Source organism: Sphingobium sp. AP50, from assembly GCF_900109095.1.
Lineage (GTDB): Bacteria > Pseudomonadota > Alphaproteobacteria > Sphingomonadales > Sphingomonadaceae > Sphingobium.
In genome coordinates this window covers 1-112,189 of sequence record NZ_FNYZ01000009.1, presented here as the reverse complement: position 1 = coordinate 112,189, position 112,189 = coordinate 1, and the positions used below count along the sequence as shown (strand labels likewise).

Annotated in this window: 110 protein-coding genes, 1 tRNA gene and 1 other RNA gene (1 of these 112 cut by a window edge); 55 read left to right on the top strand and 57 right to left on the bottom strand. The window is 63.2% G+C overall.

The genetic code is table 11. From position 1 onward, the window contains the following. The 4 genes from BMY84_RS15720 to ssrA form a co-directional block, all read right to left on the bottom strand. Positions 1–2,455, bottom strand: partial view of a TonB-dependent receptor domain-containing protein gene (locus tag BMY84_RS15720; RefSeq protein WP_093085102.1) — the 5' portion only. It extends 236 nt beyond the left edge of the window; the window shows 2,455 of its 2,691 coding nt (coding positions 1–2,455); its start codon is at positions 2,453–2,455; its stop codon lies off the left edge, out of view. A gap of 89 nt (positions 2,456–2,544) precedes the next feature. Next, positions 2,545–4,140, bottom strand: a complete 1,596-nt coding sequence (locus BMY84_RS15715; RefSeq protein WP_093085101.1) for a hypothetical protein — start codon at positions 4,138–4,140, stop codon at positions 2,545–2,547. Positions 4,141–4,406: 266 nt separating this feature from the next. Beyond that, positions 4,407–4,790, bottom strand: a complete 384-nt coding sequence (locus tag BMY84_RS15710) for a hypothetical protein (RefSeq protein WP_093085099.1) — start codon at positions 4,788–4,790, stop codon at positions 4,407–4,409. 331 nt (positions 4,791–5,121) lie between these two features. Further along, positions 5,122–5,482: a transfer-messenger RNA gene (gene ssrA, locus BMY84_RS15705) on the bottom strand. Positions 5,483–5,506: 24 nt separating this feature from the next. On the opposite strand from ssrA, the gene BMY84_RS15700 reads away from it, so the two are divergent. Beyond that, entirely contained in the window at positions 5,507–6,274 is a 768-nt protein-coding gene (locus BMY84_RS15700) for an NRDE family protein (RefSeq protein WP_093085098.1), read from the top strand. 121 nt (positions 6,275–6,395) lie between these two features. On the opposite strand, the gene BMY84_RS15695 is transcribed toward BMY84_RS15700, so the two are convergent. Beyond that, positions 6,396–7,052 carry a prolyl hydroxylase family protein gene (locus BMY84_RS15695; protein ID WP_093085096.1) on the bottom strand — a complete coding sequence of 219 codons (657 nt, stop codon included), beginning with the start codon at positions 7,050–7,052 and terminating at the stop codon, positions 6,396–6,398. A gap of 170 nt (positions 7,053–7,222) precedes the next feature. Between BMY84_RS15695 and BMY84_RS15690 the strand changes: the two genes are divergently transcribed. The 13 genes from BMY84_RS15690 (at position 7,223) to BMY84_RS15630 (ending at position 19,355) form a co-directional block, all read left to right on the top strand. After that, a complete protein-coding gene (locus BMY84_RS15690; protein WP_093085095.1) occupies positions 7,223–8,077 on the top strand; it encodes a type II secretion system protein N in 855 nt (284 codons plus the stop codon). Beyond that, positions 8,074–10,275, top strand: a complete 2,202-nt coding sequence (gene gspD, locus BMY84_RS15685; RefSeq protein WP_093085093.1) for a type II secretion system secretin GspD — start codon at positions 8,074–8,076, stop codon at positions 10,273–10,275. Before BMY84_RS15690 ends, gspD begins: the two co-directional genes overlap by 4 nt. Beyond that, complete coding sequence (gene gspE / locus BMY84_RS15680) at positions 10,272–11,813, top strand: type II secretion system ATPase GspE (RefSeq protein WP_093085092.1); 1,542 nt, start codon at positions 10,272–10,274, stop codon at positions 11,811–11,813. Before gspD ends, gspE begins: the two co-directional genes overlap by 4 nt. Then, on the top strand, positions 11,806–13,023 hold the full coding sequence (gspF, locus tag BMY84_RS15675; RefSeq protein ID WP_093085090.1) for a type II secretion system inner membrane protein GspF: 1,218 nt from the start codon (positions 11,806–11,808) through the stop codon (positions 13,021–13,023). Before gspE ends, gspF begins: the two co-directional genes overlap by 8 nt. 10 nt (positions 13,024–13,033) lie before the next feature. Then, positions 13,034–13,588: a type II secretion system major pseudopilin GspG gene (gspG, locus tag BMY84_RS15670; RefSeq protein ID WP_093085089.1), complete on the top strand. Its 555-nt coding sequence runs from the start codon at positions 13,034–13,036 to the stop codon at positions 13,586–13,588. 85 nt (positions 13,589–13,673) lie between these two features. After that, positions 13,674–14,114 carry a GspH/FimT family pseudopilin gene (locus tag BMY84_RS15665; RefSeq protein WP_093085087.1) on the top strand — a complete coding sequence of 147 codons (441 nt, stop codon included), beginning with the start codon at positions 13,674–13,676 and terminating at the stop codon, positions 14,112–14,114. Positions 14,115–14,157: 43 nt separating this feature from the next. Continuing rightward, entirely contained in the window at positions 14,158–14,601 is a 444-nt protein-coding gene (gene gspI, locus BMY84_RS15660) for a type II secretion system minor pseudopilin GspI (RefSeq protein WP_256215280.1), read from the top strand. Further along, positions 14,601–15,296: a type II secretion system minor pseudopilin GspJ gene (gene gspJ / locus BMY84_RS15655; protein ID WP_093085214.1), complete on the top strand. Its 696-nt coding sequence runs from the start codon at positions 14,601–14,603 to the stop codon at positions 15,294–15,296. Before gspI ends, gspJ begins: the two co-directional genes overlap by 1 nt. After that, positions 15,289–16,278 carry a type II secretion system minor pseudopilin GspK gene (gspK, locus tag BMY84_RS15650; protein WP_093085216.1) on the top strand — a complete coding sequence of 330 codons (990 nt, stop codon included), beginning with the start codon at positions 15,289–15,291 and terminating at the stop codon, positions 16,276–16,278. Before gspJ ends, gspK begins: the two co-directional genes overlap by 8 nt. After that, positions 16,275–17,411, top strand: a complete 1,137-nt coding sequence (gene gspL, locus BMY84_RS15645; RefSeq protein WP_093085086.1) for a type II secretion system protein GspL — start codon at positions 16,275–16,277, stop codon at positions 17,409–17,411. Before gspK ends, gspL begins: the two co-directional genes overlap by 4 nt. Next, a complete protein-coding gene (gspM, locus tag BMY84_RS15640) occupies positions 17,408–17,896 on the top strand; it encodes a type II secretion system protein GspM (protein WP_093085084.1) in 489 nt (162 codons plus the stop codon). The genes gspL and gspM overlap by 4 nt, the downstream gene beginning before the upstream one ends. After that, complete coding sequence (gene gspN / locus BMY84_RS15635) at positions 17,893–18,615, top strand: type II secretion system protein N (RefSeq protein WP_093085083.1); 723 nt, start codon at positions 17,893–17,895, stop codon at positions 18,613–18,615. Before gspM ends, gspN begins: the two co-directional genes overlap by 4 nt. Next, positions 18,612–19,355, top strand: coding sequence for a prepilin peptidase (locus BMY84_RS15630; protein ID WP_093085081.1), 744 nt, complete (start codon positions 18,612–18,614; stop codon positions 19,353–19,355). Before gspN ends, BMY84_RS15630 begins: the two co-directional genes overlap by 4 nt. Before the next feature lie 340 nt (positions 19,356–19,695). On the opposite strand, the gene BMY84_RS15625 is transcribed toward BMY84_RS15630, so the two are convergent. From BMY84_RS15625 to BMY84_RS15615, 3 genes are all read right to left on the bottom strand, one after another. Beyond that, positions 19,696–20,943, bottom strand: coding sequence for a type II toxin-antitoxin system HipA family toxin (locus BMY84_RS15625; protein WP_093085080.1), 1,248 nt, complete (start codon positions 20,941–20,943; stop codon positions 19,696–19,698). After that, positions 20,940–21,305 (bottom strand): XRE family transcriptional regulator, encoded by a 366-nt coding sequence (locus BMY84_RS15620; RefSeq protein ID WP_256215271.1) that lies wholly within the window; start codon positions 21,303–21,305, stop codon positions 20,940–20,942. Before BMY84_RS15620 ends, BMY84_RS15625 begins: the two co-directional genes overlap by 4 nt. 305 nt (positions 21,306–21,610) lie before the next feature. After that, positions 21,611–21,886 carry a hypothetical protein gene (locus BMY84_RS15615; RefSeq protein ID WP_143075058.1) on the bottom strand — a complete coding sequence of 92 codons (276 nt, stop codon included), beginning with the start codon at positions 21,884–21,886 and terminating at the stop codon, positions 21,611–21,613. Between the two features lie 229 nt (positions 21,887–22,115). On the opposite strand from BMY84_RS15615, the gene tnpB reads away from it, so the two are divergent. Both tnpB and BMY84_RS15600 read left to right on the top strand, forming a co-directional pair. Beyond that, complete coding sequence (tnpB, locus tag BMY84_RS15605; RefSeq protein ID WP_218146969.1) at positions 22,116–22,472, top strand: IS66 family insertion sequence element accessory protein TnpB; 357 nt, start codon at positions 22,116–22,118, stop codon at positions 22,470–22,472. Positions 22,473–22,503: 31 nt separating this feature from the next. Next, positions 22,504–24,078, top strand: coding sequence for an IS66 family transposase (locus BMY84_RS15600; RefSeq protein ID WP_093085077.1), 1,575 nt, complete (start codon positions 22,504–22,506; stop codon positions 24,076–24,078). On the opposite strand, the gene BMY84_RS30450 is transcribed toward BMY84_RS15600, so the two are convergent. After that, positions 24,065–24,370 carry a transposase gene (locus BMY84_RS30450; RefSeq protein ID WP_093085076.1) on the bottom strand — a complete coding sequence of 102 codons (306 nt, stop codon included), beginning with the start codon at positions 24,368–24,370 and terminating at the stop codon, positions 24,065–24,067. The two genes, BMY84_RS15600 and BMY84_RS30450, sit on opposite strands and share 14 nt — an antisense overlap. An 8-nt stretch (positions 24,371–24,378) precedes the next feature. Here BMY84_RS30450 and BMY84_RS30445 point away from each other — a divergent pair, with 8 nt between their 5' ends. Beyond that, positions 24,379–24,486, top strand: a complete 108-nt coding sequence (locus BMY84_RS30445; RefSeq protein ID WP_256215270.1) for a hypothetical protein — start codon at positions 24,379–24,381, stop codon at positions 24,484–24,486. Positions 24,487–24,619: 133 nt separating this feature from the next. Here BMY84_RS30445 and BMY84_RS15585 read toward each other — a convergent pair whose 3' ends face one another. From BMY84_RS15585 to BMY84_RS15550, 8 genes are all read right to left on the bottom strand, one after another. Then, positions 24,620–25,666, bottom strand: coding sequence for a hypothetical protein (locus BMY84_RS15585; protein ID WP_093085073.1), 1,047 nt, complete (start codon positions 25,664–25,666; stop codon positions 24,620–24,622). A gap of 93 nt (positions 25,667–25,759) precedes the next feature. Beyond that, complete coding sequence (locus BMY84_RS15580; protein WP_093085071.1) at positions 25,760–26,185, bottom strand: GFA family protein; 426 nt, start codon at positions 26,183–26,185, stop codon at positions 25,760–25,762. A gap of 110 nt (positions 26,186–26,295) precedes the next feature. Next, a complete protein-coding gene (locus BMY84_RS15575) occupies positions 26,296–27,141 on the bottom strand; it encodes an AAA family ATPase (protein WP_093085211.1) in 846 nt (281 codons plus the stop codon). Positions 27,142–27,217: 76 nt separating this feature from the next. Then, complete coding sequence (locus BMY84_RS15570; RefSeq protein WP_093085070.1) at positions 27,218–27,898, bottom strand: DUF6975 family protein; 681 nt, start codon at positions 27,896–27,898, stop codon at positions 27,218–27,220. A gap of 153 nt (positions 27,899–28,051) precedes the next feature. Then, positions 28,052–30,097 (bottom strand): RNA polymerase sigma factor RpoD, encoded by a 2,046-nt coding sequence (rpoD, locus tag BMY84_RS15565; protein ID WP_093085068.1) that lies wholly within the window; start codon positions 30,095–30,097, stop codon positions 28,052–28,054. 46 nt (positions 30,098–30,143) lie between these two features. After that, on the bottom strand, positions 30,144–32,021 hold the full coding sequence (gene dnaG / locus BMY84_RS15560; protein ID WP_093085067.1) for a DNA primase: 1,878 nt from the start codon (positions 32,019–32,021) through the stop codon (positions 30,144–30,146). Next, positions 32,018–32,422 (bottom strand): GIY-YIG nuclease family protein, encoded by a 405-nt coding sequence (locus BMY84_RS15555; protein WP_093085065.1) that lies wholly within the window; start codon positions 32,420–32,422, stop codon positions 32,018–32,020. Before BMY84_RS15555 ends, dnaG begins: the two co-directional genes overlap by 4 nt. Positions 32,423–32,561: 139 nt before the next feature. Beyond that, on the bottom strand, positions 32,562–33,014 hold the full coding sequence (locus BMY84_RS15550; protein WP_093085064.1) for a GatB/YqeY domain-containing protein: 453 nt from the start codon (positions 33,012–33,014) through the stop codon (positions 32,562–32,564). Between the two features lie 153 nt (positions 33,015–33,167). Between BMY84_RS15550 and carA the strand changes: the two genes are divergently transcribed. The 6 genes from carA to BMY84_RS15520 all read left to right on the top strand — a co-directional run bounded on the left by carA (position 33,168) and on the right by BMY84_RS15520 (position 39,614). Continuing rightward, positions 33,168–34,346 carry a glutamine-hydrolyzing carbamoyl-phosphate synthase small subunit gene (carA, locus tag BMY84_RS15545; protein ID WP_093085062.1) on the top strand — a complete coding sequence of 393 codons (1,179 nt, stop codon included), beginning with the start codon at positions 33,168–33,170 and terminating at the stop codon, positions 34,344–34,346. Continuing rightward, on the top strand, positions 34,343–34,711 hold the full coding sequence (locus tag BMY84_RS15540) for a ribonuclease E inhibitor RraB (RefSeq protein ID WP_093085061.1): 369 nt from the start codon (positions 34,343–34,345) through the stop codon (positions 34,709–34,711). The genes carA and BMY84_RS15540 overlap by 4 nt, the downstream gene beginning before the upstream one ends. A 55-nt stretch (positions 34,712–34,766) precedes the next feature. Beyond that, entirely contained in the window at positions 34,767–35,057 is a 291-nt protein-coding gene (locus tag BMY84_RS15535; protein WP_093085059.1) for a hypothetical protein, read from the top strand. After that, positions 35,057–38,392 (top strand): carbamoyl-phosphate synthase large subunit, encoded by a 3,336-nt coding sequence (carB, locus tag BMY84_RS15530; RefSeq protein ID WP_093085058.1) that lies wholly within the window; start codon positions 35,057–35,059, stop codon positions 38,390–38,392. The genes BMY84_RS15535 and carB overlap by 1 nt, the downstream gene beginning before the upstream one ends. 81 nt (positions 38,393–38,473) lie before the next feature. Beyond that, positions 38,474–38,950 carry a transcription elongation factor GreA gene (greA, locus tag BMY84_RS15525; protein ID WP_093014991.1) on the top strand — a complete coding sequence of 159 codons (477 nt, stop codon included), beginning with the start codon at positions 38,474–38,476 and terminating at the stop codon, positions 38,948–38,950. A gap of 4 nt (positions 38,951–38,954) precedes the next feature. Further along, complete coding sequence (locus BMY84_RS15520; RefSeq protein ID WP_093085056.1) at positions 38,955–39,614, top strand: rhomboid family intramembrane serine protease; 660 nt, start codon at positions 38,955–38,957, stop codon at positions 39,612–39,614. 51 nt (positions 39,615–39,665) lie between these two features. Here BMY84_RS15520 and BMY84_RS15515 read toward each other — a convergent pair whose 3' ends face one another. The 5 genes from BMY84_RS15515 to BMY84_RS15495 form a co-directional block, all read right to left on the bottom strand. Beyond that, the gene (locus BMY84_RS15515; protein ID WP_093014995.1) at positions 39,666–39,887 is read right to left on the bottom strand and encodes a DUF4170 domain-containing protein; all 222 of its coding nucleotides are present in this window, start codon (positions 39,885–39,887) and stop codon (positions 39,666–39,668) included. Between the two features lie 104 nt (positions 39,888–39,991). Further along, positions 39,992–40,600, bottom strand: a complete 609-nt coding sequence (locus BMY84_RS15510) for a DUF883 family protein (RefSeq protein WP_093085054.1) — start codon at positions 40,598–40,600, stop codon at positions 39,992–39,994. After that, positions 40,593–40,916, bottom strand: a complete 324-nt coding sequence (locus BMY84_RS15505; RefSeq protein WP_093085052.1) for a hypothetical protein — start codon at positions 40,914–40,916, stop codon at positions 40,593–40,595. Before BMY84_RS15505 ends, BMY84_RS15510 begins: the two co-directional genes overlap by 8 nt. After that, entirely contained in the window at positions 40,913–41,338 is a 426-nt protein-coding gene (locus tag BMY84_RS15500; protein WP_093085050.1) for a phage holin family protein, read from the bottom strand. The genes BMY84_RS15505 and BMY84_RS15500 overlap by 4 nt, the downstream gene beginning before the upstream one ends. A gap of 54 nt (positions 41,339–41,392) precedes the next feature. Further along, on the bottom strand, positions 41,393–42,019 hold the full coding sequence (locus BMY84_RS15495; RefSeq protein WP_093085048.1) for a hypothetical protein: 627 nt from the start codon (positions 42,017–42,019) through the stop codon (positions 41,393–41,395). 229 nt (positions 42,020–42,248) lie between these two features. On the opposite strand from BMY84_RS15495, the gene eno reads away from it, so the two are divergent. The 4 genes from eno to BMY84_RS15475 all read left to right on the top strand — a co-directional run bounded on the left by eno (position 42,249) and on the right by BMY84_RS15475 (position 46,593). Further along, entirely contained in the window at positions 42,249–43,523 is a 1,275-nt protein-coding gene (gene eno, locus BMY84_RS15490) for a phosphopyruvate hydratase (RefSeq protein WP_093085047.1), read from the top strand. A 77-nt stretch (positions 43,524–43,600) separates the two neighbouring features. Then, positions 43,601–43,912, top strand: a complete 312-nt coding sequence (locus BMY84_RS15485; protein WP_093015008.1) for an FtsB family cell division protein — start codon at positions 43,601–43,603, stop codon at positions 43,910–43,912. Positions 43,913–44,143: 231 nt separating this feature from the next. Beyond that, on the top strand, positions 44,144–45,223 hold the full coding sequence (gene pdhA, locus BMY84_RS15480) for a pyruvate dehydrogenase (acetyl-transferring) E1 component subunit alpha (RefSeq protein ID WP_093085045.1): 1,080 nt from the start codon (positions 44,144–44,146) through the stop codon (positions 45,221–45,223). Then, the gene (locus BMY84_RS15475) at positions 45,223–46,593 is read left to right on the top strand and encodes a pyruvate dehydrogenase complex E1 component subunit beta (RefSeq protein ID WP_093085043.1); all 1,371 of its coding nucleotides are present in this window, start codon (positions 45,223–45,225) and stop codon (positions 46,591–46,593) included. The genes pdhA and BMY84_RS15475 overlap by 1 nt, the downstream gene beginning before the upstream one ends. Before the next feature lie 56 nt (positions 46,594–46,649). On the opposite strand, the gene BMY84_RS15470 is transcribed toward BMY84_RS15475, so the two are convergent. The 3 genes from BMY84_RS15470 to BMY84_RS15460 are packed head-to-tail and all read right to left on the bottom strand — an operon-like array spanning position 46,650 to position 49,848. Next, positions 46,650–47,309: a TadE/TadG family type IV pilus assembly protein gene (locus BMY84_RS15470; RefSeq protein ID WP_093085042.1), complete on the bottom strand. Its 660-nt coding sequence runs from the start codon at positions 47,307–47,309 to the stop codon at positions 46,650–46,652. Beyond that, positions 47,306–47,857: a TadE/TadG family type IV pilus assembly protein gene (locus BMY84_RS15465; protein ID WP_256215269.1), complete on the bottom strand. Its 552-nt coding sequence runs from the start codon at positions 47,855–47,857 to the stop codon at positions 47,306–47,308. The genes BMY84_RS15470 and BMY84_RS15465 overlap by 4 nt, the downstream gene beginning before the upstream one ends. 38 nt (positions 47,858–47,895) lie before the next feature. Further along, positions 47,896–49,848: a pilus assembly protein gene (locus BMY84_RS15460; protein ID WP_093085039.1), complete on the bottom strand. Its 1,953-nt coding sequence runs from the start codon at positions 49,846–49,848 to the stop codon at positions 47,896–47,898. A gap of 146 nt (positions 49,849–49,994) precedes the next feature. Between BMY84_RS15460 and BMY84_RS15455 the strand changes: the two genes are divergently transcribed. Continuing rightward, entirely contained in the window at positions 49,995–50,666 is a 672-nt protein-coding gene (locus tag BMY84_RS15455; RefSeq protein ID WP_177204038.1) for a hypothetical protein, read from the top strand. Positions 50,667–50,709: 43 nt separating this feature from the next. Further along, positions 50,710–51,174 carry an EF-hand domain-containing protein gene (locus tag BMY84_RS15450; protein ID WP_093085037.1) on the top strand — a complete coding sequence of 155 codons (465 nt, stop codon included), beginning with the start codon at positions 50,710–50,712 and terminating at the stop codon, positions 51,172–51,174. 70 nt (positions 51,175–51,244) lie between these two features. On the opposite strand, the gene trmFO is transcribed toward BMY84_RS15450, so the two are convergent. From trmFO to BMY84_RS15430, 4 genes are all read right to left on the bottom strand, one after another. Further along, positions 51,245–52,588, bottom strand: a complete 1,344-nt coding sequence (gene trmFO, locus BMY84_RS15445; protein WP_093085036.1) for a methylenetetrahydrofolate--tRNA-(uracil(54)-C(5))-methyltransferase (FADH(2)-oxidizing) TrmFO — start codon at positions 52,586–52,588, stop codon at positions 51,245–51,247. 152 nt (positions 52,589–52,740) lie between these two features. Continuing rightward, a complete protein-coding gene (locus BMY84_RS15440) occupies positions 52,741–54,306 on the bottom strand; it encodes a hypothetical protein (protein ID WP_143075057.1) in 1,566 nt (521 codons plus the stop codon). A gap of 222 nt (positions 54,307–54,528) precedes the next feature. After that, positions 54,529–55,479 (bottom strand): GGDEF domain-containing protein, encoded by a 951-nt coding sequence (locus BMY84_RS15435; protein WP_093085034.1) that lies wholly within the window; start codon positions 55,477–55,479, stop codon positions 54,529–54,531. A gap of 217 nt (positions 55,480–55,696) precedes the next feature. Beyond that, the gene (locus BMY84_RS15430; protein ID WP_093085033.1) at positions 55,697–56,998 is read right to left on the bottom strand and encodes a dicarboxylate/amino acid:cation symporter; all 1,302 of its coding nucleotides are present in this window, start codon (positions 56,996–56,998) and stop codon (positions 55,697–55,699) included. A gap of 290 nt (positions 56,999–57,288) precedes the next feature. Here BMY84_RS15430 and BMY84_RS15425 point away from each other — a divergent pair, with 290 nt between their 5' ends. Next, positions 57,289–58,656: a M20/M25/M40 family metallo-hydrolase gene (locus BMY84_RS15425; RefSeq protein ID WP_093085031.1), complete on the top strand. Its 1,368-nt coding sequence runs from the start codon at positions 57,289–57,291 to the stop codon at positions 58,654–58,656. A 129-nt stretch (positions 58,657–58,785) separates the two neighbouring features. On the opposite strand, the gene leuA is transcribed toward BMY84_RS15425, so the two are convergent. From leuA to BMY84_RS15410, 3 genes are all read right to left on the bottom strand, one after another. Beyond that, a complete protein-coding gene (gene leuA, locus BMY84_RS15420; protein WP_093085029.1) occupies positions 58,786–60,459 on the bottom strand; it encodes a 2-isopropylmalate synthase in 1,674 nt (557 codons plus the stop codon). A gap of 232 nt (positions 60,460–60,691) precedes the next feature. Beyond that, on the bottom strand, positions 60,692–61,339 hold the full coding sequence (locus BMY84_RS15415) for a YceI family protein (protein WP_256215268.1): 648 nt from the start codon (positions 61,337–61,339) through the stop codon (positions 60,692–60,694). Between the two features lie 5 nt (positions 61,340–61,344). Beyond that, a complete protein-coding gene (locus BMY84_RS15410) occupies positions 61,345–61,962 on the bottom strand; it encodes a YceI family protein (protein ID WP_093085026.1) in 618 nt (205 codons plus the stop codon). Between the two features lie 211 nt (positions 61,963–62,173). Here BMY84_RS15410 and BMY84_RS15405 point away from each other — a divergent pair, with 211 nt between their 5' ends. After that, complete coding sequence (locus BMY84_RS15405) at positions 62,174–62,887, top strand: CDP-alcohol phosphatidyltransferase family protein (RefSeq protein WP_093085025.1); 714 nt, start codon at positions 62,174–62,176, stop codon at positions 62,885–62,887. A 222-nt stretch (positions 62,888–63,109) separates the two neighbouring features. On the opposite strand, the gene ilvC is transcribed toward BMY84_RS15405, so the two are convergent. The 5 genes from ilvC to miaA form a co-directional block, all read right to left on the bottom strand. Further along, entirely contained in the window at positions 63,110–64,129 is a 1,020-nt protein-coding gene (gene ilvC, locus BMY84_RS15400) for a ketol-acid reductoisomerase (protein WP_093085023.1), read from the bottom strand. Positions 64,130–64,315: 186 nt separating this feature from the next. Then, complete coding sequence (ilvN, locus tag BMY84_RS15395) at positions 64,316–64,831, bottom strand: acetolactate synthase small subunit (RefSeq protein WP_093085022.1); 516 nt, start codon at positions 64,829–64,831, stop codon at positions 64,316–64,318. Then, positions 64,831–65,184 (bottom strand): hypothetical protein, encoded by a 354-nt coding sequence (locus BMY84_RS15390; protein WP_093085020.1) that lies wholly within the window; start codon positions 65,182–65,184, stop codon positions 64,831–64,833. Before BMY84_RS15390 ends, ilvN begins: the two co-directional genes overlap by 1 nt. Then, positions 65,181–66,932 carry an acetolactate synthase 3 large subunit gene (locus BMY84_RS15385; RefSeq protein WP_093085019.1) on the bottom strand — a complete coding sequence of 584 codons (1,752 nt, stop codon included), beginning with the start codon at positions 66,930–66,932 and terminating at the stop codon, positions 65,181–65,183. Before BMY84_RS15385 ends, BMY84_RS15390 begins: the two co-directional genes overlap by 4 nt. 112 nt (positions 66,933–67,044) lie before the next feature. Then, complete coding sequence (miaA, locus tag BMY84_RS15380) at positions 67,045–67,989, bottom strand: tRNA (adenosine(37)-N6)-dimethylallyltransferase MiaA (RefSeq protein ID WP_093085017.1); 945 nt, start codon at positions 67,987–67,989, stop codon at positions 67,045–67,047. Here miaA and serB point away from each other — a divergent pair. The 3 genes from serB (at position 67,988) to BMY84_RS15365 (ending at position 70,819) form a co-directional block, all read left to right on the top strand. Beyond that, positions 67,988–68,866 (top strand): phosphoserine phosphatase SerB, encoded by an 879-nt coding sequence (gene serB / locus BMY84_RS15375; protein ID WP_093085016.1) that lies wholly within the window; start codon positions 67,988–67,990, stop codon positions 68,864–68,866. The two genes, miaA and serB, sit on opposite strands and share 2 nt — an antisense overlap. A 154-nt stretch (positions 68,867–69,020) precedes the next feature. Continuing rightward, the gene (locus BMY84_RS15370; protein WP_093085014.1) at positions 69,021–69,275 is read left to right on the top strand and encodes a hypothetical protein; all 255 of its coding nucleotides are present in this window, start codon (positions 69,021–69,023) and stop codon (positions 69,273–69,275) included. Positions 69,276–69,382: 107 nt separating this feature from the next. Beyond that, a complete protein-coding gene (locus tag BMY84_RS15365; protein WP_093085013.1) occupies positions 69,383–70,819 on the top strand; it encodes a L,D-transpeptidase family protein in 1,437 nt (478 codons plus the stop codon). A gap of 65 nt (positions 70,820–70,884) precedes the next feature. Here BMY84_RS15365 and BMY84_RS15360 read toward each other — a convergent pair whose 3' ends face one another. Beyond that, on the bottom strand, positions 70,885–71,634 hold the full coding sequence (locus BMY84_RS15360; RefSeq protein WP_093085011.1) for a MauE/DoxX family redox-associated membrane protein: 750 nt from the start codon (positions 71,632–71,634) through the stop codon (positions 70,885–70,887). Positions 71,635–71,701: 67 nt separating this feature from the next. Here BMY84_RS15360 and BMY84_RS15355 point away from each other — a divergent pair, with 67 nt between their 5' ends. Then, entirely contained in the window at positions 71,702–72,085 is a 384-nt protein-coding gene (locus BMY84_RS15355; RefSeq protein WP_093085010.1) for a MerR family transcriptional regulator, read from the top strand. 228 nt (positions 72,086–72,313) lie between these two features. Beyond that, a complete protein-coding gene (locus BMY84_RS15350; RefSeq protein ID WP_143075056.1) occupies positions 72,314–72,817 on the top strand; it encodes a hypothetical protein in 504 nt (167 codons plus the stop codon). A gap of 105 nt (positions 72,818–72,922) precedes the next feature. Here BMY84_RS15350 and BMY84_RS15345 read toward each other — a convergent pair whose 3' ends face one another. The 3 genes from BMY84_RS15345 to BMY84_RS15335 form a co-directional block, all read right to left on the bottom strand. Further along, positions 72,923–73,327, bottom strand: coding sequence for a Rap1a/Tai family immunity protein (locus tag BMY84_RS15345; RefSeq protein ID WP_093085007.1), 405 nt, complete (start codon positions 73,325–73,327; stop codon positions 72,923–72,925). A gap of 101 nt (positions 73,328–73,428) precedes the next feature. After that, positions 73,429–73,902 (bottom strand): Holliday junction resolvase RuvX, encoded by a 474-nt coding sequence (ruvX, locus tag BMY84_RS15340; RefSeq protein WP_093085207.1) that lies wholly within the window; start codon positions 73,900–73,902, stop codon positions 73,429–73,431. Positions 73,903–73,946: 44 nt separating this feature from the next. Next, complete coding sequence (locus BMY84_RS15335; protein WP_093085005.1) at positions 73,947–75,065, bottom strand: DUF3089 domain-containing protein; 1,119 nt, start codon at positions 75,063–75,065, stop codon at positions 73,947–73,949. Between the two features lie 119 nt (positions 75,066–75,184). Between BMY84_RS15335 and gatC the strand changes: the two genes are divergently transcribed. The 6 genes from gatC (at position 75,185) to BMY84_RS15305 (ending at position 80,068) form a co-directional block, all read left to right on the top strand. Continuing rightward, a complete protein-coding gene (gatC, locus tag BMY84_RS15330) occupies positions 75,185–75,472 on the top strand; it encodes an Asp-tRNA(Asn)/Glu-tRNA(Gln) amidotransferase subunit GatC (protein ID WP_093085004.1) in 288 nt (95 codons plus the stop codon). Beyond that, positions 75,472–76,956: an Asp-tRNA(Asn)/Glu-tRNA(Gln) amidotransferase subunit GatA gene (gene gatA, locus BMY84_RS15325; protein ID WP_093085002.1), complete on the top strand. Its 1,485-nt coding sequence runs from the start codon at positions 75,472–75,474 to the stop codon at positions 76,954–76,956. Before gatC ends, gatA begins: the two co-directional genes overlap by 1 nt. 216 nt (positions 76,957–77,172) lie before the next feature. Then, entirely contained in the window at positions 77,173–77,484 is a 312-nt protein-coding gene (locus tag BMY84_RS15320; protein ID WP_256213330.1) for an AbrB/MazE/SpoVT family DNA-binding domain-containing protein, read from the top strand. After that, the gene (locus tag BMY84_RS15315; protein ID WP_093085001.1) at positions 77,481–77,900 is read left to right on the top strand and encodes a type II toxin-antitoxin system VapC family toxin; all 420 of its coding nucleotides are present in this window, start codon (positions 77,481–77,483) and stop codon (positions 77,898–77,900) included. The genes BMY84_RS15320 and BMY84_RS15315 overlap by 4 nt, the downstream gene beginning before the upstream one ends. Beyond that, complete coding sequence (gene gatB, locus BMY84_RS15310) at positions 77,897–79,402, top strand: Asp-tRNA(Asn)/Glu-tRNA(Gln) amidotransferase subunit GatB (protein WP_093084999.1); 1,506 nt, start codon at positions 77,897–77,899, stop codon at positions 79,400–79,402. Before BMY84_RS15315 ends, gatB begins: the two co-directional genes overlap by 4 nt. A 102-nt stretch (positions 79,403–79,504) precedes the next feature. After that, positions 79,505–80,068 (top strand): hypothetical protein, encoded by a 564-nt coding sequence (locus BMY84_RS15305; protein WP_143075055.1) that lies wholly within the window; start codon positions 79,505–79,507, stop codon positions 80,066–80,068. Positions 80,069–80,210: 142 nt separating this feature from the next. On the opposite strand, the gene BMY84_RS15300 is transcribed toward BMY84_RS15305, so the two are convergent. The 4 genes from BMY84_RS15300 to BMY84_RS15285 all read right to left on the bottom strand — a co-directional run bounded on the left by BMY84_RS15300 (position 80,211) and on the right by BMY84_RS15285 (position 87,432). Beyond that, the gene (locus BMY84_RS15300) at positions 80,211–83,411 is read right to left on the bottom strand and encodes an autotransporter outer membrane beta-barrel domain-containing protein (protein WP_093084996.1); all 3,201 of its coding nucleotides are present in this window, start codon (positions 83,409–83,411) and stop codon (positions 80,211–80,213) included. A 99-nt stretch (positions 83,412–83,510) separates the two neighbouring features. Next, the gene (locus tag BMY84_RS15295; protein ID WP_093084995.1) at positions 83,511–85,943 is read right to left on the bottom strand and encodes a TonB-dependent receptor domain-containing protein; all 2,433 of its coding nucleotides are present in this window, start codon (positions 85,941–85,943) and stop codon (positions 83,511–83,513) included. Continuing rightward, positions 85,927–86,865 (bottom strand): FecR family protein, encoded by a 939-nt coding sequence (locus BMY84_RS15290; protein ID WP_093084993.1) that lies wholly within the window; start codon positions 86,863–86,865, stop codon positions 85,927–85,929. The genes BMY84_RS15295 and BMY84_RS15290 overlap by 17 nt, the downstream gene beginning before the upstream one ends. A gap of 54 nt (positions 86,866–86,919) precedes the next feature. Then, a complete protein-coding gene (locus BMY84_RS15285; RefSeq protein ID WP_093084992.1) occupies positions 86,920–87,432 on the bottom strand; it encodes a sigma-70 family RNA polymerase sigma factor in 513 nt (170 codons plus the stop codon). A gap of 141 nt (positions 87,433–87,573) precedes the next feature. On the opposite strand from BMY84_RS15285, the gene BMY84_RS15280 reads away from it, so the two are divergent. The 6 genes from BMY84_RS15280 to glgX all read left to right on the top strand — a co-directional run bounded on the left by BMY84_RS15280 (position 87,574) and on the right by glgX (position 98,209). Further along, entirely contained in the window at positions 87,574–88,782 is a 1,209-nt protein-coding gene (locus tag BMY84_RS15280; protein ID WP_093084990.1) for a serine hydrolase domain-containing protein, read from the top strand. A 123-nt stretch (positions 88,783–88,905) separates the two neighbouring features. After that, entirely contained in the window at positions 88,906–91,374 is a 2,469-nt protein-coding gene (locus BMY84_RS15275) for a glycogen/starch/alpha-glucan phosphorylase (RefSeq protein WP_093084989.1), read from the top strand. Between the two features lie 29 nt (positions 91,375–91,403). After that, positions 91,404–93,566 (top strand): 1,4-alpha-glucan branching protein GlgB, encoded by a 2,163-nt coding sequence (glgB, locus tag BMY84_RS15270; RefSeq protein ID WP_093084987.1) that lies wholly within the window; start codon positions 91,404–91,406, stop codon positions 93,564–93,566. Positions 93,567–93,621: 55 nt separating this feature from the next. Next, entirely contained in the window at positions 93,622–94,881 is a 1,260-nt protein-coding gene (gene glgC, locus BMY84_RS15265) for a glucose-1-phosphate adenylyltransferase (protein WP_093084986.1), read from the top strand. 8 nt (positions 94,882–94,889) lie between these two features. After that, a complete protein-coding gene (gene glgA / locus BMY84_RS15260; protein WP_093084984.1) occupies positions 94,890–96,338 on the top strand; it encodes a glycogen synthase GlgA in 1,449 nt (482 codons plus the stop codon). Then, positions 96,335–98,209, top strand: coding sequence for a glycogen debranching protein GlgX (gene glgX, locus BMY84_RS15255; RefSeq protein WP_093084983.1), 1,875 nt, complete (start codon positions 96,335–96,337; stop codon positions 98,207–98,209). Before glgA ends, glgX begins: the two co-directional genes overlap by 4 nt. Here the strand turns inward: glgX and BMY84_RS15250 are convergent. From BMY84_RS15250 to BMY84_RS15215, 8 genes are all read right to left on the bottom strand, one after another. Further along, positions 98,190–98,759: an NUDIX domain-containing protein gene (locus BMY84_RS15250; protein WP_093084981.1), complete on the bottom strand. Its 570-nt coding sequence runs from the start codon at positions 98,757–98,759 to the stop codon at positions 98,190–98,192. The two genes, glgX and BMY84_RS15250, sit on opposite strands and share 20 nt — an antisense overlap. A gap of 61 nt (positions 98,760–98,820) precedes the next feature. After that, positions 98,821–98,896 (bottom strand) — tRNA-Lys (locus BMY84_RS15245). Between the two features lie 43 nt (positions 98,897–98,939). Further along, positions 98,940–99,443: a 2-amino-4-hydroxy-6-hydroxymethyldihydropteridine diphosphokinase gene (gene folK, locus BMY84_RS15240; protein ID WP_256215267.1), complete on the bottom strand. Its 504-nt coding sequence runs from the start codon at positions 99,441–99,443 to the stop codon at positions 98,940–98,942. Positions 99,444–99,551: 108 nt separating this feature from the next. Next, complete coding sequence (locus BMY84_RS15235) at positions 99,552–99,827, bottom strand: hypothetical protein (RefSeq protein ID WP_093084978.1); 276 nt, start codon at positions 99,825–99,827, stop codon at positions 99,552–99,554. Continuing rightward, a complete protein-coding gene (locus tag BMY84_RS15230) occupies positions 99,824–100,210 on the bottom strand; it encodes a DUF1801 domain-containing protein (RefSeq protein WP_093084976.1) in 387 nt (128 codons plus the stop codon). The genes BMY84_RS15235 and BMY84_RS15230 overlap by 4 nt, the downstream gene beginning before the upstream one ends. A gap of 2 nt (positions 100,211–100,212) precedes the next feature. Then, the gene (gene aguB, locus BMY84_RS15225; protein ID WP_093084975.1) at positions 100,213–101,061 is read right to left on the bottom strand and encodes an N-carbamoylputrescine amidase; all 849 of its coding nucleotides are present in this window, start codon (positions 101,059–101,061) and stop codon (positions 100,213–100,215) included. A gap of 97 nt (positions 101,062–101,158) precedes the next feature. Beyond that, on the bottom strand, positions 101,159–101,644 hold the full coding sequence (locus BMY84_RS15220) for a DUF2501 domain-containing protein (RefSeq protein ID WP_256215266.1): 486 nt from the start codon (positions 101,642–101,644) through the stop codon (positions 101,159–101,161). Continuing rightward, positions 101,611–102,600: an agmatine deiminase family protein gene (locus tag BMY84_RS15215; RefSeq protein WP_093084973.1), complete on the bottom strand. Its 990-nt coding sequence runs from the start codon at positions 102,598–102,600 to the stop codon at positions 101,611–101,613. The genes BMY84_RS15220 and BMY84_RS15215 overlap by 34 nt, the downstream gene beginning before the upstream one ends. Positions 102,601–102,785: 185 nt before the next feature. Between BMY84_RS15215 and BMY84_RS15210 the strand changes: the two genes are divergently transcribed. Then, positions 102,786–103,247, top strand: coding sequence for a DUF6265 family protein (locus BMY84_RS15210; protein ID WP_093084972.1), 462 nt, complete (start codon positions 102,786–102,788; stop codon positions 103,245–103,247). A gap of 4 nt (positions 103,248–103,251) precedes the next feature. Here BMY84_RS15210 and BMY84_RS15205 read toward each other — a convergent pair whose 3' ends face one another. Continuing rightward, positions 103,252–103,623, bottom strand: a complete 372-nt coding sequence (locus BMY84_RS15205) for a hypothetical protein (protein WP_093084970.1) — start codon at positions 103,621–103,623, stop codon at positions 103,252–103,254. A gap of 92 nt (positions 103,624–103,715) precedes the next feature. After that, on the bottom strand, positions 103,716–105,383 hold the full coding sequence (locus tag BMY84_RS15200) for a M28 family metallopeptidase (protein WP_093084969.1): 1,668 nt from the start codon (positions 105,381–105,383) through the stop codon (positions 103,716–103,718). Here BMY84_RS15200 and BMY84_RS29750 point away from each other — a divergent pair. Beyond that, positions 105,361–105,522 carry a hypothetical protein gene (locus BMY84_RS29750; RefSeq protein ID WP_177204036.1) on the top strand — a complete coding sequence of 54 codons (162 nt, stop codon included), beginning with the start codon at positions 105,361–105,363 and terminating at the stop codon, positions 105,520–105,522. The two genes, BMY84_RS15200 and BMY84_RS29750, sit on opposite strands and share 23 nt — an antisense overlap. Positions 105,523–105,554: 32 nt before the next feature. Then, positions 105,555–107,495, top strand: a complete 1,941-nt coding sequence (locus tag BMY84_RS15195; protein ID WP_256215264.1) for a S9 family peptidase — start codon at positions 105,555–105,557, stop codon at positions 107,493–107,495. Positions 107,496–107,558: 63 nt separating this feature from the next. On the opposite strand, the gene rpsD is transcribed toward BMY84_RS15195, so the two are convergent. Further along, complete coding sequence (gene rpsD, locus BMY84_RS15190; protein WP_093084966.1) at positions 107,559–108,173, bottom strand: 30S ribosomal protein S4; 615 nt, start codon at positions 108,171–108,173, stop codon at positions 107,559–107,561. Positions 108,174–108,417: 244 nt separating this feature from the next. Between rpsD and BMY84_RS15185 the strand changes: the two genes are divergently transcribed. Then, complete coding sequence (locus BMY84_RS15185; protein ID WP_093084964.1) at positions 108,418–108,714, top strand: chorismate mutase; 297 nt, start codon at positions 108,418–108,420, stop codon at positions 108,712–108,714. A gap of 190 nt (positions 108,715–108,904) precedes the next feature. On the opposite strand, the gene BMY84_RS29745 is transcribed toward BMY84_RS15185, so the two are convergent. Beyond that, positions 108,905–109,138: an IS110 family transposase gene (locus BMY84_RS29745; protein WP_256215278.1), complete on the bottom strand. Its 234-nt coding sequence runs from the start codon at positions 109,136–109,138 to the stop codon at positions 108,905–108,907. Positions 109,139–109,358: 220 nt separating this feature from the next. Between BMY84_RS29745 and BMY84_RS15175 the strand changes: the two genes are divergently transcribed. The 3 genes from BMY84_RS15175 to BMY84_RS15165 all read left to right on the top strand — a co-directional run bounded on the left by BMY84_RS15175 (position 109,359) and on the right by BMY84_RS15165 (position 112,170). Further along, entirely contained in the window at positions 109,359–109,985 is a 627-nt protein-coding gene (locus tag BMY84_RS15175) for a glutathione S-transferase family protein (protein ID WP_093084962.1), read from the top strand. Then, on the top strand, positions 109,972–111,231 hold the full coding sequence (locus BMY84_RS15170) for a M24 family metallopeptidase (protein ID WP_093084961.1): 1,260 nt from the start codon (positions 109,972–109,974) through the stop codon (positions 111,229–111,231). The genes BMY84_RS15175 and BMY84_RS15170 overlap by 14 nt, the downstream gene beginning before the upstream one ends. 126 nt (positions 111,232–111,357) lie before the next feature. Then, positions 111,358–112,170, top strand: coding sequence for an IS5 family transposase (locus BMY84_RS15165; RefSeq protein ID WP_093085202.1), 813 nt, complete (start codon positions 111,358–111,360; stop codon positions 112,168–112,170). Positions 112,171–112,189 lie beyond the last annotated feature (19 nt).

The window sequence follows — 112,189 nt, the reverse complement described above, 5'->3', positions numbered from 1 at the left end:
TGGTGACGCGGGGGCTGGCATAGGTGAGCAGCAGGGTCTGCTGCGACAGCTTGTCCGTATCTTCCAGGCCGAGTTGCAGGTTGACCAGATGGTCCGACTGGCCAGTGAGCGGCGCGCCATCCACGAAATAGTCCGACGCCGCCGGCAGATCGCCGGTGGTGTAGGTATAGGGGATGGTAGTGTCGCCGTCGCTGACCTTCAGCTTTGACTGGGTATAGGTGTAGTTTGCGATCAGCGCGATGCGGCGCGTCTGGAAGAAGGCTGAATCCCAATTGTCGAGCGGGATATATTTCTGCGCTTCGAACTCGGCGCCATAAAGCGTGGCTTCCGGTGCGTTGGCGAAGCTGGTCGTCACCGCATAGGTATCGCTGATCGTGGTATAGGTTTCGATCGGGTTCTTGATCTTCTTGTAGAAGGCCGAGGCCGTCAGACGCTCTTCGCGGCCCATATACCATTCGGCCCGAACGTCCGCATTCCACAGCTCGCTATCCTGAAGATAGGGGTTGCCGCGATAGAAGCGGTTGGAGTCGGTGTCGATGAAAGGCTGGGCGATCAGTTCGCGGAACTGCGGGCGAGCGAGGGTCTTGGACCCCGAAGCCCGGAATTGCAGGCCACCGCCGACATCATAGGTCAGCGTGACGGCCGGCAGCCAATAGTTATTCTTGATCTGGTTGAAGGGGGTTGCGCCGGTCGAATAGACGTCAACACCCGTCACCGACTGGCGGCCGCTTTCATAGCGGACACCGGCGTCGATGCTGAGGCCATCGAACAGTTCCGCCTTCACCTGACCATAGCCGGCATGGACGCGCATCGCGGCGTCATAGACCGGATAATTGCCCGAGAAGTCGAGCAGGGTCAGATCGTACAGCTGGATCGTCCCGTCCGACAGCAGATAGTCGGGGCGCAACTGCTGCACGGCGATCGGCAGGTTGGTGGCGTCGAAATGCAGCTCGTAGCGCGACGAGGTGCGCTTCGTGTCGGTATAGGCATAGCCGCCGGTGATCGTGAACTTGGGCGAAATCTTGTAGCTGAGGTCCGCGCCGCCCGACCACAGATCTTCGTTCAGGTCGCTGAATGTGACCGAGGCGTCGCCGCGCTGACGATTGAGCGCGTTGACGAAGCGATCGCCGACCGGATCGGTTTCCAGATCGCGGTTGGAGCGGACATAGACGAATTCCCGCTCATAGGGGGCTTCGCGCTGCGAATTGGCATAGCCGCCGCGCAGATCGAGGCTGAGTTCGTCGCTGAACTTGAATTCGCCGGTGAACTGGGTGTCGATCAACTGGCGTTCATACCAGGCGGTCTGCTGCGTCATGTAATCCGCGCCCTGGATCAGGCCGTCATTCTGGCCGACCGACAGCGCGGCGCGCTTCAGGGTGTCGCGGATATAGAGGTTGGTCCAGCGAACCTTCTGGTCGCCCCATTCCAGACCGAAGCCGAGCAGGCCGTTGACCGTCACCTGATTGTCGGTGACGACCTGATGATAGCTTTTGCCCGCGCCTTCCGACACGGTGAGCGAAGCCTGCTGGAGATTGTCGCGGGTGCGCCACTTGTTGCTGTAGCCAGCGGTGGCGATGATGCCGAGGCGCGCGTCGCCAATATCCAGCGCGGTACCGGCGTTGAGCGAGCCGGAGAAGTTGAACGGCAGGCTGTTGGTCCGTTGCAGGACCGAAGTCGCGCTGTTCAGGAACTGCATCGACATCGCCTGAAGATCGCTGCGATCCATATTGGCGAAGGGCGTGCCCGAACCAAAGGCCTGCTTCAGCAGCGGCGGTACGTCGCGCGAGCTGTCGTCAAAGCCGGTCCAGTCGGACTTGCTGCCATAATAGGTGTAGCCCATCTGGCCCGAGCTTTCGGTATTGCCGGCAACGCCGCCGCCGATTTCCAGATAGGATTCGGTCGGGATCGCCTTGGTCGTCAGGTTGATGACGCCGCCGCCGAATTCACCGGGGAAGTTGGCCGAGAAGCTCTTCTGCACCAGGGTCGATGCGATCACGCTGGTCGGGAAGATATCCAGCGGAACGACGCGCTTGAGCGGTTCCGGGCTGGGGAGGGGCGAGCCGTTCAGCAGGGCGAGCGAGTAGCGATCGCCAAGGCCGCGCACATAGACATAGCCGCCCGACACGACCGACAGGCCGGTGACGCGCTGGAGCGAGCCGGCGATGTCGCCTTCGCCTGTGCGCTTGATGTCGGCGGCGGACAGGACGTTCACCACCTGCGGCGCGGCCTGCGAGATATTGCTGGTGCGGCGACCGGTGACGATGATGTCGGAACCGGGGATCGATACGTCGACATTGCCTTCCTGCGCGGCGGCCTCATCGGCGGCGCTGGGTGTGGTCGACATGCCGGCATCACCGGCGGGTGTGGAAGCGGTGTCGGTCTGCGCCATCGCCATAGGTGCGACCAGCGCGGTGGAAATCAGGAGCAGGCGCGCCAGGCTGAGCGGCTTCGACATGCTATTAGTCCCCCTTGGGAAAAATCAGTGCAAAGAAGGCGGGGAAGCGAGTGCACGCTCCCCCGCCCCTGTTGAGGTCGTGGGTCCGATCAGGTCGTCGGGATGGCGGTGCAGTTGCCGCTGGTGCTGCCGAAGCTGGCGGTCACCGAATTGCAGGTCCAGCCGGCATACCAGGTGTCGCTGCTGTCCTTGACCGCACCGATATAGGCGGTGGTGGTGAAGGCGCTGTCGATCGTCTTGGGATCGATCGCGGTCACGGCCGTTTCGGTCGCGCCGTTGATGAACAGGCTGGTGAGCGACGGGGTGTAGGTATAGCTGCTGTTCGCGCCGGCGGTGAAGATCGACTGGACCAGAGCGGCGTCGACGCCCGTGCCGGTGCCCTTGAACGGCGTGCTGTTGCACTGCATCACGACCGACAGGTAGCGCGGCTTGCCGGCGTCCTGAAGCGTGGTGTCAGCGTCGCGGACCGCGGCAGCGCCGTTGATGCGCAGGCAGCTCTGGTTCGGGCTGACGATGATGCCGTTGACCAGCGCCAGGTCGGCGCCGCCGCGCAGCAGCATCGACGCGCCGTCGTCGCCGGTGTTCGAACGCTGGATGTGGGTGAAGTTGGCAACCTTCAGATACTGGCGCGGCAGGGCGTCTTCGCTGGCGTTGCTGTTGGTGGCCGAACCGTTCGAGTCGGTTTCAAGGAAGGTGTCGCCGATATTGTTACCTTCGCGCTGGGCGGAGATGACGAACTGGGCGGTGCCACGGAAGCCGACGTCGGTGTCGAGATTATCGTCTTCGTTGCCGGTCAGGACCAGATACTTCATGTTCGCGCTGCCGCCGAAGGCTTCGATGCCGTCGTCCGAGCTGTTGTGAACCTGGATGTGGTCGATGACGGTGCCGGTGCCGACGCCCGAGGGGGTCAGGCCCTGCAATTCCTTGCCGTCGGCCAGGACGAAGCCGGAATAGCGGATCTGGACATAGCTGAGGCGACCCGAGCTGTCGGTGTCGGTCGCGCCGCCATACAGGGCGTTGCTGGTACCTTCGGTGTCGCGTTCGCAAGCCGTAGTGCCGGCGGCGGCGGCAGGCGCCTGACAGTCGGTGATCTTCGCACGGCCGAGCAGCACGATGCCGCCCCACTGGCCCGACGACTGGTCGGTCGCGGCGCCGGTGACGTTTTCACGGCTGGTGAAGATGATCGGCGCGCTGGCGCTGCCGACGGCGTTGATCTTGTTACCGCGGTTGACGGCCAGATAGGCGTTGCCGGTGCTGGCGAAGACGACCACGCCCGGATCGACATTGAGCGTGACCGTGTTGGTGCTGGCAGCGCCCTGATCGGTGCCGACATCGACGCGGCCGGGCAGCGAGTAGATCACGCCGGTCGTCTTGGCGATCGCCGTCGTGCTGTTGAAGCGCGAGGGGAAGCCGCAGTTGCGCCAGGTGTTGGTGCCGTCCGTGATGGTGCCCAGATCGCTGAACTGGTCCGAACCGGCGATGGTCGGGCAGCTCGCGGCCGGCGTCACCGCAGTCGGGGTCGGCGTGGGGGTCGGCGTCGGCGTGGGGGTCGGCGTGGGCGTCGGGGTCGGGATGACGATCGTGCCTTCACCGGGCGAGGCGATGTCGTCGGCACCGCAGGCGCTCAGGCCCAGGCAGGCGCAGCTCGCCATCAGGATCGTGTGGATACGGTTAATCTTGGCCATGTCGTCTCCGCTCCGGCTGGGCCGGGATTGTTGGAATGCGGAGCGCAGGGGAATTTCGAATCGGACAACGCCCCCTGTCGCCCTCGGTAGCGGCAGTTAGGCGCATCAAATGACGTGCTTGTTTTGGTTCTGTGACGAAATGGCGTCGTCAAAATGACAGATTGAAGACTTTAGTTTCAATCTGATGACATGGTAAAGGGTGCAGGGAGCAGGGCGCCGTCCTTATCGGACGACGCCCTGCTCCCTGCACCTATGCTGTTGCGATATCAGCGCATTGCGTAGCTCGGATTGAGGCGGTTCAGGGCGCGTTGAGCAATAGCGCGCGAGGATTCCTCGCTGCCGTCGGCGAGCGCCAATGTGGTTTCGGGGGCGAAGCGCGCGGAGCGATAGGCTTCACGGGCGGCGGTCATGCGGCCCATGCCGGCATAGGCATTGCCCAGATTGATCAGGCGGGCGGCGTCATTGGCGCCATCGGGCCACATTGCCTGCAACTTGCGCGCGGCGGCGTCATAATCGCGGGCGACCAGCGCCTTGGCGGCCAGATTGCCGTCCGGTACGCCAAGGACGACGACGTCCTCCGCTGCGGCCTGGGCGATTCCCGGCGTCATCGCGGCCAGAGCGAGACCCAGCATCATCGCGACTTTCTTCATCGACAATCTCCCGAAAAAAACTTCCTACTTTAGCCGGAAGTATTTCATCTTGATGACAATCGGGCAAGGGCGATCGAGTGCGCAGAAAACGATTTTCTAACGTGTAAAATCATACACTTATAATTTTTTCATGAGAATGTCATAAAAGAGTAATCGAATGAATTGTGATTTCACGTCGCGATTCGAATCGGGATGCGCATCCATTGCGCCCGTGGGTTCGCGAGCCGCGGAAATGGGTACGTCTTCTCACTCCGCTGGCGGGGCGAGGAAGGTCGATAGCTATTTCAGGTAGGTCCAGAGGCTTCTGTTGCCCGGCGCCCCTGGAAGCCGCTGAATTCCCTTCTGTTGCCCGGTGGGTTCAACCGCGCTATTTTAGTATAATGTCAGGCCGTGAGGCCCTCAATTACGCTGCAATGGCGAGTGCTTCGTTATCGTTGGCACTTGTGAGTTTTGCACAGTTTAACGGCTTACACGGGCCGGGTAAAAACATCGCCTTTGAACACACGTCGATCCTAGTTCGGCCCCATCAGAGGCCCCGCCATCCGCCCGAAGGGCGTGAAACGGGGTATGTGGTGGAACCGCCGGGTACTGCCCCCGGGTCCGCTGCGTCTATTACACGACATAATTTATCACCATAGCCGGGCGAACCCGGCACGCCCTATATGGAGCGGCGCGGGTCTTTTATCAAGTCGTTGCTGGCGGGAACGGAGAACAGAATGTGCATCATGGCGATGGCATGGGATACGCATCCACGCTGGCGGCTGATCCTGATCGGTAATCGTGATGAATATCATGCCCGGCCGGCCGCGCCGCTGGCGCGCTGGGAGGATCGGAACGGCGTGATCGCCGGGCGCGATTTGCAGTCGGGTGGGACATGGCTGGGCGTGTCGATGAAGGGGCGCGCGGCGATCGTCACCAATTTACGGGGTTATGGCGGCCCCGATTCCGATCGGGCGTCGCGCGGGGCGCTGGTGGCGGATTTGCTGGCAGGGAATGGCCTTTATGCCGATCCGGCGCAGGCGGCGATCGGCGATTTCAATCCATTCAACCTGATCCTGATCAATGCGACGGGCGCGCATTTCCTGACCAACCGGCCAACGCCGGTCCGCACGATGCTCGCACCGGGCCTCTATGGCTTGTCCAATGGTGCTTTGGATGCACCTTGGTCCAAGACGCTGGCGCTCAAGGCGGCGTTACTGGGCTGGATGGTGGCGGGAGCAAAGCGCCCCGAAATGCTGTTCGATGCCTTGCGGCAGGAAGTCCTTCCGGATGAGGGGATTGTGCCGGATGCACCATCCGATGCACCGGACGAAGCGGCGTCGTCGCCGATCTTCATTCGCCATCCACTTTATGGCACGCGGTGCAGCAGTATCGTGGCGATCGACCGTGACGGGCGTGGCGAGATGTTCGAACAGCGCTTCGATGCGAGTGGCGCGCAGGCGGGCGAAACCATTATCGCCTTCGATTGGCCGAATGGGCGTTAGAGCGGCATGACTTTATTCTGACCCACGCCGTCATTGCGAGCGCAGCGAAGCGATCCGATGTCGTACTGGTGGATTGCTTCGCTGCGCTCGCAATGACGATTCAGGATGTTTTTATCGCGGCTCAGCCCCAGGGGCGTTCGCGATACCATTTGGTGATGACGTGCTTGACGCCGCTGCGCACCTTCATGCCGTGGTGGAGGCTGGCCGGGTTGGGCTGGCCATCGGGCAGGCGATTATTCCAGGCGAGCAGCTTGCCGGTTTCGGGCTGCACCATCTTGCCGATCTTCGTGAAGCGGGTTGCGCCGCCCGCCGCCGGTTCGTCCAGATAGATCATCAGCGTCCAGGTGCGGTTGCCCGCGACGCCGCAATATTTGGGATAGTCCGCGCCCTTGGGATCGAAATAGTCGGTGTGCGCCTTGAATTCCTGCCCCACGGCATAGCGCTGGCCCTGAATAGGTTCGCCATGCGCGGTGGCGATGCCGGCGAAGGCGTCCAGTCGCGCATTGATCGCGGCGACGAAGGGGTCGCTATGATCGAGGTCGCAGGTTTCGCTGGTGCGGAAATAAGTGTCGCCATTGGCGTCGGCGATCGTGGAGGGGCGCCGCTGCGTATCGATTCGATCGACCAGCGCGGCGCATTCCTCCGCCGTGAGGAAGTTGCGCTGGATGAAGAGCGTCAAATCCCTGTTCGGCACGCGCTGGATGCGCGGATGGGCGCCGATCAAAAGCGGATCGCCATCGATGGCGACGGGAGCGGTGATGGCGGTGGTTGCGGTCATGACGGGCCCTGCCGGGATATGGTGCAGCTAAGACGTCGCCACAGCTATCGTTCAGCCTTGCAAATGCAAGGGGTGCGATGCATGTCATATTACCGTCACACAACTGTCATTCGCCAGTAAGATCACCTGCCTAGCAGGCTCTCAACTTGACGGGGGCTTGGGTCAAAATCATGCGGGTGCCGTTTGGCGACAAGATAAGCGGCCTGGGGCGTGGAAGGGGGCAGTCCTTTCCGGCGTTCGACTGGCTGGCGTGGATCGAGCGGGGGCTGCTTGTCCTGCTGGCGCTGTTGATGGTGCGGCTGATCTGGGTGATCGTCACGCCAGTCGGCAGTTTCGGGCCATGGGAAGGGCGGCAGGCGCAATTGCTGTCGCCGAGTGCGCGGCAGGCGCTGTTCGCCAGCTTCGATCCCTTCTTCCGCAGCGATGCGCCGCAGCCGGGCGGCGGGGTCGTTACCTCGCTGGCGCTGACCGTCTATGGCATTCGCCTGAATGAAGGTTCGGGGCTGGGCTCTGCGATCATCGCCGGGCCGGATGGCGTGCAGAACAGCTTTGCCGTGGGCGACGAAATCCTGCCGGGCGTGGTGTTGAAATCGGTGGCGTTCGATCATGTGACGATCGATCGCGGCGGGGCGGAGGAACAGGTGTTTCTGGACCAGTCCACGCCTGCACCCGAAGCCGCGCCGCAAGCGCCCGACAGTGGGCGAGGGTGGCAAAGTGCCGCGCCGCCACCGCAGACACTGCCCGCGGCCTCCGCAGGGCCGACCGTCGACAGCCTGAAGCGGGATATCGGCTTCGCCCCGCGCATGCAGAATGGGCGCGTCACCGGCCTGGCCGTGATGGCCAAGGGGCCGGCCTTTGCTGGCGCAGGCTTCCACCCCGGCGATATCGTCAGCAAGGTCAACGGCCAGCCGGTCGGCGACCTGCAATCGCTCCAGAACCAGATCGCGCCCGGTGCGCGCCTTTCCCTGACCGTAGAGCGCGGCGCCGCCGTCGCGACCGTCAACCTGATAGTGCAAGGCCAATGACCCGCAAATTCCTTCTTTCCGCTGCCATGGCCCTTGCTCTGGCGACGCCGATCGTTGCCTCCGCGCAGCAGACTTTGAACGTCCGTGACGCCGATATTCGCGCCTTCATTCAGGATGCGGCGCGGGTGACGGGACGCACCTTCATCATCGACAACAAGGTGCAGGGGAAAGTGTCGGTCGTGACCGACAGGCCGCTCAGCCGATCGGAATATTTCGAGATTTTCCTGTCGACCCTGCGCGCCAACGGGCTGGTGGCGGTGCCGGCCCCCGGCGGCGCCTATCGCATTCAGCCGGTGGACGGCGCGGCGGGGCAGCCGAGCGGCGTGGGCAGCGCGGCCAATCGCAACAGCTTCGTCACCGAAGTCTTCCGCCTGCGATCGATCGATGCGGCGAGCGCGCTGGAAACGCTGCGCCCGCTGGTGAGCAAGGAAGGCTCCGTTACGGCCAACCGGGCAGGCAACAGCGTGGTGGTGGCGGACTATGCGGATAATGTCGCGCGCATCCGGCAAGTGATCGCACGGGTCGATCGCGACACGGCGGCGACGCAGATGGTGATGCTGAAAAATGCCGGCGCGCGCGAGATCGCGACCTCGCTTCAGGCGCTGGTTGCGAGCGGCGGCGGCGAGAATGCCGCGCCGTCGGCCGCGACGGTGGTGCCGATCGACAGCAGCAATGCGGTGGCGATCCGGGGCGATGCCAATACCGTCGCGCGGCTGGCTGCGATGGCAAGGCAACTCGATCAGCAGGCGGCGAGCGGCACGGAAATCCGCGTCTATTGGCTGGAACATGCCGATGCCGAAAAGCTGCTCCCTGTATTGCAGCAACTGGTGGGGCAGTCGACCAGCCAGCCGGTGAGTTCCGATACGCCAGCGAGCAGCAAGGGCAGCGCTGCCCCGGCTTCGCAGGCGGCGGCGCCTGTGGCTGCCTCCTCCGGCTCCTCCTCGTCGGGCGGAGGCATCAACACGCGCGGCCCAGCGATCGTCACCCGCTATGAAGGCGCCAACGCCATCATCGTGGCGGCGAACAGCGACGTGCAGCGGATGCTGGGCGAAACCATCCGCCAGATCGACACCCGGCGCGAACAGGTGCTGGTGGAGGCGATCATTGTCGAAATCAGCGATGCCGCCGCCAAGAAATTGGGCGTGCAGTTCCTGTTGGGCAGCACATCGACCGGATTTGCGGCAACCAACTACAGTAACGCATCGCCCAATCTGCTGACACTGGCAGGGGCGTATGGTGCGGACAAGCTGGGCACCACCAAGACGACGGTGGTCGCCGCTGACGGCACCACGACGACGACCGAGACGCAGACCAACAGCGATCTGGCCAGCACGCTCCAGTCGGCGGCGCTGACCAGCCTGCAAAGCGCCACCGGCGCGATCGGCGCGTTGGGCGGCAGCATTGGCAAGAACGGCATTTTCGGCGCGATCATCAATGCGGTGAAATCCGACACGAAAAGCAACCTTCTGTCCACGCCGTCGATCATGACGCTGGACAATCAGAAGGCGTCGATCCTGGTCGGGCAGCAGGTGCCGGTGACGACAGGGGAGGCGCTGAGCCAGAATTTCGACAATCAGTTCCGCACGGTGCAGCGGCAGGATGTCGGCATCAAGCTGGAGGTGAAGCCCCAGATCAACACCGGCGGCGCGATCAAGCTGTTTCTGAAGCAGGAAGTGTCCAGCGTGGCCGGGCCGGTCAGCAACAGCAACAGCGACCTGATCATCAATAAGCGCGAGATCGAAACGACCGTCACCGTAGATGATGGCGAGATATTGGCGCTGGGCGGCCTGCTGGACGACAATGAGCGGCGCACGATCGAGCGCATCCCGCTGCTGTCGGACATTCCCGGCATCGGCGAATTGTTCAAGTCGCGCAGCAACAGCCGGTCGAAGACGAACCTGATGGTCTTCATCCGGCCGACCATATTGCGGTCGAAGGAAGATGCGCAGAAGCTGACGCAGCAGCGCTATGGCTATGTCCGCGGCATGCAGTTGCAGCGCGATCCGCAGTCCGAACCGACGATCGACGAACTGGTGCGCGACTATATGGGCGCGACGCCGCCGATCGCTGCGCCGCAGCCGGGCGATGCGGTGGTGCAGCCGGCGGCGGCCGATCCGCAAGTCATCGAACCTACGGTCCGCCAGTCGAGCGGTGTGGTTCGCCCGGTCGAAATTCCCGCAAGCGGAGAACAGAAATGACCGATCCGAAACAGGGGGAGGCTGTTTCATCGAACCATATTTCCCGGCCAATCGACATTCCCTATGGCTTCGCGCGCAAGCATGGCGTGGTGCTGCTGCCGCCTGAAGGCGAGCGGCTGACCATCGCGGTGCGTGAGGGCAGCGATCCGCGCGTGCTGCTGGAAGTGCGGCGGCATCTGGCGCGCAGCTTCGACGTGCGGTTCGTGGAACCGGCGCAGTTCGACCGGCACCTGTCCGATCATTATGCGATGGATGGCAGCGCGGCGGCGATGGCGGGATCGCTGGAGGTCGGCGCCGATGAGCTGGATATTCTCGCCGCTGACATTCCGACCGCAGACGACCTGCTCGACAGCGCGGACGATGCGCCGGCGATCCGCCTGATCAACGGCATCATTGCCGAGGCGGCGCGGCAGGGCGTGTCGGATATCCATATCGAACCCTATGAAACCGGGCTGATCGTGCGGATGCGCATCGACGGCGTGCTGCGCGAGACGCTGCGCATGCCGCCCCATGTCGCGCCGGTGGTGGTGAGCCGCATCAAGGTGATGGCGCGGCTCGACATTGCGGAGCGGCGCGTGCCGCAGGACGGGCGCATAGGCCTGACATTGGGCGGCAAGCTGCTCGACGTGCGTGTTTCGACCCTGCCGAGCCGGGCGGGCGAGCGGGTGGTGCTGCGTATTCTCGACAAGGAAAATGCCGGGATCACGCTCGACCTGCTGGGCATGACCGGCGCGCCGGACCGGATTTTCCGCGAAGGGTTGAGCGAGCCTAACGGCATCATCCTGGTCACCGGGCCTACCGGTTCGGGCAAGACGACGACGCTTTATGCCGGTTTGCGGACGCTGAACGATGGCAGCCGTAATATCCTCACCGTTGAAGATCCGGTCGAATATGCGATCGAGGGTGTGGGCCAGACGCAGGTCAATGCCAAGGTCGGGCTGACCTTTGCGGCGGGGCTGCGTGCGATCCTGCGGCAGGACCCTGACGTGGTGATGGTCGGCGAAATCCGCGATCGCGAGACGGCAGAGATTGCGGTGCAGGCATCGCTGACGGGGCATCTGGTGCTGTCGACCGTGCACACCAATGATGCGGTGGGCGCGATCACCCGGATGCGCGACATGCGGGTCGAGCCGTTCCTGCTGGCCTCCACGCTGCGCGCGGTGATTGCGCAGCGACTGGTACGGCGGCTATGCCAGCATTGTCGCGAGCCGGTGCAGGCGGACAAGTCGGCCAGCGCGCTGCTGGGCTTTGATCCGGGCACGATCATCTACAAGGCGAAGGGCTGCGAAGAATGCAATGGCACCGGCTATAAGGGTCGGATCGGCGTGTTCGAGGCGATCCGCGTGGACGACACAATCCGCCGCCTGATCAATGATGGTGGCGATGAATCGCTGATCGCGCGCCATGCTTTCCTGAACGCTCCCAATCTGGGATCGGCCGCGCGGGCGCTGGTGCGCGACGGCCAGACCACGGCGGAAGAGGCGATCCGCGTGTCGCGGCGCGATGCGGTCGAGGCGGAAACCATCGCCGATGGCTGATTTCGACTATGTGGCGATCGACCCGGCGGGCAAGGAACGCGGCGGGAAGCTCAAGGCCGACACGATCGAGGATGCGCGGGCGAAGCTGGACGCGCGCAAGCTGTTCGTCGTGCGGCTGGAACCGGGCGCGGTGGAGGCGGCGCGCAAGCGGGCGGGCCTGTCGCTGCGCGCGCCGCGATTGTCTTCAAAGGAACTGACGCTGTTCACCCGCCAGCTTTCCACGCTGATCCAGGTCAGCCCGCTGGAGGAATCGCTGCGCACCATCGGCAAGCAAAGCGAGCAGGATCATGTCCGCGCGATCGTGGGCAAGGTGCATGGCGGTGTGCTGGAAGGGCGGCGGCTGGCCGATGCGCTGGGCGCGGAGCCGAAAAGCTTCCCGCCGCTCTATCGCGCGATGATTTCCGCCGGTGAAAGTTCGGGTAGCCTGCCCACGATCATGGAGCGTCTGTCCGACCTGATGGAGCGGCAGGCGGTGATGCGATCTAAGGTGCTGACCGCGATTGCCTATCCCAGCGTGCTGGCGACTTTTGCCGTGTTCGTGGTTGCGGCGCTGATGATCTTCGTCGTGCCCAAGGTGGTGGAGCAGTTCGATACGGTGGGGCAGGAATTGCCCTTCCTGACGCGGATGGTGATGGCGATTTCCGCCTTTCTTGCCGGTTACTGGTGGTTGCTGCTGATCCTAATGGCGCTGGCGGGTTTAGGCTTCTGGCGAGCGATGAAGGTCGATGCCTTCCGCTATCGGTTTGACGCGATGCTGCTGGGCCTGCCGGTGCTGGGCAAGCTTATCCGCGATCTGCATGCGGCGCGGATGGCGCGTACCTTGTCCACCATGATCGCGAGCCGGTTGCCGTTGATGGAAGGCCTGTCGCTGACCGCCAACACCGTTCATAATCGCGTATTGCGCAAGGCGTCCGACCAGATTGTCGAGGCGATCCGGGGTGGTGGCAGCCTGTCCGCCGCGCTGCGCCGGGCGGGCGTGTTTCCGCCATTGCTGGTCTATCTGGCGGCGAGCGGGGAAAGTGCCGGGCGGCTCGATACCATGCTGGAGCGGGCCGCCGATTATCTGGAGCGCGAGTTTGACAGCTTCACCTCCGCCGCGCTGGCGATGCTGGAGCCGGTCATCATCATACTGATGGGCGGCATCGTCGCCGTCATCATCCTGTCCATCCTGCTGCCGATCTTGCAGCTGCAAAGCCTCACCGGGGCTTGAAGGAGTGCATATGAAGAATCTTTTCGTTCACCGCTGTTCAGTGCAGAGCTCCTGCGGAAGCAGGAGCCCAGAGTCTGGGGCGCAGCATCAAGAATCCTGGGCTCCTGTTTTCACAGGAGCACGTTCAGATGCTGATGTTAGACGTTCTGCCGAAAATGGTTTCACGCTGGTCGAACTGATGGTCGTGATCGTGATCATCGGCCTGCTGGCGACGATCGTGGCGATCAACGTCATTCCCGCGACCGACACCGCCCGGATCGAGAAGGCGAAGGCCGATATTTCCACGATCGAACAGGCGCTGGAGCAATATCGGCTCGATAACCTGACCTATCCGGCCGGGTCGGACGGGTTGCAGGCGCTGCTCAATCCGCCCGCGTCGCTGGCGCAGCCGCAGCGCTATCGCCGGGGCGGCTATATCAAGAAGCTGCCGCAGGACCCGTGGGGCCGCGCCTATGTCTACACCGTGCCGGGGCGCAAGGGCGCGTTCGACATCAGCTCGCTGGGCGCCGATGGCCAGCCGGGTGGCGAGAATGAGAATGCGGACATTTATTCCAGCGAAATGTGAGTGCTCCGGCGCAAGCCGGAGCCCAGGGCCGCACGCACAGCGTTCGGAACCCTGTGTTCCTGTCTTCGCAGGAGCACGGCATCCTGTGGGGCAGGGCGGATTTACCCTCCTTGAGCTGATGGTCGTGCTGACGATCATCGGCTTCATTTCGGCTGCCGTCGTTCTGGCCATCCCCGATCCACGTGGTCGGGTGGTGGAGGATGCCGATCGCTTTGCCGCGCGCGTGGCCGCCGCGCGCGACGAAGCGGTCGTCACCGCACGGCCGATGGGCCTGTGGGTGTCGGCTTCGGGCTATGGTTTCCAGCGTCGCGAGGGCGAGCAATGGGCGCCGATCGAGGACAAGCCCTTCGTTACCGCCAACTGGAAGAATGGCACCCGCGCGCTGGTGGGCAAGGATGGCCGCCAGCAGATCGCCTTTGACGGCACTGGCTTGCCGACCGATCCGCTGACCGTGACCCTGGCGCGCGAAGGCGAGCGGGTGTCCGTGACCGTCGACATGGCGGGGAAGGTCATGGTCGGTGGGTAAGGTCATGTTCCGTGTTCCTGCGGAAGCAGGAACCCAGGGTGGCGTGCGCCGGACCTGGAGGCCCTGGGCTCCTGCTTTCGCAGGAGCACGGTGTGGTGCCAACGAGCGCGGCTTCAGGCCTTTTGATCGTTCCGCCCAACAGGGCTTCACGCTTCTCGAAATGCTGGTCGCTCTGGCGGTGTTCAGTCTGGCCGCGTTGGCGCTGATGCGGTTGCAGGGGGTGACGTTGCGGACTGCGGCCGATCTCGACAGCAAGGCGCTGGGCCAGATCGTGGCGCGGAACCTGATGGTTGAGGTGCAGAGCGATCCTGTGGCCCCTTCGGTCGGACAGGAGGATGGCGACGTCGAAAATGGCGGGCGGCGCTGGCACTGGAGCCGCAGCGTCAAGGCGATGGAGGACAAGCGCCTGTTGCAGGTCGATCTGACCGTTGACGGTCAGCCGGGCGCGTCGCCAGTGGTGCTGAGTTTCATGCGGGTGGTGGAATGATGGTCCGCCTGACCAAAGTGAAACCTCCAACCCCCTCCCCTGAAGGGGAGGGGGTTGAAAGAGGCGAAGGTCGTCCCACCGAGCAAGGTTTTACACTCATAGAACTGCTCGTCGCGCTTATGATCTTCGCAATGCTGGCGGCTGCGGGCGTCCTGCTGCTGGGCAACAGCGTTTCCGCGCAGGCGCAGATCAAGGCGCGGCTGGATGATCTGGCGGCGGTGCAGCGGGCGGGCGGAGCATTGGCGGGCGATCTGGGGCAGGCGGTGCCGCGCATCACGCGGACCGAGGCCGGCACCAATGCGCCGGCCTTCTGGGCGCATGACGATGGCGAAGGCCAGCCGGTGATGCAGTTCGTGCGGGGCGGCTGGGACAATCTGGGCGATTTGCCGCGGCCATCGCTGCAAAAGGTCGAATATTGGGTGCGGCAGGGGCGGCTGGAACGGCGGACCTATGCCGAACTGGATGGGGCGGCAGGCGATGATCCGGCGGCGCTGCTGGACAATGTCGAGGCGGTGAAGCTGCGTTTCCGCGATGTACGGGGCAAATGGCAGGAGGAATGGACGCCGTCACAGCCCGACCTGATTCCGCTGGCCGTGGAAATGACCGTCACGCGCACGGGCGAGCCGCCGGTGACGATGCGCTTTCTGGTGGCGCCGGGCCCGCAGGAAAAGCTGGAGGGTGCGACCGGTGCCTGATCCCCGCAATGAGAAAGAACGGGGCGCGGCGCTGCTGACCGTCTTGCTGCTGGTGGCGGTGATGGCGGTGGTCGCCGCGACCGCGCTGGAGCGGGTGGCGCTGGCGACGCGGATGACCGGCAATGGCGGCGCGGTCGATCAGGCGCGCGCCTATGCCGACGCCGGGACGGAGATGGCGCGGCTGCGCATCGGTGATCTGACCGCCGGCAATCCGGTCAAGATCACGCTGGCGGGCAACTGGCTGGGCACGCCGCAGGCGGTGCCGGTGCCGGGTGGCATGGCCACCGCGCGGGTCACGGATGGTGGTAATTGCTTCAATCTCAACAGCGTGGTCAGCGGACAGAGCGAGGCGGCGCTGAAGGTCCGGCCGATCGGCGTGACGCAGTTTCAGGCTCTGCTGGAAGCGCTGGGCGTGCAGACGCGGCAGGCGCAGGGCGTTTCCGTCGCGCTGGCCGACTGGATCGACAGCGACAGCGTGCCGCAGCCCGGCGGGGCCGAGGATGACAGCTATGCCCAATATGCGCGGCCCTATCGCACGCCCAATCGGATGATGGTGGACCCCAGCGAATTGCGGGCGGTGGCTGGGGTGACGCCCGCCATCTATGATCTGGTGAAGCCGTGGATATGCACCTTGCCGGTCACGGATTTGTCGCCGATCAACATCAATACGCTGCTGCCGGGTCAGGCGCCCTTGTTCGCGATGCTGCTGCCGGGGCAATTGTCGGTGGCGCGGGCGCGGCAATTGCTGGCGCAGCGACCGGCGGACGGCTACGGCAGTACGGTGCAATTCTGGGCTTTGCCTTCGCTGGCGGGCCTGTCGCCCGCGACCGAGGTGGCAGAGCAGGTGAAGTTGAAGACGGGATTTTTCGGAGTGACTGTGTCGGTGGAAGTCGGGGGAACGCAACTGGTGGAGCGCGCGCTGATCGATGCGCGGGAAAGCCCGGCCAGGCTGGTGCGGCGTAGCTGGGGTGGTGAGGCATGAGCAGTCGCGATGCCCTGATCCTGATGCTGCCCGAAGCGGCCGAAGCGGCCGAAGCGGCCGAGGCGCCGGTGCGCTGGATGCGCGTGATCGATGGGGCGCTGGTGCAGTCGGGCGAGGGCGTCAACTGGCTGTCAGCCTGTGGTATCGCAGCGCTGCCGGACAAGGCGCGGGTGCTGCTGGTGCCGCCGGCAGCGCTGGTGACGCTGCACTGGATCGCCCATCCCGACCTGCCGGTGCGGCAGGGGCGGGCGGCGGCGCGGCTGACGGCGCTGACCGCCAGCCTGTTGTCGGCCGACCAGTTGTTCGCCGCGACCGATGCCAATGACGATCCGGCCCTGCCGCATATCGTGGCCGTGGCCAGTCGCGCCGACATGCAGCATTGGCTGCTCTGGGCGCAGCATCATGGGCTGGACCCGGATATCATCGTGCCCGCGCCTTTGCTGTTACCGGAGCCGGAGAGCGGTTTCGTGCGCGGTCGGATCGCCGACGAGATGGTGCTGCGCGGCGTGGACATGGCGCTGACGGCCGATATGGCGCTGCCCGCACTGATCGGCGACGCACCGATCGCCGATATCGCGGCGGGCGTGATCGAAGGGCGGGCCATCGCTGCGCTGAATGCGCCGCCGATCGATTTGCGGCAGGGCGATTTTGCCAAGCGGGTACGGCGCGCCGTCGACAAGCAGGCGTTGGGGCGCATCATCCTGTGGAGCGGGCTGATCCTGTTGCTTTGCCTTGCCGCTGTTCTGGTCGGCATCGTGAAGCAGCATATGGCGGCGAGCCGGCTGGACCGGGAGAGCGTGGCGCTGGCGCAGCAGGTGCTGCCCGGTGCCAGTGATGCCGCGCAGGCGCAGGTGGAACTGGAGGGGCGTCTTGCCGCGCGGGGTGCGGGTGGACGCGCCTTTACCGCGCCCGTCGCCGGGCTGCTGGCGGCGGTGCAGGATGCGCCGGGCGTGGCGCTGACCAGCCTGTCGCGTGATCCGGACGGGATGATCCGGGCGACGCTGGCCGCGGCCAAGGCGGAAGACATCAACATGGTCCTGCTGGCGATCCAGGCGGCGGGCTACACGATTACGGCGACTCCCTCCCAGGATCCGGGCGGGCGGACGCTGGCGGACATAACGGTGCGGTCATGATGGAACGGATAGCAGCATATTGGGGCGAGCGATCGGCCCGCGAGCAATGGATGCTGGGGGTGATGGTCGCGCTGCTGGCGGCGACCTTCCTCTGGTTCGGCGTGGCCGCGCCGCTTGACCGGGCGCAGCGCGGCGCGCGGGAGACGTTGCTGGAGGCGACCGATCGCAATGCCGCCGTGCGCGCGGCAGTGAAGCAATTGAAGACGCTGCCCCGCACGCCTGCCTCGACCGGTCCGGCCGTGCCGCTGGACCAATTTGTCGGGCAGGGCGCGGGCGAGGCCGGGCTGACGCTGGAGCGGGCGCAGGCGCAGGGCAATGACCGGATGGAAATCGCCATCGCATCGGTACGGCCGGTCGCGCTCTTCTCCTGGCTGGCCGGGCTGGAGGCGCAGGGCGTGCGGGTTGACACTATGAGCGCGCGGCCATCGCCGACGGCGGGCAGCGTGTCTGTGCAGGCCGTGCTGGTGCGGGGAGAGGGGCAATGATGGGCCTTATCCTGTCACGGCGGATGCGGATCGTGCTGATCGTCGCGCTGCTGCTGGGCCTGCTGATCTTCCTGCCGATGCGGGTCGCGCTGGGGCTGGCCGGGCTGGAGCGGATTGGCGTTGCGGCACGGGAAGTGCGGGGCACGGTGTGGAGCGGGCGGATCGATCAATTGATGCTGGGCAATATGCCGCTGGGCAGCGTGCGGGCGGGCCTGTCCCCCATATCACTGCTGATGGGGCGTGCGCGCTTCGACATCGCCCGGACCAAGGGGCTGCCCGACGATGTGAAAGGGGCTTTGACGGTCGGCTTTGGGCGCATTGGCGTGGATGACGTGACCGGCGCGGTGCCGCTGGGCCGGACCTTCGCGCCATTACCTGTGGGCAGCCTGATGCTGGAGGATGTCAGCGCCTATTTCAGCGGTGATCGCTGCGGCCATGCCGAAGGGCGGGTGCGGGCGCGGATGGCCGGGCAGTTTCCGGGATTGAACCTGAGCCAGGGTCTTTCGGGTACGGTAGCCTGTGACGGGGACGCGCTGCTGCTGCCGCTGGTCAGCCAGTCGGGGCTGGAGAAGGTCAGTCTGCGGATCTGGCGCTCTGGCCGCTATGTCGCGGAGATGCGGATCGAAACCGCTGATGCTTCGCTGGCCAGCCTGTTGGGACAGGCCGGGTTCGCGCCGGCCGGTAATGCGCAGATATTGAAGGTCGAAGGGACGCTGTGATCCAGCCGATTCCGGCGCTGATCGGCGCGCTGGCGGGCGCGATCCTCGGCAGCTTTCTGGCGACCCTGATCCTGCGCTGGCCGCAGGGCAGGGGCGTGATGCGCGGTCGATCCGCCTGCGATGGCTGTGGCCGCACTTTGACGGCGCGCGACCTGATCCCGATGCTGAGTGCGATGCTGAGCAAGGGGCGCTGCCGCACCTGTGGCGCGGCGATCGATCCGCTGCATGGCCGGGTGGAGGCGGGCTGCGCGATCATCGGCGCTTTGGCGATCGGTTTCCGGCCCGATCTGGGCGGGATCGGCTGGGCATTGCTGGGCTGGCTGCTGCTGACGCTGGCGGTGCTGGACTGGCGCCATTTCTGGTTGCCCGATGCCTTGACCCTGCCGCTCGCTTTTCTTGGCTTCACGATCGGCCTGTGGGCGACGGATGTTGCGCTGACGGATCGCGTCATTGGAGCAGCGGTCGGCTATGGCGCACTGCTGGGCCTCGCGCTGGGTTATAGAGCCTTGCGCGGGCGCGAGGGGCTGGGGTTGGGCGATGCGAAGCTGCTCGGCGCGCTGGGCGCCTGGTTCGGCTGGCATGCGCTGCCCTTCCTGCTGCTGATCGCATCAGTGATGGGGTTGGGAATCATGCTGGCCATCGGCCGCGCAAAGGACCGTACCGCACGCGTGCCGCTGGGAACATTCCTAGCCCTTGCGGCAATACCGGCCTGGCTGGTCGCTACGTCGTTAATGAAGTGAGTGGTCGGGGAGACAGGATTCGAGACCGAAATACCTGCCCCTTCGACCGACGGAAATTCGCGGTTTTTGCGGGATCGCGAAGCCCTTGTGTGTGGGTTGTGTGCGTTGATCAAGTGTCATCCTGAAACAGGCCAGCCATGGCCCGCGGGTGACACTCGCGTCGCGCTATAAGTTATGCGAATACGAGCGCTTGCGGGTGGCGCCGAACGGGCAGCGCCGACTGCACCGAACCGTGTCCCGGTTTGGGTTCCGGTGACCGTGTGCAGCGGCAGACCCCCTATTCGATCCCGGACCGCTATAAATCACGGTTTGCGGTCAGAATGATCGATGGCGGGGAGCGTTATCGATCACCGAAATGGGTTGCCACTTCGGCATGGCGCTCGGCGATCTCGGCGACCGACACCGTTGCCCCTGCCTCCGCTGCGATCCGGGGCCAATCGCTGAGCGAGGCTCGTACTTCGTCAATGATCGACGCAATCGCCCGGTCGGACAGGCCGTGCCGTCGTCCCAGCGTCATCACCTGTGCGCGCGTCGGCGCTCGCCCTTCGCCCTCTACCGCGAGGTAATGCTCGCCGCTCGGTCCGTTGGAGAAGGTCAGGTCATAAGCCGGAGCGAGGCGCCACTCGCCGACCGCATCCTGCAGGAAGCTGTGCTGGCGCGTATGGTCATCGCGATTGTGCGCAAGGATGTTGAACACCATGCGGCGGAAGGCTTCCTCTACGTCGGCGGCATGGCGGGTGATCGCCATCGTCGCGCGAAGGAACATGTCATAGTCGATCGACGGCATGTCGGCGCGGGCTTCCAGCGCACCGGCCAACGAAATCATGTGGAGGCGTCGGCCCGGCGCCGGCCGGTCGAACCTGCGCGTCGCGAAATAGCCTGGCCCGGTCTGCGCCGAGAGCAACCGGGATGCAGCCATATCGATGCCAGCGGCGCGTGCCATGCGAGCATAGGCCTCTTCAACCGGGCCGATGTCGATGGGGTCGACGGTAGCGCGAAACTTGACGATCCAGTCTTCGTGGCCAGTGTCGCCTTCACCACTCAGCGCCCCGTCCGGCGCGATGCCCAGATGGATCTTGGGCCTTGCACCGCCAGATGCGCCGCCGAGACGGGCAAGCGTGTCGATCTGCGCTGGATCGTTGCCGAGCAGCAGCACACGCGACTCCTCGGCCAGCGCGTCTAGATCGATCGTGCCGACATCCTCGGTCGGGGTCGTCGCCGGTTCATAGACCAGCGCGCCGCGCCCTGTTCGGCCGACAAGGGCGAGCCGCTCGACCGGGCTGAGCGTATCGATACGGACGCCCAACTTTTCTAGCCTCCGCTTCATCAGCATCTGGCCCCACGCGTCGGGCAGGCTGTCAGCCAGGAAGCCATGAAGACCGTCAAAATTGCGCCCGCGTGCTGCGTGGAGACCGGGTTCCGGGGGATAAAGCAGCGGGTCGATCCGCCGCCGCTGATCGACGACAGCCGTCGACCATTCGACCTGCGCCAGTCCATCCGCCATCGCGAGACGGCCCACGGTATCCGCGGCCTCGCCTTCGTCGAGCATCAGGCCAATTTCGAGGGGCGTGCCGGGCGCGAGTTTCATGACGCCCGCGATGCCGGTGCGCGCATGCGCGGCTTCGGCTTGGCGGCCGCCTTCTGCTGCTCAAGCAGCGCGTCCATCGATGTCGCCGACGGCGCGGGAAAAAGGCCGACAAGATCCTGCTCGCAGCGCAACGCAACCGCAGCGCGAACGAGATCCTCGATCGAGGCCTTGCCCTCGGCTTCGAGGCGACGCCACGTCCGATACGCGATGCCGGCGCGCGCTGCTGCATCAGCTTGGGTCATATCCATGTCGAGCCGGCGACGTTTGATCCGTTGCCCTATCAGTGTGGCTAGTTCGAGTGGGGTCTCCAGCATGGTCCTTATATGGACGAAATGCGCCGAAATCGCAATAATAATGTCCACATAGGGACGATTTCTTTTCCTCGTATTTGATTTCACTGAGGCAGATGCGCGTCGTGTTACGAAAAAGATGAATGGGCACCACCATGCAAATCGCTCCTCGATGACAGGTTTCCATCCGATGAGAGTTAACAATGTCAGGAATGACTATCATTTAAGCTGACAGGAGGGCTTCCCATGAGCGATGGTCCATACCGTTCGTTGCCGATGTCACCGAAGTGGAATCGGGCTGCCAAGTGTGCCTATCTGCCGTCGTTCTCGATCCCTGAAGTTTCTGAGGCGCTGCAGCGGGCCACCGAGCGCGATTGTCAGCCAGCCTTGTGCGCAGAGTGACGGCGCTGATCATCGGCCCGGACGAACCGGGCCTCTTTCATGATCTGCCAATGGCTGATCTCAACGCGCTTCATCGGGGCTGCGCTTCGACCATGGAACACGGGCTCGTGAATAATGCGATCGATGCATTGCAGGAGGGCATGCGCGGAGAGGCAGCGCTCCAGTGGGCGGCAGAGGCCAGCGTGAAGGATCGCCTGCTCGCCCGTGGCCGTCAGATCGAGGAGCATATGTACCGCGAAGCGTCCGATCACCGAGCGCGGTCCACGCGCTCGGTGATCGAGGAGGCGCATATGCCTTGGAAGCGGGTCAAGTCACCAGCCATGCGGAACCGATGTTTGTGTCGGTCATGGCCGATAGCCCCAAGCCATTGTCGGGCGATGTCGCAATAGAGGTTGAGGTAGGAGGCGCCGTCGTTCGGATTGGACGTACGGCTAAGGCCGATCTGGTGGCGGCGGTGATCCAGGCGTTGCAGGTAAAGCCGTGCTCGGGATCGGTCCGGGCACGCGGGTCATGGTGGCGACACGCCCGGTGGATTTTCGCAAAGGGCTCGATGCCCTGGCGGCGCTGGTGAGCGCCGATTATGGCGGCGATGCATTTTCCGGTGTGATCTATGTTTTTCGGGCCAAGCGTGCCGACCGGATCAAGCTGATCTGGTGGGACGGCACAGGACTGTGCCTGATGGCGAAGCGCCTGGAGCAAGGCGGCTTCAAGTGGCCCGGCATTCAGGACGGCGTGATGCGCCTTTCCGCCGCGCAACTCGGCGCGCTTCTGGAAGGATTGGACTGGCGCCGGGTCCATGGCGGCCGTCGGCCGCAGGCCCCGCAGATTGCCGGTTGACGGGGCTTTGCCCTACTGATTCACTCTTTCTATGCTGACGCAAGCGGATCTGCCTGACGATATCGACGCGCTCCGCGCGCTCGTTCTGGAGCAGTCCCGGATGTTGGTGGAGGAGCGGGCAGAATCTGAGGCCAGGCTGACAGAACTGGGCGTTGCCAAGGGCGAGGCAGACGCCGAGATCGAGCGTCTTCAGTCGATCATCGACGCCTTCATGTGGCACCGTTTCGGCAGCCGGTCCGAGCAGCTCGATGCCGATCAGCTGCAGTTGGGACTGGAAGATCTCGAGATCGCTCTTGGGCATGCCCGTGCTGCCAGAGAGGCTGTCACACCGCGGTCTCGCAGCGACCAGCCCCGCAAGACTAACCGCGGCTCGCTACCCGCGCACCTCGAGCGGATCGAGCAGATTGTCGATATCGAAGACAAGTCTTGTCCCTGCTGCAGCGGTCCGCTTCATCAGATCGGTGAAGACGTCGCCGAGCGGCTAGACGTCGTTCCTATCACCTTCCGCGTACTGGTGACGCGCCGCCCGCGCTATGGCTGTCGCTCCTGTGAAGGTGCGATCGTCCAGGTCCCCGCTCCGGCGCGGATAGTCGAAGGCGGGATTCCGACCGAAGCGCTGATCGCCCAGGTGCTGGTATCCAAGTATGCCGATCATGTTCCGCTATACCGGCAAGCTCAGATCTATGCCCGGCAGGATATCAAGCTCGATCGCTCCACCCTGGCGGACTGGGTCGGTCGGGCAGCATGGTATCTGCGGCCATTGCGGGACCGGACGCTGGAAGAGTTGCGCCGATCCGAACGACTGTTTGCCGACGAGACTACTGCGCCGGTGCTTGACCCGGGGCGCGGAAAGACGAAGACCGGCCAGCTATGGGCCTATGCCCGCAACGATCGGCCATGGGGTGGCGTAGGTCCGCCGATGGTCGCCTATGTCTATGCGGCAGATCACAAGGCCGAGCGGCCCGACATCCACCTTGGAGATTTTGCAGGCATCCTGCAGGTCGACGGCTATGGCGGCTATACAGCGCTCGCCAAGCGCCGCGGGCAGCAACTCAGCCTCGCCTTCTGCTGGTCCCATGTTCGGCGCAAATTCTATGATCTAGCCGCCAGTTCCCCGGTCGCGACCGAGATCCTGCGTCGGATCGCCATGCTCTATGCCATCGAGGATGAGGTGCGCGGCTGTGCCGCGGAGCAACGCCGCATCCAGCGCGCCGAATGCAGCCGCTTCATCGTCGAGGATCTCAGGCTCTATCTGGACGCCCGGCTCCGCCAGATCAGCGCCAAGAGCAAGTTGGCCGAAGCCATCCGCTATGCGACGACCCGCTGGGACGGCCTCGTTCGCTTCATCGACGATGGTCGGATCGAACTCGACACCAACACTGTCGAGCGATCAATCCGCCCCCTGGCTTTGAATCGAAAGAATGCCCTCTTTGCCGGCTCCGACGAGGGCGGCGATAACTGGGCGGTCATCGCCACGCTCATCGAAAACTGCAAGCTGGGCGGCATCAATCCGCATGACTGGCTGAACCAGACGCTGACCGCGCTCGCCAACGGCCATCAGGCCAATCGTGTTCATGAGCTCATGCCCTGGATCAACGTGGCCTGAAAACACCGCTTGCCCGCCAGTCCTTGAGCCTTCCGAACATATTCTCGATGCGATGCCGCTGGCGATAGAGGATGCGGTCGTGGGGTATGGCGATCCTGCGGTTGCGTTTTGAGGGGATGCAGGGGGAGATGCCGCGTGCGGTGAGCGCGTTGCGGAACCAGTCGGTGTCGTATCCCCGGTCGGCCAGCATGGCGTCGGTGGGCGGCAGGGTATCGACCAGCAGGGCAGCGCCCTTGTAGTCGCTGGCCTCTCGACCAAGTTCGGGAACAATTGACGCGACAGCCCCGACCATTCCCGAAAATGCGACTCGTCCGACGGCCGGACAGCATTGATGGGTACAGCATTGATGACTTCGAAGTTGAAGGATATGATCCGTACTCAGCCATTAAGGCCGACGTGGCCGTCTAAGCGAGCGATATCGGCCGGTCGCTGCTAGAGGCTACTATCTTCTTCGACGAAATCGCTTCAGAACTTCCTTCCAAAAAAGGAAGTCCACGAACGCAAACGGTGTCGTGAATGGGCGCGCCGTGGAAGGAAGCGGTCAGTGGGCGGCGGAGGTGAAACGACTGACTGTCACGTCGCCATTGGCGGCATAGGTGGCGGTGGCTTGCGCTTCGGCCGTTTGCGTGTCCTTGCCGTCCAGGATTGCGGCGACCTGATGCGGGGTCGGCACTTTATCATAGACGCCATAGAGGTCGGTCTGGCCGACCATGTGGATCGACAGCTTATAGCCTTCGCCCTGCGTTGCGGGATCGAAGGCCAGTACGGTGCCGCTGTCGTCGACCGGTACGATGATCGCGCCGTCGCTGCGGCCGGCCTGCTGGAGCATGTCATAGCTGCCGTCTGCGGTGGTTACGGCGCCCCGGATGCAGAGCGCATCCTTGCCGTCGCGCGGGATGCGGACTTCGGCGGGGATGGCTTCCTCCCCGACCTTTGGCGGGGTCAGGCGGGCGTCGGTGGCGTCGGCGACCGGGCAGGCGGCGAAGCTGGCGGGGGTGGTGGCGTGCAGGCTGGCGGGGTCGTCGAAGGTCAGCCCGGTCAGCATGCCATCCAGCCCGGAGAGGACTTCGGCGCGCCGTTCGGTGGGGCCGGTGATGCGGATCTTGACGATCCAGCGCCCGGCATGGACGAAGCCCGCCGCCGTCGTGAGTGCGCCGTCTGCGGCATGATCATATACGGCGCGAATGGCGCGACCCGCCTGTCCAGCGGCAGGGGCGCTGGCATAGGCGGTGCGGCGGGTCTGGTTGCCGAACCGCTCCATCACCGCCTTGTCGGTCATATAGGCGGCGAGAGAGGCGTCGGCATAGGTTGGCATATAGACATAGAGAGTCGCCTGAATGACCCCGTCTTCCGACAGATATTGAGCATAATTGTCGACCGCGCGGCCGCCATTGGAGGCTTCGCCGCTCTTGGCGAGGGACAGGCCGGCGACGGTCTGGGGCAGGCTGATCCCCGCAGCGGTCGCGCGGATCGCGCTATCGCTGGGCGTCCAGGCTTCGGCGTCATCGGTCGCGTGCGCCGGGACGGCCAGGCACAGGCTCATCGGCGCCAGAAGGGCAGAAATGATAATTTGGGCGCGCTTTGGCATTCAGCATCCCTCTCCAGATCCAGACCGTCTTGGCGCGGCCTTGAACTATGACAGGGAGGCTACAGACTAAACCGCAGCGCGCAAGGGAGAATTTCAGGCGACCGGCGGGATTTGCGCGGGATAATGGGGCAGGTCGGGATCATGATGCGCCCAGGCGGGGGCGGCATCGGTCCATATCTCCGCCTGCGGGCCGATCAGCGAAGGATCGTCCAGCGCGCCGGCGCGGATGAAGGTCAGATGCGGGCGCGATTCGGCCATGCTGAAGAGGGGCGTGCCGCAGCTGGGGCAGAAGCCGCGCTTCATGGCATTGCCACTGTCGGCGACGCTGTCATGCCAGCGGACCTCGCCGGTCGTGGTTACATGCTCGCTGGGGAAGCAGATATTCACCGTGGCCGATCCGCCGCCCAGATATTGGCACAGGCGGCACCAGCACATGCGGGCGGCGAGGGGATCGGCGTCGATGGTGATGCGGACGGCGCCGCAGAGGCATCCAGCGGTGTGGGCGGCGGTGTGGGGCATGGGGTGATCCTTGTGTTGGTGTGCGGGGCGGCGGCCCACCCCGCTGCGACTAACTCGCTGCGCTCGTAAGTCTCGCTTCCCCTCCCGCGAGCGGGAGGGGAATAGCTATGTTACCGTCCCTGTCTGCGGGCCATGAAGGCGAGGCGTTCGAAGAGCATGATGTCCTGTTCATTCTTGAGCAGCGCGCCGTGGAGCGGCGGGATCGCCTTGGTAGGGTCGCTGTTCTGGAGGATGTCGAGCGGCATATCCTCGTTCAGCAGCAGCTTCAGCCAGTCGAGCAGTTCGGAGGTGCTGGGCTTTTTCTTGAGGCCGGGGACGTCGCGGATCTCATAGAAAATTTCCATCGCCTTGCTCACCAGTATTTTCTGGATGCCGGGGAAGTGGACGTCGACAATCGCCTGCATCGTCTCGCGGTCAGGGAATTTGATATAGTGGAAGAAGCAACGGCGCAGGAAGGCGTCGGGAAGCTCCTTTTCATTGTTCGACGTGATGACCACCACCGGCCGTTCGGCCGCCGCGATCGTCTCCCCCGTTTCATAGACGTGGAAGGCCATGCGATCGAGTTCCTGCAACAGGTCGTTGGGGAATTCGATATCGGCCTTGTCGATCTCATCGATCAGCAGGACGGGGAGTTTGGGGGATGTGAAAGCCTCCCACAGCTTGCCCTTGCGGATGTAATTGCCGATGTCGTGGACGCGCGCGTCGCCCAGTTGCCCATCGCGCAGGCGGGCGACGGCGTCATATTCATAGAGGCCCTGATGCGCTCGTGTCGTGGACTTGACGTTCCATTCGATGAGCGGCGCATCGAGCGCTTTGGCGATTTCCTGGGCGAGGACGGTTTTGCCGGTGCCGGGTTCTCCCTTGACCAGCAGGGGGCGGCGCAGCAGCACGGCGGCGTTGACCGCGACCTTCAGATCGTCGGTGGCGACATAATCCCGTGTGCCTTCAAAGCGCATCATCCCGTCCCATTCGGTTGTCGATGGCAACCGGACTAGGCAATGCGGCGGGCAGGTGCAATCGGTAAAGGCGCGATCAGCCCTGCTTTGCGCGCACGTCGGCGCGGGCGGCGAGCAAATCCCACAGGCCGCGATGCTGGTTCAGAAGCTGGCGGGCGCCGAACTGGATGGCGCGGTCGATCGCATCGTCGCCGCCGATCGAGCGGGCGACTTCCAGCGTGAGGCTGCGTTCGGGGAGAGCGCAGGGATGGGGTTCCAGGCCAGCGCGGATCGCGGCCATGTCGAGTACGTGCCGCACGGCGCGCCAGTCGAGCACCAGTGCCATCGCCGCGCCCATGGCGCAGCCGCGCCGGTCGGACTGGGCGAGCATGTCGAGCGCGTGGCGTTGCTGGCTGACGACGGTTTCGCAATCGGCCTGACCCGCAGTGCTGGGGGCAGGACCGGCGGCGACTGTTACCTGAGCAAGATAGGCGCGTTCGCGGGCAAAGCCGTCGGCCGCTTCAATCAGCCATTGGCGGGCGGCATTGTCGGCAGAGCGGGTGGCGGCATGGTCGATCACACCGGGCTGGCGACCGTGCAGCAGGCAGAGATAATAAGCGGCGTCGGCCAGATCGGCGAGCGACAGCAGGGTTTCGCGCGATACGCCGGTGCTGGCGCGGTTGGCATAGGCATGGGATGCCGTTCCATCGGCGGCAACCAGCGCCTCAAGAATGCGCGCTATGTCCCCAAACTGATATCGCGGTGCGGCTTCGCTCATCCCAAACCCCTGTACTGCCCGGCACGCCGGCTGAAGCCAGACAATAGGCTGGTTCGAGTAAACGTCCGGTTTACGGAATCAGAAAGGGCGACCCTGAAAGCCGCCCTTTTCCGTCAAGGATGGTTAATTACTATTTACCGATCCAAATTAATTTTACTGATCGAGGAATGACCGCATCTTCCGCGAGCGGCTGGGGTGCTTGAGCTTGCGCAGCGCCTTCGCTTCGATCTGGCGGATACGTTCGCGGGTCACGCTGAATTGCTGGCCCACTTCCTCAAGAGTGTGGTCGGTGTTCATGCCGATGCCGAAACGCATGCGCAGCACGCGCTCTTCACGCGGGGTGAGCGAGGCGAGGACGCGGGTGACCGTTTCCTTCAGGTTCGCCTGAATGGCGGCATCCACCGGGATGATCGCATTCTTGTCTTCGATGAAGTCGCCCAGATGGCTGTCTTCCTCGTCGCCGATCGGCGTTTCGAGGGAGATCGGCTCCTTGGCGATCTTCATCACCTTGCGCACCTTCTCCAGCGGCATGGAGAGGCGCTCGGCCATCTCTTCCGGGGTCGGTTCGCGGCCCTGCTCGTGCAGGAACTGGCGGCTGGTGCGGACCAGCTTGTTGATCGTTTCGATCATGTGGACCGGGATACGGATGGTCCGCGCCTGATCCGCGATCGAACGGGTGATCGCCTGCCTGATCCACCAAGTAGCATAGGTGCTGAACTTGTAGCCGCGGCGATATTCGAACTTATCCACCGCCTTCATCAGGCCGATATTACCTTCCTGAATAAGATCAAGGAATTGCAGGCCACGGTTCGTATATTTTTTAGCGATGGAGATGACGAGGCGCAGGTTCGCTTCGACCATTTCCTTCTTGGCGATACGCGCTTCGCGCTCGCCCTTCTGCACCATGTTGACGATGCGGCGGAATTCGGACAGCGACATGCCGGTCGCCTGGGCGATTTCGCCAATCTCGTTACGGATGCGTTCGACGGCGCGCCCTTCGGCAGCGGCGAAGGCGGTCCATTTCTTGTCGAGGCCCTGCACCTTTTCCAGCCAGGCGTCGTCCAGCTCATGGTTCACATAGCGGTCGAGGAAATCCTTGCGGCTGACCTTGTGACGCTCGGCCAGACGCAGCATCTGGCCGCCCAGCGCGGTCAGGCGCCGGTTATAGGCATAGAGCTGATCGACCAGATATTCGATCTTCTGCTGGTGGAATTTGACGCTCTCGACCTCGGCAGTCAGATTTTCGCGCAGTTCATGATAGCTGTCTTCGGCCTTCTGGCTCAGGCTTTCGCCATTGGCCATGGCGATCATGCGCGCTTCCTGCGCCTTGGAAAAAGCCCGGAAAATTTCCGTGATGGTCGCGAACTTCTCAAGCGCCATCGGCTTGAGCGTCTCTTCCATCTGGGCGAGGGACAGGGTGTTGTCCTCTTCCTCTTCTTCCTCATTGCGGCGGGCGCGGGGCGCACCGTCCTCATCTTCGCCGTCGGCGGATTCCTCCTCCGGCTCTTCTTCTTCCTTGAAGCTGGGGCCAGCGGTCTTTTCGCTGATCTCGCCATCATCATCCTCGGCGCCTTCCTCCAGATTTTCCGGAGCAGGATCCTTGGAGAGCATGGCGTCGAGATCGAGAATCTCGCGCAGCTGCATTTCGCCGTTGTTGAGGGCGGTCGACCATTCGATGATCGCGTTGAAGGTGGTCGGGCTTTCGCACAGACCCAGGATCATCGTGTCGCGGCCAGCCTCGATCCGCTTGGCGATGGCGATTTCGCCCTCACGGCTGAGCAGTTCCACTGCGCCCATTTCGCGCAGATACATGCGAACGGGATCGTCGGTGCGATCGACCGTTTCCTTCTTCTTTTCGGTGACGAGCTTGGGGCCGCCATCATCGTCGCCCGAATCATCGTCGGAATCGTCGGCTTCTTCGCGCTCGCGCTGTTCGTCGCCGTCTTCGCCGGCTTCCTCATTCTCGACGATGTTGACGCCCATTTCGTTGAGCGCCGACATGATGTCCTCGATCTGATCGGTGGACATCTGATCCTGGGGAAGAGCCTCGTTCAGCTCGTCGACCGTGATGTAGCCGCGCTTTTTCGCGCGCGAAATCAGCTTCTTGACGGAGGCTTCGTTGAGGTCGAGCAGGGGGGCGTCGCCGCCATCCTCTCCGTCACCCATACCACCATTTTTGCTGTTCGCCTTGGTCGCCATTTATTCGCCTTAACTTCGCTGCCCCTGTTGAAAGGGCTAGCTTCAATCAAACAATGTCTTCGGACTGCGCCAGTTCCGCGACGCGGCGATCATGATCGGCTTTCAGCACGCGGATGCGTTGCTGCTCAGCGAAATTTTCCTCGCTGAAGTCGTTCTCGAACCGCCTCGTCGCTTCCACCAGAGCTGCTTCCAGTTCCGGTCCCTGCGCCATCACCCGAACGGCCTCCTCCAGATCGCGCGCAAGGCGGTCAGGGTCGGTGGTCATCCTGTCGGGAGTGAGTGTAAACGCGTCGGCCCGGAGCATTCCCTTGGCCATATTATACAACTCACCTTGCCCCAATATGGTAAGGAGGGCCTGCGTTTCAACTGTTTCTTTTCGGAAGGACGCAGAGATCATCGCGGCAAGCAACTGGGCGAGCAGCGGATCGCCGATTTGCAGGGCCGACAGCATCTCCCGATGCGGGCCGATCTGTTCGGGATGGCGCAGGAGCGCGGCCAGGATTGCGCGCAGCAAGCGCTGTTCCATGCCGCTGGCGCCGATGGCACGCGCTTCGGTGCCGGCGGGGGGGATGGGGGCCTTCCAGTTGCCGCGTTTGTCGCGTTGCCAGCGCTGGCCGCCGCTGAAGTTGCCGCTGCTGCGCTGTTGCGGGGCGGAGTCGCGCCGGGCGAAGAAGAGGGCGTCGTACCGCTCGCGAAACTCGTGGGCGTAATGGGCGCGTACGTCGGGATGGGCAATCGCGTCCGAAATGGTGCGAAGCCGCTGTTTGAGCGCGGCCTTCTGTTCAGGGGTGTCGAGCGGGGCAGCGCTGATCTCATGCTTCCAGAGGCGTTCGATCAGCGGTTCGGCGGCGTTCAGCACCGCCTCCATCGCCTGCGGTCCGCTCGCGCGGATCAGGTCATCCGGGTCTTGCCCCGTGGGAAGCGTCGCGAAGGCGAGGCTGTGGCCGGGGTGGAGCAGGGGCAGCGCGCGGGTGGCGGCACGGATCGCCGCCTTCTGCCCGGCCGAGTCGCCGTCGAAGCAGAGGATGGGCACGTCCACCATCTTCCAGAGGCGTTCGATCTGATGTTCGGTCAGCGCCGTGCCGAGCGGGGCGACCGCTTCGCCAAAGCCGGCCTGGGCGAGGGCGATCACATCCATATAGCCTTCGACCACGATGACGCGGCCGGTCGAGCGGCTGGCGGGGGAGGCTTTGTCGATATTGTAGAGGGTGCGGCCCTTGTCGAAGAGCGGCGTGTCGGGCGAGTTCAGATATTTGGGTTCGCCAGCGCCGATGATGCGGCCGCCGAACGCGATCACCCGGCCGCGAATGTCGCGGATGGGGAGCATCAGGCGGCCACGGAAGCGGTCGTAGGTGTCGCGTTCCCCGTCTGGATCAATAAGTAGGCCAGTTTCGACCAGCATCGGCTCGCCAAAGTCGCGCAAGGCGGTTTTCAGCTTCCCGCGCGAATCCGGGGAATAGCCGAAGCCGAAGGCACGGCGCGTGGCGTCGGTAATGCCGCGCTTCTGCATATAGGCGCGTGCTTCGCCGCCATCGATGCCGCCCAGTTGATCCTCGAAGAAGCTCTGGGCCGCGGTCATGGCGTCGTGCAATCCCTTGGCCTGTTCGGCGCGCTTTGCGGCACGGGGATCGGCGGCGGGAACGTCCATGCCAGCGGTGGCGGCCAGTTCCTTCACGGCCTCCATGAAGGGCAGGCCGCGCTGATCGGTCATCCAGCGGATCGCATCGCCATGCGCGCCGCAGCCGAAGCAGTGGTAGAAGCCCTTCTCATCATTGATCGTGAAGCTGGGCGTCTTCTCATTATGGAAGGGGCAGCAGGCCTTGTACTCGCGGCCAGCCTTGGTGACCTTGACGGTCTTGCCGATGAGGGTCGACAGCGACGTGCGCGCGCGCAGTTCGTCCAGCCATTGGGGAGTGAGGGTCATGCGGGTTGCTCGGGATCAGGCATGCCATATCCGTTCGTTTCGAGCGTAGTCGAGAAACGGCGAGCGCACTCTTCCCGTTTCTCGACTACGCTCGAAACGAACGGGCCTTTTGTCTGCCGTTCCTTTGGCGGTTTCGCGAGATATGACACCAACGACCAGTTGCCAGCTATCATGGCTTCCTTTTTGGCGCGGGACCAGCCGCCGATTATGCGTTCGGCTTCCAGCGCTTCGATGCAGGTGCCGAAAGTTTCGCTCCAGACAAGCGTGACCGGCAGGCGGTTGCGGGTGAATTGGCTGCCTTGGCCGCATTGGTGCTGACCGATGCGATGGTCCAGATTGTCGGTATGGCCGGTGTAATAACGGCCGTCTGAACATTTGAGCATATAGGTCCAGAACGCCATCAGGCGATTATGCCCTAACTTCCGTCCGTGTCGAGCATCGTGCCAGTCGTTTCTCGACTTTGCTCGAAACGAACGGAGGTTCGGTGGGGGCTTTCCGCGGGCGGGAGGGGGAGAGCAGGTGGCGCTGCCCCTTCTTCACTCACACAAGCGCTGCTTTCACCAGCCCGCTTGCCTTGCTCATGTCGATCACGCTGCCGTGGCGTTCCTTCAGCACGGCCATCACCTTGCCCATGTCCTTGACGCTGGTCGCGCCGACTTCGGCCTTGATGCCTTCGATCGCGGCCTTGGTTTCTTCCTCGCTCAACTGGGCGGGGAGGAAGCTTTCGATCACGTCCAGTTCGGCCTGTTCCTTGGCGGCAAGTTCGTCGCGGCCGCCGCTCTTGAACATGTCGATCGATTCGCGGCGCTGCTTCACCATCTTCTGGAGCACTTCCACCACGATGGCATCATCGTCCGGCACGGTGGAGGCGGTGCGCAGTTCGATGTCGCGGTCCTTCAGCTTTGCCAGGATCAGGCGCACGGCGGCCAGGCGTTCCTTGTCGCCGCCCTTCATGGACTCGATCTGGGCGCTCTTTACCTGCTCGCGAATCATCGGCGAATATATCCTGTCTCTTCGGGAAAGGAGCAGATATAGCGGCAAAAGAGATTTTTAACAGACGTTGACCTGTGGAGGATGCACGCCTACCTGACCGGCCGTTTAACCCGCAGCAGACGGGTTCCCGCAAAAGCATAAAGGACCGCGACCATGGCAGACGCCAAGACCCTCATTGTGCCTAAAGGAGCGACAGGGGTCGTGGTTTTTGCCGATGGCAGCGCCGTGTTCGGCCGCGGATTCGGTGCGGTCGGCGATGCGGTGGGTGAACTCTGCTTCAATACGTCGATCACCGGCTATCAGGAGATCATGACCGATCCCAGCTATGCCGGGCAGATCATCAACTTCACTTTTCCGCATATCGGCAATGTCGGCACCAATCTGGACGATGTGGAGGCGAGCAGCCCCTATGCGCTGGGTTGCATCGTGCGGCAGGACGTCACCGCGCCCAGCAATTTCCGCAATGTCGAACCGTTCGACCAGTGGATGCGTGAGAATGGCCGGATCGGTCTGGCCGGGGTCGATACCCGCGCGCTGACCCGCCTGATCCGCATCAAGGGCGCGCCCAATGTCGTGATCGCCCATGATCCCGAGGGCAAGTTCGATATCGCCGCGCTCGCCGCCAAGGCCGCCGCATGGCCGGGGCTGGAGGGTATGGACCTCGCCATCGAAGTCACGGGCAAAGAAAGCCGCCTGTGGAAGGATGGCGTTTGGAAGCTGGGCCATGGCTATGGCCTGAATGAGGCGGGTGAAGAGCGCCCCCATGTCGTCGCGATCGATTATGGCGCGAAGAACAACATCTTCCGCAATCTGGTGCAGGCCGGCGCGCGCGTGACCGTGCTGCCCGCGATGGCGACCTTTGAACAGGTGTCGGCGCTGAACCCCGATGGCGTGTTCCTTTCCAACGGTCCGGGCGATCCGGCTGCGACCGGCGACTATGCGGTGCCGGTGATCCAGAGCGTGCTGGCGGCCGATATTCCCGTGTTCGGCATTTGCCTTGGCCATCAGTTGCTGGGTCTGGCCGTGGGCGCGAAGACGATCAAGATGCATCAGGGCCATCGCGGCGCGAACCATCCGGTCAAGCGCCTGTCGGACGGTCTGGTCGAGATCACCAGCATGAACCATGGCTTCGCGGTCGATGTCGACACGCTGCCCGCCAATGCGCGATCGACCCATGTGTCGCTGTTCGATGGCAGCAATTGCGGCATCGAATTGACGGACAAGAGTGCCTTTTCGGTGCAATATCATCCCGAAGCTTCGCCGGGGCCGCAGGACAGCTTCTATCTGTTCCGCAAGTTCGTGGCCGGCCTGAAAGGTGCGGTCGCGGCGTGAGCCAGAACCTGCCCCCCGTCGACGAAGCACGCCTCGCCGCAGAGTGGGAAGCGGACAAGGACGTTCTCGCCAACCTGAAGCGCAATGGCGACGTTGCGCGCATCGCGCGGCCCGTGGACGTCAGCTTCCGGGGCAGCGAGAAGGATTTCGAGCGCGTCCTCATCCTCGCCAGCCAGTTCGGCTTTGTCGAACTGGACCGGGAAGAAGATGAGGATGGCGACCTGTTCCTGTTTCTGGAATGCGTGCAGCCGGTCGATGAAGCATCGATCCGTGCGCTGACCAAGAAATGCCTCCAGATCGAAATCCTCTGCGGCGTCGAATATGACGGCTGGGGATGCGAGGCGCAGGCGGGGGGCGTGCATTGATTTTTACAAGGTATTTCTTGGAGTTTGTGCTGTGAGTCGCCCCGATCGGGGAGCAATGGCCAAGGCCGTGATAGATGCCGGAATTTCGTTAGATCAGGTCGTGTTTTTCACCGACGAGGAAGGTGTCGCCAATGTTGATATATATCCTGGTGACGAAGCAGACGAGGTCTATCGAGACAGAGTAGAAAAATTGATGTTCTATGCAGCACAGTCCGGTGCAGCGATGGGATTTCACTTCAAGCCTCGGTTGGATGTCGTTCATCAATCCGGGGGGTCAATTGAACAATCGAGCAAATCCAAATGGATGGCTTCGTTGTTTCGCAAGTTATTTGGTGCGGGAAGATAATGCCTAAAAGAACCGACATCTCCTCCATCCTCATCATCGGCGCTGGTCCGATCATCATCGGCCAGGCGTGCGAGTTCGATTATTCGGGCACGCAGGCGGTGAAGGCGCTCAAGGAAGAGGGCTATCGCATCATCCTGGTGAATTCCAATCCGGCCACGATCATGACCGACCCGGAATTTGCCGACGCGACCTATGTCGAGCCGATCACGCCCGAAATCGTGGCGAAGATCATCGAAAAGGAACGGCCGGACGCGGTGCTGCCGACGATGGGTGGGCAGACGGCGCTGAACACGGCGCTGGCTTTGTTCAACGACGGCACGCTGGAGAAATATGGCGTCCAGATGATCGGCGCGGATGCCGAGGCGATCGACAAGGCGGAGGACCGGATCAAGTTCCGCGACGCCATGGACAAGATCGGGCTGGAATCGGCCCGCTCGCGTATCGCGCATACGATGGAAGAGGCGCTGGAGGCGCTGGAGTTTACCGGCCTTCCCTCGATCATTCGGCCCAGCTTCACCATGGGCGGCACCGGCGGCGGCATCGCCTATAATCGCGAAGAGTTCGTCAACATCGTGCGCGGTGGTCTGGACGCATCGCCGACGACCGAGGTGCTGATCGAGGAATCGCTGATCGGCTGGAAAGAATATGAGATGGAAGTCGTGCGGGACCGCAACGACAATTGCATCATCATCTGTTCGATCGAGAATGTCGATCCGATGGGCGTCCATACCGGCGACAGCATCACCGTCGCCCCGGCGCTGACGCTGACCGACAAGGAATATCAGATCATGCGGAACGCATCGATCGCGGTGCTGCGTGAAATCGGCGTGGAAACAGGCGGTTCCAACGTGCAGTTCTCGGTCAATCCGAAGGACGGCCGCCTGATCGTGATCGAGATGAACCCGCGCGTTTCGCGTTCCTCGGCGCTGGCGTCGAAGGCCACCGGCTTCCCCATCGCGAAGGTCGCGGCGAAGCTGGCCGTGGGCTATACGCTGGACGAGATCGAGAATGACATTACCGGCGCGACGCCGGCGTCGTTCGAACCGACCATCGACTATGTCGTGACGAAAATCCCGCGCTTCGCCTTTGAAAAGTTCAAGGGCGCCGAGCCGCTGCTGGGCACGGCGATGAAGTCCGTCGGCGAAGTCATGGCGATCGGCCGCAACATCCATGAATCGATGCAGAAGGCGCTGCGTGGTCTGGAAACGGGTCTGAGCGGTTTCAATCAGGTCGATCATCTGGTGGGCGCGCCCAAGGACGATATCATCGCTGCTTTGGCGCAGGCGACCCCGGACCGACTGCTGGTCGCGGCGCAGGCGCTGCGCGAAGGGCTGACCGTTCAGGAAATCCATAACATCGCCAAGTTCGACCCCTGGTTCCTGGAGCGGATCAAGGAAATCGTCGACGCGGAAGCCGAGGTGCTGGCCAATGGCCTGCCGCAGGATACGGACGGCATGCGCCGCCTGAAGTCCATGGGCTTTTCCGACAAGCGGCTGGCCTGGCTGGCGCTGAAGTCCGCGAACCTGCGCGGCAATGAGCGCGGCATCGCGCGCGGGTCGGGTCTGATCCACGATGCCGTCGTCGCCATGACCGGCGGCGTGACCGAGGACGAAGTGCGCGCGCTGCGTCACAAACTGGGCGTGCGCCCGGTGTTCAAGCGCATCGACACCTGCGCCGCAGAGTTCGAGGCGAAGACGCCCTATATGTACTCCACCTATGAAGCGCCGCTGTTTGGCGAGGCGGAGAATGAGGCGCAGCCCAGCGACCGCAAGAAGGTGGTCATTCTGGGTGGCGGCCCGAACCGGATCGGACAGGGCATCGAGTTCGACTATTGCTGCGTCCATGCCTGCTTCGCGCTGAGCGAAGCTGGCTATGAGACGATCATGGTCAACTGTAACCCGGAGACGGTGTCGACCGACTATGATACGTCCGACCGCCTCTATTTTGAGCCGCTGACGGCCGAGGACGTGCTCGAAATCCTGCATGTCGAAATGTCGCAGGGGACGCTGGCGGGCGTGCTGGTGCAGTTTGGCGGGCAGACGCCGCTGAAGCTGGCGCAGGCGCTGGAGGATGCGGGCGTGCCTATTCTTGGCACCTCGCCCGACGCCATCGATCTGGCTGAGGATCGCGAGCGTTTCGCGGCGCTGATCGACAAGCTGAAGCTGAAACAGCCGGCCAACGGCATTGCGCGCAGCCGCGAAGAGGCGATCGCGGTCGCCAATCGCATCGGTTATCCGGTGCTGATGCGTCCGTCCTATGTGCTGGGCGGTCGGGCGATGGAGATCGTCGACGGTCAGGCGCAGTTGGAGGAATATATCACCACCGCCGTTCAGGTGTCGGGCGAATCCCCGGTGCTGATCGACCAGTATCTGCGCGATGCCGTGGAAGTCGACGTCGACGCGCTGTGCGACGGCGACGATGTGGTCGTGGCCGGTGTGTTGCAGCATATCGAGGAGGCTGGTGTCCATTCTGGTGACTCTGCCTGCTCGCTGCCGCCTTACAGCCTGTCGGCGGATATCATCGCGGAAATCGAACGGCAGACCGAAGTGCTGGCCCATGCCCTGTCGGTGCGCGGCCTGATGAACATCCAGTTCGCGGTCAAGAATGGCACGGTCTATCTGATCGAGGTGAACCCGCGTGCCAGCCGCACCGTGCCCTTCGTCGCCAAGGCGATCGGCACGCCCATCGCCAAGATCGCCAGCCGCGTGATGGCGGGCGAGAAGATCAAGGATCTGCCCAAGATCGATCGCAATGCGATCGACCATGTGGCGGTGAAGGAAGCGGTCTTCCCGTTCAACCGCTTCCCCGGTGTCGATCCGGTCCTGTCGCCGGAAATGAAGAGCACCGGTGAAGTTATGGGAATCGATAGCAATTTCGCGATCGCCTTCGCCAAGGCACAGATCGGTGCGGGCACGATATTGCCGACCGAGGGCACCGTGTTCGTATCGGTCAAGGACAGCGACAAGCCGGTGATCCTGCCGGCGGTGCAGAAGCTGGCGACGATGGGCTTCACCATCATCGCGACTGGCGGCACGGCTGCCTATCTGGAAGCGCATGGCATCACCATCGAGACCGTCAACAAGGTGGCCGAAGGGCGCCCGCACATCGTGGACCGGATTACCGACGGCGACGTGCAGTTGATCTTCAACACCACCGAAGGCTGGCAGTCGCTGAAAGACAGCAAGGCGATCCGCACGTCGGCGCTGCGCGGCAAGATCGCCAGCTTCACCACCGCGGCGGCAAGTGTCGCTGCGGCCGATGCGATCGAGGCGCTTCGTGGCCATGCCCTTGAAGTGCGCTCGCTCCAGTCCTATTATCCCCTGTCGCACGCCTGATCCCCTGCATAAGGAAACATGCTGCGGGTGGCCCCATGGTCGGGGCCGCCAAAGGGAAGTTTTGACGAAGGATTTGCAATAATGGCGACCGTCGAGAAGATGCCGATGCTGCAAATGGGCTATGACAAGCTCAATGCGCAGCTCCGCGAACTGAAGGCCGAACGGCCTTTGATCGTGGACGCCATCGAAGAAGCGCGCGCGCATGGTGATTTGTCCGAAAACGCCGAATATCACGCTGCCAAGGAACGGCAGGGTCAGGTTGAGGCGACGATCAACGATCTGGAGGACAAGATGTCCCGCGCTCAGATCATCGATCCGACCACTTTGTCGGGCGACAAGATCGTGTTCGGCGCGACCGTGACCTTGCTGGACGAGGAAGACAAGCCGGTCAAATATCAGATCGTGGGTCAGGCCGAGGCGGATGCCAAGCTGGGCATGATCAGCTATAACAGCCCGCTGGGCCGGGCGCTGATCGGTCGTGAGATCGGCGACGAGGTGGAAGTGTCGGTCCCGTCGGGCGACAAATTCTACCTGGTCGACAAGATCGCGTTCATCTGACGCCGTGAAACTGCCATCCGGTCGCGCCACCAATGGCATAGCGGCGATCAGCATCGCCGCCTTTGCATTGCTGTATCTGGGTGGATGGGTGAATGATGCCGCCATTGTCGGCGGCTTCATTCCCGCGCGTCTGGGGCAACCCGCCTTGCTGGATGGCATGGCGGCTGTTCCGGCTTGGCTGACGCCGATCAGTTGCACGCTGATCCATGCGGGCTGGATGCATATCGGCTTCAACATGTTCATGCTGCTCTTTTGCGGTCGGCAGGTGGAGCATGTGCTGGGTTGGGGCGGGACGCTGTTTCTCTATGGCGTGGGCGCCTATGCCGCCTGTCTGGCGCAATGGGTGATCGATCCGGCGTCGACCAATCCGATGGTGGGGGCGAGCGGCGCGATTTCCGCGATCATCGCCACTTATTCGCTGCTCTATAGCCAGCAGCAGGTGCGCCGGATCGGACCGCTATCCGCCAATATGGTGCGGGTGCTGTGGCTGGCGGCCGGGTGGATCGGCATTCAGTTGATGATCGGGGTGGCGACTGCGGGAGGTTTTGGCGATCTGGGTCAGATCGCGATAGCCGCACATATTGGCGGCTTTCTGGCGGGGCTGGTGCTGACGCGCCCCTTGCTGCGCTGGCGGTTCCGCAAGAAGCCTCGGGCGGTGCATTAAAAAGCAAAACCCGTTCGCCGGGGCGAACGGGCTGAGTTGAGTAGCCAGAAATCAGGCGCTCGGCAGTTCCGGCTCCATCAGGCGGTGCAGGTGCACGATGACATAGCGCATTTCCGCGTCGTCAACGGTGCGCTGGGCTGCGCCGCGCCAGGCCTTTTCGGCCGAGGCATAGTCGGGGAAGATGCCGACCAGATCGACCTTGCTCAGGTCCTGAAATTCCAGTGTCTGCGGGTCAGTGACGCGACCGCCCATAACCAGATGCATCTTGCTCATGGTTTATCTTTTCTCCTTTGGCTGATAGCGGCGCTTTAGCATCGCGACCGCTGCCAGCCAAGGAGCGCAGGGGCATGGATCGATTGCGTTTCCCGCAATCGCGATTAGTTTTTCGGCAATCGTGCCTTGATCGCATCACTCAGGGCGTCGACCTTGGCCGCAACCAGCGCGGCCACGTCATCGGCCAGCTTCGATGCCTTGGCCGGCAATTCCGCGGATACGACGCTGTCCTTCGCGCTGGAGGCGACATCGCCGGCGGCATGGAGCGCGCTACTGGCGCCCTGCTTCACGGTTTCGGCACCATCGACTGCCACATCGCGTGCTGCCACGGCAGCATCTGCTGCGGCGGCGCGGGCCGCAATAGCGGCTTCCACCACCTTCGCGCCAGCGGTGGCGGCGAGGCCCGGCAGCGCCTTCATTGCGCGGCGACTCTTGGGGAACATCCAGGCGACGACCGCGCCCACGGCCACCGCGCCGGCGACGGCGACGATCGGATGTTCCTGCACGATTTCATTGGCGCGGGCGGCGACGCGCTGCGTCTTGTCACGGGCGTCGCTATAGGCGGTGTTCGCCTTGTCGCGGCCGTTCTGGATCAGGTCGCCGGCGCTTTCGCGCGCCTTTTCGGTGCCGTCCTTGATGATGTCGGTTGCGCTGATCGCCGCATCGTTGGCGGCTTCGCGAACGCGGGTCAGTTGGGCGCGGATGTCAGCCATCGTCAGTCTCCGAAATATCCGGTGTAGGGTAAGTAAAGCGAACGTACAGCCGACGGAAAAGTGCCGCCAGCGGACGCCGCGCGAGGAAAAGGGCAAAGGCGCCGGTCGCTGCGCCGAATGCGACGGGACGTTGCTGCACCTGCACGGCGACCCGCGCCACGCCATCAAGTGCGGCGTTGCTGATCTTGTCCTTCAGATCCTGTTTCAGGCGGGCAGGGGCAACGCGCGCCTTGGCGGCATCTGCGCTGGCCATCAGTTGCGCGCGGGCCGCATCCGCACGGACGCAGGATTCGCGATAGGCATTTTTACGGCTCATGCTTTGATCGCCTTTGCCATACGACTGATACAGCCCTTGGCCAGTAGCAGCAGGATCATAGCAACCGCCAATGCACCGCCAACCACGATTAGCGTCGCCCAGATCGGCGCCATATCCTGCGCCAGGGTAATCACCAGACCCACGAGCAACGCAACAATGCTGGAAAAGACCAGGATCAGCGCGATGATGCCCAATATGGCGGCATTGCGTACGCCCACGCCGACAATGCCGAGGCGGAGCTTCTGCCGCTCCGCCTCGGCTGAGGCATAGGCGCGACCGTCCTGATAAAGGCGGTTCAATACCTCGCCCACGCTTTCCTGCGGCGGCGTATCTGCACTCGCGCCCGATTGTTCAATGGGCGTGCCGTCAGGCTGCCCGTCGGCGCGCGGCGTTACCACCGTTTCCGCTGGCTCGTCTGTCAATTAACCCTCCGCCCCGCCTTGCGGGCCTGTGCGTCGGTGTTGGGAAAGGACCGGTCAGGCCTTGTCGTCGTCGGAACCCTTGGCAAGGCGCATCAGCACATAGCCGACCACCGCTGCCGCACCGATCGCCACAGCCGGGCTCTTGCGCACGAAATCGCGCGCTTCACCGAGCAACTGGTCGACATCCTTGCTGTCGAGCGTGTCCGCAGCGCCAGCCACCGATTCCGCTGCCTGACGCGCATAGTCGCCATATTGCGGGCCCAGCTTGGCATCGACCGTGCCGGCCGTATCGGAAATCAGCTTGGCCAGGCTCTGCATCGCCGATCCGGTCTTGTCCTTGGCGGCGCCAGCGGCGGACTTGGCGGTCTTGCCCGCCTGTTCCTTGATCGGATCGATATGCGCCTTCCAGTCGACGGCGTTCAGCTTGTCGACAGCGGCCTTGGCCGTCTTTTCCGCCTGCGCTTTGATCGGGGCGATCTGGGCCGTCCAGCCATGCGAGGCGGCGCCATTGCCCGGCTTCTTGGGTGCGGCGGCCTTGCGGGTAGCGGCCTTCTTGACCGGTGCCGTCTTGACCGGCGTGGCGGCCGCAACAGCCGACTTGGCGGGCTTCGCCTTGACGGGCTTGGCCACGGTCGCCTTCTTCACGCGCTTGACGGGCGGGGTTTCCGGTGTGTCAGCCATCGTCCTCAATCTCCCTTTCATGTCAGCAAAAAATGCCGCGCTGCGCGACGGGGTATATGACCCAAATGCTTGGCAACGGCCTACAGTTCCGTTGCCGTTACATTTAGACCATCGGCATTTTTTGCATCTGCGCAACCCCCTGCATTGCCAATATGCAGGGTGCTGTCTAAGCGGGGCGCGAATTCACAGGCCATAGGTCCGCGTTACGACCGCAAGTGCAGGAGCGATCATGACTGCCATTCTCGATATCCACGCCCGCCAGATCTTGGACAGCCGTGGCAATCCCACCGTCGAAGTCGATGTCATGCTGGAAGACGGCAGCTTCGGCCGTGCCGCCGTGCCCTCGGGCGCGTCCACCGGTGCCTATGAAGCGGTCGAAAAGCGCGACGGCGACAAGAGCAAATATCTGGGCAAGGGCGTGCTGGCCGCTGTGGCCGCCGTCAACGACCAGATTGCCGAGGAAATCATCGGCCTGGAAGCCGAAGATCAGGCCGAAGTCGACGCCGCGATGATCGCGCTGGACGGCACGGAGAACAAGTCGAACCTGGGCGCCAACGCGATCCTGGGCGTGTCGCTGGCTGTGGCGAAGGCTGCTGCCGATGCGCGTGGTCTGCCGCTTTATCGCTATGTCGGCGGTGTCTCTTCCCACGTTCTGCCGGTGCCGATGATGAACATCATCAACGGCGGCGAACATGCCGACAACCCGATCGACTTCCAGGAGTTCATGATCATGCCGGTCGGTGCGGAAAGCATCGCCGACGCTGTGCGGATCGGTTCGGAAATCTTCCACACGCTCAAGAAGGGCCTGCATGACAAGGGGCTGGCGACGGCGGTTGGCGATGAGGGCGGCTTTGCCCCCAACATCGCCTCAACCCGCGATGCGCTCGACTTCATCATGCTGTCGGTCGAGAAGGCCGGTTACAAGCCGGGCGACGACGTCGTGCTGGCGCTGGACTGCGCCGCGACCGAATTCTTCAAGAACGGCAAATATGAGATTTCGGGCGAAGGCCTGTCGCTCTCGCCGGTCGAGATGGCCGATTATCTGGCCGCGCTGTGCGCCGACTATCCGATCAAGTCGATCGAGGACGGCATGAGCGAAGATGATTTCGAAGGTTGGAAGGCGCTGACCGACAAGATCGGCAACAAGGTGCAACTGGTTGGCGACGATCTGTTCGTGACCAACCCGGCGCGTCTGGCCATGGGCATCGGTAAGGGCCTCGCCAATTCGCTGCTGGTCAAGGTCAACCAGATCGGCACGCTGACCGAGACGCTGGCGGCCGTCGATCTGGCGCACCGTTCGCGCTACACAGCGGTCATGTCGCACCGTTCGGGTGAGACGGAGGATGCGACCATCGCCGACCTTGCCGTCGCCACCAATTGCGGTCAGATCAAGACTGGTTCGCTGGCCCGTTCGGACCGGCTTGCAAAATATAATCAGCTCATCCGTATCGAGGAAGAACTGGGCGATGTTGCCGTTTATGCGGGTCGTTCGATCTTCCGTTAAACTGCAAGAGACTCGGCTGGTCGCAAGCGTGTGATTTTTCGCTTGCGGCCACCCGAATCCTGTGATTCATCTGGTCCATGGCGCATATCGCGAAACTCCGTCTTCTGCTTTTTTCGGCCCTTGGCCCTGCGATTGCGCTGCTCCTGCTGCTGTTCTTCGCCGGCTATGTCGTGCTGGGATCAAACGGGGTGCTGGCATGGGGCGATTACACGCGCCAGTTGCATGCGGCGCAGGCGGAACTCAAGCAGACCCAGCATGCGCAGGCGGAATTGCGCAATCGCGTGGACGCGCTGAACCCGCGTCGGGTCGATCCCGATCTGGCGGACGAATTGATCCGTCGCCAGCTCGGTGTGATTCACCATGACGAAGTGGTCGTGCCGCTCAACTGACGTTACGGAAGCGTAAAGCCTGCGAAAGGATTTTGCGCGAAAAAGCATGTCCTAGCAATTTTGCTGCGAGGGCGTTTTGCTGGTCTGTGACCAAGGCGTTCGAAGCCATCAATTTTCGGTAATAGCTATTGGTTCTGGCCGGATTCCGTGGGGTCGCAGTTGCAATATATGCAACTCTGCCGCTATATCGGACTTCCTTCCATCCTACCCCCACGCAAAAGGATAATAGCCTTGGCGAAACCAACCACGCCGCGCGCAGCGAGCGCAAAGGCAAAGGCGGCTGCACCCGCCATCGCCGGTGCGGACCATAACCGGCCTCGCCCGGAAACGCCGACCGACTATAAGGCCAGCAAGGAAGAACTGCTGGAATTCTATCGGCAGATGGTCCTCATCCGCCGTTTCGAGGAAAAGGCCGGCCAGTTGTACGGCCTGGGCTTCATCGGCGGCTTCTGCCATCTCTATATCGGTCAGGAAGCGGTTGCCGTCGGCATCCAGTCGGCTTTGAAGCCCGGCAAGGACAGCGTCATCACCGGCTATCGCGACCATGGCCACATGCTGGCCTATGGCATCGACCCCAAGGTCATCATGGCCGAACTGACTGGCCGTGAAGCGGGTATCTCGCGCGGCAAGGGCGGTTCGATGCACATGTTCAGCGTCGAACATAAATTCTTCGGCGGCCACGGCATCGTCGGTGCGCAGGTGTCGCTCGGTGCGGGCCTCGGCTTCGCGCACAAATACAACAATGACGGCGGCGTCTGCGTCGCCTATTTCGGTGACGGCGCGGCCAATCAGGGCCAGGTCTATGAATCCTTCAACATGGCCGAACTGTGGAAGCTCCCGATCATCTTCGTGATCGAGAACAACCAGTACGCCATGGGCACCAGCGTCAACCGCGCATCGTCGGAAGACCAGCTTTATCGCCGTGGCGAGAGCTTCCGCATCCCCGGCATCCAGGTCGACGGCATGGACGTGCTCGCCGTGCGCGGTGCGACCGAGGAAGCGCTCAAGTGGGTGCAGGAAGGCAATGGCCCGATCCTGCTTGAAATGAAGACCTACCGCTATCGCGGCCACTCCATGTCCGACCCGGCCAAGTATCGGTCGCGTGACGAAGTGCAGGCCGTGCGCGAAAAGTCCGACCCGATCGAGGGCGTGAAGAAATATCTGATCGACGCTGGCGTCAGCGAAGACGAGATCAAGGTGATCGATCAGGACATCCGCAAGGTCGTGGCCGAAGCCGCCGACTTCGCCGAAACTTCGCCTGAACCCGAAGCGCATGAACTCTATACCGACGTGCTGGTGGAGCAATATTAATGGGTATCGAAATCAAGATGCCGGCGCTCTCGCCGACGATGGAAGAGGGCACGCTGGCCAAATGGCTGGTGAAGGAAGGCGACGAAGTGAAGTCGGGCGATATCCTGGCGGAAATCGAAACCGACAAGGCGACGATGGAATTCGAAGCCGTCGATGAAGGTCTGATCGGCAAGATCATGATCGCTGAAGGCACCGAAGGCGTGAAGGTCGGCACCGTCATCGCGACGATGGCTGGCGAGGGCGGTGAAGAAGCCGCTCCGGCACCGGCACCCAAGGCGGAAGCGCCCAAGGTCGAGGAAACGCCCAAGAAGGCCGAAAGCGGCACGTCCAAGCTGGCGTCGGAAGCCCGTGCGACCGTGCAAGACCCGGACCTTCCGGCCGGCACCGAATTCGTCAAGACGACGGTGCGTGAAGCGCTGCGCGACGCGATGGCCGAAGAAATGCGCAAGGATGAGCGCGTCTTCGTGATGGGCGAAGAAGTCGCCGAATATCAGGGCGCCTACAAGGTGACCCAAGGCCTGCTGGCCGAATTCGGCGACAAGCGCGTCATCGACACGCCGATCACCGAATATGGCTTTGCCGGTATCGGTGCGGGTGCGGCCATGGGCGGCCTGCGTCCGGTCATCGAGTTTATGACGTTCAACTTCGCCATGCAGGCGATCGACCACATCATCAACTCGGCGGCCAAGACCAACTATATGTCCGGTGGCCAGATGCGCTGCCCGATCGTGTTCCGCGGTCCCAACGGCGCGGCCAGCCGCGTCGGCGCGCAGCACAGCCAGAATTACGGTCCCTGGTATGCCGCCGTTCCCGGCCTGATCGTCATCGCGCCTTATGACGCGGCCGACGCAAAGGGTCTGCTGAAGGCCGCGATCCGCTCGACCGATCCGGTCGTGTTCCTGGAGAATGAACTTCTCTACGGTCGCAGCTTCGACGTGCCCAAGGTCGATGATTATGTCCTGCCGATCGGCAAGGCCCGCATCATGCGTCCGGGCAAGGACGTGACTTTGGTCAGCTATTCGATCGGCGTGGGCCTGGCGCTCGACGCGGCGGAAACGCTGGCGGCCGAGGGTATTGATGCGGAAGTGATCGACCTGCGCACGCTGCGCCCGCTCGACACCGCGACGGTGCTGGAAAGCCTGAAGAAGACCAACCGCCTGGTCGTGGTGGAAGAAGGCTGGCCGACCTGCTCGATTGCGTCGGAAATCGCCGCCGTCGTGATGGAAAAGGGCTTCGACGATCTCGATGCGCCGGTGCTGCGCGTGACGAACGAAGACGTGCCGCTGCCTTATGCCGCCAACCTCGAAAAGGCGGCGCTGATCGACGCGGCCCGCGTGGTCGAAGCGGCCAAGAAGGTCTGCTACAAGTAAGATCGGCTATCGTCGGAAACAGGAAAGGGCGGCTCGAAGGAGCCGCCCTTTTTGTTTCAGCAGCTTGCCACTGTTGCTGCCGGCGAACCTGCGTTGGTAATTGCTTGATCGGTCCGCTCGCGCACGTTGAAAGCGCTGGTGTAGCGGATCACCTTATTGCCGAAGATCGCGTTGCTGATCAGCGGCTGATAATTATAGGCTACCTCCACAAACATCACGGCAGTACCGTCTGCCGCGCTGATCTTGGTCGCTGCCGTCGTGCCGGGCCCCATGCCTGTCGACATGCTGGAATTTGTTTTGCCGTCATTGGTGACGCCATAGCTAGACGTGAAATTGCCGTCGCCCCAGCAACGCTGCCAGCGAATATACTGACCGGTATTCGGGCTGGCCAGACCATTGGGTTCGAGGTCGGACAGGAAAATGCGCCCATTAGCCTTGAATTTCAGCGAACCAGACGCCGTTTCCGCGCCAATGAAGATTTGATTGATGTTCGCTTCATCAATCGACTTGCGGACGCGCGATGCGTTGTCGGCGACCAGCATTGCCATCTGGCTGACCCGCATATGCGCAATGGCAAGGTTCGCGACTTCCAGCCCAGCCATGAACAGGATCATTAAAACGGGCAGCGAGTAGGCGAACTCAATGATCGCCAGCCCACTGTCGTCTCGTTTGAGTGAGGAAAGGCGGAGAGATATAGTTGTTTTTTTGAGGGTCATGAGCAGCGCACCGTAGGAGTCGCCTGATTTGCCCAAGGCTGATTGCGAATGACGGTGCTGGCCGTGGCAGTCTGGGTCGCGCTCCAGCCTAGCATTTTAGCGAGCGGGAAGAGGCGGGGCATCGATACCGTGACCTGATAATAGACGATGTCGTCAGCGCCGCCCAAGCCTTCAGAACCGCCCGACGCATCAAATACGCCATTGCCGTTCGCATCTTCATAGCAATCGCCGCTATTATAGGTGCCAAGCGGTGCAGTGTCGCTGGTGATCTTCTCCGGTTGTCCGACACGGGAAAAGTCATAATAGCTCTTCTTGGTCACCGATGTCGTGCCGTTCTTGGCGTTGATGACTTCCATCTGTGTCTGGATATAGCTGTCGATCTGTGTGCTGTTGAGCGTACCGACTGATGCGGCGCGCGCAGCCTTGTCCAGCACGCCAGCTGTCACCGCACGCAGATAGGATTGATAACCAAGATCCGCGATGCCCATGATGGTCAGCAACAGCGGCGGCGCGACCAGGCCGAATTCCATCAGGGTCGCGCCGCGCACGCATCTGAAGATGCTGCGTATTCGGTGTGATATCGTCATCACTGAGACAGCCTCAAGCCGCCGATATTCTTGGCGATATCCTTGAAATCGTCGCTGAGTGACGATGCGTCGGAAGAGACGGCGATATGGTTGGTGCTGGTCGCGCAGGAATTCAGGGCATCGTTGGACGAGGTGGAGAACACGATGATCCAGATGGTGATGCCCTTACGCTTGGCCGCTTCGCAGGCAATTTTGAACCGCTGTTCCTGAATGGTCTTCAGGTCAGCGCTGCTCTTGCTGGTAGCCGCGATCCGGCCGTTCAGGGCGTTGATGCCCCAGGCATCATAATTGTTGTTAGGAATCTGCATGGCCCCGTCGGTCATGAACACGATGTTCTTCGACGTAGCGAAGCCGTTGGGGGCAATGCCGTTTTTCGACGCGAAAATGCCGTCAGGCGAGAGCATACGAGCGCCCCAGGTGATGCCGACCGTGTGATTGGTGAAGCCGCCTGCCGTCAGTCCCGAGACATAGCCGTCGTAGGTGCTCTGCGATGCGTCGGGCGAGCCATAATCCTCCGACGGACTGGATGAACGAGACGAATATGTAGCGAGCATGCGCGCCTTTGCCACGCAAACCGCATAATCGTCATTAGCGTCCGCAGCCCAATTGTTCCAAACGGCCGATGTCGCCGGGGTGGAACTGCGATACCAACTGGCGTCCGGCCAGAAGGGCTTCCATTTCTTGGCCTTGGTGTCGGGGATCAGATCGGGGTCCAGATCATAGGCGCCCGCAGGGATGCTGCTGATCGACGTAGATGATGTGATCGTGTTGACGGTCTGCGATTCTTCAATGCAGCCGGCCCAAGTCGTATTGGTACCCCATTCGAACGCCGGATTCTGAATGGCATTGCCCTTGACGAACAGCGACGTGTCCAGATCGACATTGGTGTAGGACCAGTTGCCGTAGCGAGTCCAGCCTTGCTGCGGCACTGTCGAGGTCTGATAGGTTGTCGTCGTCGTCACTTCCTTGCGGGTGCATTTGCGAGCGGTTGAACCTGACGGCTGTGTTGAGGTGCTGCCATTCCATGCGCCATAGCTGTAAGTGACGGTAGTCGTGTTGCTGGGCGCGCTGCCAGAACTGGTGGATTTTGCGTTTTGCCAGGTAGAGCAATTGCTGCCTGACAAAGTCGTACCAGATTTCTGATCTGCCTCAGTCGCTGTCGCATAGCATGTGGAAAGGCCATTTTGTTTGTAACAGGTGCTGTCTGTCGGATTGTTCGCCAGATAATAATTGCCGATGCGGCTATTATAGCTGGACGTCTCACCGTTGACGCTGCCGACCATATATTCCGACGGAATCATATAACCTACATTGGCCGTCGAACTATAAGGCACGAAGCCATAGCGAATGCGCCCGTTGGCGATGCTGCCTGCACCCAGCGTGTCGTAAAAGTCGCGAACGGCCTGACGCAGCGCGGCGATGCGGGTCGTGGTTGCGTTTCCGACACCGGTCGAAATACTGCTATCCATCGATCCAGTGACGTCCAGCACCAGCGCGACGTCGGTATTGCCGATGTCGAAGCGGGATTCGCATGTAACCGACAAAGCCATGGTCTTGTACCCGAAGATGCGCATGACCGTGGTGGGAATGCTGGTATCGGCCGTGACCTGAACCGTGGTCGTGTCGCCGGTTTTACTCTGGATGACCGGGGTGAAGGATGCGCTTCCGAATGTGTTTTGCTGAAAGTTGAAGTCGAAAAATTTCTTCGCTTCTGCCTTGTTCGCATCGGTCATGGTCGAAGTTGTCATGGCGCGGCGACCGGCCAGGGCTGCGGCGTCGCAGGCCTGTTGCAGGCGCGCGCGGACCATATAGGCACGGCTCATGTCCAGTCCGCCGCCGATCAGGGCAGCCAATGGAATGATCGCAGCGGCGACGATCGCCAGCGTGTTGCCTGCCTGACTTTTCAGCAGACGCCCCAGAAAGCCCAATTGCCGATCCTTTGACTTGCCCATATGCCCGCAATCACCCATGTCGCGTCCGCTACAATCAGGTCGGACAGCTTGCCTGCCTATGCAGGCCCACTCGTTAGAATGTGTATGAGGAAGATGGTTAAAGGACCGATAATCTGTGTGAGCCGCCTGTTGCGGGGAGTCGCGGCATGATTGCTGACGCGGAACTGCCGCCGCTGGCGGCGTTGTTGAGCGCGCATGCGGGCGCGCGTGTCGCGCAGCATCGGGCGATATGGGCGTTCGATGCGCGGCTGGCGAAGGTGGCCCGCACCACCAGCGAAGCGGCGATCGGGCAGATGCGCCTTGCCTGGTGGAATGACGTGGTCGAGGACGCCCAAGGGGTTAGAGGGCAGGGCATCAAGGGGCAGGGCGAGCCGGTGGTCGATGCGATGCGCGCGGCGGGCGTGATGGCCGGGCCGGGGCTGGTCGCGATGATCGATGGCTGGGAAGTGCTGGTGGTCGAGCCGGAGATCGATGCGTCGGGGCTGCGCGATTATGCCGTGGGCCGGGGCGGTGGGCTGTTCCGGGCGCTGGCGGGCGCGGCGGATGTGCCGGACTGGCTGGCGGCGGCGGGGCAGGTCTGGGCCTGTTGGGATCTGGCTGGGCATGTCGGGGATGAGGCGCTGGCCGATGCCGCGATCGCGCAGGCGCGTGACCTGTTGCCGCAGGTGGTGGCAGCGCGGTGGGAGGCGGCTTGGAAGCCGCTGCGCATCGCCTTCACGCTGGCGCGGCAGGATGTGCTGGCGGGGCGGGGCGCGCCGCTGGGCATATCGCGGGCGCTGGCGTGGCGGTTGCTGCGGATCGCGCTTGTCGGGCGCTGACTTGTCGGGATAGGCTGTGCCCTCTCGCAGCGGTGGAGGGCTTATGGGGCGAATGCTGGCGGGCGGCATGGCGGCGTTGCTGCTGGTCGCGGGCGGACTGTTCTGGTGGCAGGGGCGGGCGGACAATGTGCCCGCGCCGCAACTGGCGCTGGCGGCGCCTCCGCCGCCTGCCGTCGAGAGCCTGCCGGAGGGCGATCCCGATGCGGTGGGCGACGCGCCGCCCATGCCCGGCGAGGCCAGCCCGCAGAGCCGGGAGGAGAAGCGCTTTGCCCGTTATGACCGCAACCGGGATGGCGTGATCACCCGGATCGAGATGCTGGGCAGCCGGACCAAGGCGTTCAAGGCGCTGGACAAGGATGGCGATAACCTCTTGTCCTTCGAAGAATGGGCGGTGGCGACGTCCGACCGGTTCGGCGCGGCGGATGCCGACAAGGATGGCAAGCTGACGCCGGCGGAATTCGCGGTGACCGCGCCGAAGCGGGCGGTGAAGGCGAAGTGCAAATGCTGAACGCTCACAGGCGAGCGAGCCACCCGGCCGCCCTGGGCTCCTGCTTTCGCAGGAGCACGGTATGTCGATATCAAGCGATCTCCATCGCGCCCATCCACACGCCCAGCGACGCGCGGGCGCGGGCGGTGTAGGCTTCCTTGCGTTGCTTCTTCTTCACATCGTCCAGCGTTGGGAACAGGCCGAAATTGACGTTCATCGGCTGATAGTCGGCGGTCGCCACATTGCCCGTTACATGGCCGAGCAGCGCGCCCAGCGCGGTGTCGGCCGGGGGCGGGGTCAGTTCGCGGCCCAATAGCTCCGCCGCGGCGAAGCGGCCGGCAAGCATGCCGATGGCGCCGCTTTCGACATAGCCTTCGCAGCCCGTCATCTGCCCTGCAAAACGGATATGCGGGGCGCTCTTCAGGCGGAGCGTCGGGTCGAGCAGCTTGGGCGATTGGATGAAGGTGTTGCGGTGCAGCCCGCCCAGCCGCGCAAATTCCGCCTTTTCGAGGCCGGGGATGGTGCGGAACAATTCCACTTGCGCGCCATGCTTCAGCTTCGTCTGGAAGCCGACCATGTTCCACAGCGTGCCCGACGCATTATCCTGCCGCAACTGGACGACGGCATAGGGCCAGCGGCCGGTCTTGGGATTGTCGAGGCCCATCGGCTTCATCGGCCCGTGACGCAGCGTTTCCGGCCCGCGCGATGCCATCACCTCGATCGGCATGCAGCCTTCGAAATAGGGGGTGCTGCTTTCCCATTCCTTGAACTCGGTCTTTTCGCCGTCGAGCAGGCCCTGGACGAAGGCCTGATACTGGTCCTTTTCCATCGGGCAGTTGATATAATCCTTGCCCTCGCCACCGCCGGGGCCGATCTTGTCCCAGCGATTGGCCATCCAGCATTGCTCCATGTCGATGCTGTCATGATGGATGACCGGCGCGATCGCATCGAAGAAGGCGAGATGTTCCATCCCCGCCGCCTGCCCAATGCTTTGCGCCAGCGCGGGCGCGGTCAGCGGGCCGGTGGCGACGATGGTCATGCCTTCGGTCGGCAGCGTATCGATCCGCTCGCGCACGATTTCCACATTGGGATGTTCGGCGAGCGCGCGGGTGACGCCGTCGGAAAAGACATGGCGGTCGACCGCCAGCGCGGAGCCGGCGGGCACCTTGGCGGGTTCCGCCTGCGCCATCAGCAGCGATCCCAGCCGCCGCATTTCCTGATGCAGCAGGCCCACGGCGCTCTTGTCGGCATCGTCGGAGCGGAAGCTGTTGGAGCAGACCAGTTCGGCAAGGCCGTCGGTCTGGTGGGCGGGCGTCATGTCCCCGGTTCCGCGCATTTCGGACAGGCGGACGCGGATGCCGGCCTGCGCCAGTTGCCATGCCGCCTCCGTCCCCGCCATGCCGCCGCCGATGATATGAACCTGATGATTAGACACGCGCTTCGCCTTAACTTCGCATTTGTCCCGTGGAATCGGGAATTTCCGGTCGCCAGTGGGACATATTGTTGCGGGAGGCAAGGAGTATAGCGGAGCAGGGCGGGGTAGGACAGGGCGGCAGCAGGATAGGGGGGCAGGCGACCCCCGCCGGTCTAGCGACAGGCGGGGTTGTTCGCCAAAGGCATAGCGAAGAAGCTGATCGTCGCCGGCGCGAGGGTGACGTCGCCGGCCGCCTGCAAAACGCCGTGCATGCGCGGCAGTTGATCCTTCTTTCCCAGCGTCAGAAGTGCGCCGTTCAAGCGCAGGCTGGCGGACGCAGCGTCGGGGGCGGACAGGGTGTAGCGCCTGGCCGCCAGCGGCAAGCGCAGGCTGGACGGCGCGTTCGGACTGTTGTTGATCGCCAGCAATGTCACGCCGCCTTTGGTTCCTGGCTGGCAATGCGCATAGAGATGCAATCCTTCCCTTGAAGCAATGCCGGCGTCCAGCACGGTGGAGCCCATCAGTCGATGCCACAATAAGGCCGCCCAATAATTGGCTTTGGGGGCAAGATCGACGGGGTCGAGCAGCGCATAGTTGCTGGCCGCAAGCGTGTTGTGGATGGCGACCTGCACACCCGAACGGGCCAGCCGGCCAAGCTGGTCGAGATAGCGGAAGCTGTCCGGGAATGTCCCTCCCCATGGATTGCCGCCGCACGCGGCATCGGCGCCCTCCGTCAGCCAGAGCGGCTTGTTCGGCGCGAAGCGATCGCGCAGTCCGGCGTAGAAGTCGCGGGTCAAGCTGGTGCGTCCGAGCCATTCTTCGGACAGGGCATCCTCGATCCGGGTCTGGGGGAAATGGGCGGAGGCGCATCTGATCGAGGCGGCGCCATAATGATGATAGGAAAAGGCGTCGATCCCCGGACCCGCCGCAGCCAGCAGCGCTTCGCTGGCGATCGAGCCGGGAATACCGGACGGCATCGCCCATGGCGCACGGGTCTCAGTGGCGGAACCCGGTCCCAAAACGAGGATGCCCGGCGCTTCGCGCGTTATGAACTGACGGAATATGCGAAAATCTCGGCCATAGGCGGCCGCGTCATAGCCCTTAGGCGCACCGCTGATGCCCGCGATCGACGGCTCGTTCATAAATTCGGCGGCGGCGATGTCGCCGCCGATCGATCGGGTATAGGCCAACCAGCGACGGGCCTGATCGTCCGTCCACTTCCCTTCCGCGTCACGCACGCCCGGACTGATGGCGAAGGATGTTATGATCCGCGCATCGACCGCCCGCGCGAAATCGACGACGCCGCGCCATTGGGCACGGGTCAGGATATTTTTGAAGCCCGTTGGCGGTTGGGCGGGCGGGGTGTCGCTATCTGCAAAATAGATGCTGTTGGCCCAAGTGCCGCTGACCCGCAGATAGGCGGGGCCAAGCGCTTTGGCGAGTGTGCGCAGTCGCGCATTTCCCAGATCGATTGGCGGGCGATATTGATAGGCGGCGGGATCTATACCGCCATGGCCCTGGGATTGGGGCAGGGGCTTGCCGTCATAGGGTTTCCAGAATTCGCCCCCGACCACTTCGAGCATTTCGACATTATAGGATTGAAAGCGGGGATCGATGGTCCCGATGCGCGTGAGGCCGGCCGGATTGAGCGGAGCCGATGTCGTTACGGGCTGGGCGGCCAGCGGACAGGAAAGAGCAAGTGCGGTCGTCGCCATGGCCATCGTTGCGCGCCGGATCATTCATCCCTCTCCTCAATCTCTTAGGTCAGGGATGTCGCGAGAGACACCGATCTGGTCAAATATCGATTTAACGGCAGTCCATAGGCGGAGCCTATGGACTGCCGCGCTCGCTAGGCGGCAGCGAGAGACTCGGTCTCATAATAAGCGCCCTCGTCCAAAATCCCCTCACGCATGGCGACGATCACACCGACCATTACCTGTCCCGCGACGCCGTCTTATCCTCTATCCCAATGTCCGGTTGCCGCCCTGTTCGGCCGCAGCAAGCGCGCTGGACCGGGCCATTTCCAATATGGCTTCCGGCTCTTCGCCCCGGCTCGTCACGATGCCCGCCGATGCCGTGACGGTGCCGATCCATTCGCCGGTCCCTCTCAGTCGCAGGCGGCGCGCCGCAAAGGCGGTCAAGGCTTCGTCTGCCTGTATGCGGGCGGCCATGGCCGAGGCATCGGTGACGACGATCAGAAATTCATTCCCGTTCCAGCGGATCAAATCCTCGTTGGGGAATTCCTGTCGCAAGGTCGCGGCGAAGGCATTGAGCACATTATCGCCCACATCCCGTCCAAATCTGGCATTGATGCTGACCAGATCGTCAATGATGAACATGATCAGGACATAGCTGTGTCCCTCTTTCAAAAGGGGTTCGAGGATGCGCCAGGCACCCGTCTGGTTCAGCGCCTTGGTCAGTTCATCCTGACCGAGATCGGCGCGGGGCTGGCTGGGCAGGTTGACGGCATTGCGCAACGCCACGAATTCGTCGCGCAGGTCGGCGAGTTCACGCTCTGCCGCGGACAGGCGTGTGACGAGATTGTCCGTATTGATCAGGGAGCGGTCGGGCTGGTTCACGATCTCGCCGACATCGCGACCAAGCGCTTCGGTAAGATCATGCGCGTCGGACGTCAATGTCCCCAGTTCCTGGGCCTGGCGTGCGACGGTGCGTTCCCGATGGTCGATCGCAAAGCTGGCATCTTCCGTGCCATGACGCTGCATCAGCATCATCATGGCATTCACCGTCAATCGCAGCCCACCGGATGTCAGGTCATCAATGTCGCGCGCCAATTTGGATGCGGGGGCCATCACATAGCGAAGCGCAACATCGTAATTTTTGACGGATGGATCGAGCCGATGATGTTCCAGAAAATCCAGAGCGCTTCGCGCTTCTTGGTAATAAGACGTCATAATGCCCTTTGCCGATCCCTCTTCTCGTCAAACATGCACATAACGCAGTAGAAAGTAACGGCGTTCCGGGTCAACGTCGTTAGGCATGAATGTGGATCGGGCGACGGTCGGAACCTTATGGTTTCGATCGCCGCCCGAAAGTGGCAGGGTATTTCAAGGGCTTGTGGACGCTGCGCCTATTTTCGGCGGGGATAGGTTCCGGGGGAGCGAAGCGCTTCTAAGCCGTCGCCAACGTCCCCTCGCCATAATAAGCGCTCTCGTCCAATATCCCTTCGCGCTTGGCGACGATCACGCCGACCAGCACTTGTCCCGCGACGTTGACCGCCGTGCGGCCCATGTCGAGGATGGGGTCTATGGCGAGCAGCAGTCCGGCGCCTTCCAGTGGCAGGCCGAGGGTCGAGAGGGTCAGCGTCAGCATCACGATCGCGCCGGTCAGGCCGGCGGTGGCGGCCGATCCGATGACCGAGACGAAGACGATCAGCGCATAGTCGATGAAATGGAGCGGGATGCCGTAGAAGCCCGCGACGAAGATCGCCGCCAGCGCGGGATAGATGGAGGCGCAGCCGTCCATCTTGGTGGTGGAGGCCAGCGGGATGGCGAAGGCGGCATAACCCTTGTCGACGCCAAGGCGCTCGGTCACGGCTTCGGTGACCGGCAGGGTGCCGACCGACGAGCGCGAGACGAAGGCGAGCTGGATGGCAGGCCACGCCTTGGCGAAGAAGGGGCCGGGCTTGAGGCCATTGGCGATCAGCAATGTCGGGTAGACGACCAGCAGCACCAGCGCGAGGCCGAGATAGATGGCGGCGGTGAAGGTGCCGAGTTGCGCCAGCGCGCTCCAGCCATAGGTGGCGACGGCGGTGCCGATCAGCGCGGCCGAACCGATAGGCGTCAGGCGGATGACCCAGCCTAAAATGGCGCGCACGACCGCGAGCAGCGAGCGGACGAAGGCGAGAAAGGCATCAGCCTTTTCCCCGACCTTGAGTGTGGCGAGGCCGACGGCGATCGAAATGACCAGCAATTGCAGTATGTTGAAGGACAGGGTGGTGGTGGCCGATCCGTCCGTGATCTTCGTGCCGGCCGACAGAGCCAGGCTGTTGCCGGGGACCAGGCCTTTGAGGAAATCAAGCCAGCCGCCGACCGAATCCGGCTGGGTGGGGGCCAGTGCCGCGCTACTGAGGCCGATGCCCGGCTGGACGATGACGCCGATGGAGATGCCGATGGCGACCGCGATCAGGGCGGTGATGGCGAACCAGAGGAGGGTTTGCCCGGCGAGGCGCGCGGCATTGTCCAGCGCGCGCAGATTGGCGATCGACGCGACGATGGCGGCGAAGACGAGCGGCGGCACGATCGCCTTCAGCAGGGAGACGAAGATCGACCCCGTGGTCTTGAGCGCGGTCGCCAGCCAGTTGAGATCGCCATCCGGACCCGTGCCGATCTGACGTGCGACGAGGCCGAGCACCAGCCCCACGGCCATGCCGACCAGAACCTGAAATCCGAAACTGCGATAATGGAGGGCCATCTGTCTTTCCTCTGGGCGAATGGCTGCCATATCGGATGTCTGCGGTCCGATTGCGCGCAAGCAATTCTTTAATGGACGAAGGGATCGCCTTTGATCGTCATTGCGAGCGCAGCGAAGCAATCCAGTGATGCGCCGTGGATTGCTTCGCTGCGCTCGCAATGACGAATGACGGGTCACGCTTTTCGCGCGGATAAGGTGGCCCTCTTTCCGCGGGACAGGGCCAAACGCATTGGCCCGGTCGATCCGCTATGCCACAGATACGGTATCGGTCCATCAAGGAGTGCAAATATATGGTGATGCGGGGCGTGTTTCTGGGGGCTGTTTTGCTGGCCGTGCCGCAGGGGGCTTTTGCGGCGGCCGATGCGGGCGCGGCCAAGGATATATTGATGCGCTCCATCGCGGTGAAGACGGTGCAGGGTGAAGGCAATGTGCCCAAATTGGCGGCCTATTATGCGTCGGTGCTGAAGGCGGCCGGCTTTGCCGACGCGGATATCGTGATCACGCCGATGGGCGAGACGGCGACGCTGGCGGCGACAATCCGGGGGAGCGACCCGAAGCTCAAGCCCATGGCGCTGATCGGCCATATGGATGTGGTGGCGGCAAACCGGGCGGACTGGACCCGCGATCCCTTCGTGCCGGTGGAAGAAAATGGCTATATTTTCGGGCGCGGGTCGGAGGATAATAAATATGACGTCGCGATGATGGTCGCGACCATGGCGCAGTTGAAGAAGGAAGGGTGGAAGCCGCGCCGCACCACCATATTGCTGCTGTCGGGCGATGAGGAAACCGACATGGTGACGACCAAGGCGCTGTCGCAGCAATATAAGGATCTGGAATTGCTTCTGAATGGCGATGGCGGCGGCGGGTTGCTGAATGATGAGGGCAAGCCGGTGCTGTATCAGTTGCAGGCGGGCGAGAAGAGCTATGCCGATTATGAATTCGCCTTCACCGATGCGGGTGGCCATTCGAGCGCACCGACGCCGGGCAATCCGATCTATCGCATGGCGAAGGCGATCGACGCGATTGCGGCGTATCAGTTTCCGCCGATGCGCAATGAACTGACGAAGGCGTCGCTGGCGCTGTCGGCCGACCGGATCGGCGGCGAGGTGGGGCAGGCGATGCGGCGCTATGCGGAGACAGGCGATGCGGATGCGGCGGAACTGCTGTCGAGCCGGCCGGAATTTATCGGGCAGGTGCGCACCACCTGCGTCGCGACGATGGTGCAGGCGGGGCATGCGCTGAATGCTTTGCCGCAAAGTGCTAAGGTGGACGTCAATTGCCGCATCTTCCCTGGCGTGACGATCGATCAGGTGAAGGCGCAACTGGTGAAGGTGGTGAATGATCCCAGCGCCACGGTGAAGACGCTGGGCGATCCGCTGGCCAGCGATGCATCGCCGTTGCGGGCAGACGTGATGAAGGCGGTGAAGGACGCCGTCACCGCGCGCGCGCCGGGGGTGACGGTGATGCCGGGCATGTCGGCCGGCGCGACCGACAGCCTCTATTTCCGGGCTTTGGGCGTGCCGAGCTATGGCGTGTCCAGCCTGTTCATGAAGGCGGAGGACGGCTTTGCCCATGGCTTGAACGAGCGGGTGCCGGTGGCGGGCATCGCGGAATCGCTGGAGCAGTGGGACCGGGTGGTCCGGGCGCTGGCGAAGTAGATCTTATCTTCAAAATCTCGTCATCCCCGCGAAAGCGGGGACCCATCTCCCGAAAGTCGATCTTGACGGGAAGGTCAGGAGATGGGTTCCCGCTTTCGCGGGAATGACGGTAGTTTTTGGGGCCGGGATTTAACCCCGCACCGCGATCCCGTTGGCGGCCGACAGCACGGCCTTGACCGATGCGGTCGCGACGTCGCTGTCGGTGCCGACGCCGAAGACAGTGCGGCCGTCGGGCGTGCGGCATTCGACATAGGCGGCGGCATTCACGTCGCTGCCTGCGCCGATCGCATGTTCGCTATAGTCGGCGATTTCCAGCGCCACGCCCAGTTCGTCGCGCAGGGCGGCCAGCACCGAGGAGAGCAGGCCGTTGCCGCGCCCGGAAATGCTCCGTTCGCCGCCTTCATAGCCGATCTTGCCAGTGAAGATGCGGTCGCCCGCCGCGCCGCTTTCATGATAGTCGATCAGCGCATAGGGCTGCTCACCGGTCTGGTGATAATGGTCGTCGAAGGCGGCCGAAATGTCGGCGGCGTTGAGTTCGCGGCTGGAGCCGTCGGCCAGTGCCTGCACCACCTTCGAGAAGTCGGCCTGCATCTTCTTGGGCAGCTTATAGCCCTTGTCCTGTTGCAGCACCCAGGCGACGCCGCCCTTGCCCGATTGCGAATTGACGCGGATCACCGCTTCATAGTCGCGGCCCAGATCCTTGGGATCGATCGGCAGATAGGGGACGTTCCAGATCAGGTCGTTGCGCGCTTCCTGCGCGGCAAAGCCCTTCTTGATCGCGTCCTGATGACTGCCGGAGAAGGCGGTGAACACCAGTTCGCCGGCATAGGGATGGCGCGGATGGACCGGCAACTGGTTGCAATATTCGACCGTCTGGATGACTTCGTCGATATCGCTGAAGTCCAGGCCGGGATTGATGCCCTGCGTGTACATATTCAGCGCGACCGTCACCAGATCGCAATTGCCGGTGCGTTCGCCATTGCCGAACAGGCAGCCTTCGACGCGGTCGGCGCCGGCCATGATGCCCAGTTCGGCAGCGGCGACGCCGGTGCCACGGTCATTATGGGTGTGCAGCGAGATCACCACGCTGTCGCGCTTGCTGATATTGCGGCAAATCCATTCGATCTGGTCGGCATAGATATTGGCCGTCGCGCACTCGACGGTGGCGGGCAGGTTCAGGATCAGCGGACGTTCGGGCGTCGGCTGGAGAATGTCGATCACTGCCTCACAGCATTCCAGACTGAAATCCAGCTCGGCGGTCGAGAAGGTTTCGGGCGAATATTCGAAATGCCAGTCGGTGTCGGGCTGGGCCGCAGCATGATCGCGTAGCAGCTTGGCGGCGTTGACGGCGATCTGCTTGATCTCCGGCCGTTCCATCTGGAACACGATATTGCGCCATGCGGGCGAAATGGCGTTGTAGACATGGACGATCGCCTGTTTCGCGCCGCGCAGGCTTTCGAAGGTGGTGGCGATCAGGTCGGCGCGGGCCTGCGTCAGCACCTGCGGCATGACGTCGTCTGGGATCGCGCCGGTCTTGACCAGACCGGAGATGAAGTCGAATTCGGTCGCGCCGGCGCTGGGGAAGCCGACTTCGATTTCCTTGACGCCGACCTTGAGCAGCAGGTCGAAGAAGCGGCGCTTCTTTTCCGCGTTCATCGGGTCGATCAGCGACTGGTTGCCGTCGCGCATGTCGGTCGACAGCCAGCGAGGGGCCTTCGTGATGACGTTGGAGGGCCATTGGCGATTGGGCAGATCGATCTGCGGGAAAGCGCGATATTTCTGCGAGGGATCGGTCAGCATCATGGGATCAAACTACTTCCTGCAACGGGGCGCTATTGCGCGCTCCCGGTGTACGACTTGACTGTTCTGGATGCCCTTAGGCGGATCAACGCTGCCCTTAGCCGGAAGGCAGCACAAAAGCCACGCCTAAGGGCGTGTAAGTCGTAGCAGGGTAAGAAGGCTGACGCGCTGCATGATGTTGCCCCCATAAACGCGCGGAGGGGTGGCCGTAAAGCCGTTTCTTTCGTAGCGTCGATCAGGAGCGATGGAAAATTGCGTCGATGCTGAGGTCGACCTTGTCGGAAACGAAGGGACGGCCAAAGCCCATGCCGAACTGGCTGCGCTCGATCGACAGCGTGCCGGTGAAATGCAGGACCGACAGGCCGGGTGCTTCGTCCGGGGTAACGCCGGCCAGACGGACGGACAGGGTGACGGGGCGGGTCTGCCCATGCATGGTGAGTTCGCCGGCAATGGCTGTGGGCGTATCGGGCGTCGCCAGTGGCGCGTCCTGCGCGGAAAAGCGGATGGTCGGGAATTTCGTGCCGTCGAAGAAGCTGTCGCCTTTCAGCATGGCGTCGGTCGAAGCGTCGCCGGTGGTCAGTTTGTCGACCGGGAACTGAATGTCGATGCTGGCGCGGTCAGGATGTTCTGGGGTGATCACCACCGCACCTTCCGGCGCGACGAAATCGCCGTCATAGCTGCCGACCAGCGCCTTCACATGAAAATGGACCCGCGTCGCGGCACTATCGACCAGATAATGGCCGGGGGCATAGAGCGACGCAGGCGCCTGCGCAGGCCGCTGTTCAGGCCCCGATACCGGCCTGTGTTCAGGCCCTTGGGCCGATGCCGCCGGCACAAGCATCCCCACGCTCAAAAGCAGGAGAAGCCGTGCCGGACGGCGCATGATGCTTACTTCTGGAAGCCGGCGATGATCTTCAGTTCGACGGTGTCGCCCACGACGGGGACATAGCCGCCCATGCCGAATTCGCTGCGCTTGATCGAACCGGTCGCGACGAAGCCGACATTTTCCTTCTTGTTCATCGGATTGGCGCCAGCGCCGTAAAATTCGGCGTCCAGCGTTACCGGCTTGGTCACGCCCTTGATCGTCAGATTGCCGGTGATGGTGGCGCTGGTGCCTTCAGCCTTGACGGCGGTCGACACGAAGGTTGCGGTCGGGAATTTGGCGCCATCGAAGAAGTCGGGCTTCAACAGATGTTCGTCGAGCGCGGGGATGCCGGTCTTGAGGCCCGCGATCGGCAGTTCGATGCTGACCTTCGACGCGGAAAGATTGGCCTTGTCCAGCGTCAGCGTGCCGGTCGGCTGGGCGAAGATGCCCATATTGTTGGTGAAGCCCATATGGTCATAGGCGAACAACACCTGCGTATGGCCGCCGTCGACGGTGTAGGTGCCGCCCGTGACCTTGGCGACATCCTTGGTGCCCGGCGCAGAGGCGGGGGCCTGTGCGATGACGACGGTGCCGCCGGCGATAGCGATCAGGGCGGCGGCGGGGATCAGAAACTTACGCATGAAAAAAGGACTCCACAAACGCTCAAGGGATGCGGTGAGAATAAGCCGCGCGCTCGACAAGCGCCATAGCCGTAACCGGAAACGGATCGTTCCCCGTAACGAACCGGTTTTATGGGATTTCCGTCTGGAAATCGATGCGTCCGGACGGTCTGGCGGGCGTGCTGCCACTGGTATCGCTTGCCCGATGGCGCACATTTCTCCATGGGACATTATGACAATTCAAAGACCCTCCCCAAATCAGGCGGCCACGAACCAGCCAGCGACGGGCAAGCTGGACCGCATCCAGCAGAACTGGCTGGCGGCCAGCGAACGACGCCTGCTCAACTGGCTGTGCGCCCGCATGCCGGCCTGGGTCACGCCCGATGTGCTGACCAGCACCGGCATGGTCGGCGCGCTGATGATCTTTGTGGGCTATGTCGCCAGCAATATCGGGCCGGCCTGGCTGCTGCTGTCGATCATGGGCTATGTGGTGCAGTGGTTCGGGGACTCGATGGACGGCAGTCTGGCGCGCTTCCGCCATGTCGAGCGGCCATCCTATGGCTATTTCATCGATCATAGCTGCGATGGGCTGGCCACTCTGCTGATTTTGGCAGGCATCGGCCTCAGCCCGTTCGTGACGATGGACGTCGCGCTGATCACGCTGGCGGGCTATCTGCTGCTGTCGATCCACGCCTATCTGTCGGCGCGGGTCATCGGCGAGTTCAAGCTGTCTTATCTGTCAGCGGGGCCGACCGAATTGCGGCTGGTGCTGATCGCGCTGACGGTGATGATGATGGTGCTGGGTACGGGGCCGGGGTTGTTCGGCCTATGGTCAGGCTTCGACATTTTTGTGGGCGGCGTGGGCGCGATCCTGATCGTGCTGTTCGTGTTGCAGACGCTGGTGACGGGGCAGCGGCTGGCGCGGAAGGATAGCGGGCGGTCCTGACTAACGCCCCCCCGTTCGTCCTGAGTAGCTATTGAGTGAAGTCGAAATGGCGTATCGAAGGACAGGCGCTTCGATGCGGGTCTTCGACAAGCTCAGCCCCTACTCAGCACGAACGGATATTTTCAAGGACGCTATGCCCAAATAAAAAGGGGCGCCCCGCGGTTGCGGGCGCCCCTTTTTTCTGTCCTGTCCCCTTCCCTTTGCAGGGAAGGGGAGGCCGGATCAGTTCTTGTCCTTGTCCACCAGCGCGTTGGCGCTGATCCAGGGCATCATGGCGCGCAGCTTGGAACCGGTCTCCTCGATCGGGTGACGCTGAGCGGCGATGCGGCTGGCCTTCAGCTCCGGCTGGCCGGCGCGGTTGTCGAGCACGAAGTCCTTGACGAAGCGGCCCGACTGGATGTCGGCCAGAACGCGCTTCATTTCCTTCTTGGTTTCTTCGGTGATGATGCGCGGGCCGGTCTTGATATCGCCATATTCGGCGGTGTTCGAGATCGAGTAGCGCATGTTGGCGATGCCGCCTTCATACATCAGGTCGACGATCAGCTTCAGTTCGTGGAGGCATTCGAAATAGGCCATTTCCGGCGCGTAGCCGGCTTCGACCAGGGTTTCGAAACCGGCCTGCACCAGCGCGGTGGCGCCGCCGCACAGAACGGCCTGCTCACCGAACAGGTCGGTTTCGCATTCTTCACGGAAGTTGGTTTCGATAATGCCGCTGCGGCCGCCGCCAACGCCCGAAGCATAGGACAGGGCGATGTCGTGGGCGTTGCCGGTGGCGTCCTGATGGATCGCGATCAGGCAGGGCACGCCGCCGCCGCGCTGATATTCGCCGCGCACGGTGTGACCGGGGCCCTTGGGCGCGATCATGATGACGTCCACGTCCTTGCGCGGTTCGATCAGGCCGAAATGGACGTTCAGGCCATGGGCGAAGGCGAGCGCGGCGCCGGGGCGCAGATTTTCGTGCACGTCGGAAGCGTAGATGGCAGCCTGATGCTCATCGGGTGCCAGGATCATGAACACGTCGGCCCAGGCGGCGGCTTCGGCGTTGGGCAGAACCTTGAAGCCAGCGCCTTCGGCCTTCTTGGCGGAGGGCGAACCGGCGCGCAGGGCGATGCACACTTCGGCGACGCCGGAATCACGCAGGTTCTGCGCATGGGCATGACCCTGCGAGCCATAGCCCAATATGGCGACCTTCTTGCCCTTGATCAGGCCGATGTCCGCGTCGCGATCGTAATAAACCTTCATTGTCTGTCTTCCCTTTTCATATCCTGACCCTCTCCCTTGAGGGAGAGGATACGAAGACTTGGGCCGACAGGCCCTCGTCGAAGTTGGTGAGGGGGAACCACCGGGCGTTGGCGCTTGCGTCGCCCTCACCCTCCCACCGCTGCGCGGCGGGCCCCTCCCTCTCCCGGTGGGAGAGGGGTCAAATCCTCAGTTCGCTTCCTTGCCCCGGATCAGGCCGACGACGCCGGTGCGGCCGACTTCGACCAGGCCGATCTGACGCATCAGGCCGACGAAATTGTCGACCTTTTCCGTCGTGCCGGTGATTTCGAAGATGAAGCTTTCGATCGTGGTGTCGACCACCTTGGCACGGAACACGTCGGCCAGACGCAGCGCCTCGATCCGGTCTTCACCCACGCCCGCAACCTTGACCAGCGCCAGTTCGCGCTCGACGAAGGGGCCGTTTTCGGTGAGGTCCGTCACCTTGTGCACGGGCACCAGCCGGTCGAGCTGGGCGATGATCTGGTCGATCACCTTGGGCGGGCCGTTGGTGACGATGGTGATGCGGCTGACGCCATGATCGGCCGTGATGTCCGCCACGGTCAGGCTGTCGATATTATAGCCGCGCGCGGTGAACAGGCCCGCGATGCGCGCCAATATGCCCGCTTCGTTGGAAACGGTCAGCGACAGGACGTGTCGCTGGCTCAATTCTTCCTGGATATGCATCAGATTGCCCCATTATCCTGGTCTTCGTGTCCCTCATCCGAAGGACGCTGCGAAATCATTGCGGCGAAGGCATATTGCCAGCCATCATCCTGTCGGTGGGCGAGGCGGACCGGAAAGCCCGCCACGGCATCGAACATGCGGGTCAGATGTTCGCCCACATAACGGGGGCCGACCAGCATGGTGCCGATATGCCGATCGTTAAAGTCGAACCCCTCGTCCAGATGCACTTCCCATTCCTCATTGTCCGGGTCGGCATGATCGGTGGTCCAGCCGGTAAGTTCGGCCGTGCCCGCGATCCTTTCGAAATCCCAGGGCTCCGTCACATGGATGCGGAGCATCAGATGCTGCGTCACACCAGCGCCTTCGCCTCGTCGGTCATGCTGCCCTTTACCTGGCTGGGATCGAGCAGCATTTCGGTGTGCGCCGCGCCCGACGGGATCATCGGGAAGCAGTTGGACAGCTTCGCCACGCGGCAGTCCACGATCACCGGGCCGTCGGTTTCCAGCATCTGGCGGATGCCAGCCTCCAGTTCCTGCGGCCCTTCGATGCGGATGCCGGTCCAGCCATAAGCTTCGCCCAGCTTCACGAAGTCGGGCAGGCTGTCCGAATAGCTGTTGGAGTAACGGCTTTCATAGGTCAGTTCCTGCCACTGGCGGACCATGCCCATATATTCATTGTTCAGGATGAAGATCTTGACCGGCAGGCGATATTGGCTGGCGGTGCCCAGTTCCTGAATGTTCATCTGGATCGAGGCGTCGCCCGCGATGCAGATGGTGATGCTGTCGGGATTGCCCATCTGCGCGCCGATGGCGGCCGGAAAGCCATAGCCCATCGTGCCAAGGCCGCCGGAGGTCAGCCATTTGTTGGGCGCATCGAAACCGAAATGCTGGGCCGCCCACATCTGATGCTGGCCGACTTCGGTGGTGATGATGACATCCTTGCCGGTCGCCTTGGTCGCGGCATAGAGGTCCGCGATCGCGCGCTGGGGCATGATCTCCGTGCCACCTTCGGCATAGTCGAGCGACTTTTTCGCGCGCCAGCCGGCGATGCGCGCCCACCATTCGGTCAGGTCGACCTTTTGATGGTTACGCTGTTTCCACAGGGCGATCATGTCGTCCAGCGCGCTGGCGATGTCGGCGACCACGGGAACGTCGACATCGACGATCTTGTTGATCGAGCTGCGGTCGATGTCGATATGGATCTTCTTGCTGTTAGGCGCGAAGGCATCGAGGCGACCGGTGACGCGATCGTCGAAACGGGCGCCGATGCACAGGATCAGGTCCGCCTGATTCATCGCCCAATTGGCTTCATAGGTGCCATGCATGCCCAGCATGCCGACCCACTGGTCGGACGATGCCGGGAAAGCGCCCAGACCCATCAGGGTCGAGGTGACGGGCGCGCCGGTCAGCGCGGCCAGTTCACGCAACAGTGCCGACGCCTGCGGGCCGGAGTTGATGACGCCGCCGCCAGTGTAGAGGATCGGGCGTTCGGCCGCGGCCAGCATCTCGACCGCCGCGTCGATCGCCGACGCATCGGCCTTCGTCTGCGGGTGATAGCTGGCGTGAACCTTCAGTTCCGGCTTCGCATAGGGCGCGGTTGCGATCTGGACATTTTTGGGAATGTCGACGACGACCGGGCCGGGGCGGCCGGTGGTGGCGATATGGAAAGCCTCATGCACGACCTCGGCCAGCTTGCCGGGCGTCTTCACCAGATAATTATGCTTGGTGCAGTGGCGCGTGATGCCGACCGTGTCCGCTTCCTGGAAGGCGTCGGTGCCGATCAGTTGGGTGGGAACCTGACCGGTGATGACGACCATGGGGATCGAATCGAGCAGCGCGTCGGTGATGCCGGTGACGGCATTGGTCGCGCCGGGGCCGGACGTGACCAGAACGACGCCGGGCTTGCCGGTCGAACGGGCATAGCCCTCCGCCATGTGGGTCGCGCCCTGTTCGTGGCGGACTAGCACATGCTTGATCGTGGGATGGTTATAGAGGGCGTCATAAATGGGTAGCACCGCGCCACCCGGATAACCGAACACGACTTCGACGCCCAGATCGACCAGGCATTGAACCAAAATGTCCGCGCCGCTCTTTTCGGCCACGATATGCTCCTTCGTTGATGCAAGTCCGCTGATGTGGGGGCGTGCTTTGCGCCCAACCGCTATCATTGGCAAGGCGACTGCCTCTAGTGGACAGAAAATGACCGGTCAACCCCTAGTGTTGTAATTTAATTACCAATTCAGAGATAATTTTATCATCTATTTCGCGATCTTCGCGCGGCCAGCCCGGTGGGGGCTGGTTGGTGAACCAGGTATATTGCCTTTTGGCATATTGGCGGGTGGCGAGACTCCCTTTCGCGATGCAACTGTCCATGTCGCTGTCACCTTTCAGATAGGCCGCGATTTCGGGCACGCCGATCGCCCGCATCACCGGCAGGTCGGGATTGAGATGGCGGGGGAGGAGGGCGGCGACTTCCTCAATCGCGCCGCCTTCCATCATCTGGACGAAGCGCCGGTCGCACCGCTCGATCAGCCAGTCGCGCGGCGGGCGCAGGATCATCGGGGCAAGGCTGATCTGACCGCCGATGCCGCCTTTCTTATGGGCCTGCCATGCCTTGAGTGGTTTGCCGGTCGAGCGAACTACCTCCAGCGCGCGGGCGACGCGGGTGGTGTCGGCCGGGGCGAGGCGGGCGGCGGCTTCCGGGTCTTCGCGGGACAGGGCTTCATGCGCTTCCGACACGGGCATGGCGCGCACGGTTGCGCGGATATTGGCGTCGATTTCCGGCACCGGGGCGATGCCGTCCAGCAGGGTGCGGATATAGAGGCCGGTACCGCCGACCAGAACGGGCAGCTTTCCCGACGCATGGGCGGCGGCGATTTCCGCTTTTGCCTCTGCCGCCCAGCGGGGGGCGGTGCAGGCTTCCGCGCCGTCGATATGGCCGAACAGGCGGTGGGGGACGTCGCCCATTTCCTCCGCCGAAGGGCGGGCGGACAGGATCGCCAAGTCGGCATAGACCTGGCTGGCGTCGGCATTGATGACGATGCCGTCGGTGGCTTTGGCGAGGGCAATGGCCAGCGCGCTCTTGCCGCTGGCGGTCGGCCCGGCAATAAGCGCGACCCGTGGGCGGGATTCGCCTGTTTCTGGTTCGGAGTTTGACATGTTCGTCGCGACCTTAGTGGCAAGTGGCTCGATCGGGCAGGGGGATATTGTGCAGGGAGTCGATCGGCTGCGCGATGCCGGATGCCAGCCGGGCGATGTCCTATGGCTGGACGAGGGCAAGGCGGCGGATATTTTCTTCGCGGTCGATCCTGTCGCTGCCCGCGCGGCGCTGACTGGCATCGGTGACAAGGTGGACGTGATCGTCCAGTCGGTCGCGGGGCGCGAGAAGAAGCTGCTGATCGCGGACATGGATTCGACCATGATCACCGTCGAGTGCATCGATGAACTGGCCGACTATGCCGGGATCAAGCCGCAGATCGCCGAGATTACCGAGCGGGCGATGCGCGGGGAACTGGATTTCGAGGGTGCGCTGCATGGGCGTGTGGCTTTGCTGAAGGGCTTGCCCGACAGCGCGATCGACCAGTGCCGGCAGGAGCGGGTTGTCATCATGGGCGGGGCCAAGGCGCTGGTGCAAACGATGAAGGCGCGGGGCGCGACGACATTGCTGGTGTCGGGTGGCTTCACCCGCTTCACCGGGCCGGTGGCCGAAGAAATCGGCTTCGACGCCAATGTCGCCAATGTGCTGGAGATTGCCGACGGCGCGCTGCTGGGTACCGTCACCACGCCGATCGTGGATGCGGCGCGCAAGCGGACCGAACTGGAAGCGGCGATCGCGGGCGGCATCGACCGGGCGCTGACCATGGCGGTGGGCGATGGCGCCAATGATATTCCGATGATCCAGGGCGCGGGGCTGGGCGTCGCCTATCATGCCAAGCCCAAGACCCGTGAGGCCGCCGCCGCCGAGATCGTGCATGGCGATCTGTCGGTGCTGCTCTATGCGCAGGGTATTCCATCGGCGCAGTGGGTGAGCGAATAACGGGCTGGCGCTGATCGGCAACGCTTCATCGTCATTTCGATCGGGTAATGGATTTTATTGCGCCCCTGAACGTTAGCGTCGAGCCGCAAGGGTCGCGGTGAAAGGTCTAACGGCGCAGGGCGGCTTCGGCTGCCCCAGCGTACAGGGAGTATTTATGCACTTCAAATATCTGGCTTTGGCCGCTGGCGGGCTATTGGCGCTGAGCGCCTGCTCCAAGAATGAAGCCCCGGTCACGACCGCGCCGCCGGTCGGCCCCGGCGCCATCGCCGGCACCGTCGCCGCCGACCGGGATGGCGATGGCTATGTCGACGGCTATTATACCGCCGATGGCATTTATCATGCGGTTCAGGGTCCGCCCTGCCCGCCGCCTCCGCCGCCGGCCGCGCCGCGCCGGGGAGAACGCGGCTGATCCACACAGCATTTCGGGCGCGGTACTATCGCCGCGCCCTTTCGCTTCTGCCCTGCCTGCTGATCGCTTCGGCGCTACCTTCCCCTGTGCTGGCGCAGCCCGCTGCCATGCAGGCCGCGAAATCCAGTGTGGCCGGGGAAATCCGGTCGCAGGTGGGGGGCAAATATAAGGATTTCTATGCCCCGCGCGGCTATTGGCCGCTGTGGGTTGATAAGGACCGGATCGGTCCGCAGGCCGATGCGCTGCTGGCGATCATCGAGGATAGCGATGCTGATGGGCTGAACCCGCGCAGCTATAATGCGCGCGACTTGCGGCAGATGATCGAGGCGGCGGATGCCAGCGGCGATCCCAAGCTGCTGGCACGGGCCGATCTGGCGCTGTCGCGCAGTTTCGCCACGCTGGTTTCGGACATGCGCCGCCCTGCGAAGGGCCTGAAGATGCGCTTCCTCGACAAGGAGGTGGAGCCGGGGGATGCCAGTCCGTCCGAGATATTGCGGGCGGCGGCGATCACGCCATCGCTGACGGACTATATCCAGACGGCAGGGTGGATGAGCCCGCTCTATATGCGGCTGCGCAGCGCGCGGGCGACCTATTTCAGGACATGGGGCGATCTGCCCGCCGTGCCGGTGCCCGAAGGCGTGAAGATGCGGCCGGGTGGCAAGAGCGATGCCATCGGCGCGCTGCGCCACCGGTTGGGGCTGTCGGCCGGGGCGAGCTATGACAAGGCGCTGGTCGCCAAGGTGAAGGCATTCCAGACCGACCATGGGCTGAAGCCCGATGGCGTGGCGGGCGCGATGACGATCGCGGCGATCAATGAAGGGCCACGGCGCTATGACCGGCTGCTGTCGCTCAATCTGGAGCGGGCGCGGTTGCTGCCCGGTCCGTGGACCCGGCATGTGGTGGTGGATGCGGCGTCGGCGCGGCTCTTCTACTATAGCAAGGGTGCGATGGACGGCACGATGAAGGTCGTGGCCGGGACGAAGGAGACGCAGACGCCGCTGATGGCGGGCATGATCCGCTATGCGACGCTGAACCCCTATTGGAATATTCCGCCCGATCTGGTCGAGAATAAGGTGGCGCCGAAAATCCTGAACGGCGGGACGCTGAAGGGGCTGCGCTATGAGGCGCTGGCCGACTGGAGCGCGAACCCCGCGCCGCTGGCGCAAAGCGCGGTCGACTGGAATGCGGTCGCGGCGGGCCGGCAGGAGGTGCGGGTGCGCCAGTTGCCGGGCGGCAATAATGCGATGGGGAAGGTGAAGTTCATGTTCCCCAACGATCTTGGCATCTATCTGCACGATACGCCGCAGCGGGATCTGTTCGCCAAGGCGGACCGGCATTTCAGCAATGGCTGCGTACGGCTGGAGGACGCGCAGCGGCTGGGGCGCTGGTTCTTTGGCGAAGCGATCGGCGCGGACGGGGACAAGCCTGAGCAGCACAGGCCCTTGCCGCAGCCGGTGCCAGTATATCTGACCTATCTGACCGCGGTCCCGACCGCGCAGGGGGTGCAGTTTTTGCCGGATGTTTATGGGCGGGATGGGGAGTGAATGGCCCAATTCCTCATACGTCATGCTAAACAAGTTCAGGGTGACGTTGCTTGTTCTTCGGGAGCTCAGTGGACCCCCGCCAGCATCCACAGGGCCATCGCCACCATCATCAGATTTTCGGTGAGGGACACGAAGCCCAGCGGGACATTGCTGTTGCCGCCGACGCAGGCGCATTTGAGGTCGCGTTTTTCCAGATAGACCGCTTTGAACACCGACACCGCGCCGATGCCGCCGATGAACAGCGCGACCGGGATCGACAGCCAGTCGAGCGCTCGCGTTAGCATCAGCAGGCCCGCGCCCAGTTCCAGAAAGGGATAGGCCTGACCATAAGGCGGCAGGCGGCGGGCGAGCAGGTCGTAATTGAGGAACATCGTCGCGAACCGGTCGACATCCTGCAATTTCAGCATGGCGAGCAGCATCATGGCGATCGCGACGAAGCGCTCCAGCGTGACGAAGCTGATGAGCGGCAGGAAGGTCAGCCAGTTGACCGCCAGCGCCAGCAGCGCCGCCACCGCGAACACCGCCAGCACCGGGACATAGCTGGTTGCCTTCGGGTCTTTCACCTTCAGGCCCAGATAGCGGCGCAGATCGTCATGGCCGCCGATCCGCTGGTCATTGATGAAGATTTGCGGCGTGGTCTTCACATCATGCTGCGCCTTGAAAGCGTCGGTTTCCGCGCGGGTGGTGAGCCAGTGATCGTCGATGCTATAGCCGCGGCGCTTGAGCAGCCAGCGGGCCTTGACCCCATAAGGACAAATGTGGCCGGGCATTACCATGCGGTAGAGGCTGGCGCTTTTATGGGCGGGGCTGGTCATCGCTTGTCCTTGGTCATCGGTCGGATGACGACTATATAGGGTCCGTACCATGGTACGGAGTCAAGGCATGAGCATGACGATTTCCGCGCTGGCCCGCACGGCTGGCGTGAATGTGGAGACGGTGCGCTATTATCAGCGGCGCGGATTGCTGGACATGCCGGAGCGCGGCGAGGGGATACGCCGCTATGCCGATGGGGATGTGCGGCGGCTGGGCTTCATCCGATCGGCGCAGGGTGCTGGCTTCACGCTGGAGCAGATTGGCGAGCTGTTGCAACTGGACGCCGGGCAGGACCGGGCGCGGGCGCGCGAACTGGCAGCGGAGCGGATCGCGGCGCTGGACCTGAAGATCGCGGAATTGCAGGCGGCGCGCGGGGCGCTGGAACGGCTGGCGCGGCAATGTCATGCGCGCGAGGAAGGGCCATGCCCGATCATCGCGGCGTTCGAGAGATAGGATTTGCGGCGCTTAACTTCGCATATTTCCCGTGGATTTCGACATTTTGTTGCGCAGGGGCGATCCTATCGGAAAGTCGAGGTATCGGACGGTGGAAAGAGCCGGGCGGGATTTTAGCGGGGGGATGGGGGTGTAGGATAGGGCGGAGGATGACCTGCGACCCATCAGAAATCAGGTTCGACATGGCCTTGCGCAGCAATATAGTGTTGCCGCCTTAGGGAGGATGGGATGCGCAGGATTATAGGAAAATCTGTCGTTCTGGCTGTTCTTCTTTCTGCTGCGACAGCCAGCGCCAATCCCCCACCTGGGGTCATGGCCTTTGTGCGAGACAAGAAATTGACGCGCTATCGCATAGCGCTGCCAGACCTTAATCGGGATGGTCATCCAGAGGCTTTGGTCTATGCCGTCGCAAGTGCGGATGGTGGCGGGCAGGCGAATTTCTGCGGCAGTGGAGGCTGCCTTTTGTACGTGCTCTCCCTGACTGCGAACGGCTATCGCAAGGTGACGGCTATCACGATCACCCGTCCGCCCATTCGCGTGCTGCCGTCCATGTCGCATGGCTGGCAGGATATTTCCGTGCGGGTTGCCGGCGGGGGGATTAATCCCGGATATGAGGCGCGCCTGCGTTTCAACGGCCGTAGCTATCCGTCCAATCCGAGCATGCCGCCGGCAACGCGGAAAGGCGAGTCGGGCGGTGAGGAGGTTATCAGTGTTGGGCAGGGAGATTGGTGACAATCGGGCAGGAGGCTATCGTTGCTCCGGCCCACCCCGCTGCGACTAACGCACTTCGCGCGTAAGTCTCGCTACCCCTCCCGTTTACGGGAGGGGATTGGTACTTTACCGCTTCTTCTTGGTCGCCTTCTTTTTTGTTGCGGGCTTGGCTGTGGGGCAGGGCCATGCTTTTCGGGTGGCGGCGAAAACCTGGGAGGAGGCGGATTTGGCGCGGTCCCTGGGGTTCTTGCTCATATAGGTGACGGTAGTGCCGCGTAGCTGGCTGATGGTCACGTCGCCGGGGATGCAGCTTTTGAGGCCGACGGCTTCACGCGTCGTGTTGAACGCATCCACCGCGCCGCTGATATAGCCCAGGCACTCATAGGATTTTTCGAAAAATTCCTTGTCGTCCTTCTCCGTGGTGCAGACGGCGTAGAGATCATTGCCGCTGTAGAAGCCGGCATGGGCCGCGGCGGGGAGGAGCAGGGCGGCGGCGAGTGACGCTGCGCGCAGGATGGGGCGGGAGGGCATTTTTGAAGTCTCCATCTTTGTGCGGCCTGCTGCGGCGGGGCTTGGCTCGCCTTCGCGTGAGACCCCAGCGTTCGCTGGGGTGACGGGTGAGTTAAGGGCGCTTATTCCATGCCTGCGACCAACCCGTCGATCGCGCCCTGCAATATGTAGCTGGCGGCGAGTTTGTCGACCAGTTCGTCGCGGCGGGCGCGGCTGGCGTCCGCTTCCAGCAGGGTGCGGGTGACAGCCTGGGTCGACCAGCGTTCGTCCCAGAGCAGCACGGGGCATCCCAGATCGGCGACATTATGGGCGAAGGCGCGGCTCGACTGGCTGCGCGGGCTGTTGGTGCCGTCGAGGTTCAAGGGCAGGCCGATGACGATGCCTTTCACCTGCTGCTGCTCGATGAAGGCGGCGAGGCCGATCTTGTCCTTGCTGAACTTGCCGCGGGTGACGGTGTAGGCAGGGCTGGCGATCGTCCAGTGGGCGTCGCACAGGGCGAGGCCGATCGTCTTGGTGCCGACATCCATGCCGATCAGGCGACCGCCCTGCGGCAAAGCTTCCCGAAAGGCGACGCGATCCGTTGTTACCAATTTCATGGTGTCGCCCTGCCACGTCCCGGCGGGGAAGTCACTTCCCAGCTTCACTTCCTCCTGAAGGCGGCCAGTCGTTTCTGCGCGTCTTCCCGCACATTGCCCCAGAAGAGGCTGTAGTCGTAGACATGGTAGTTGTTGCCCGGCAGCGTGTAGGGGCCCATGTCGACCGGTTCCCCGATCATCAACACGCCGCTGGTGTCACAGCGGGCCGGGACGACGCCGGTGACGAGCTTGGGCGGCTGGCCCTGTTCGCGCGCATCGAGCGTGCCCTTGTTGGCGCTGGCCGCAGCCTTGCCATTGAAGGCGCCGGTGATCGGGTTGGTGCAGAGCATATGCGTGCCCTTGCGCGGCTGGCCGGTATAGCCGGTCTTGCGGCCGAAGCTTTCGATGACGGCAGACGGGTCGGCCGGTTCGGCATAGCTTTGCCAGCTGACGATGCAGTGGGCCTGATCCTGCCCTGCGCAGGCGGGGAGGCCGAGGGCAGGCAGGTCCGCCTCCACCGATACCGGCCAGCCCACGACATAGGCGGCGACGACGCGGTCGGCGACGGGCTTGCCCGCGACCTGTTCGCGCAGCAATTGCAGCAGGTGGCGCGAGCCCTGACTATGGCCGGCGAGGATCAGCGGACCGGTGGGATTGGCTTTCAGGAAGGCGGCAAAGGCCTGCGCCACGTCGCGATAGGCGGCGTCCAGCGCCTGATCCCCGGCGGGCTTGTCGGTCAGGAAGGCGCCATAATTGGCCTGGCGATAGCGCGGCGCCCAGACGGTGCCGGCAGCGTTGAAGGCGCTGGCCTGTCCCATGACGAAGCGGCGGGCGGTGGCGTCCGCATCCTTGTCATCCAGTCGGGCGTTCCAGTGGGAATCGCCGAAGGTGGTGATGTAGCTGGTCGGGTGGATGAAGAAGATGGCAGCCTTGCCGGGCGTTTTTGTTGCGGGGACGCCGGCGGGGGTCCAGAGTGCGACATTATCCTTTTCGATGTCGGGCCGGGCGATCCACATCTTCGCGTCGATATAGGCATCGGCGGGGAGTGGCTGAAGCTGGGTAAAGGGTTCGCGCGGCACCATCACCATGCGGATGAGCTGCATGCCCCAGACGCGATAGACCAGCAGTGCGGCGATCACCAGCACGACAAGGGTCGCGATGACATAGAGGAATTTGCGTGCCACCCACACTCTCCGAGATTGTCGCCCCTGTCTGGCCGATGGAACGCAAGCGCGCAAGGGGAAGCGGGCAGGGCGCGAAACCCGCTTGAAGCGGGCAGGTGCGGGTGCTAGCGGCTTGGCCCATGTCGATAGACCTTCAGACCGTGAAAAAGATCGCCAGCCTTTCGCGCATTTCGGTGACGGATGCAGAAGCGGAGGCCATGGTGCCCGAACTCAACAACATCCTTGGCTGGGTGGAGCAACTGGGCGAGGTGGACGTGACCGGCGTAGAGCCGATGACGGCCGTCATCCCCAACCATCAACGCCTGCGCGACGACGTCATCAATGATGGCGATGTCCGCGACAAGGTGCTGGCCAATGCGCCGCAGGCCGAACATGGCTTCTTCGCGGTGCCCAAGGTGATCGAATAATGACCAATCTGACTGATCTGACGGTCGCGGAAATCCGCGACGGCTTTCGTGCGGGCGATTTTTCGGCGCGTGAAGTGGCGGAAGGCTTCAACGCCAATGTTGCTGCCGCCAAGGCGCTGAATGCCTTCATCGTGGAAACGCCGGAAAAGGCGCTGGAAGCGGCTGACGCGGCCGACAAGGCGAAGGCGGACGGCGAAACGCTGGGTGCGCTGGCTGGTGTGCCGATCGGCATGAAGGATCTCTTCTGTACGCAGGGCGTGCAGACGACCGCGGCAAGCCACATGCTGGAAGGCTTCGTGCCGACCTATGAATCGACCGTGTCGGGCAAGCTGTGGGCGGCTGGCGCGGGGATGCTGGGCAAGCTGAACCTAGACCAGTTCGCCATGGGATCATCCAACGAGACGAGCTATTATGGCAATGTGATCTCGCCCTGGCGGCGGAATGACGGCGGTAATGCTGCCTTGGCGCCGGGTGGGTCTTCGGGTGGTTCGTCCTCGGCGATTTCCGCGCGGCTGTGCCCGGCGGCGACCGGCACCGATACGGGCGGGTCGATCCGCCAGCCGGCCGCCTTCACCGGCATCAGCGGCATCAAGCCGACCTATGGCCGCTGCTCGCGCTGGGGCATCGTGGCGTTCGCTTCGTCGCTGGATCAGGCCGGGCCGATGGCGCGCACGGTGCGCGACAATGCGATCCTGCTGGAGGTGATGTCAGGCTTCGATCCCAAGGATTCGACCAGCCTCGATCTGGCGGTTCCCCAGTGGGAAGCCAGTTTGTCGAGCGATCTCAAGGGCAAGAAGGTCGGTATTCCCAAGGAATATCGCCCCGATGGCCTGAACGCAGAAATCTCTGCCATGTGGGATCGCGGCATTGCCTGGCTGAAGGATGCTGGCGCCGAGGTGGTCGATGTGTCGCTGCCGCATACGAAGTACGCGCTGCCGACCTACTATATCATCGCCCCGGCTGAGGCGTCTTCGAACCTCGCCCGCTATGACGGCGTGCGCTATGGCCAGCGCGACCTGCCCGATGGGGCGGGTTTGCAGGACATGTATGCCGCGACCCGCGCTGCCGGTTTCGGGCCGGAAGTGAAGCGCCGCATCATGATCGGCACCTATGTGCTGTCGGCGGGCTTCTATGATGCTTATTATACGCAGGCGCAGAAGGTCCGGGCGCTGATCGCGCGCGATTTCGAGCAGGCTTTCGAGACGTGCGACCTGCTGCTGACGCCGACCGCGCCGAGCGCTTCCTTCGCGCTGGGCGAGAAGCAGGCCGATCCGCTGGCCATGTATCTGAACGACGTCTTCACCGTGCCGGCCTCGCTGGCGGGGCTGCCAGCGATGGCGGTGCCGGGCGGGCTGGATTCGGCAGGTCTGCCGATCGGTTTGCAGATCATCGGCAAGGCGCTGGACGAGCAGACCGTGCTGAACGCGGCCCTCGCGATCGAGGAGCGTTCGGGCTTCACGGCACGGCCGGACAAGTGGTGGTGAACTGGATCGGCGAGATCCTTTTCCAATTCCTTGGAGAAGGCCTCGTCGAAGGTTTCAAGCGGCTGAAATTCGGACGGACCTGTGTCGCAGTTCAAACGCCCGCTCGGCGGAAAGTTCTGAAACGGCGTGCGCGTAATCGTGTGAACCGACGGAACGGTAGCTGACCATATTGCATTCGACCGGCGAAGTGTTACCTGTGGTAACACTGGAGTTTCCATGATGAACATGCACAGCAGGATCGACGAAGAGACGGTGGTCAACATGACCAGCAAGGGGCAAGTGCTCATGCCCAAGGCTATCCGCGATCGTATCGGTCTGGTGCCGGGTCAACCCGTGCGGATCGGGATCAACGATCGCGGTGAGGCTGTTGTTTTGCCCGCCGCCCCGGCCGTCGAGGAAACGGCGGAGGAACGGCGTGCCAGAATCAAGGCGGCGATCCTTTCTGTCGCAGGTTCCATCGATACGGGTTTCGCTACGACGGATGAGTATATGGACTATATCCGTCCGCACAGATTGGAGCCCGAATGACATTTGTTGATACGAACATCGTTATCGACATCTTGTCGGGTGATGATGTGTGGGGTGATTGGTCAATCGACAGGTTGAGCGACGCACGGCGTGATGGCCCCGTCCTGTTCAACGCCATCATTCTGGCCGAGCTGAGCCGCAATTATGCTTCTCTCGCAGATTTGCACGGTGCATTGTCTTTTCTGGGACTGGTATCAGAGCCGATCGACGACCGGACCGCCTTTATTGCGGGGCAGCGTTTTGCCACCTATCGGGGCATGCGCGACAGGGACAAGGCCTATCGCGTCCTGCCTGACTTTTTCATCGGTGCGCATGCGATCGTTTGTAACATGGCCTTGCTGACTCGCGACCCAGTTCACTACCGGCGTTATTTTCCAGAGCTTATCCTCATCACTCCCGAAACGGACCGAACATGACTGAATCAACCTATCGCATCCAGGGCGCAACCGGCGAGTGGGAGGTCGTGATCGGCCTGGAGGTCCATGCGCAGGTGACGTCGAACGCCAAGCTGTTTTCGGGCGCGGCGACCGCTTTCGGTGCGGAGCCGAATACGCAGGTCAGCCTTGTCGACGCGGCGATGCCCGGCATGCTGCCCGTGCCCAACCGCGAGTGCATCCGTCAGGCGGTGCGCACCGGCATGGCGATCGACGCGCAGATCAACAAATGGTCGCGGTTCGACCGCAAGAATTATTTCTATGCGGATCTGCCGCAGGGCTATCAGATCAGCCAGCTTTATCACCCGATCGTGGGTGAGGGGCAGATCGAGATCGTGCTGGACGAGAAGAACCCCGACGCCAGCAAGAAGGTGATCGGTGTCGAACGCATCCATGTCGAGCAGGATGCCGGCAAGCTGATGCACGACCAGCATCCGACCAGTAGCTATGTCGACCTGAATCGCTCCGGCGTGGCGCTCATGGAAATCGTGTCGAAGCCGGACATGCGTTCTCCTGCCGAAGCAGGGGCTTATCTGTCGAAGCTGCGAACCATTCTGCGCTATGTCGGGTCGTGCGACGGCAATATGGATCAGGGCTCGATGCGCGCCGACGTGAACGTCTCCGTACGTCGTCCGGGCGAGGAATTCGGCACGCGCACCGAGACGAAGAATGTCAATTCGGTCCGCTTCGTCATGGCCGTGGTCGAGCATGAGGCGAACCGCCAGGTCGACGTGCTGGAAGCCGGCGGCAAGATCGTGCAGGAAACGCGCCTTTACGACCCGGATCGCAACGAGACGCGATCGATGCGGTCGAAGGAAGATGCGCATGACTATCGCTACTTCCCCGATCCCGACCTGCTGCCGCTGGAACTGGACGACGCCTTTCTGGAGGCATGCCGCCAGTCTTTGCCGGAACTGCCGGATGCGAAGCGCGCGCGCTATGAAGGCGACCTCGGCCTGTCCGCCTATAATGCCGCGACTTTGACCGCCGACGCCGACACGGCGCGCTGGTTCGAAGCGCTGCTGGCCGAAGGCGCGCGTATCCAGAAGAAGAGCGAAGGTGAAGTCGCCAAGGCTTCGGCCAACTGGCTGCTCTCGGAACTTTATGGCGCGCTTAACCGCATTGGTAAGTCGCTTGAGGAAAGCCCTGTAAGTCCTGAAGAAGGCGCGGAATTGCTGGCGCTGGTGGCCGACGGCACGATCAGCGGCACGATCGCCAAGCAGGTGTTCGAGATCATGCTGGAAACGGGCGACAAGCCGGGCAATATCGTCGAGGAAAAGGGCCTGAAGCAGACGTCCGACACCGGCGCGATCGAAGCGGCGGTGGCCAAGGTGCTGGCCGACAATGGCGACAAGGTCGAACAATATCGCGGCGGCAAGGAAGCCTTGTTCGGCTTCTTCGTCGGCCAGACGATGAAGGCGATGCAGGGCAAGGCCAATCCGCAGGTCGTCAACGAACTGGTGAAGAAGGCACTGGCGGGCTGATCGATAGAGGCACTGCTGCCGTTACGGCTTGAGTGATAATAGCGGATATGGTTCCATAGCCTTTGTAAAGAGGGGGCTATGGAACCATATTTCGCGGTTACGATGGAAACGGCGAAGGAATTGCTTCGCCGCTGCATTTCATTGTTGGTGACGCCAGCCCTGAAAGCCTTTGCCGTTGCAATGGTCGTGGCAGGAGCGTCTTTTCCTGCGTTGGCAGCATTGCCTGCCGTCACAGCTTCGGTCGGCTTTCCGCTATCTTCTGTTGTTGGTCCGGTTCGTGCCGGATTATTGTGCATGCCCAACGGCAAATTGCGCGGCAGCGATTTCCTGCGATCACAGGATGATCTTGGGCTGCTGGTACAGCGGGCTTTGTCCAAGCGGGAAGCAGACGCAACTATCCGGCCTGCTGACAAGATAGATGTTCGTTTCCAAAAGCTGCGTGTCAAAATGTGCGCGCGGTCCTGGGGCGTGCTTGGGGTGGGAGACCGCAAGGCGCTGTCTGGCAGCGCCGAATTCACATTTGGCTGGTCCACGGCGTCGGGCATGGAACCGAGAATGTCCACTGTGACCGTCGATTTGGAAAAGGCGGATGCGATGCCAGCGGACGACATCATGGTGGAAGCGCTGAACCGCCTGCTGGATCAGATCGACCAGCTTTCCCCCTGAAACGAGAGAAGGGGCGCCGCCGGGGGGACCAGCGACGCCCCTCTTTTATGCCCGGCGCCCTTGGGGAGGGTTTTGTGCCGGAGCGGAACAGACGGACCGGGAGGGTCTGTGGGGTGTGGCCCGCCTGTTCAACCCTTAGACGTCACAGGACGAAGTTAACCGTCGCCCGAACGGACAATGCGACATTATTTTGTTGTTGCTCCGCGCCGACCTCGCCGCCGATGCGGAAAGTGTCGGTGCCGCCATAGAGACGCGCGCGGCCGGTCCAGCCATTGGTACGGTCTTCGGCGACCAGCGTGAACTGTTCCCCGTCCTTGAAATTGGCCGTGGTGTTGCCGAGCGATCCGCCGACGATCTGGCGACGGCCGCCCTCCAGTTCCAGACGGAGCCAGCCATCCTCTTTGTTCAGGCTGCCAAATTCATAGCCTGCCGTCAGCGTGCCAGTGGCTGCCGTTTCGTCGCTGGTGCGGCCGAGCACGGTGAGGTTGAAGGCATCGCCGCCGCCGGTTTCGCTATAGCCATCTTCCTTCAGGCGGTAATAGTCGACGCTGAGCGCGGGGCGCAGGCTGAACCGGTCGAACTGCATCTGATAGGATGCGCCGGCGGTGGCCGAAACCAGCGTGCCGTTCCACTTGCCATAGGCGGTGCGGGTGACGTCGCCGTTTTCATAATAGCGCGATCCGGCGAAATTGACCCGTGCCGCCGAGACGCGGGCATAGGTCTGCAACGCGCCCCACTGGCCACGCCAGTGCGCCGCCAGTTCATATTGATCCGACGCGACATTGTTGTTGGCGCCGCTGGTATTGTTGGCGTGGACATAGGAGAGCGAACCGCCGAACGCGCCATAATCGGTCAGATATTCCGCGCCGCCGCCAGCGCCCCAGCCGTCAATGTCATAGTCGGCCGTCGTGCCCACATCCTTGGAGCTGTTGAACGCGACCTGTTGCAGCCAGAAGCCGAGCCTGCCATCCTTCGTGCGGTAGATGCCGTTGGGATCGGACAGAATGCGGGCCATGGCGCGCGATCCCTGGGTTGCTGCTTCGAACGTGCCGCCGGCATGATCGGGCAGCATCTGTTGCAGATTGCCCTTAAGCGTGGCGCCGTTGGTGATGCCCAGAAAGGCGTTGGCGATGTCGCTGTCATTATCCAGCGCGTTGAAGATCGCCGAATAGGCTCGTGCCTGCGAACCGACCAGGCCGAGTTCGGACACGGTCTTTGCCGCGACCGTCAGGGTGACGGTGCCCGCGGTGGTGTCGCTGGCCAGGCTGCCCTTGAACATATAGGGGAGCAGCGTTTCGTCATCGAGCGCGAGCGAACCGCTGAGCGATCCGGCGGTGACGATGACATAGTCGCCTTCCGATCCGCTGACCTGGGTCAGGTTGACCTTGACCTGCGATCCGGTGGCGAAGCTGGCGGCGCCGGCCACGTCATAGACGGTGTTGGTGCCGGCTTCCCCATCGATAGTGACGCCGAGCGTCGAGGTCGCGCTGGCGGAGAGCGAGGCGAGCGACACGGTGCCGGTGTTGGTGGCGTTGAGCGTGCCGCCGTTCAGCACGACGCTGGTGCCGCTGCTGTTGCTGATGGCGCCGGAGATGGACGAGGTGCCGTTCAGCGTCAGCGAATCGGTGCCGCCGCCGAAATCGACATCGCCCACGATGCTGGCGGTGTCACCCAGCGTCAGGCTGTCATTGCCCGAACCGAAGGTGACATTGCCGGTGATGCTGGACGAACCCGACAGGGTCAGGCTGTTATTGCCATTGCCCAGATCGATGTCGCCGGTGATCGTGCCGGCCGATACCTTGACGATATCGCTGCCCGAACCGAGCAGGATATCGCCGGCGATCGACGGATCGCTGGCATCTTCGTCCTCCAGAGCCTGCGTCAGGGTGACGCCGCTGGTGTTGGCGCTGAGGTCGATCGCGATGTTGCTGACGCCGCCCGATGCGCTGATCGCGCCGGTGTTGGTGAGCGAGGTCACGGTGCCGGAAGCGTCGCGAATGCCGACGGCCGTGCCATCTTCATCGCTGCCTGCGATCGCGACGATACGGCCGCTGACCGTGATCGCATTCACCGATGCGCCAGCGTCGATCTGGATGCCGGTGGCGGTGGTGCCTTCGAGCGTGGCGCCGCTGGCGCCGATGCTGCCGCTGACGTCGATCGTGCCGGTGGTGGCGCCCGATCCGATGCGCAGTGCGGTGGCATTGCTGTCATAGGAGACGGCCGAGACGGTGCCGGCGATCGAAATGCCGTTGGCGATGGACACGTCACCGCCCAGCCCGCCGACGACCAGCGCATTGGCGTCGACGCCGTCATAGATGCCGTAGCCATAGATGGAGCCATTGACGACGAGGCCATAGCCCGACGTTTCGGTCGCGACCGATCCGATGGTCGTGTCGATATCGGCAGAGCCGATCTGCACGGCCGCGGCCGAGCCATAGGTCACGACGACGGCGCTGCCTTCGCTGGCGTCGGTCAAGCCGTCATTGTCGACATCGTCATCATCATCGTCGAGGGTGGGGGGGGTGTCGAAGATTACGCCGCCGCTGACATTGCCGGCGATGACGACGGCAGAGCCGCTCTGAAGCAGATCGTCCGCGTCCAGATCGGACGTGTCGGTCGGCCGGGTGGTGGTGCGATAGCCGGTGCTGGTGATGGTGCCCTGAATTTTCACCGCGCCATCCACGTCGCCGAGCAGCGCCACGCCGACGCTGTTTTCGCCCTTGGCGGCGATCGATCCCTGAAGGGTGACGTCGCCGGTGATATCGTTGGCCACGATACCATAGCTGTTGTCGCCCAGGACCGAGATGGTGCCGCTGGTGGTAAGGTTGCCGGTCAGGGGACCGTTCAGGCGAATGCCTGCGGACTCATTGCCTTCGATACTGATGGTGCCACTAAGGTCGATATCACCCACATGGGCGGCGCCGGACTGAACGAGGATGCCGTTCTTGCCCGATCCTTCGGCGAAGGGGCCGTCGACGTCATCGTCGTCATCCTCATCTTCGCCGGTATAGTCTTCGGTCAGGGTGATGGTGCCAGCGACGCTGATGTCGCCAGTCGTGCCGGCCGCCGCCAGGATGCCGGTCACATTATCGGCATCATTGATGGTGATGGTGCCGGCGTTGGACACGGTGTTGTTGCTGTCGATGGTGACGGCGGTGCCGCTGGTCAGGGTGATCGATCCGCCCGACGCGATGGTCAGGTTATCCGCCGCGCCGCTGGCCACGGTGGAGGTCTTCAGGGCTGTCGTCGTCGCACTGCTGATCGTGGTTTCTGCCGCCGCGTCGGCCACGGTAAGGGCCGCCAGAACGGGGGCGATGGCCGTGCAGGCCAATAGATGTCGCATGATGTCTCCTCTGCGTGCCGCGCTCGATATTCTGGGGGCGCGTCCGCATGGGACGGTGCCGAAGCGTGGCTTCCGTCAGGCAATGCGATGAATATTTATTCAGAAAGCGAAGTCGACGCCGATCCGTACGGTTCGGGGGCGCAGGGGCGTATAATAATCGGTCTGAAGATCGAACGGGGTACCCAGCGAGAAGCGATTGCCGTTGCTGTCGAACAGGTTGGTGAGCGACAGCGAATATTGCACCGGCCCGCGCGTGACGCTGGCGGAGAGGCTGGTGTCGACATAGTCGCCCTGCGTCTGGCCCAGGATCGGGCCGACGCCGAGGCGCGATTTGCCGACATAACGGGCGGACCCCATCAGGTGCAGGTCCGTCTCCGTGGACAAGGGCGCACGATAGTCGAGGGCGAGCCGTCCGCCCAGATTGGCGACATTGGGCAGGCTGAGCGAGCGGCCCTGGTAGGACAGGGCCCGCACGAAGTCAGTCGGCTGGGTCAGGCGGCTGTCATTATAGATAGCGCTGGCATCCAGCGTGAGCGAGCGGATGGGGCGCAGGACGATGCGCCCCTCGACCGTGTAGATCCGTCCGTCACCGATATTGGCGGTGGTGGGCAGGCCGATCCGGTCGGTGACGTCGGCCTGAATATTGCGCCAGTCGGTATAGGCGACATTGGCGCTGGCGGCGAAGACATCGCGGCCCGGCACGCCCTTTCGCGCACCGATCTCCACGGTGGAGGCCCGGTCATTCTGGAAACGGCGGACGCGCTGGTCGTCGACGGCAAGGCCGCCGGGCCGGAAGCCCTGCTGGAAGCGGGCATAGAGGGTGACGTTGGGAATAGCGTCGGTCAGCAATGAGGCCGACGGCAGGAAGAAGGTTTCGCTGCGATTGGCCTGCGCTTCGGCGCGGGCGAGATCGCTGGAGGACAGCAAGGCGCCGGGATCGAGCGCTTCGCCCGACAGGCGGCTGTTGGTCAGGCGGCCGCCGAAGGTGGCGATGAGGCCCTTGACCGGTTCGAAAGAGGCTTCGCCGAACAGCGTGGCTTCCTTCACGCTGTTGCGCACGCCGGTCGCGGCGGCGGCGCGGCCCATGCCATAGAGGGGGACGCCCGGAATGATCGGCGGTTCGCTCGTCTGCGCGCCGAAGGAGGTGAGCGACCGGTCGAGGTCCGACGTGCTCTGGAGGTAGGAGGCACCCAATATCCAGCCCAGCCCATTGTCCAAATCGCGCACCAGCCGGTTTTCGGTGGAGAAGATGCTGACCTGATTACGCTGGCGGAACAGGGCCGGGGCGCTGCCGGGCTGGGTGGCATCGTAGCTTTCGGCCAGTGTGTGGCGGACATAGCCGGTCGAGGAAACGAAGTGGAGCGAATCCCACTGCCGTTCGATGCGGACATTGCCGAGCAGATAGTCGGCATAATAGGGCTGGGCGACCGAGGAGGCGCGCTTCAGGCGGCCGACGCTGCGGGTGGCATATTGGGCGTCTTCCCCGTCGATATGCTGGTAGACGCCGTTCAGGTCTATGGTCCAGTCCTCGTTCGGGGTGAAGCGCAGCGCGGTGCGTCCGCCATAGGTGCGCACCTGATTGACGTCGTCCTTGTCGCGGCTGACATCATCGATATAGCCGCCATCCTGCACGCCATAGCCGACCACGCGCAGCGCCAGCTTATCCGAGACGATCGGGATGTTGAGCGTGGCGGACAGGTCGCCGCCCGGATCGCCATGCTGGGTGGCGGAGGCGCCAGCGGACATCTGCCCGCCCCATTCGGTCATGTTGGGCGCATTGGGCATGATGCGGATGATGCCGCCCAGCGATCCGGCGCCGTAGAGCGTACCCTGTGGCCCCTCCAGCACTTCGACCCGGCCGATATCGTAAAGTTTCAGGTCCGGGTCCGGCGCGGCATAGTTGAGGCGCATGTCGCCCAGATATTGCCCGGTGGTCGCCTGTGTCGGACCGGCCAGCGCGGAGTCCGCGATCGCGCGGATGAACAGTTTGTTGCGGCCGGCGCCTGCATGGGTGGAACTGAGGCTGGCGACCCGTGCCAGCAAGGTGGCGCTGCCGCCTGCTGCCTCTGCGGCGGTGAAGATGCCGTCGCCCAAAGTCTCCACAACGCCGGCATAGCGGAGCAGGGGCACCTCCCGCTTGGAGGCGGTGACGATGATCGCGGCCTGCGGTTCTTCTTCAGGGGCGGCTGCGGGCAGAGCAACCGGCGTGGGAGCGGGAAGCGGTGCAGGGCGAGCGCGCACGATGCGCCAGCCATTGCCGCCGACCGGCTGTGCCTTTGTGTTAGTGCCCTTGAGCAGGCGCCGCAGCGCCGCGTCCGCCGACATGCGCCCCTTGACCTGCGGGGTGCGGATGCCAGCCAGCGACTGGTCCGACATGCCGATGCTGATGCCTGTCTGACGGCCAAGCGCTATCGCCGCCTCACCGAGCCTGCCGGGGGCGATATCGATATCCTGTCTGTCCGCCGCCAGAGCGGGTATGGGTGCCGCTGCGGCGAGGACGGTGACGATCAGGAGGTCAGATCTGCGGACCATCCCCTTCCTTAGCGGGCCCTTCCTTCAACAGCCAGCCATCGCCCTGACGGACGGCGGTCAGGCCCATGAGCGGCGCGGCCTGGGCAAAGAAGCGCGCCGGATCGCGATCCAGCCGGATAGTGCCGGTGAAGCGCATCGCCTGCGCGCCCGGCGCCGCGGTCAGCGTCACGCCCAGCGAGCGGCCGATATCCTGACTGATGTCGGCGATGGAGGCATTGGCATAGACCAGCCGCCCCTGTCGCCAACTGGCAACGGCGCCCGGTGCCACGTCCATCAGGCGCAGGCCCTGCGCATCGTCGGACAGGGCGCGACCAGCGGGCAGGGCGATCGCCTCCGTATCCGGATTATAGACGACCTTGCCTTCCGACACGCCGATATGGGTCGCGTCCCTGGTATGGACGATGTTGAAGACCGTACCAGCGTCCTCGAACACGGCATCGCCCACGGTCACGCGGAACGGATTGGCGACGTCATGCCGCACGGTGAAGGCGGCTTCGCCTGCGTCGAGCGCGGCGAAACGAGCATCCTTGCGATCGAAGCGCATGGTCGTGCCGCCGTTCAGTTCGACGCGCGTGCCATCATCCAGCGCAATGGTGCGGGTTTCGCCGGGACGGGTGGTGACGCTGTAAATGTCGCTGCGGTTGAGCAGGCCGACCGATATGACGCCGACCAATGCCGCCGCCACCGCGCCGCCTGCGATCCAGCGCAACGGGCGGCGAGGACCGCGATCATTGGCGGCCACCGGCATGATGACGGGTTCTTCCGGCACGATGCTGTCCAGATCGCTGTCTGCCGCCATCAGAGCGTCATAAGCGGGCGCATGTGCGGGATGCGCCTCCAGCCACAAGGTGAAGGCCTCCCAATCCTGAAATTCCGGGTCGCGGGTACGGATGACCCAACCCAGCGCCTCCTCGTTAATCATGGCTCCAGCCCTGTTCCTTTTTGCCCCTTGCTGACCCTGACGCCGCCAGCCCGCTCATTCCGTATCGATTTTCTGCTTGAGGAGCAGCATGGCACGATAGGCCTTTTGCAGATCCTTCTCCACCGTGGTCAGGCTGACGCCCAGTTCCTCCGCAATGACGCGCTGGCCCACCCCTTCGATCCGGAAGCGGCGGAACACCAGTTCCACCCGCGGCCCCAGATCGCGCAGCACGGCGCGCGCTTCGGTCAGCCGCTGGTTGAGGATCATGCGTTCGTCGACGGCGATATCCTCATTGGGATCGGCCATGACACCGCCAGCCCCCTCCGCCCAATCCTGTTCGCGCCGTTCGCGCCGACTGGACGACCGGTAGCGGTCGAGCATCAGGTTGTTCGCCATGCGATACAGATAGGGCAGGGGATCGATGACGGGGCCAAGATCCTTGGCCTCCAGCTTCATCCACATGTCCTGCAACAGATCTTCGGCGTCTTCCCCCGCGCCGCGTGCGCGCAGGAAGCGAAGCAGCGCCGCGCGGTTGGTCATGAAAATTGCGGAGAGGCCAGTGGCCATATGCCTGTGCGGGTCCGTTATGCTGTTCTGGGCGCTGCCATAGAGGGCCGGGCAGGGTCTTGGCAACGGCCAAGCTGTTTACCTGTGCGCGTGGCTGCTCTAGCGCTGGAGGAGAGGAACGACGAGGATGGCGATCGGCGCATGGTGGGAATGACGGACAGGGCAGCAGCGCAGGCGGCGGGAATGGACCCGGATCGACTGGATGCGCTGGTGGAATCCCTCGATCGCCGCTATCTGGCCAGCGGCAAGCTGCCCCATATGCAATTGCTGCTGTCGCGGGACGAGACGGTGTTGCTGTCCGGCGTGCGGGGGCAGGCGCGGGCCAATGGCGAACCGCTGCGCGAGGATGCGCTCTATCGCATCGCGTCGATGACCAAGCCGGTGACGTCGGTCGCTTTCATGATGCTGGTCGAAGCGGGGCTGGTCGCGCTGGATACGCCAGTGACGGATATCATTCCCGAATTTGCCGATCTGCGGGTCGGGCGGGCCAATCGGGCGCGGCTCAAGCGGCCCATGCTGATGATCGACCTGCTGCGCCACACATCAGGCCTGACCTATGGATTGCAGCGGCAGACGGCGATCGATGCGCGCTATCGCAAGTTGGGGCTGGACGAATTCCAGCAGCCGCGCACATCCAACCAGTTCGTTGCCGACCTTGCCACTCTGCCGCTGGAATTTTCGCCGGGCGAGCGCTGGAATTATTCGGTGTCGACCGATGTGCTGGGCGTGGTGGTGGAGCGGTTGACAGGGCTTGATCTGGAGACTGTGTTCCAGACCCGCATCTTCGGGCCGCTGCGAATGGTCGATACGACCTTCATGTTGCCGGACGAGAAGGCGGACCGGATGACCGACGCCTGGCGGCTGGACGAACGGCCGGGCAAGCCCACGGGGCTGAGCGTGGCCGATCTGGGCGCGCGCAGCGGGTGGCGGCGCAAGGGGCGGTTCCAGTCGGGCGGCGGCGGGCTGGTTTCCTGCGTGGCGGACTATCATCGGTTCGCCCGGATGCTGCTGCACGGTGGCGAACTGGATGGCGTGCGGCTGTTGCAGGCTGATACCGTGGCGCAGATGCGCATCAACCATTTGCCGGGCGGTGGCGATCTGGCCAGCATGTCCGGTGCGATGTTCAGCGAGGCCGATTATCAGGGTGTGGGCTTTGGTCTGGGCTTCGCCATGGATATGGCTTTGCAGGAATATTATTGGGGTGGCGTCTTTTCGACCTATTTCTGGATCGATCCGGTCGAGCGGCTGATCGGCATCTTCATGACCCAGCATCTGCCATCCAGCACCTATCCGGTGCGGGCCGAATTGCGGGCGGGGGTGCGCGGGGCGCTGCTACGCCGAAATGGATGAATAATGGTTTAGGAAACTGGCTGAAATCAGCCGATATTTCTTGCTGCGGTGCAAAAATGCCGATGGCGCGGGGCAAGGGGCTGTGTCATCATCCTGTTCGACTCAGCAGGGGGACCAGCGCCGATGAACCTCAAGGGCCAGACCGAACTTCCCAAACCCGCACCGCGGCAATTCACCCCGGAAGTCCTAGCTCATGAGATTGTCGAGCGGCTGACCTATCGCATCGGCAAGAATGCGGCGGCGGCCAAGCCGCATGACTGGCTGCATGCCGTGATCCTTTCCATCCGCGACCGGGTGATCGACGCATGGATCACCTCCACCCAGAAAACCTATGAGGAAGAAGGGCGGCGGGTCTATTATCTGAGCCTTGAATTCCTGATTGGCCGGCTGATGCGCGATGCCGCGTCCAACATGGAAATGCTGGACGATGTGCAGGCGGCGCTCGATTCGCTGGGCGTTGATATCGACATCATTGCCGCGCTGGAGCCGGATGCGGCGCTGGGCAATGGCGGCCTCGGGCGCCTCGCCGCCTGCTTCATGGAAAGCATGGCGACGGTCGACGTGCCCGCCTATGGCTATGGCATCCGTTATGTGAACGGCATGTTCCGGCAGGAGATCAGCGACGGCTGGCAGGTGGAACTGCCGGAAAACTGGCTGGCGCATGGCAATCCCTGGGAATTCGAGCGGCGCGAGGCGAGTTACGAAGTCGGGTTCGGCGGACGGGTCGACCCGGCCGAGGGCGAGGATGCCGGGCCGCACCAGATGCGCTGGCGCGCGGCGGAGCGGGTGATCGCCACCCCCTATGACACGCCGATCGCGGGCTGGCGCGGCAAGCGGGTCAATACGCTGCGCCTGTGGGAAGCGCAGCCGATCGACCCGATCCTGCTCGACAAGTTCAATGCCGGCGACCATCTGGGCGCGCTGTCCGAAAGCAACCGGGCCGAAGCGCTGACGCGGGTGCTCTATCCCGCCGACTCCTCGCCCGCCGGGCAGGAATTGCGGTTGCGGCAGGAATATTTCTTCTCCTCAGCCTCGTTGCAGGACATTGTCCGTCGCCACATCCAATATTTCGGCGATATCCGCACTTTGGCGGAAAAGGCGGCGATCCAGCTCAATGACACGCATCCGGCAGTGTCGGTGGCGGAATTGCTGCGCATCCTGGTCGATGATCATGGCGTGGATTTCAGCGAAGCCTGGGACATTACCCGCAAGACGTTCAGCTATACCAACCACACGCTGTTGCCCGAGGCATTGGAAAGCTGGCCGGTGCCTTTGTTCGAGCGGTTGCTGCCCCGGCATATGCAGATCGTCTATGCGATCAACAGCCGCCTGCTGGGCGAGGCGCGCAAGTCCGGCCAGTTCACCGACGAGGCGATCGGCACGATATCGCTGATCGACGAGGGCGGCGAACGGCGGGTGCGGATGGGCAATCTGGCCTTTGCCGGATCGCACAGCGTCAATGGCGTGTCAGCGCTGCACACCGACCTGATGAAGGTCACGGTCTTTGCCGACCTGCACAAGCTGTATCCGGCGCGGATCAACAACAAGACCAACGGCGTCACCTTCCGCCGCTGGCTGATGCAGTGCAATCCGGGGCTGACCGGGCTGATCCGTGAGGCGATCGGCGACCGGTTCATGGACGATCCCGAGGCGCTACGCGAACTGGACGGTTTTGCCGACGACAGCGCGTTTCAGGAGAAATTTCTGGCGGTGAAGCGCGCCAACAAGGGTGCTCTGTCCGATCTGCTGCGGTCGCGCGTCAATGCGCGGATCGATCCGGCGGCGCTGTTCGATATCCAGATCAAGCGCATCCATGAATATAAGCGGCAATTGCTGAACATTGTCGAGGCGGTGTCGCTCTATGACCAGATCCGGTCGCATCCCGAAAAGGACTGGGTGCCGCGCGTCAAGCTGTTCGGCGGGAAGGCGGCGCCGAGCTATCATAATGCCAAACTGATCATCAAGCTGGCGGGTGACGTTGCCCGTGCGGTCAATCATGACCCAGCGGTGCAGGGGCTGCTGAAACTGCAATTCGTGCCCAATTATAATGTGTCGATGGCGGAGATGATGATCCCGGCCGCTGATCTGTCCGAACAGATTTCGACCGCGGGCATGGAAGCGTCCGGCACCGGCAACATGAAGTTCGCCGTCAACGGCGCGCTGACGATCGGCACGCTGGACGGCGCCAATGTCGAAATGCGCGACCATGTGGGCGAAGAGAATATCGTGATCTTCGGGCTGACCGCGCAGGAGGTGAATGACGAGCGGGCTGGCGGCTATAATCCGCGTGACGTGATCGGCCGCAGCCGCGAACTGGGGCAGGCGCTCGACGCGATTGCCAGCGGTGTCTTTTCGCCGGACGATCCGGATCGCTACAAGGGGCTGGTGCAGGGCATTTACGACCATGACTGGTTCATGGTCGCGGCCGATTTCGACAGCTATTCGGCTGCCCAGCGCAAGGTCGATGCACTGTGGCTGGACCAGAGCGTCTGGGCGAAGAAGGCGATCCACAATGTCGCGCGCATGGGATGGTTCTCGTCCGATCGCACGATCCGCGAATATGCGACCGATATCTGGAAGATGCCGACATGATCGCCAGCATTGCCGGAGTGGATGGATAGGTGCTGACGCGCGAGCAGATCGATCTGCTGGTGCAGGGGCAGGATGATGATCCTTTCGGCACGCTTGGCGTTCATCCGGCCGCGGAGGGCGGATTTACCGCCTGCGTTCTGTTGCCAGAAGCGATCGCTGTCGAGGCGCAGACGCTGGCGGGCAAGGCCGTCGGTACGCTGGAGCGGGTGCATCCCGATGGGCTGTTTCATGGCAAGGTCACGATCCGCAAGCGCCAGCCGCTGCGCTATGTCGCCACCTATGGTGATGGCGGCGGCTATGATCTGATCGATCCCTATGGCTTTGGTCCCGTCCTGGGGCCGATGGACGATCATTATTTTTCCGAAGGATCGCATGGCCGGCTGTTCGACAAGCTGGGCGCCCATATTATCGATCATGAAGGGGCGACCGGCACGCATTTCGCGGTCTGGGCGCCCAATGCCCGGCGGGTGTCGGTGGTCGGCGATTTCAATCGCTGGGACGGGCGGCGCGGGATGATGCGCCATCGCGCCGATGCGGGCGTATGGGAGATTTTCCTGCCCGACGTGGGACCGGGCAGCGCCTATAAATATGAGATTGTCGGTGCGGACGGGGTGACATTGCCACTGAAGGCCGATCCCTTTGCCTTCCAGAGTGAATTGCGGCCGTCCACAGCGTCGATCGTGGCGACGCCGCAGGACCATATATGGGGGGATGCGCGGCACCGCGAACATTGGCGGACCAGCGATGCGCGGCGCCAGCCTGTGTCCATCTATGAAGTGCATGCCGGTTCCTGGCAGCGCAACGACGACGGCGATTTCCTGACCTGGGATGAACTGGCCAACCGGCTGATCCCCTATGTGGTCGGCATGGGCTTTACCCATATCGAATTCCTGCCGATCAGCGAATATCCCTATGACCCGAGCTGGGGTTATCAGACGCTGGGCCTCTATGCGCCGACGGCGCGGTTCGGCGATCCGGCGGGCTTTGCGCGCTTCGTGGACGGGGCGCACCGGGCCGGGGTGGGGGTGATACTGGATTGGGTGCCGGCGCATTTCCCGACCGACGAACATGGGCTGGCCCATTTCGACGGCACGGCGCTGTACGAACATGCCGATCCGCGCAAGGGGTTCCACCCCGACTGGAACACCGCCATCTATAATTTCGGGCGGCGCGAGGTGGCGCAATATCTGGTCAATAATGCGCTGTTCTGGGCCGAGCGCTATCATGTCGACGGGCTGCGCGTGGATGCGGTGGCGTCGATGCTCTATCTCGATTATTCGCGAAAGCCCGGCGAATGGGTGCCCAACGATCATGGCGGGCGGGAGAATGTGGAGGCGGTCGCCTTCCTCCAGCAGATGAACAAGGCGCTGTACGGCAATCATCCCGGCGTCATGACCATTGCCGAGGAATCGACGAGCTGGCCCGGCGTGTCGCAGCCGGTGCATAGCGGCGGGCTGGGCTTCGGCTTCAAATGGAATATGGGCTTCATGCACGACACGCTGCGCTATCTGGCGCGCGATCCGGTGCACCGCGCGCATCATCATGACGACATCACCTTTGGCCTGATGTACGCCTTTAGCGAGAATTTCGTGCTGGCGCTGAGCCATGACGAGGTGGTGCATGGCAAGGCATCGCTGCTGCACAAGATGGCCGGGGACGACTGGCAGAAATTCGCGACTCTTCGGGCCTATTATGGGCTCATGTGGGGTTATCCGGGCAAGAAGCTGTTGTTCATGGGGCAGGAATTTGCCCAGCGGGACGAGTGGAACGAGGATCGCGCGCTCGACTGGCAATTGCTGGACCATGGACCGCATCTGGGGGTGCAGCAGCTGGTTGGCGACCTCAACCATCTCTATCGCAGCCGGGCGGCGCTGCATGCGCGCGATTGCGAGGGCGAAGGGTTCGAATGGGTGCTGGTCGACGGCGCGGCGGATTCCGTCTTCGCCTGGCAGCGTCGTGCACCCGGTGCCCGGCCGATCGTCATCATCAGCCATTTTACGCCGGTTCTGCGTCATGGATACCGGATGCGGCTGCCTTCGGGCGGGCGCTGGCGCGAGATATTGAACAGCGATGCCAGCGTCTATGGCGGCAGCGGCGCGGGCAATATGGGCATGGTGGAAGCCGATGAGGAAGGGTGGGCGAATATTACCATCCCGCCCTTCGCAACCTTGATGCTGGAACTGGATTATTGATTACCGACGGGGCGCGTGCAGGCGAAACGCGGGCAAAGTGAGGAGAGGCCCAGTAGTGCAGACCAAATATCAGCCGATCGCGCGCGATGCCATGGCCTATGTCCTGGCGGGAGGGCGCGGCAGCCGCCTGTCGGAACTGACGGACAAGCGCGCCAAGCCCGCCGTGCATTTTGGCGGCAAGGCGCGGATCATCGATTTTGCCCTGTCCAATGCGCTGAACAGCGGCATCCGCCGCATCGGCGTGGCGACGCAATATAAGGCGCATTCGCTGATCCGCCATTTGCAGCGCGGCTGGAATTTCCTGCGGCCCGAACGCAACGAGAGTTTCGATATCCTGCCCGCGAGCCAGCGTATTTCCGAAAGCCAGTGGTATGAAGGCACGGCCGACGCCGTGTTCCAGAATATCGACATCATCGAAAGCTATGCGCCGGAATATATGGTCATTCTGGCGGGCGACCATGTGTACAAGATGGATTATGAACTGATGCTCCAGCAGCATGTGGACAGCGGCGCGGACGTGACCGTGGGCTGTCTGGAAGTGCCGCGTAAGGAAGCGGTGGGCTTTGGCGTGATGCATGTCGATGAAGCGGACGTCATCACCGCCTTCGTCGAAAAGCCCAAGAACCCGCCGGCCATACCGGGTCAGCCCGACATGGCGCTGGCGTCGATGGGCATTTATGTGTTCCGCACCCGCTTCCTGATCGAGCAATTGCTGCGCGATGCGGATGATCCGACCAGCAAGCGCGATTTTGGCGGGGATATCATCCCCTATATCGTCAAGCATGGCAAAGCGGTGGCGCATCGCTTTTCGAGCAGCTGCGTGCGGGCCGAAAGCGAGCTGGTGCCCTATTGGCGCGATGTCGGCACGATCGATGCCTATTGGCAGGCGAATATCGACCTGACCGATGTGGTGCCGAGCCTTGACCTGTATGACCGTAGCTGGCCGCTCTGGACCTATTCGGAGGTCACGCCGCCGGCCAAGTTCGTGCATAATGAGGATGGCCGGCGCGGATCGGCGACATCCTCTCTGGTGGCGGGCGGCTGTATCGTGTCGGGGTCTTCGCTGCATCGCAGCCTGCTCTTTTCGGGTGTGCGCACGCACAGCTTTTCGTCCGTTACGGAAAGCGTGATCATGCCCAATTGCGAGATCGGGCGCGGCGCACGGCTGCATAAATGCGTGGTGGATTCGGGCATCATCATCCCGTCGGGCCTGATCATCGGCGAAAATCCAGACCATGATGCACAGCGTTTCCGTCGCACCGAAAGTGGCATCTGTCTGGTGACGCAGGCGATGATCGATCGGCTGGCGGCCTGACCCGACCCATGACGATCAAGCTGCTGTCGGTCGCGTCCGAAATCTATCCGCTGATCAAGACCGGGGGGCTGGCCGATGTGGCCGGGGCGCTGCCGGGTGCGCTGGCCGGGCAGGGCGTGGCGGCAAGGACATTGGTGCCGGGCTATCCCGCCGTCATGGCAAAGCTGGGCAAGACGAAGGTCGTGCGCCGCTATGACGATCTGTTCGGGGCGTCGGCCACGGTGCTGGCGGGGGAGGTCGACGGGCTGGACTTGCTGGTGCTGGATGCGCCGGAATATTTTACGCGCGAGGGTGGCCCCTATGGCGATCATGGCGGCAATGACTGGGCCGATAACTGGCGCCGTTTCGCCGCGCTGTCACGGGTGGGCGCGGACATAGCCGAAGGCGCGTTGAAGGGATGGCGCCCCGATATCGTCCATGTGCATGACTGGCAGGCGGCGATGACCGCCGCCTATATGCGCTTTGGCCCGGCGGCGTCGGTGCCCAAGGTGGTGACGATCCATAATCTGGCCTTTCAGGGGCGGTTTTCGGCGGACATCTTCCCCCGGCTGGGGCTGCCGCCCGAAGCCTGGGGCGTGGATGGTGTCGAATATTATGGGGGCATCGGCTATCTGAAGGCGGGTCTGGTGTCGGCCGAGGCGATCACCACGGTCAGCCCGACCTATGCGCAGGAAATCCGGTCTTCGGTGCATGGCATGGGACTGGATGGGCTGATCAACGGGCGGGTCGACCGGCTGCACGGAATATTGAACGGCGTCGATACCGATATCTGGAACCCGGCGGCCGATCCATTGATCGCCAGGCCCTATAGCGCGCGGGCGCTGGCGGCACGGGCGGTGAACCGGCGGGCGCTGGAGCGGCGGTTCGATCTGGATGCCGATGATGCGCCGATCTTCATCATCGTGAGCCGCCTGACCTGGCAGAAGGGCATGGACCTGATGGTCGAGGCGCTGGATCATCTGGTTGCCGCTGGTGCGAAATTGGCGGTGCTGGGATCGGGCGACCATCCGCTGGAAGGCGCGTTGCTGGGCGCGGCGGACCGGCATCGCGGACGGATCGGCGTGCAGATCGGCTATGACGAGCCGCTGTCGCATCTGTTGCAGGCGGGCGGGGACGCGATCCTGATCCCGTCCCGTTTCGAACCGTGCGGCCTGACTCAGCTTTATGGTCTGCGCTATGGCTGTGTGCCGGTGGTGGCACGGGTTGGCGGGCTGGCCGATACGGTGATCGACGCCAATGAGGCGGCGGTGGCGGCCGGGGCGGCGACCGGGCTGGTCTTCACCCCGTCCGATCCGCTGGCGCTGCACGGGGCGATCAACCGGGCGGTGGACCTGTATCGCGACAAGGCGGCCTGGCAGGCGATGCAGCGCGCGGGGATGCGCGCGGATGTGAGCTGGACGCACAGCGCGGCCCGCTACGCCGCGCTTTATCGATCGCTGATCGCGGAGGCGGCGTGACATTGGGGCCGGTGGTCAGTGAGGGCGGGACGCGCTTTTCGGTCTGGTCGCCCGATGCGACGCAGCTATGGCTTTGTCTGTTCGACGCGGCGGGGCGCGAAAACCGCCTGCCGATGCTGCGGGACAGTGATGGGTGCTGGCATCTGGAAGTGGCGGGGGCGGGCGTGGGGACGCGCTATGGGCTGCGCGCCGATGGCCCCTATGATCCTGCGTCGGGCCTATGGTTCGATCCCGACAAGTTGCTGATCGATCCCTATGCGCAGGCGATCGACCGGCCGTTCCGCTATGATCCTGCGCTGGCCGCGCCGCGCGGGCAAGGGTGCGATACCGCCGCGCTGATGCCCAGAGGCATAGTGACGGCGACTTTGCCGCCGGTGGAGGCCGCGCCGCCGTGCTTCTATCCGGGGGGGCTGATCTATGAAGTGCAGGTGCGTGGCTTCACCATGCTGCACCCGGATGTGCCGGAGGCGCAGCGCGGGACGATCGCTGCGCTGGCCCATCCATCGGTGATCGCGCATTTGAAGCGGCTGCATGTCTCGGCGATCGAACTGATGCCGATCAATGCCTGGATCGATGAACGGCATCTGGGGCCGCTGGGGCTGAGCAACGCCTGGGGCTATAATCCGGTCAATTATTTCGCGCTGGACCCGCGTCTGGCGCCCGGCGGGCTGGCGGAGTTGCGGACGACGGTCGCGGCGCTGCACGATGCCGGGATCGGCGTGATACTGGACATGGTCTATAATCATGACGGGGAAAGCGACGCGCTGGGGCCGACGCTGTCGCTGCGCGGGCTGGATGCGCGCAGCTATTTTCGGCACGAGCCGGACGGACGGCTGATCAATGATACGGGGACAGGCAATAGCATCGCCTGCAATCATGTGGTGGTGCGTCGCCTGATCCTGGATTCGCTACGGCATTTCGTGACGCAGGCCGGGGTGGATGGCTTCCGCTTCGATCTGGGGCCGGCGCTGGGGCGGATGGCGGACGGTTTCGATCCGGCCGCGCCGCTGTTGCAGGAGATGCGGGCCGATCCCGTGCTGGCGGACCGGATCATGATCGCCGAGCCATGGGATATCGGGCCGGGCGGCTATCAGCTCGGGCGGTTCGGCGACGGCTGGCTGGAATGGAATGACCGCTATCGGGACGATATGCGGCGCTTCTGGCGCGGGGGCGCGGGGACGATCGGCGCGCTGGCCACGCGATTGACCGGATCGTCGGACATATTCGGCGCCGGGGTGAGCCGCAGCGTCAATTTTCTGGCGGCGCATGATGGCTTTACGCTGGCCGACCTGACGGCCTTTGAGCAGCGGCATAATCATGCCAATGGCGAAGATAATCGCGATGGCCATGGCGAGAATTTTAGCTGGAATGGAGGTGTCGAGGGGGCGAGCGACGATGTGGCGGTGCTGGCGGGGCGGCAGCGCGATGTTATGGCGTTGCTCTCCACGCTCTTCTGTTCGCGCGGGGCGATCATGCTGACGGCGGGGGACGAGTTTGGGCGGAGCCAACAGGGCAATAATAATGCCTATGCGCAGGATAATGCGATTAGCTGGATCGATTGGGAAGGGCGCGACCGGGCGTTGGAGGCGCATAGCTTCGCCCTTGCTGCGTTGCGGGCGGAGGCGCCGGAATTGCGCGATATTGCCATGTTGAAGGACGGTGATGTCGACTGGCTGGATGAAGCGGGGCAGCCGATGCGCATCGGGCAGTGGGAAGAGCCGGGGCGGCGTCGGCTGTCGTTGCGCTATCGGGAGAGCGGGCTGACGCTATGCGTGAATGGCGATGGCGCGCCTTGTCTCTTTCACCTGCCCGACGGCGATGTTCTGGAAGTGGCAGCGCGATCGATCGGGATCAGGCGACCGGAACGCTGAACAGCTCTGGCCGTCGCAGCCGCAGTGCCATCAGCAGGATGGCGAGTTTCCCATCATTGATCTGTTTCTGGGCGAACATCGTCCATAGCTGGTCCAGTGGCAGTTCATGGACGGTGATATTTTCCTGCTCTTCGTCCAGCCCGCCGCCTGCGGCGATGCGGTCGCCGGCGCTATATTCCGCGAGGAAATAGTCGATCTTTTCGGTGACGACGCTGGGGATGCTCCAGATCTGGCCGAGATGGATCATGTCGCCCAGTTGCACGCCCGCTTCCTCCAGCGCTTCGCGCCGGGCGCAGTCGGCCGGTTCATCCTCCAATATGCCGGCGATCGCCTCCATCATGTCGGGCAGGCCCGCGAGCATGACGGGCGTGCGCGGCATCGATACGGTGAGGGCCATGCGGCGCTCCGCATCATAGGGCAGCACCGCGACCGCGCGGTTCATTTCTACCACATGGCGTTCGAACAGATCGCCATTGGCGGCGCACATGTCGACCATCAACAGGTTGAGCCAGCCCTGATAAAGGGGCCGGGTGGTGAGGATGACGGTCATGAGGAACCTCCGCTGTTCCTACTTGCCTAGCGGGATGGCGATGCCGCGCCAATGGTGGAAGTGGTGAGTCCAGCTGGGTTCGAACCAGCGACCTACTGATTAAAAGTCAGTTGCTCTACCGACTGAGCTATGGACCCTTCCGTGCGGTGGAGGTCGCCCTAATGGCGGCGGGGCGGATGGTCAACCTTGGCGTTTGCCTTTTTGTAAGCGCGCGTGAAGATGGCGGACGGTAAGGCCGGTCCGGGGATCGCGCCAGTCGGGCGCCACTGCCAGCAAAGGGGCCAGCACGAAGGCGCGTGAGCGGCAGGCTGCGTGGGGAATGGAGAGGGTGCGACTGCGCCAGATGCCGCCCGACCAGAGGATGATGTCGATATCGATGCTGCGCGCGCCCCAGCGGCGATGACGGCGACGACCGAGTCTGTTTTCGACCGACTGGAGGAAGGCGAGCATGGCGGGCGGCGGCAGCGCGCTTTCCACCAGCAGCGCGCCATTGGCGAAGATGCGGGTCGAGGGGCCGAGCGGGGGCGTCGGGATTGTGGGCGATACGGCCAGCACCCGCGCCTGCCCCCCGATCAGCGCGACCGCTTCGGCCAGCAGGCGCGGTGGCGTGCGGCGTGCGGACAGCGGGCGGTTTGACCCCAGCGCCAGCGCGTAGAGATGGGAGGGCGGCGTCTGTCCGGGCACCAAGTCGATCCGTTTCGTCATTGCGAGCGCAGCGAAGCAATCCACGGGCGCGCTGTTGGATTACTTCGCTGCGCTCGCAATGACGCTGTAGAAAATGTCATGCCAGCTCTATCGGGCCTTGTCTTTGACATGCGCCTTCATGACGGCATAGGCGGCCTCGCGCGGCTCGGCGGGCAGCGACAGGAGATAGCGCGCGGCATCGCGATAGGTCAGGAAAGCGCGATCATCGACCAGGATCGGGACGGTGCGGGCGTTGTAGAGGCGCTTGAGCATCCGCTTTTGCGGGCGGCTGAGGTCTGGATGGGCTTCAACAGCGGCCTCTTCCACGGTCGCATCTTCAACGATGGCTTCTTCGGCGATGATCGGGTCTTCTTCGGTGGTCAATTGCGGGTCTTTCGGGGTTTGGCGGCATTCAGGGCTGCCGCGGCCTGGATCAGGATGATGAAGGCGGCTTCGTCGATTATGTCGCCTTCGTGCAAGTCGATGGCGCGGCGGACATTGCCGTCGAGGCTGGCGTTGAACAGGCCAGCCGGGTCATCGAGAGCTGCGCCCTTGGCGAAGGTCAGTTTTACCACGCTCTTGTAGCTTTCGCCGGTGCACAGGATGCCGCCCTTCTCCCAGACGGGTACGCCGCGCCATTTCCATGTTTCGACCACATCGGAGATCGCACGGTGGATAAGGGCGCGGACCTGCGCCAGCATCTCCCCCCGCCAGTCGCCGAGCGCGGCGATGCGCGCGTCGATGAGGGCGGAGGGGCTGTCCGTCATGGTCAGATATCCTGCGCGATGCGGCCGTAGAGGTCCGGACGGCGGTCGCGGAAGAAGCCCATGCCGGCGCGGTGGATCTTTGCCTTGGCAAGGTCGAGCGTGGCGACGAGGGCGCCATTGTCCTTCGCGTCGGCATCGGCCAGATAATCGCCCCATTCGTCGCTGATGAAGCTGTGGCCATAAAATTTCTGGCCGTCTTCGTCCCCGATACGGTTGGCGGCGATCACCGGCATGCAGTTGCTGACGGCATGGCCGATCATCGCGCGGCGCCACATGCGGCTGGTGTCGAGGTCCGCATCATAGGGTTCGGAGCCGATGGCGGTCGGGTAAAGCAGCATTTCTGCGCCCATCAGCGCCATGCAGCGGGCGGTTTCAGGATACCATTGGTCCCAGCAGATGCCGACGCCGATGGTGCCATATTTGGTCTTCCACACCTTGAACCCGCTATTGCCGGGGCGGAAATAATATTTTTCCTCATAGCCCGGACCGTCGGGAATGTGGCTCTTGCGATAGACGCCCATAATCTCGCCTTCGTCATCGATCATGGCGAGCGAGTTGTAATAATGATGGCCGTCGCGTTCGAAGAAGCTGGTCGGGATATAGACGCCCAGTTCCTTCGCCAGCTTGCGCATCTCCAGCACGGCGGGATGCTCGTCGGTCGGCAGGGCGCCTTCGAACAGCGCTTCATCCTCGACCCGGCAGAAATAGGGGCCTTCGAACAGTTCGGGCGGCAGGATGATCTTCGCCCCGCGCATGGCGGCCTTGCGCACATGATCCGCAACCTTGGCGATATTATCGGCCCTGTCGTCGGAAAAGGCGAGTTGCAGGGCGGCGACGGTCACGCGAGTCATTCTTCACTCCATGGCGGGGAATAGGGGCGGGGGGACTGGGCGCCCTATAGGGAATGTCGGCCGGGCATGCCACCGGCCTTGATATCATCGGTTCGGATCACAGCAGCGATGTGGTGTGGTTGAGGACCATGTCGCAGGCCTTGGTCTTGGCCTTGGCTTTCAGGCCGCCCAGCGAAAAGGCGCTGCCGTCGGTCTTGATCGTGCCTTGCTGACCCAGCTTGAAGCCGCTTGATTCCTTGACGCCGGGCTTGCCGGTCAGCTTGCCCAATATCGAACTGGCGCTGGTGGCGTTCACCAGCTTGTTCTTCATGCAATAGCTGAGCACGCCCGCCGCATTGCCCGCGCCGACCGAGGCGATATTGGGCAGTCCGCCGCCCAGCATGCCGCCCAGGCCGGACAATTGGGCTGAGGACGCGGACGCGCCGGTCAGGATGGCCAGGGTCAGGGCGGCGCGAAGGGACATGCGGATCATCGGTTCTTCTCCCTGCCCGGCGAGTCCCGCCGGGTCGATATGCAGACTGATCCCATCCGCGCCGGTGCGCAACAGGCTCAGACCAGCGAGGGCATCTGCTGGCTGCAACAATGGAAGCTGCCGCCGCCCGACAATATGGCGTCGCTGCGCAATCCTACAATCTCCCGGTCGGGGAAGAAGGGGCGGAAGGCGTCGAGCGCAGCCTGATCATTGGGCTGGCCATAGATGGGTACGATGACGGCGGCATTGCCGACATAGAAATTCATGTAGCTGGCCGGGATCGCTTCACCGTCCACCACGACAAGGCCGGGCGATGGGATATCGATCACCTCGACGCCATGGGCCTTCGCGCGGGCGCGGGCGTCGGCATAGATGGCGGCGTTGGGATCGTCATCCGTGGTCGCGATCGGCAGGCCCAGCTTGCCGGGGGCCAGGAAGCGGGCGAGATTGTCGACATGGCCATCGGTATGATCGTTGAGCAGGCCATCGCCCAGCCACAGCATGTCGGACAGGCCAAGACTACCGGCGAGCAGGGTTTCGATCTTGCCGCGATCGAGGTCCGGATTGCGGTTGGGGTTCAGCAGACATTGTTCGGTGCTGACGAACAGGCCGGTGCCGTCGGTGTCGATCGCGCCGCCCTCCAGCACCCAATGCTGGGTCGAGGTGGCAAAGCCGGTCGTCGCGGCGAGGCGCGCGCCGATATCCTCATCGCCGGGCATCTGATATATGCCACCCCAGCCGTTGAAGTCGAAGTCCACCAGCGCGCGTTCCTCTGCGCCATTCAGCACGGCGATCGGCGCGGTGTCGCGCAGCCAGACGTCGCCCAGCTTGTGGACAGCGATGGTGACACCTGCTGCAACCAATGCGCGGGCGGCGACGGCATCCTCCTCATTGGCGACGACGAGGCGGACCTCCTCCCCCTTGCCATCGGCGTGGAGGGCACTGGCGAAATCGGCGATCTGCTGCCGCGCGCCATCGAAGGCGCCGGGCCATTCGGCGGGGTTGGTCGGAAAGCCGATCCAGGTCCAGTCGTGCGGCGCCCATTCGGCGGGCATGCGGAAAGTCATGGCTTTTATCCTTGCTCGCTGGCGCGTGCAGCAGGCGCACGCCCCAAATATCTGTTATCGCATCGCTAAAAGCGGAAAACCGGTTCCCACTTTTCCGCGCGATGCTTTAAGGCCGATCCGCAAAGTGCGGAGATGTCGCGCGCTCCATAGCGTGCCGGATCGCATGTGGACAGAGGGCGAAAGCCATGAAGATGAGAGTTTCCGCCATCGCCGCCGCCTGCATGCTGGCGCTGTCATCGGGCGTATGGGCGGGCGAACTGCCGGACTGGCTGACCGGCGAATGGCAGCAGCAAAATGGCGACCGGTGGAGCGAGGAAGTCTGGACCCTGCCGCGCGGCGGCACGATGATCGGCGTCGGGCGGACCGGGCGGGGCGAAAGCCTGCGGTCCTGGGAAGTGATGCGGATCGTGCGGGCGGCGGATGGATCGCTGACCTTCCATGGTGCGCCCGAAGGCGGTGCTGCGACGGTCTTTCCTGCTGTGGAGCAGGGCGTTCGCGATATCACTTTCGCCAATCCGGACCATGATTATCCGCAGCGCATTCGTTATTGGCGGGAAGGGCGGCTGCTGATGGCCGAGACGTCGAAAATGGATGGTAGCGGGGCGCAGAACTGGACTTATTCGCCGGCAACTCCTACCGGGCAGTGAGCGGTCAAGGTTGCTTGGCGCCGCTCTGTGCGCGTTGCCCTTGCGCCAGGCTCTGGAGTGCAAGCCCCTGCATGTCCAGTTCGCGCTGTTCGCTATAGCTGAGGCCATCGCGGCCGCTACGATCCGCCAGCGCCTGCGCGCGATCGGCTTCGCGGCGCAACTGGCGGGCTTCCTTCCGGTCGAGCGCGCCGTTCTTGCGCGCCTTGCGAATATCCTTGCGGGCCTGCTCCAGTTCATAGGTGCCGCTGACGCTGGGCTCCAGCCGGACCGTGACGGGACCGGGCGTATCGCGTGGCGGTGATCCCGGCGCGATCTGGGCCATGGCGCTGCCGCTGATCATCATGGGTATGAGCAGAAGGGCAGGATTGCGCATCATCAGGCTCCCATCAAGGCGAGGCAGCATGAAATGCGCGGACTGAACCAGCAGTGAACCGACCGGCGGCGGATGCCCCGCCGCCGGCCAATGGCTTATTGTCCGGCCCGATCCTTGTCGCGGATGGCGCGGAATTCATCGCCATCTACCCAGTTGGGCCAGTCGGTTGTCGTCGCCAGCGCGCGGCCTACATCATAATAAAGTTTCAGGTCGGCGGAGATGCCGGTCCAGTCCCAATTGGGATCATATTCGTCCTTGGGACCATGATAGCGATGTTCGGTATAATCCTCCGCGGCGGCCATGCCAGCGGCGGTGCCGCCCTTCACCAGATCCTCGCCGCCCTCGAAATAGAGCATCGGCAGGCCGTGCTTGGCGAAGCTGAAATGGTCGGAGCGGTAATAATAGCCCTTTTCCGGGGTCGGTTCGAGCGTGGCGACGCGGCCCTGTGCGGCGAGCGCGCGGTCGAGATAGGCGTCCAACTGCGACTTGCCCTTGCCGATGACCACGACATTCTTGGCAAGGCCAGCGACGGACAGGGCATCCATGTTCACGCCGCCCACGGTCTTGCTGAACGGGAAGATCGGGTTCTTGCCATAATAGTCGGAGCCCAGCAGGCCCGATTCCTCGCCGGTGACGGCCAGGAACACCTGGCTGCGATCGGTCGGGCCGGCCTTCACATTGGCCTGAGCGAGGGCGACCAGTGCGGCGGTGCCGGTGGCGTTGTCGACCGCGCCATTGCAGATATCATCGCCGTCGGGCGCGGCTTCGCAATGGCCCAGATGATCCCAATGCGCGCTGTAGAGGACATATTCGTCAGGCCGCGTCTTGCCGGGCAGCAGGGCGACGACATTCTTCGAGCTGTGCTTGCGCAGGTCATTGTCGAAGGAAATGTTGGCGGTCACGCCGGTCAGCGGCACGGCCTTGAAGCCGGGCTGCTTGGCAGCGGTCATCTGGGCGTCGAGGTCCAGTCCGGCGCTGGCGAAGAGGGCGGCGGCCTTGTCCTTCTGCATCCAGCCGATGGCCTGGCTCTGTCCGGCATTGCCGTCGGCGCTGTCGGCGACATGCTGCGCCCCGGTCCAGCTCGACTGCACGACGTTCCAGCCATAGGCGGCGGGCACGGTGTCGTGAATGATGATCGCGGCGGTTGCGCCCTGCCGCGCGGCTTCCTCATATTTGTAAGTCCAGCGGCCATAATAGGTCATGGCGCGGCCGTTGAACGGGCCGGTCAGCCCCTGCGTTTCATAATCGGGATCGTTGACCAGAATGACGACCGTCTTGCCCTTCACGTCCAGCCCGGCATAGTCGTTCCAGCCCTTTTCCGGGGCGTTGATGCCATAGCCGACGAAGACGACCGGGCTGTCCTTCACCTCGATATGTTTTTCCGTGGTGCGATAGGTGCCGATCACCATTTCCGGGCCATAGGCGGCGGAGACGGGCGCCTTGCCGCCGGTGAAGCTGAGCGCCGAGACATTCTTCGCGGTGATTTCGACCAGCGGCACATCCTGGAACCAACTGCCCTTGTTGCCCGGCTTGAGGCCCAGTTTCGCAAATTCGGCGGACAGCAGGGCGAGCGTCTTTTCTTCACCCGCCGTACCGGGCGCGCGGCCCTCATAGGCGTCGGAGGACAGTTCCTGCACCAGCCGCTTCATCGTGTCGACCGATGGCGTGGCGCCCCTCGCGGTGGATTTGGCGGGCGCTGCGCCCGCGACCGCTGGCGCGGACAGGACAAGGATGGCGGCGATGGCCGCGATGGAACTGCGCATGGAAGGATTCCCTTATTTTACGAATGCGCAGGTGATGCCACCGTGCGAAGAGGGGGGCAAGAATCTTGCGCTTTTCTTCCTCTTCGGCATGAATGCACCGGTCACTATTTACGGGGGTGGATGTTGCGATACGGGATAAGTCCTTGGCTTGGCGGAGTTACGGCTCTGGCTATGACTGCGGGTGTGGCGAGAGCGGCTGACGACATGGCGGCGCGGTTCGGCGCGCGCGAAGAGATTGAGCAGGCCAGCCTGTCTCCCGATGGTAATTGGGTCGCTTTCGTGCAACCGCTGACCGGTCAGGGCGCGGGCCTTTATGTCGCAGACCTGCGGGGGAGCGGCGAATTACAGACAAAACGGATATTGGCGGTTGATGGCAAGCCGGATCGGCTGGCGGGATGTCAGTGGGCCAGCGATACGCGCCTGTTATGCACGGTTTATGGCATGAGCACCCTGGGCGGGACTGAACTGGTCCGGGTCAGCCGCATCGTCGCGGTGAATGCCGATGGCGGCAATGTGAAATTGCTCAATACGCCTGGCGGGGACAGCCTGCGGTCGCGGGGGGTCAGCCTGTCTGGCGGCGCCGTGATCGGTTTGGCGCCGGGCAATGAGGGGCATGTGCTGATGATGCGCAACTATATCCCCGAAACGACCATCGGGACACGCAATGCTCAGACAAAGGAGGGGTTGGGCGTCGATGATGTGGACAGCTTGACCCTGCGCGCTCGGCCGGTCGAACCGCCAAAGGTCAATGCCCGCGAATATATCGCCGATGGTCTGGGCAATGTCCGTGTCATGGGGACACGAACTATCGACGCCACCGGATATGACAAGGATGAGCGACGCTATTATTATCGGCCTGTCGATGGAGGTGGTTGGAAGCCGTTAAGCATCGTGATGAAGGGCGATGAAGGCTTCGATCCAAGTCTTGTCGATGCCGGTCAAAATCTCGCTTATGGCTTCAAGCGCAAGGACGGGCGCCTGGCCGCCTATTCCAGAGCTTTGGACGAGGGCGCTGTAGAAACGCTGCTCTTTGCCCATGATCAGGTCGATGTGGACGGCTTCATAACCATTGGGCGAAACAAGCGGCCGATCGGGGTCAGCTATGTGACCGATCGGCGTGGCGCCTCCTACTTCGACCCGGCAATCGCAAAGCTGGCCAAATCGCTGTCATCTGCCTTGTCGGGGCAACCCAATGTGCGGGTCGTCGATTCCAGTCGTGACGAGAAAAAACTGCTGATCTGGGCTGGCAGCGATGTCGATCCGGGCAGTTATTTCCTGCTTGACCGCGCGACCAGCCAGATGGCGCCTGTGGCATCCAGTCGCCCGCCGCTGGATGGTGTCGCCCTGGCGCCCATGCAGCATATCACCTATGCGGCAGCAGATGGCACACAGATCCCGGCCTATCTCACCTTGCCGCCAAAGGGGACGGGGAAGGGCCTGCCGGCGATCGTTATGCCGCATGGTGGCCCCGGCGCCCGCGATGAATGGGGGTTCGCCTGGATGGTGCAATATTTTGCATCGCAGGGCTATGCCGTGTTGCAGCCCAATTTCCGTGGGTCGACCGGCTATGGTGAAAGCTGGTTCCAGCAAAACGGGTTCAAGAGCTGGCGTACCGCGATCGGCGATGTCGACGATGGCGGTCGCTGGTTGGTGAAGCAGGGGATCGCCAGCGCCAACAAGTTGGCAATCATCGGCTGGTCCTATGGCGGCTATGCTGCGCTTCAATCGGCAGTGACGGAGCCGGACCTGTTCAAGGCGGTTATTGCGATAGCGCCGGTGACGGATCTGGACCGGGTGCGAGAGGAGCGGCGGGGATGGAGTGACTTCCGCCAGACCAGCGACTTTATTGGCACCGGTCCGCACATTGCCGAGGCGTCCCCCGCACGCCATGCTGACGCGATCAATGCGCCTGTCCTGCTGTTTCACGGAACGCAGGATCTGAATGTCGGCGTTCAGCAGTCGCGCTTGATGCAGGATCGCCTGGCGCAGGCCGGCAAGTCTTCCGAACTGGTGGTTTTCGACGGGTTGGACCATTATCTGGAAGATAGTCAGGCCCGTATCGAAATGTTGACGAAGAGCGCAGCGCTGCTGGAACGGGCGCTCAAGCGATAGCCAAAGAAAAAGGGCGGTCCCTTGCGGGGCCGCCCTCTTCCATATTCTGTCCGGGAGGACCGATTAGCGCGAATAGAATTCGACGACCAGATTCGGTTCCATCTTCACCGGGTAGGGCACTTCGTCCAGCGTCGGAACGCGGACATAAGTGATCTTGGCGGCGCCGTCCGGCGACACATAGTCGGGGATGTCACGCTCGGGCAGGCTCTGCGCTTCGAGAACCAGCGCCATTTCCTGCGCCTTCTTGCCCAGGGTGATTTCATCGCCCGGCTTCACCAGACGCGAGGCGATGTTGCACTTCACGCCGTTCACATAGATGTGGCCGTGCGAAACGATCTGACGCGCCGAGAAGATGGTCGGCGCGAACTTGGCGCGGTACACGACGGCGTCCAGGCGGCGTTCCAGCAGACCGATCAGGTTCTGGCCGGTGTCGCCCTTCATGCGGCTGGCTTCGAAATAGTTCTTCTTGAACTGCTTTTCGGTGATGTCGCCGTAATAGCCCTTCAGCTTCTGCTTGGCGCGCAGCTGGATGCCGTAGTCCGACATCTTGCCCTTGCGGCGCTGGCCGTGCTGACCGGGACCATATTCGCGCTTGTTGACGGGCGACTTGGGGCGACCCCAAATATTCTCGCCCATGCGACGGTCGATCTTATACTTGGCGCTGGAGCGCTTCGACATAGGTAATTCCTTACAACTGCATATTACGTTATCCGCCCTCCTGATCCGATGGACCGGAAGTCCGCAGAGGCGGAGGGCGAAAGCTTCCCGGTCATCGCCTGTTTCCATATTTCAGGGACAGGGCCACCACTTCACCGGGATGTGGGGCCAATCGCGAAGGCGCGCCTATGGCCATGTGACGGGGATATGTCAAGCATGGACTGGGCCTCGACAGGCATGGCGCGGATGCTTAAATCCGGCGGCCATGAACCCAGATACTTATACCAGCATGGCACAGGTGCGCGCAGGCGTCGATGAACTCGACCGGCAGATCGTCGCGCTGCTCGGCCAGCGCTTCGCCCATATGCGCGCCGCCGCCCGGATCAAGCCCGACCGCAGCGCCGTGCGGGACGAAGCGCGCAAGGCGCAGGTGATCGATCAGGCGCGGGCGGAGGCGGAACGGATCGGCGCCCCCGGCGCGGTGATCGCCGACCTGTGGGAGCAACTGGTCGAAGCATCGATCGCCTATGAGATGGCGGAATATGACCGGACGCGGGGATAGAACTGGATCCGTTCAGTTCGAGCCTGTCGAGAACCCTTGCGCAGCGCCCATCGGCTGCGATTGTGTTTGCTTCAACTGGGGGTGATGGAGATTTTGGCGACAGCATTGAGAATGGTGAGGAGTTTTCTGGCGTCTGCGATGAGAGCGGCTTTGGGTGTTTTTACCTTGTCTCTGATGCGCTGGTAGAAGTTTATGAGGCTTGGGTTGATGCGGGCCGCAGAGAGAGCTGCAAGATGACGGCGACTGATGGTTCCCGGTCTGGCACGTGCGTGATGAGTGCAGCGTCGATGGAATCAGTCTTGGCGAGCCTGTCAAGGGCTCCGGCAAAGCGTCGTATCTGTCGCGGATTGACGACGGCGACATCAATGCAAGCCGCTGCCAGCATAGCCACACAGGGGCGCTGATAGCGTCTGCTGGCCGCCATCACGACGGGGTCGATTTGCTTGACTGTCAATCTTCGATCAGCCGCGAGAGTTCGGCTTGGGTATACGCTCAATGGGCAAACCGTTCGCGCCGCGGTGGCACGGCCATCCCAACCTTTACAGCCAGAATAATCTCTAGCTAACGAGGCTGCAGGCGAACGGACATTGTGGTGGTCGCTGTGCTGCGTTACGCCCTCACCGGCGGGCAGCATGGGAGCCATCATGACCATCATCGTCCATCATCTGAACAATAGCCGGTCGCAACGCATTCTCTGGCTGCTGGAGGAACTGGGCGAGCCCTATGAGGTCCGCCGCTATGAGCGCGACCGCAAGACGATGCGCGCGCCGGCATCGCTTCGGGCGATCCATCCGCTCGGCCGCTCCCCGGTGGTGGAGGTGGACGGCCATCGCCTGATCGAGACGGGCGCGATCATGGAACATCTGGTCGCCCGGTCCGGCAATCGCTTCGGTCCGCCCGCCGACGCGCAGGGCGCCATCCTCTATCGTCAATTCCTCCATTATGCCGAAGGATCGATGATGCCGCCGCTGCTGGCGCTGCTCGTCGTCGGCAAGCTGGGCCTGCTTGGCCGCCCCGCGCGCCCGACGGTGCAGCGCATGCTGGACGATCATCTCGACTGGCTGGAAGGCGAACTGGCGACGCGGCGCTATTTTGCTGGCGACGCCTTCACCGCCGCCGACATGATGATGAGCTTTCCACTGGAAGCATCGCGCGCCCGCGGCGGCCTTGACAGCAGCCGTCCGCATCTGATTCGCTGGCTGGAAGAGATGCATGCGCGGCCCGCCTATCAGGCCGCGCTGAAAACCGGGGGACGTTATGCCTACGCCTGATCGCCGCACCCTGCTGCGCTATGCCGCCGCCGGCCTTGCCACGTCGCTGATAAGCCCTCGCCTGTTCGCGCAGGACAAGGCAGGCGAGGCGCTCAAATCCCTGACCGGCGGCGTCACGCCGATCGGCAAGGTCGAGCGCGCCGATCGCGTTGCCCGCGCACAGAAGATGATGCAGGCGCAGGGCATCGACGCGCTGCTGGTCGAGCCGGGCGCCAGCCTCATCTATTATAGCGGCATCCGCTGGTGGCGCTCCGAACGCCTGACCGCGCTGGTCATCCCGGCGAGCGGCACGCCTCTGGTCGTCTGCCCCTTCTTCGAGAAACCCTCGATCGACGAATCGCTCGCCATCCCCGCCGAAGTCCGCGTCTGGCAGGAGCATGAAAGCCCCTATGCGCCGATCGCCGATTATCTGACCGCGAAGGGACTGGCCAAGGGGCGCATCGGCATCGAGGAAACCGTCCGCTATTTCGCGGTCGATGGCCTCAAGGCCACGCTGCCCGCCGCAAGCCTTGTGAAAGACCCCGTCACCCGCGCCATTCGCATGCGCAAGACGGCGGCCGAAATCGCGCTGATGCAGACGGCCGCCGACGTCACCATGGCCGCCTATCGCTGGACCTACCCCCAAGTGAAGGTCGGCATGACCCCGACCGATATCGGCGCGCTGATGAGCGCCGCAACAAAGCAACTGGGCGGGCAGGTGGAGTTCAACCTGATCCTGCTGGGCGAAGCCGCTGCCTATCCGCATGGCTCCGGCAAGCCGCAGGCGGTGCGCGCGGGCGAAGTGGTGCTGATGGACTGCGGCTGCACGGTCGAGGATTATCAATCCGACATCAGCCGCACCTTCGTCTATGGCGCGGCCCCCAGCGCGCAGCAGCGCAAGGTCTGGAACGACGTGTCGCAAGGGCAAAAGATCGCCTTCGCCGCCGCGAAACTCGGCGCGCCTGCCGGTTCGGTCGATGACGCGGTGCGTGGCTATTATGAGAAGCAGGGTTATGGCCCCGGCTATGCGCTGCCCGGCCTGTCACACCGCACCGGCCATGGCATCGGCATGGAAGGACATGAACCGGTCAACTTGGTCCATGGCGAGGCAACGAAGCTGGACGTCGGCATGTGCTTCTCCAACGAGCCGGGCCTGTATCTCCCCGGCACTATGGGCGTGCGGATGGAGGATTGCTTCCACATGACCGCGCAGGGGGCGAAATGGTTCTCCGTGCCGCCGGTGTCGATTGAAGAGCCGATTGGGTAATTCCTCCCCGGACCGGGGAGGGGGACCGCGCCCGCTTAGAGGCTGTGTCGGAACGCTAACGCAACGGTGGACGGCCGAGTTTCGATATGATTCCGAGGGGTTGCGACACCAACCTTGGAAGCCATCATGTGGAACCCGACCGCCCGCGCGCATCATAGTCGCGCGCAGCTTCGTTATGGAAGCGATCTTACAGACGCGGAATGGCATTTGATCGAGCCGTATTTGCCAGCACCATGCCAACGTGGGCGGCGACGGCGTTGGCCGATGCGGGAGATCATCGAGGCCATTTTCTATTTGCTGCGGGCAGGATGTCCGTGGCGGCTTTTGCCTGACAGCTTTCCGCCATGGCGCACAGTTTACCGGTGGTTCTGCACTCTACGTGACGATGGGATATTCGAAAGTCTCAACCACCATCTCGTTCAGATGGACCGCGTCCGATCAGGGCGAGAACCGATGCCATCGGCGGCGGCCATCGACAGCCAGAGCGTGAAGACCACCGAAGCAGGTGGACCGCGCGGCTATGACGCAGGCAAGAAAATCATGGGCCGCAAGCGCCATGCCATGGTCGATACCGATGGCCGCGCGCTTGAACTGCTGGTCCATGGCGCTGATGTGCAGGACCGTGACGGCGCAGTGCCTTTGCTCAGGCAGTCACGCCAGCGACACCCCTTGGTCGAGCACGCCTATGCAGACAGCGCCTACAACAGCGATCGCGTCCGGGATGCTACCGCCATCACTATAGAGATCGTCCGCAAATTCGCCGATCAGACCGGGTTCGTCGTCCATCCCAGACGATGGGTGGTCGAACGGACCTTCGCATGGCTCAACCGGAACCGCCGCTTGGCCAAGGACTTCGAGCGAACCATCAAATCCGCAAATGCCCTGCTTTATGCCGCCGCTGCAATCATCCTCATCAGGCGTATCGCTCGTTACGCATGAGATTCAAGACAGGCTCTTA

What these genes read in the sequence shown, in the direction of transcription:
- gspG (WP_093085089.1), top strand. Translation starts at nt 13,034, where the DNA reads ATGAAGAATCTTTTCGTTCACCGCTGTTCAGTGCAGAGCTCCTGCGGA.
- BMY84_RS15690 (WP_093085095.1), top strand. Translation starts at nt 7,223, where the DNA reads ATGCGGGTGCCGTTTGGCGACAAGATAAGCGGCCTGGGGCGTGGAAGG.
- BMY84_RS15510 (WP_093085054.1), bottom strand. Translation starts at nt 40,600, where the DNA reads ATGGCTGACATCCGCGCCCAACTGACCCGCGTTCGCGAAGCCGCCAAC.
- BMY84_RS15360 (WP_093085011.1), bottom strand. Translation starts at nt 71,634, where the DNA reads ATGACCAGCCCCGCCCATAAAAGCGCCAGCCTCTACCGCATGGTAATG.
- aguB (WP_093084975.1), bottom strand. Translation starts at nt 101,061, where the DNA reads ATGACTCGCGTGACCGTCGCCGCCCTGCAACTCGCCTTTTCCGACGAC.
- rpoD (WP_093085068.1), bottom strand. Translation starts at nt 30,097, where the DNA reads ATGGCGACCAAGGCGAACAGCAAAAATGGTGGTATGGGTGACGGAGAG.
- gatB (WP_093084999.1), top strand. Translation starts at nt 77,897, where the DNA reads ATGACTGAATCAACCTATCGCATCCAGGGCGCAACCGGCGAGTGGGAG.
- BMY84_RS15320 (WP_256213330.1), top strand. Translation starts at nt 77,173, where the DNA reads ATGATGAACATGCACAGCAGGATCGACGAAGAGACGGTGGTCAACATG.
- BMY84_RS15715 (WP_093085101.1), bottom strand. Translation starts at nt 4,140, where the DNA reads ATGGCCAAGATTAACCGTATCCACACGATCCTGATGGCGAGCTGCGCC.
- BMY84_RS15280 (WP_093084990.1), top strand. Translation starts at nt 87,574, where the DNA reads ATGGTGGGAATGACGGACAGGGCAGCAGCGCAGGCGGCGGGAATGGAC.
- BMY84_RS15475 (WP_093085043.1), top strand. Translation starts at nt 45,223, where the DNA reads ATGGGTATCGAAATCAAGATGCCGGCGCTCTCGCCGACGATGGAAGAG.
- BMY84_RS15305 (WP_143075055.1), top strand. Translation starts at nt 79,505, where the DNA reads ATGGAAACGGCGAAGGAATTGCTTCGCCGCTGCATTTCATTGTTGGTG.
- serB (WP_093085016.1), top strand. Translation starts at nt 67,988, where the DNA reads ATGTTCGTCGCGACCTTAGTGGCAAGTGGCTCGATCGGGCAGGGGGAT.
- glgA (WP_093084984.1), top strand. Translation starts at nt 94,890, where the DNA reads ATGACGATCAAGCTGCTGTCGGTCGCGTCCGAAATCTATCCGCTGATC.
- dnaG (WP_093085067.1), bottom strand. Translation starts at nt 32,021, where the DNA reads ATGACCCTCACTCCCCAATGGCTGGACGAACTGCGCGCGCGCACGTCG.
- BMY84_RS15405 (WP_093085025.1), top strand. Translation starts at nt 62,174, where the DNA reads ATGACAATTCAAAGACCCTCCCCAAATCAGGCGGCCACGAACCAGCCA.
- BMY84_RS15440 (WP_143075057.1), bottom strand. Translation starts at nt 54,306, where the DNA reads ATGATCCGGCGCGCAACGATGGCCATGGCGACGACCGCACTTGCTCTT.
- miaA (WP_093085017.1), bottom strand. Translation starts at nt 67,989, where the DNA reads ATGTCAAACTCCGAACCAGAAACAGGCGAATCCCGCCCACGGGTCGCG.
- carB (WP_093085058.1), top strand. Translation starts at nt 35,057, where the DNA reads ATGCCTAAAAGAACCGACATCTCCTCCATCCTCATCATCGGCGCTGGT.
- carA (WP_093085062.1), top strand. Translation starts at nt 33,168, where the DNA reads ATGGCAGACGCCAAGACCCTCATTGTGCCTAAAGGAGCGACAGGGGTC.
- BMY84_RS15435 (WP_093085034.1), bottom strand. Translation starts at nt 55,479, where the DNA reads ATGACGTCTTATTACCAAGAAGCGCGAAGCGCTCTGGATTTTCTGGAA.
- gspD (WP_093085093.1), top strand. Translation starts at nt 8,074, where the DNA reads ATGACCCGCAAATTCCTTCTTTCCGCTGCCATGGCCCTTGCTCTGGCG.
- gatA (WP_093085002.1), top strand. Translation starts at nt 75,472, where the DNA reads ATGACCAATCTGACTGATCTGACGGTCGCGGAAATCCGCGACGGCTTT.
- BMY84_RS15165 (WP_093085202.1), top strand. Translation starts at nt 111,358, where the DNA reads ATGTGGAACCCGACCGCCCGCGCGCATCATAGTCGCGCGCAGCTTCGT.
- BMY84_RS15535 (WP_093085059.1), top strand. Translation starts at nt 34,767, where the DNA reads ATGGCCAAGGCCGTGATAGATGCCGGAATTTCGTTAGATCAGGTCGTG.
- BMY84_RS29745 (WP_256215278.1), bottom strand. Translation starts at nt 109,138, where the DNA reads ATGGCGGCCAGCAGACGCTATCAGCGCCCCTGTGTGGCTATGCTGGCA.
- gspN (WP_093085083.1), top strand. Translation starts at nt 17,893, where the DNA reads ATGATGGGCCTTATCCTGTCACGGCGGATGCGGATCGTGCTGATCGTC.
- greA (WP_093014991.1), top strand. Translation starts at nt 38,474, where the DNA reads ATGGCGACCGTCGAGAAGATGCCGATGCTGCAAATGGGCTATGACAAG.
- leuA (WP_093085029.1), bottom strand. Translation starts at nt 60,459, where the DNA reads ATGATGCTGACCGATCCCTCGCAGAAATATCGCGCTTTCCCGCAGATC.
- BMY84_RS15195 (WP_256215264.1), top strand. Translation starts at nt 105,555, where the DNA reads ATGACTGCGGGTGTGGCGAGAGCGGCTGACGACATGGCGGCGCGGTTC.
- BMY84_RS15300 (WP_093084996.1), bottom strand. Translation starts at nt 83,411, where the DNA reads ATGCGACATCTATTGGCCTGCACGGCCATCGCCCCCGTTCTGGCGGCC.
- BMY84_RS15215 (WP_093084973.1), bottom strand. Translation starts at nt 102,600, where the DNA reads ATGACTTTCCGCATGCCCGCCGAATGGGCGCCGCACGACTGGACCTGG.
- BMY84_RS15550 (WP_093085064.1), bottom strand. Translation starts at nt 33,014, where the DNA reads ATGATTCGCGAGCAGGTAAAGAGCGCCCAGATCGAGTCCATGAAGGGC.
- BMY84_RS15295 (WP_093084995.1), bottom strand. Translation starts at nt 85,943, where the DNA reads ATGGTCCGCAGATCTGACCTCCTGATCGTCACCGTCCTCGCCGCAGCG.
- BMY84_RS15505 (WP_093085052.1), bottom strand. Translation starts at nt 40,916, where the DNA reads ATGAGCCGTAAAAATGCCTATCGCGAATCCTGCGTCCGTGCGGATGCG.
- BMY84_RS15495 (WP_093085048.1), bottom strand. Translation starts at nt 42,019, where the DNA reads ATGGCTGACACACCGGAAACCCCGCCCGTCAAGCGCGTGAAGAAGGCG.
- BMY84_RS15710 (WP_093085099.1), bottom strand. Translation starts at nt 4,790, where the DNA reads ATGAAGAAAGTCGCGATGATGCTGGGTCTCGCTCTGGCCGCGATGACG.
- ruvX (WP_093085207.1), bottom strand. Translation starts at nt 73,902, where the DNA reads ATGAAATTGGTAACAACGGATCGCGTCGCCTTTCGGGAAGCTTTGCCG.
- BMY84_RS15345 (WP_093085007.1), bottom strand. Translation starts at nt 73,327, where the DNA reads ATGCCCTCCCGCCCCATCCTGCGCGCAGCGTCACTCGCCGCCGCCCTG.
- BMY84_RS15700 (WP_093085098.1), top strand. Translation starts at nt 5,507, where the DNA reads ATGTGCATCATGGCGATGGCATGGGATACGCATCCACGCTGGCGGCTG.
- BMY84_RS15275 (WP_093084989.1), top strand. Translation starts at nt 88,906, where the DNA reads ATGAACCTCAAGGGCCAGACCGAACTTCCCAAACCCGCACCGCGGCAA.
- BMY84_RS15470 (WP_093085042.1), bottom strand. Translation starts at nt 47,309, where the DNA reads ATGACCCTCAAAAAAACAACTATATCTCTCCGCCTTTCCTCACTCAAA.
- gspJ (WP_093085214.1), top strand. Translation starts at nt 14,601, where the DNA reads ATGGTCCGCCTGACCAAAGTGAAACCTCCAACCCCCTCCCCTGAAGGG.
- gspM (WP_093085084.1), top strand. Translation starts at nt 17,408, where the DNA reads ATGATGGAACGGATAGCAGCATATTGGGGCGAGCGATCGGCCCGCGAG.
- BMY84_RS15355 (WP_093085010.1), top strand. Translation starts at nt 71,702, where the DNA reads ATGAGCATGACGATTTCCGCGCTGGCCCGCACGGCTGGCGTGAATGTG.
- BMY84_RS15585 (WP_093085073.1), bottom strand. Translation starts at nt 25,666, where the DNA reads ATGCCAAAGCGCGCCCAAATTATCATTTCTGCCCTTCTGGCGCCGATG.
- BMY84_RS30445 (WP_256215270.1), top strand. Translation starts at nt 24,379, where the DNA reads ATGCGACTCGTCCGACGGCCGGACAGCATTGATGGGTACAGCATTGAT.
- BMY84_RS15250 (WP_093084981.1), bottom strand. Translation starts at nt 98,759, where the DNA reads ATGACCGTCATCCTCACCACCCGGCCCCTTTATCAGGGCTGGCTCAAC.
- BMY84_RS15285 (WP_093084992.1), bottom strand. Translation starts at nt 87,432, where the DNA reads ATGGCCACTGGCCTCTCCGCAATTTTCATGACCAACCGCGCGGCGCTG.
- BMY84_RS15570 (WP_093085070.1), bottom strand. Translation starts at nt 27,898, where the DNA reads ATGAGCGAAGCCGCACCGCGATATCAGTTTGGGGACATAGCGCGCATT.
- gatC (WP_093085004.1), top strand. Translation starts at nt 75,185, where the DNA reads ATGTCGATAGACCTTCAGACCGTGAAAAAGATCGCCAGCCTTTCGCGC.
- BMY84_RS15210 (WP_093084972.1), top strand. Translation starts at nt 102,786, where the DNA reads ATGAAGATGAGAGTTTCCGCCATCGCCGCCGCCTGCATGCTGGCGCTG.
- BMY84_RS15175 (WP_093084962.1), top strand. Translation starts at nt 109,359, where the DNA reads ATGACCATCATCGTCCATCATCTGAACAATAGCCGGTCGCAACGCATT.
- BMY84_RS15600 (WP_093085077.1), top strand. Translation starts at nt 22,504, where the DNA reads ATGCTGACGCAAGCGGATCTGCCTGACGATATCGACGCGCTCCGCGCG.
- BMY84_RS15695 (WP_093085096.1), bottom strand. Translation starts at nt 7,052, where the DNA reads ATGACCGCAACCACCGCCATCACCGCTCCCGTCGCCATCGATGGCGAT.
- BMY84_RS15555 (WP_093085065.1), bottom strand. Translation starts at nt 32,422, where the DNA reads ATGGCGTTCTGGACCTATATGCTCAAATGTTCAGACGGCCGTTATTAC.
- BMY84_RS15580 (WP_093085071.1), bottom strand. Translation starts at nt 26,185, where the DNA reads ATGCCCCACACCGCCGCCCACACCGCTGGATGCCTCTGCGGCGCCGTC.
- BMY84_RS15410 (WP_093085026.1), bottom strand. Translation starts at nt 61,962, where the DNA reads ATGCGTAAGTTTCTGATCCCCGCCGCCGCCCTGATCGCTATCGCCGGC.
- ilvC (WP_093085023.1), bottom strand. Translation starts at nt 64,129, where the DNA reads ATGAAGGTTTATTACGATCGCGACGCGGACATCGGCCTGATCAAGGGC.
- BMY84_RS15515 (WP_093014995.1), bottom strand. Translation starts at nt 39,887, where the DNA reads ATGAGCAAGATGCATCTGGTTATGGGCGGTCGCGTCACTGACCCGCAG.
- rpsD (WP_093084966.1), bottom strand. Translation starts at nt 108,173, where the DNA reads ATGTCGAAGCGCTCCAGCGCCAAGTATAAGATCGACCGTCGCATGGGC.
- BMY84_RS15575 (WP_093085211.1), bottom strand. Translation starts at nt 27,141, where the DNA reads ATGCGCTTTGAAGGCACACGGGATTATGTCGCCACCGACGATCTGAAG.
- BMY84_RS15205 (WP_093084970.1), bottom strand. Translation starts at nt 103,623, where the DNA reads ATGATGCGCAATCCTGCCCTTCTGCTCATACCCATGATGATCAGCGGC.
- BMY84_RS15365 (WP_093085013.1), top strand. Translation starts at nt 69,383, where the DNA reads ATGCAGGCCGCGAAATCCAGTGTGGCCGGGGAAATCCGGTCGCAGGTG.
- ilvN (WP_093085022.1), bottom strand. Translation starts at nt 64,831, where the DNA reads ATGCATATCCAGGAAGAATTGAGCCAGCGACACGTCCTGTCGCTGACC.
- BMY84_RS15200 (WP_093084969.1), bottom strand. Translation starts at nt 105,383, where the DNA reads ATGCGCAGTTCCATCGCGGCCATCGCCGCCATCCTTGTCCTGTCCGCG.
- gspF (WP_093085090.1), top strand. Translation starts at nt 11,806, where the DNA reads ATGGCTGATTTCGACTATGTGGCGATCGACCCGGCGGGCAAGGAACGC.
- BMY84_RS15185 (WP_093084964.1), top strand. Translation starts at nt 108,418, where the DNA reads ATGAACCCAGATACTTATACCAGCATGGCACAGGTGCGCGCAGGCGTC.
- BMY84_RS15625 (WP_093085080.1), bottom strand. Translation starts at nt 20,943, where the DNA reads ATGAAACTCGCGCCCGGCACGCCCCTCGAAATTGGCCTGATGCTCGAC.
- BMY84_RS15460 (WP_093085039.1), bottom strand. Translation starts at nt 49,848, where the DNA reads ATGGGCAAGTCAAAGGATCGGCAATTGGGCTTTCTGGGGCGTCTGCTG.
- BMY84_RS15370 (WP_093085014.1), top strand. Translation starts at nt 69,021, where the DNA reads ATGCACTTCAAATATCTGGCTTTGGCCGCTGGCGGGCTATTGGCGCTG.
- BMY84_RS15425 (WP_093085031.1), top strand. Translation starts at nt 57,289, where the DNA reads ATGGTGATGCGGGGCGTGTTTCTGGGGGCTGTTTTGCTGGCCGTGCCG.
- BMY84_RS30450 (WP_093085076.1), bottom strand. Translation starts at nt 24,370, where the DNA reads ATGGTCGGGGCTGTCGCGTCAATTGTTCCCGAACTTGGTCGAGAGGCC.
- BMY84_RS15485 (WP_093015008.1), top strand. Translation starts at nt 43,601, where the DNA reads ATGGCGCATATCGCGAAACTCCGTCTTCTGCTTTTTTCGGCCCTTGGC.
- BMY84_RS15315 (WP_093085001.1), top strand. Translation starts at nt 77,481, where the DNA reads ATGACATTTGTTGATACGAACATCGTTATCGACATCTTGTCGGGTGAT.
- BMY84_RS29750 (WP_177204036.1), top strand. Translation starts at nt 105,361, where the DNA reads ATGGCCGCGATGGAACTGCGCATGGAAGGATTCCCTTATTTTACGAAT.
- gspL (WP_093085086.1), top strand. Translation starts at nt 16,275, where the DNA reads ATGAGCAGTCGCGATGCCCTGATCCTGATGCTGCCCGAAGCGGCCGAA.
- BMY84_RS15350 (WP_143075056.1), top strand. Translation starts at nt 72,314, where the DNA reads ATGCGCAGGATTATAGGAAAATCTGTCGTTCTGGCTGTTCTTCTTTCT.
- gspE (WP_093085092.1), top strand. Translation starts at nt 10,272, where the DNA reads ATGACCGATCCGAAACAGGGGGAGGCTGTTTCATCGAACCATATTTCC.
- BMY84_RS15170 (WP_093084961.1), top strand. Translation starts at nt 109,972, where the DNA reads ATGCCTACGCCTGATCGCCGCACCCTGCTGCGCTATGCCGCCGCCGGC.
- BMY84_RS15450 (WP_093085037.1), top strand. Translation starts at nt 50,710, where the DNA reads ATGGGGCGAATGCTGGCGGGCGGCATGGCGGCGTTGCTGCTGGTCGCG.
- BMY84_RS15455 (WP_177204038.1), top strand. Translation starts at nt 49,995, where the DNA reads ATGATTGCTGACGCGGAACTGCCGCCGCTGGCGGCGTTGTTGAGCGCG.
- BMY84_RS15290 (WP_093084993.1), bottom strand. Translation starts at nt 86,865, where the DNA reads ATGATTAACGAGGAGGCGCTGGGTTGGGTCATCCGTACCCGCGACCCG.
- BMY84_RS15230 (WP_093084976.1), bottom strand. Translation starts at nt 100,210, where the DNA reads ATGACGGACAGCCCCTCCGCCCTCATCGACGCGCGCATCGCCGCGCTC.
- BMY84_RS15415 (WP_256215268.1), bottom strand. Translation starts at nt 61,339, where the DNA reads ATGCGCCGTCCGGCACGGCTTCTCCTGCTTTTGAGCGTGGGGATGCTT.
- BMY84_RS15430 (WP_093085033.1), bottom strand. Translation starts at nt 56,998, where the DNA reads ATGGCCCTCCATTATCGCAGTTTCGGATTTCAGGTTCTGGTCGGCATG.
- eno (WP_093085047.1), top strand. Translation starts at nt 42,249, where the DNA reads ATGACTGCCATTCTCGATATCCACGCCCGCCAGATCTTGGACAGCCGT.